The 110,967-nt window shown below is 60.4% G+C and carries 115 protein-coding genes, 1 tRNA gene, 2 pseudogenes and 1 riboswitch (2 of these 119 only partly in view); of the genes and pseudogenes, 59 read left to right on the forward strand and 59 right to left on the reverse strand.

The annotated features are described in order from the left end of the window. Positions 1–161: the beginning of a bile acid:sodium symporter family protein gene (locus ATH90_RS16365; RefSeq protein ID WP_098466799.1), read on the reverse strand. It extends 838 nt beyond the left edge of the window; only the first 161 of its 999 coding nucleotides appear in the window; the start codon lies at positions 159–161; the stop codon falls past the left edge of the window. 86 nt (positions 162–247) lie between these two features. Here ATH90_RS16365 and ATH90_RS16370 point away from each other — a divergent pair, with 86 nt between their 5' ends. After that, entirely contained in the window at positions 248–1,036 is a 789-nt protein-coding gene (locus ATH90_RS16370; protein ID WP_098466800.1) for an AraC family transcriptional regulator, read from the forward strand. A 113-nt stretch (positions 1,037–1,149) separates the two neighbouring features. Here the strand turns inward: ATH90_RS16370 and ATH90_RS16375 are convergent, their stop codons facing one another. Continuing rightward, positions 1,150–2,163 (reverse strand): ABC transporter substrate-binding protein, encoded by a 1,014-nt coding sequence (locus ATH90_RS16375; RefSeq protein WP_034106591.1) that lies wholly within the window; start codon positions 2,161–2,163, stop codon positions 1,150–1,152. A 164-nt stretch (positions 2,164–2,327) separates the two neighbouring features. On the opposite strand from ATH90_RS16375, the gene ATH90_RS16380 reads away from it, so the two are divergent. Continuing rightward, positions 2,328–2,756 carry a hypothetical protein gene (locus ATH90_RS16380; protein WP_034106593.1) on the forward strand — a complete coding sequence of 143 codons (429 nt, stop codon included), beginning with the start codon at positions 2,328–2,330 and terminating at the stop codon, positions 2,754–2,756. 91 nt (positions 2,757–2,847) lie between these two features. On the opposite strand, the gene ATH90_RS16385 is transcribed toward ATH90_RS16380, so the two are convergent. From ATH90_RS16385 to ATH90_RS16405, 5 genes are all read right to left on the reverse strand, one after another. After that, positions 2,848–3,792: a N5-glutamine methyltransferase family protein gene (locus tag ATH90_RS16385; protein ID WP_098466801.1), complete on the reverse strand. Its 945-nt coding sequence runs from the start codon at positions 3,790–3,792 to the stop codon at positions 2,848–2,850. A gap of 11 nt (positions 3,793–3,803) precedes the next feature. Beyond that, a complete protein-coding gene (locus ATH90_RS16390) occupies positions 3,804–5,183 on the reverse strand; it encodes an iron-containing redox enzyme family protein (protein ID WP_098466802.1) in 1,380 nt (459 codons plus the stop codon). Between the two features lie 195 nt (positions 5,184–5,378). After that, complete coding sequence (locus ATH90_RS16395; protein WP_098466803.1) at positions 5,379–6,338, reverse strand: saccharopine dehydrogenase family protein; 960 nt, start codon at positions 6,336–6,338, stop codon at positions 5,379–5,381. Next, positions 6,335–6,736, reverse strand: a complete 402-nt coding sequence (locus tag ATH90_RS16400) for a VOC family protein (protein WP_098466804.1) — start codon at positions 6,734–6,736, stop codon at positions 6,335–6,337. The genes ATH90_RS16395 and ATH90_RS16400 overlap by 4 nt, the downstream gene beginning before the upstream one ends. A 16-nt stretch (positions 6,737–6,752) precedes the next feature. Beyond that, complete coding sequence (locus tag ATH90_RS16405) at positions 6,753–7,496, reverse strand: SDR family NAD(P)-dependent oxidoreductase (protein ID WP_069077684.1); 744 nt, start codon at positions 7,494–7,496, stop codon at positions 6,753–6,755. A 138-nt stretch (positions 7,497–7,634) separates the two neighbouring features. On the opposite strand from ATH90_RS16405, the gene ATH90_RS16410 reads away from it, so the two are divergent. Continuing rightward, positions 7,635–8,525, forward strand: a complete 891-nt coding sequence (locus tag ATH90_RS16410) for an AraC family transcriptional regulator (RefSeq protein WP_174555883.1) — start codon at positions 7,635–7,637, stop codon at positions 8,523–8,525. 62 nt (positions 8,526–8,587) lie between these two features. Here the strand turns inward: ATH90_RS16410 and ATH90_RS16415 are convergent, their stop codons facing one another. Genes ATH90_RS16415 through ATH90_RS16440 form a run of 6 tightly spaced genes read right to left on the reverse strand, consistent with a single transcriptional unit; the run spans position 8,588 to position 14,511 of the window. Beyond that, complete coding sequence (locus ATH90_RS16415) at positions 8,588–10,330, reverse strand: ABC transporter substrate-binding protein (RefSeq protein WP_034106599.1); 1,743 nt, start codon at positions 10,328–10,330, stop codon at positions 8,588–8,590. Positions 10,331–10,362: 32 nt separating this feature from the next. Beyond that, positions 10,363–10,635 carry a DUF2160 domain-containing protein gene (locus tag ATH90_RS16420; protein WP_010209675.1) on the reverse strand — a complete coding sequence of 91 codons (273 nt, stop codon included), beginning with the start codon at positions 10,633–10,635 and terminating at the stop codon, positions 10,363–10,365. Positions 10,636–10,645: 10 nt separating this feature from the next. Continuing rightward, on the reverse strand, positions 10,646–11,446 hold the full coding sequence (locus ATH90_RS16425) for a carbohydrate ABC transporter permease (protein ID WP_003232361.1): 801 nt from the start codon (positions 11,444–11,446) through the stop codon (positions 10,646–10,648). 10 nt (positions 11,447–11,456) lie between these two features. Continuing rightward, the gene (locus ATH90_RS16430) at positions 11,457–12,323 is read right to left on the reverse strand and encodes a carbohydrate ABC transporter permease (RefSeq protein WP_005789024.1); all 867 of its coding nucleotides are present in this window, start codon (positions 12,321–12,323) and stop codon (positions 11,457–11,459) included. Continuing rightward, positions 12,320–13,417, reverse strand: a complete 1,098-nt coding sequence (locus tag ATH90_RS16435) for an ABC transporter ATP-binding protein (RefSeq protein WP_069077682.1) — start codon at positions 13,415–13,417, stop codon at positions 12,320–12,322. The genes ATH90_RS16430 and ATH90_RS16435 overlap by 4 nt, the downstream gene beginning before the upstream one ends. Further along, positions 13,417–14,511, reverse strand: a complete 1,095-nt coding sequence (locus ATH90_RS16440; protein ID WP_012724886.1) for an ABC transporter ATP-binding protein — start codon at positions 14,509–14,511, stop codon at positions 13,417–13,419. Before ATH90_RS16440 ends, ATH90_RS16435 begins: the two co-directional genes overlap by 1 nt. 352 nt (positions 14,512–14,863) lie before the next feature. On the opposite strand from ATH90_RS16440, the gene ATH90_RS16445 reads away from it, so the two are divergent. Next, on the forward strand, positions 14,864–16,675 hold the full coding sequence (locus ATH90_RS16445; protein ID WP_098466805.1) for a sigma-54-dependent Fis family transcriptional regulator: 1,812 nt from the start codon (positions 14,864–14,866) through the stop codon (positions 16,673–16,675). Here the strand turns inward: ATH90_RS16445 and ATH90_RS16450 are convergent. From ATH90_RS16450 to ATH90_RS16460, 3 genes are all read right to left on the reverse strand, one after another. Next, on the reverse strand, positions 16,672–17,604 hold the full coding sequence (locus ATH90_RS16450; RefSeq protein WP_098466806.1) for a FecR family protein: 933 nt from the start codon (positions 17,602–17,604) through the stop codon (positions 16,672–16,674). The genes ATH90_RS16445 and ATH90_RS16450 overlap by 4 nt on opposite strands. Next, a complete protein-coding gene (locus ATH90_RS16455; RefSeq protein WP_034106614.1) occupies positions 17,601–18,143 on the reverse strand; it encodes a sigma-70 family RNA polymerase sigma factor in 543 nt (180 codons plus the stop codon). Before ATH90_RS16455 ends, ATH90_RS16450 begins: the two co-directional genes overlap by 4 nt. A 194-nt stretch (positions 18,144–18,337) precedes the next feature. Then, complete coding sequence (locus ATH90_RS16460; RefSeq protein ID WP_098466807.1) at positions 18,338–20,455, reverse strand: TonB-dependent receptor family protein; 2,118 nt, start codon at positions 20,453–20,455, stop codon at positions 18,338–18,340. A 224-nt stretch (positions 20,456–20,679) separates the two neighbouring features. On the opposite strand from ATH90_RS16460, the gene ATH90_RS29390 reads away from it, so the two are divergent. Both ATH90_RS29390 and ATH90_RS16465 read left to right on the forward strand, forming a co-directional pair. After that, on the forward strand, positions 20,680–20,838 hold the full coding sequence (locus ATH90_RS29390) for a hypothetical protein (protein ID WP_170041128.1): 159 nt from the start codon (positions 20,680–20,682) through the stop codon (positions 20,836–20,838). Positions 20,839–20,843: 5 nt separating this feature from the next. Then, positions 20,844–21,470 (forward strand): helix-turn-helix domain-containing protein, encoded by a 627-nt coding sequence (locus ATH90_RS16465; RefSeq protein WP_034106617.1) that lies wholly within the window; start codon positions 20,844–20,846, stop codon positions 21,468–21,470. A gap of 60 nt (positions 21,471–21,530) precedes the next feature. Here the strand turns inward: ATH90_RS16465 and ATH90_RS29610 are convergent, their stop codons facing one another. The 5 genes from ATH90_RS29610 to ATH90_RS29395 form a co-directional block, all read right to left on the reverse strand. Beyond that, on the reverse strand, positions 21,531–22,034 hold the full coding sequence (locus ATH90_RS29610) for a hypothetical protein (RefSeq protein WP_170041130.1): 504 nt from the start codon (positions 22,032–22,034) through the stop codon (positions 21,531–21,533). A gap of 275 nt (positions 22,035–22,309) precedes the next feature. After that, positions 22,310–22,573 carry a hypothetical protein gene (locus ATH90_RS16475; protein WP_034106619.1) on the reverse strand — a complete coding sequence of 88 codons (264 nt, stop codon included), beginning with the start codon at positions 22,571–22,573 and terminating at the stop codon, positions 22,310–22,312. 178 nt (positions 22,574–22,751) lie between these two features. Next, a complete protein-coding gene (locus ATH90_RS16480; protein ID WP_098466808.1) occupies positions 22,752–23,465 on the reverse strand; it encodes a hypothetical protein in 714 nt (237 codons plus the stop codon). Between the two features lie 513 nt (positions 23,466–23,978). Further along, positions 23,979–24,296 carry a hypothetical protein gene (locus ATH90_RS16485; protein WP_170041158.1) on the reverse strand — a complete coding sequence of 106 codons (318 nt, stop codon included), beginning with the start codon at positions 24,294–24,296 and terminating at the stop codon, positions 23,979–23,981. Positions 24,297–24,301: 5 nt separating this feature from the next. Beyond that, entirely contained in the window at positions 24,302–24,463 is a 162-nt protein-coding gene (locus ATH90_RS29395) for a hypothetical protein (RefSeq protein ID WP_164441122.1), read from the reverse strand. A gap of 193 nt (positions 24,464–24,656) precedes the next feature. Between ATH90_RS29395 and ATH90_RS16495 the strand changes: the two genes are divergently transcribed. Then, positions 24,657–25,520, forward strand: coding sequence for a GGDEF domain-containing protein (locus ATH90_RS16495; RefSeq protein ID WP_034106967.1), 864 nt, complete (start codon positions 24,657–24,659; stop codon positions 25,518–25,520). A gap of 18 nt (positions 25,521–25,538) precedes the next feature. Here ATH90_RS16495 and ATH90_RS16500 read toward each other — a convergent pair whose 3' ends face one another. Next, positions 25,539–26,453 (reverse strand): LysR family transcriptional regulator, encoded by a 915-nt coding sequence (locus ATH90_RS16500; RefSeq protein ID WP_069077676.1) that lies wholly within the window; start codon positions 26,451–26,453, stop codon positions 25,539–25,541. 140 nt (positions 26,454–26,593) lie between these two features. Here ATH90_RS16500 and ATH90_RS16505 point away from each other — a divergent pair, with 140 nt between their 5' ends. Next, the gene (locus ATH90_RS16505; protein ID WP_034106629.1) at positions 26,594–26,989 is read left to right on the forward strand and encodes a RidA family protein; all 396 of its coding nucleotides are present in this window, start codon (positions 26,594–26,596) and stop codon (positions 26,987–26,989) included. Positions 26,990–27,166: 177 nt separating this feature from the next. Here ATH90_RS16505 and ATH90_RS16510 read toward each other — a convergent pair whose 3' ends face one another. Next, positions 27,167–27,844: a glutathione S-transferase family protein gene (locus ATH90_RS16510; RefSeq protein ID WP_211290119.1), complete on the reverse strand. Its 678-nt coding sequence runs from the start codon at positions 27,842–27,844 to the stop codon at positions 27,167–27,169. Positions 27,845–27,996: 152 nt separating this feature from the next. Here ATH90_RS16510 and ATH90_RS16515 point away from each other — a divergent pair, with 152 nt between their 5' ends. Next, positions 27,997–29,007 carry an AraC family transcriptional regulator gene (locus ATH90_RS16515; RefSeq protein ID WP_098466810.1) on the forward strand — a complete coding sequence of 337 codons (1,011 nt, stop codon included), beginning with the start codon at positions 27,997–27,999 and terminating at the stop codon, positions 29,005–29,007. A 72-nt stretch (positions 29,008–29,079) separates the two neighbouring features. Here the strand turns inward: ATH90_RS16515 and ATH90_RS16520 are convergent, their stop codons facing one another. The 7 genes from ATH90_RS16520 to ATH90_RS16555 form a co-directional block, all read right to left on the reverse strand. After that, positions 29,080–29,535 (reverse strand): VOC family protein, encoded by a 456-nt coding sequence (locus tag ATH90_RS16520; protein ID WP_034106636.1) that lies wholly within the window; start codon positions 29,533–29,535, stop codon positions 29,080–29,082. Positions 29,536–29,879: 344 nt separating this feature from the next. Continuing rightward, the gene (locus ATH90_RS16525) at positions 29,880–31,142 is read right to left on the reverse strand and encodes an ABC1 kinase family protein (RefSeq protein WP_098466811.1); all 1,263 of its coding nucleotides are present in this window, start codon (positions 31,140–31,142) and stop codon (positions 29,880–29,882) included. A gap of 53 nt (positions 31,143–31,195) precedes the next feature. Continuing rightward, complete coding sequence (locus tag ATH90_RS16530; RefSeq protein ID WP_098466812.1) at positions 31,196–31,660, reverse strand: DUF3429 domain-containing protein; 465 nt, start codon at positions 31,658–31,660, stop codon at positions 31,196–31,198. Between the two features lie 125 nt (positions 31,661–31,785). Continuing rightward, complete coding sequence (locus tag ATH90_RS16535; protein ID WP_098466813.1) at positions 31,786–33,117, reverse strand: voltage-gated chloride channel family protein; 1,332 nt, start codon at positions 33,115–33,117, stop codon at positions 31,786–31,788. A gap of 80 nt (positions 33,118–33,197) precedes the next feature. Beyond that, positions 33,198–33,270: riboswitch (Fluoride riboswitch) on the reverse strand. Positions 33,271–33,754: 484 nt separating this feature from the next. After that, positions 33,755–34,360, reverse strand: coding sequence for a hypothetical protein (locus tag ATH90_RS29615; protein WP_236296392.1), 606 nt, complete (start codon positions 34,358–34,360; stop codon positions 33,755–33,757). A gap of 669 nt (positions 34,361–35,029) precedes the next feature. Then, a complete protein-coding gene (locus tag ATH90_RS16545; protein ID WP_098466814.1) occupies positions 35,030–36,685 on the reverse strand; it encodes a methyl-accepting chemotaxis protein in 1,656 nt (551 codons plus the stop codon). Between the two features lie 882 nt (positions 36,686–37,567). Beyond that, positions 37,568–38,011 (reverse strand): GNAT family N-acetyltransferase, encoded by a 444-nt coding sequence (locus ATH90_RS16555; protein WP_098466815.1) that lies wholly within the window; start codon positions 38,009–38,011, stop codon positions 37,568–37,570. Between the two features lie 161 nt (positions 38,012–38,172). Here ATH90_RS16555 and ATH90_RS16560 point away from each other — a divergent pair. Both ATH90_RS16560 and ATH90_RS16565 read left to right on the forward strand, forming a co-directional pair. Continuing rightward, positions 38,173–39,030 (forward strand): annotated as a pseudogene (locus ATH90_RS16560) (transposase); the annotation flags it as partial. Between the two features lie 239 nt (positions 39,031–39,269). Next, positions 39,270–39,602, forward strand: a complete 333-nt coding sequence (locus tag ATH90_RS16565) for a hypothetical protein (protein WP_098466816.1) — start codon at positions 39,270–39,272, stop codon at positions 39,600–39,602. Between the two features lie 23 nt (positions 39,603–39,625). On the opposite strand, the gene ATH90_RS16570 is transcribed toward ATH90_RS16565, so the two are convergent. Next, on the reverse strand, positions 39,626–40,060 hold the full coding sequence (locus ATH90_RS16570) for an anti-virulence regulator CigR family protein (RefSeq protein WP_098466817.1): 435 nt from the start codon (positions 40,058–40,060) through the stop codon (positions 39,626–39,628). Between the two features lie 126 nt (positions 40,061–40,186). Here ATH90_RS16570 and yejK point away from each other — a divergent pair, with 126 nt between their 5' ends. Continuing rightward, positions 40,187–41,194, forward strand: a complete 1,008-nt coding sequence (gene yejK / locus ATH90_RS16575; RefSeq protein ID WP_098466818.1) for a nucleoid-associated protein YejK — start codon at positions 40,187–40,189, stop codon at positions 41,192–41,194. 10 nt (positions 41,195–41,204) lie between these two features. Here yejK and ATH90_RS16580 read toward each other — a convergent pair whose 3' ends face one another. Continuing rightward, positions 41,205–41,420 (reverse strand): hypothetical protein, encoded by a 216-nt coding sequence (locus ATH90_RS16580; RefSeq protein ID WP_098466819.1) that lies wholly within the window; start codon positions 41,418–41,420, stop codon positions 41,205–41,207. Positions 41,421–41,598: 178 nt separating this feature from the next. Next, the gene (locus tag ATH90_RS16585) at positions 41,599–42,195 is read right to left on the reverse strand and encodes a hypothetical protein (protein ID WP_098466820.1); all 597 of its coding nucleotides are present in this window, start codon (positions 42,193–42,195) and stop codon (positions 41,599–41,601) included. 54 nt (positions 42,196–42,249) lie between these two features. Between ATH90_RS16585 and ATH90_RS16590 the strand changes: the two genes are divergently transcribed. Continuing rightward, positions 42,250–43,041: a hypothetical protein gene (locus ATH90_RS16590; protein ID WP_098466821.1), complete on the forward strand. Its 792-nt coding sequence runs from the start codon at positions 42,250–42,252 to the stop codon at positions 43,039–43,041. Here the strand turns inward: ATH90_RS16590 and ATH90_RS16595 are convergent. After that, positions 43,008–44,585, reverse strand: a complete 1,578-nt coding sequence (locus ATH90_RS16595) for an HNH endonuclease (RefSeq protein ID WP_098466822.1) — start codon at positions 44,583–44,585, stop codon at positions 43,008–43,010. The two genes, ATH90_RS16590 and ATH90_RS16595, sit on opposite strands and share 34 nt — an antisense overlap. 183 nt (positions 44,586–44,768) lie before the next feature. Here ATH90_RS16595 and ATH90_RS16600 point away from each other — a divergent pair, with 183 nt between their 5' ends. Together ATH90_RS16600 and ATH90_RS16605 are read left to right on the forward strand one after the other, a co-directional pair. Then, complete coding sequence (locus ATH90_RS16600) at positions 44,769–45,158, forward strand: hypothetical protein (RefSeq protein WP_098466823.1); 390 nt, start codon at positions 44,769–44,771, stop codon at positions 45,156–45,158. After that, positions 45,155–45,745, forward strand: a complete 591-nt coding sequence (locus tag ATH90_RS16605) for an ASCH domain-containing protein (RefSeq protein ID WP_098466824.1) — start codon at positions 45,155–45,157, stop codon at positions 45,743–45,745. The genes ATH90_RS16600 and ATH90_RS16605 overlap by 4 nt, the downstream gene beginning before the upstream one ends. 363 nt (positions 45,746–46,108) lie before the next feature. Here the strand turns inward: ATH90_RS16605 and ATH90_RS16610 are convergent, their stop codons facing one another. Further along, positions 46,109–46,444, reverse strand: coding sequence for a hypothetical protein (locus tag ATH90_RS16610; RefSeq protein WP_098466825.1), 336 nt, complete (start codon positions 46,442–46,444; stop codon positions 46,109–46,111). 136 nt (positions 46,445–46,580) lie between these two features. On the opposite strand from ATH90_RS16610, the gene ATH90_RS16615 reads away from it, so the two are divergent. Beyond that, positions 46,581–46,823 (forward strand): DUF4224 domain-containing protein, encoded by a 243-nt coding sequence (locus tag ATH90_RS16615; protein WP_098466826.1) that lies wholly within the window; start codon positions 46,581–46,583, stop codon positions 46,821–46,823. Position 46,824: 1 nt separating this feature from the next. Continuing rightward, on the forward strand, positions 46,825–47,874 hold the full coding sequence (locus ATH90_RS16620; RefSeq protein WP_098466827.1) for a tyrosine-type recombinase/integrase: 1,050 nt from the start codon (positions 46,825–46,827) through the stop codon (positions 47,872–47,874). 116 nt (positions 47,875–47,990) lie between these two features. Here the strand turns inward: ATH90_RS16620 and ATH90_RS16625 are convergent. Continuing rightward, positions 47,991–48,081, reverse strand: a tRNA-Ser gene (locus tag ATH90_RS16625). 152 nt (positions 48,082–48,233) lie between these two features. Here ATH90_RS16625 and ATH90_RS16630 point away from each other — a divergent pair. After that, positions 48,234–48,905: a Bax inhibitor-1/YccA family protein gene (locus ATH90_RS16630; RefSeq protein ID WP_003174664.1), complete on the forward strand. Its 672-nt coding sequence runs from the start codon at positions 48,234–48,236 to the stop codon at positions 48,903–48,905. Positions 48,906–48,986: 81 nt separating this feature from the next. Here ATH90_RS16630 and murB read toward each other — a convergent pair whose 3' ends face one another. From murB to ATH90_RS16670, 8 genes are all read right to left on the reverse strand, one after another. Beyond that, positions 48,987–50,006: a UDP-N-acetylmuramate dehydrogenase gene (murB, locus tag ATH90_RS16635; protein ID WP_034106772.1), complete on the reverse strand. Its 1,020-nt coding sequence runs from the start codon at positions 50,004–50,006 to the stop codon at positions 48,987–48,989. After that, positions 50,003–50,467 (reverse strand): low molecular weight protein-tyrosine-phosphatase, encoded by a 465-nt coding sequence (locus ATH90_RS16640; protein WP_034106774.1) that lies wholly within the window; start codon positions 50,465–50,467, stop codon positions 50,003–50,005. Before ATH90_RS16640 ends, murB begins: the two co-directional genes overlap by 4 nt. Further along, positions 50,467–51,231, reverse strand: a complete 765-nt coding sequence (kdsB, locus tag ATH90_RS16645; protein WP_034106776.1) for a 3-deoxy-manno-octulosonate cytidylyltransferase — start codon at positions 51,229–51,231, stop codon at positions 50,467–50,469. Before kdsB ends, ATH90_RS16640 begins: the two co-directional genes overlap by 1 nt. Then, positions 51,228–51,413, reverse strand: coding sequence for a Trm112 family protein (locus ATH90_RS16650; protein WP_003174668.1), 186 nt, complete (start codon positions 51,411–51,413; stop codon positions 51,228–51,230). The genes kdsB and ATH90_RS16650 overlap by 4 nt, the downstream gene beginning before the upstream one ends. Positions 51,414–51,437: 24 nt before the next feature. Beyond that, positions 51,438–52,448: a tetraacyldisaccharide 4'-kinase gene (gene lpxK, locus ATH90_RS16655; protein ID WP_034106778.1), complete on the reverse strand. Its 1,011-nt coding sequence runs from the start codon at positions 52,446–52,448 to the stop codon at positions 51,438–51,440. Beyond that, positions 52,448–52,876, reverse strand: a complete 429-nt coding sequence (locus ATH90_RS16660) for an ExbD/TolR family protein (protein ID WP_034106779.1) — start codon at positions 52,874–52,876, stop codon at positions 52,448–52,450. Before ATH90_RS16660 ends, lpxK begins: the two co-directional genes overlap by 1 nt. Then, positions 52,873–53,508, reverse strand: a complete 636-nt coding sequence (locus ATH90_RS16665; protein WP_012724911.1) for a MotA/TolQ/ExbB proton channel family protein — start codon at positions 53,506–53,508, stop codon at positions 52,873–52,875. Before ATH90_RS16665 ends, ATH90_RS16660 begins: the two co-directional genes overlap by 4 nt. A gap of 96 nt (positions 53,509–53,604) precedes the next feature. Continuing rightward, the gene (locus tag ATH90_RS16670; protein ID WP_098466828.1) at positions 53,605–55,830 is read right to left on the reverse strand and encodes a DNA internalization-related competence protein ComEC/Rec2; all 2,226 of its coding nucleotides are present in this window, start codon (positions 55,828–55,830) and stop codon (positions 53,605–53,607) included. Between the two features lie 135 nt (positions 55,831–55,965). On the opposite strand from ATH90_RS16670, the gene ATH90_RS16675 reads away from it, so the two are divergent. Then, positions 55,966–56,481 (forward strand): DUF2062 domain-containing protein, encoded by a 516-nt coding sequence (locus ATH90_RS16675; protein ID WP_034106781.1) that lies wholly within the window; start codon positions 55,966–55,968, stop codon positions 56,479–56,481. On the opposite strand, the gene ATH90_RS16680 is transcribed toward ATH90_RS16675, so the two are convergent. Both ATH90_RS16680 and ATH90_RS16685 read right to left on the reverse strand, forming a co-directional pair. Continuing rightward, the gene (locus ATH90_RS16680; RefSeq protein ID WP_098466829.1) at positions 56,478–57,848 is read right to left on the reverse strand and encodes a sensor histidine kinase; all 1,371 of its coding nucleotides are present in this window, start codon (positions 57,846–57,848) and stop codon (positions 56,478–56,480) included. The two genes, ATH90_RS16675 and ATH90_RS16680, sit on opposite strands and share 4 nt — an antisense overlap. Then, positions 57,835–58,563, reverse strand: coding sequence for a response regulator transcription factor (locus ATH90_RS16685; RefSeq protein WP_034106783.1), 729 nt, complete (start codon positions 58,561–58,563; stop codon positions 57,835–57,837). The genes ATH90_RS16680 and ATH90_RS16685 overlap by 14 nt, the downstream gene beginning before the upstream one ends. A 205-nt stretch (positions 58,564–58,768) precedes the next feature. Between ATH90_RS16685 and ATH90_RS16690 the strand changes: the two are divergent. The 4 genes and pseudogenes from ATH90_RS16690 (at position 58,769) to ATH90_RS16705 (ending at position 63,545) form a co-directional block, all read left to right on the forward strand. Further along, positions 58,769–61,522 (forward strand): annotated as a pseudogene (locus tag ATH90_RS16690) (response regulator). 120 nt (positions 61,523–61,642) lie between these two features. Continuing rightward, positions 61,643–62,632, forward strand: a complete 990-nt coding sequence (locus tag ATH90_RS16695; protein ID WP_098466830.1) for a 2-hydroxyacid dehydrogenase — start codon at positions 61,643–61,645, stop codon at positions 62,630–62,632. Positions 62,633–62,703: 71 nt separating this feature from the next. Next, positions 62,704–63,144 (forward strand): hypothetical protein, encoded by a 441-nt coding sequence (locus ATH90_RS16700; RefSeq protein ID WP_098466831.1) that lies wholly within the window; start codon positions 62,704–62,706, stop codon positions 63,142–63,144. Next, on the forward strand, positions 63,141–63,545 hold the full coding sequence (locus ATH90_RS16705; RefSeq protein ID WP_034106790.1) for an META domain-containing protein: 405 nt from the start codon (positions 63,141–63,143) through the stop codon (positions 63,543–63,545). Before ATH90_RS16700 ends, ATH90_RS16705 begins: the two co-directional genes overlap by 4 nt. A 65-nt stretch (positions 63,546–63,610) precedes the next feature. Here ATH90_RS16705 and ATH90_RS16710 read toward each other — a convergent pair whose 3' ends face one another. Then, complete coding sequence (locus ATH90_RS16710; RefSeq protein WP_034106792.1) at positions 63,611–64,072, reverse strand: TlpA disulfide reductase family protein; 462 nt, start codon at positions 64,070–64,072, stop codon at positions 63,611–63,613. A 115-nt stretch (positions 64,073–64,187) separates the two neighbouring features. On the opposite strand from ATH90_RS16710, the gene arsC reads away from it, so the two are divergent. Genes arsC through ATH90_RS16725 form a run of 3 tightly spaced genes read left to right on the forward strand, consistent with a single transcriptional unit; the run spans position 64,188 to position 65,543 of the window. Next, entirely contained in the window at positions 64,188–64,541 is a 354-nt protein-coding gene (arsC, locus tag ATH90_RS16715) for an arsenate reductase (glutaredoxin) (RefSeq protein ID WP_034106794.1), read from the forward strand. After that, complete coding sequence (gene wrbA / locus ATH90_RS16720) at positions 64,538–65,152, forward strand: NAD(P)H:quinone oxidoreductase (protein WP_034106795.1); 615 nt, start codon at positions 64,538–64,540, stop codon at positions 65,150–65,152. The genes arsC and wrbA overlap by 4 nt, the downstream gene beginning before the upstream one ends. After that, complete coding sequence (locus ATH90_RS16725) at positions 65,136–65,543, forward strand: DUF2069 domain-containing protein (RefSeq protein ID WP_098466832.1); 408 nt, start codon at positions 65,136–65,138, stop codon at positions 65,541–65,543. Before wrbA ends, ATH90_RS16725 begins: the two co-directional genes overlap by 17 nt. A 103-nt stretch (positions 65,544–65,646) precedes the next feature. On the opposite strand, the gene ATH90_RS16730 is transcribed toward ATH90_RS16725, so the two are convergent. Beyond that, positions 65,647–66,318, reverse strand: coding sequence for a DNA-3-methyladenine glycosylase I (locus tag ATH90_RS16730; RefSeq protein WP_034106798.1), 672 nt, complete (start codon positions 66,316–66,318; stop codon positions 65,647–65,649). Positions 66,319–66,385: 67 nt separating this feature from the next. Beyond that, a complete protein-coding gene (ttcA, locus tag ATH90_RS16735; protein WP_014718888.1) occupies positions 66,386–67,210 on the reverse strand; it encodes a tRNA 2-thiocytidine(32) synthetase TtcA in 825 nt (274 codons plus the stop codon). A 303-nt stretch (positions 67,211–67,513) separates the two neighbouring features. On the opposite strand from ttcA, the gene ATH90_RS16740 reads away from it, so the two are divergent. Then, positions 67,514–68,116, forward strand: a complete 603-nt coding sequence (locus ATH90_RS16740; RefSeq protein ID WP_012724924.1) for a Yip1 family protein — start codon at positions 67,514–67,516, stop codon at positions 68,114–68,116. Between the two features lie 128 nt (positions 68,117–68,244). Continuing rightward, positions 68,245–68,739 (forward strand): SprT family zinc-dependent metalloprotease, encoded by a 495-nt coding sequence (locus ATH90_RS16745; protein WP_034106983.1) that lies wholly within the window; start codon positions 68,245–68,247, stop codon positions 68,737–68,739. Positions 68,740–68,798: 59 nt separating this feature from the next. On the opposite strand, the gene ATH90_RS16750 is transcribed toward ATH90_RS16745, so the two are convergent. Next, on the reverse strand, positions 68,799–69,980 hold the full coding sequence (locus tag ATH90_RS16750; protein WP_098466833.1) for a CaiB/BaiF CoA transferase family protein: 1,182 nt from the start codon (positions 69,978–69,980) through the stop codon (positions 68,799–68,801). A 157-nt stretch (positions 69,981–70,137) separates the two neighbouring features. On the opposite strand from ATH90_RS16750, the gene tusD reads away from it, so the two are divergent. The 6 genes from tusD (at position 70,138) to ATH90_RS16780 (ending at position 73,574) form a co-directional block, all read left to right on the forward strand. Further along, positions 70,138–70,530: a sulfurtransferase complex subunit TusD gene (gene tusD / locus ATH90_RS16755; RefSeq protein WP_034106802.1), complete on the forward strand. Its 393-nt coding sequence runs from the start codon at positions 70,138–70,140 to the stop codon at positions 70,528–70,530. A gap of 1 nt (position 70,531) precedes the next feature. Continuing rightward, a complete protein-coding gene (gene tusC / locus ATH90_RS16760; RefSeq protein ID WP_034106805.1) occupies positions 70,532–70,882 on the forward strand; it encodes a sulfurtransferase complex subunit TusC in 351 nt (116 codons plus the stop codon). Then, positions 70,882–71,160 carry a sulfurtransferase complex subunit TusB gene (gene tusB, locus ATH90_RS16765; RefSeq protein WP_034106807.1) on the forward strand — a complete coding sequence of 93 codons (279 nt, stop codon included), beginning with the start codon at positions 70,882–70,884 and terminating at the stop codon, positions 71,158–71,160. The genes tusC and tusB overlap by 1 nt, the downstream gene beginning before the upstream one ends. Beyond that, positions 71,157–71,492, forward strand: a complete 336-nt coding sequence (locus tag ATH90_RS16770) for a TusE/DsrC/DsvC family sulfur relay protein (protein WP_034106809.1) — start codon at positions 71,157–71,159, stop codon at positions 71,490–71,492. The genes tusB and ATH90_RS16770 overlap by 4 nt, the downstream gene beginning before the upstream one ends. A gap of 14 nt (positions 71,493–71,506) precedes the next feature. After that, positions 71,507–72,490, forward strand: a complete 984-nt coding sequence (locus ATH90_RS16775; RefSeq protein ID WP_371919460.1) for a glycosyl transferase family protein — start codon at positions 71,507–71,509, stop codon at positions 72,488–72,490. Positions 72,491–72,578: 88 nt separating this feature from the next. Beyond that, positions 72,579–73,574, forward strand: coding sequence for a glutathione S-transferase family protein (locus tag ATH90_RS16780; protein WP_034106813.1), 996 nt, complete (start codon positions 72,579–72,581; stop codon positions 73,572–73,574). A 105-nt stretch (positions 73,575–73,679) separates the two neighbouring features. Here ATH90_RS16780 and cysG read toward each other — a convergent pair whose 3' ends face one another. From cysG to ATH90_RS16810, 6 genes are read right to left on the reverse strand one after another with little or no spacing between them, the layout of a single operon-like run. Beyond that, a complete protein-coding gene (cysG, locus tag ATH90_RS16785; protein WP_034106815.1) occupies positions 73,680–75,074 on the reverse strand; it encodes a siroheme synthase CysG in 1,395 nt (464 codons plus the stop codon). After that, entirely contained in the window at positions 75,075–76,355 is a 1,281-nt protein-coding gene (serS, locus tag ATH90_RS16790) for a serine--tRNA ligase (RefSeq protein WP_034106817.1), read from the reverse strand. Positions 76,356–76,371: 16 nt separating this feature from the next. Further along, the gene (gene crcB / locus ATH90_RS16795; RefSeq protein WP_003232122.1) at positions 76,372–76,746 is read right to left on the reverse strand and encodes a fluoride efflux transporter CrcB; all 375 of its coding nucleotides are present in this window, start codon (positions 76,744–76,746) and stop codon (positions 76,372–76,374) included. Continuing rightward, a complete protein-coding gene (locus tag ATH90_RS16800; protein WP_098466834.1) occupies positions 76,746–78,068 on the reverse strand; it encodes a replication-associated recombination protein A in 1,323 nt (440 codons plus the stop codon). Before ATH90_RS16800 ends, crcB begins: the two co-directional genes overlap by 1 nt. A gap of 23 nt (positions 78,069–78,091) precedes the next feature. After that, a complete protein-coding gene (lolA, locus tag ATH90_RS16805; protein ID WP_016975527.1) occupies positions 78,092–78,715 on the reverse strand; it encodes an outer membrane lipoprotein periplasmic chaperone LolA in 624 nt (207 codons plus the stop codon). A gap of 54 nt (positions 78,716–78,769) precedes the next feature. After that, positions 78,770–81,178 (reverse strand): DNA translocase FtsK, encoded by a 2,409-nt coding sequence (locus ATH90_RS16810; protein WP_069077607.1) that lies wholly within the window; start codon positions 81,176–81,178, stop codon positions 78,770–78,772. Between the two features lie 497 nt (positions 81,179–81,675). On the opposite strand from ATH90_RS16810, the gene aat reads away from it, so the two are divergent. From aat to infA, 3 genes are all read left to right on the forward strand, one after another. Beyond that, positions 81,676–82,356 (forward strand): leucyl/phenylalanyl-tRNA--protein transferase, encoded by a 681-nt coding sequence (gene aat / locus ATH90_RS16815; RefSeq protein WP_098466835.1) that lies wholly within the window; start codon positions 81,676–81,678, stop codon positions 82,354–82,356. A gap of 55 nt (positions 82,357–82,411) precedes the next feature. Next, positions 82,412–83,119 (forward strand): arginyltransferase, encoded by a 708-nt coding sequence (locus tag ATH90_RS16820; protein ID WP_098466836.1) that lies wholly within the window; start codon positions 82,412–82,414, stop codon positions 83,117–83,119. A 100-nt stretch (positions 83,120–83,219) separates the two neighbouring features. Further along, positions 83,220–83,438 (forward strand): translation initiation factor IF-1, encoded by a 219-nt coding sequence (gene infA / locus ATH90_RS16825; protein ID WP_002553999.1) that lies wholly within the window; start codon positions 83,220–83,222, stop codon positions 83,436–83,438. Between the two features lie 139 nt (positions 83,439–83,577). Here infA and clpA read toward each other — a convergent pair whose 3' ends face one another. Beyond that, on the reverse strand, positions 83,578–85,848 hold the full coding sequence (gene clpA / locus ATH90_RS16830) for an ATP-dependent Clp protease ATP-binding subunit ClpA (protein ID WP_034106831.1): 2,271 nt from the start codon (positions 85,846–85,848) through the stop codon (positions 83,578–83,580). A gap of 29 nt (positions 85,849–85,877) precedes the next feature. Beyond that, entirely contained in the window at positions 85,878–86,246 is a 369-nt protein-coding gene (clpS, locus tag ATH90_RS16835; protein ID WP_005789091.1) for an ATP-dependent Clp protease adapter ClpS, read from the reverse strand. A gap of 225 nt (positions 86,247–86,471) precedes the next feature. Here clpS and cspD point away from each other — a divergent pair, with 225 nt between their 5' ends. Further along, the gene (cspD, locus tag ATH90_RS16840; RefSeq protein WP_034106985.1) at positions 86,472–86,750 is read left to right on the forward strand and encodes a cold shock domain-containing protein CspD; all 279 of its coding nucleotides are present in this window, start codon (positions 86,472–86,474) and stop codon (positions 86,748–86,750) included. 81 nt (positions 86,751–86,831) lie between these two features. Here the strand turns inward: cspD and icd are convergent, their stop codons facing one another. Then, the gene (gene icd / locus ATH90_RS16845) at positions 86,832–88,088 is read right to left on the reverse strand and encodes an NADP-dependent isocitrate dehydrogenase (RefSeq protein ID WP_034106987.1); all 1,257 of its coding nucleotides are present in this window, start codon (positions 88,086–88,088) and stop codon (positions 86,832–86,834) included. Between the two features lie 493 nt (positions 88,089–88,581). Between icd and ATH90_RS16850 the strand changes: the two genes are divergently transcribed. The 21 genes from ATH90_RS16850 to nuoL all read left to right on the forward strand — a co-directional run. Beyond that, positions 88,582–90,807, forward strand: coding sequence for an NADP-dependent isocitrate dehydrogenase (locus ATH90_RS16850; protein WP_034106832.1), 2,226 nt, complete (start codon positions 88,582–88,584; stop codon positions 90,805–90,807). 177 nt (positions 90,808–90,984) lie between these two features. Further along, positions 90,985–91,392, forward strand: a complete 408-nt coding sequence (locus tag ATH90_RS16855) for a carbohydrate-binding module family 20 domain-containing protein (protein ID WP_098466837.1) — start codon at positions 90,985–90,987, stop codon at positions 91,390–91,392. A 68-nt stretch (positions 91,393–91,460) separates the two neighbouring features. After that, entirely contained in the window at positions 91,461–91,907 is a 447-nt protein-coding gene (locus tag ATH90_RS16860; protein WP_034106834.1) for an NUDIX hydrolase, read from the forward strand. Positions 91,908–91,966: 59 nt separating this feature from the next. Further along, positions 91,967–93,091, forward strand: coding sequence for a tRNA 2-thiouridine(34) synthase MnmA (gene mnmA / locus ATH90_RS16865; RefSeq protein WP_034106836.1), 1,125 nt, complete (start codon positions 91,967–91,969; stop codon positions 93,089–93,091). Then, complete coding sequence (gene hflD, locus ATH90_RS16870; protein ID WP_017137510.1) at positions 93,088–93,711, forward strand: high frequency lysogenization protein HflD; 624 nt, start codon at positions 93,088–93,090, stop codon at positions 93,709–93,711. Before mnmA ends, hflD begins: the two co-directional genes overlap by 4 nt. Positions 93,712–93,836: 125 nt before the next feature. Then, entirely contained in the window at positions 93,837–95,207 is a 1,371-nt protein-coding gene (gene purB, locus ATH90_RS16875; RefSeq protein WP_098466838.1) for an adenylosuccinate lyase, read from the forward strand. Positions 95,208–95,291: 84 nt separating this feature from the next. Further along, entirely contained in the window at positions 95,292–96,458 is a 1,167-nt protein-coding gene (locus ATH90_RS16880; protein ID WP_034106839.1) for a ribosomal protein uL16 3-hydroxylase, read from the forward strand. Next, entirely contained in the window at positions 96,451–96,873 is a 423-nt protein-coding gene (locus ATH90_RS16885; protein ID WP_034106841.1) for a GNAT family N-acetyltransferase, read from the forward strand. The genes ATH90_RS16880 and ATH90_RS16885 overlap by 8 nt, the downstream gene beginning before the upstream one ends. A gap of 219 nt (positions 96,874–97,092) precedes the next feature. Then, positions 97,093–97,830, forward strand: coding sequence for a secretin N-terminal domain-containing protein (locus ATH90_RS16890; RefSeq protein WP_098466839.1), 738 nt, complete (start codon positions 97,093–97,095; stop codon positions 97,828–97,830). Positions 97,831–98,321: 491 nt separating this feature from the next. Further along, a complete protein-coding gene (aceA, locus tag ATH90_RS16895; RefSeq protein ID WP_034106845.1) occupies positions 98,322–99,647 on the forward strand; it encodes an isocitrate lyase in 1,326 nt (441 codons plus the stop codon). Between the two features lie 656 nt (positions 99,648–100,303). Further along, positions 100,304–100,717 (forward strand): NADH-quinone oxidoreductase subunit A, encoded by a 414-nt coding sequence (locus ATH90_RS16900; RefSeq protein ID WP_003219575.1) that lies wholly within the window; start codon positions 100,304–100,306, stop codon positions 100,715–100,717. A gap of 10 nt (positions 100,718–100,727) precedes the next feature. Then, the gene (locus ATH90_RS16905) at positions 100,728–101,402 is read left to right on the forward strand and encodes a NuoB/complex I 20 kDa subunit family protein (protein WP_003174719.1); all 675 of its coding nucleotides are present in this window, start codon (positions 100,728–100,730) and stop codon (positions 101,400–101,402) included. Positions 101,403–101,474: 72 nt separating this feature from the next. After that, positions 101,475–103,259 carry an NADH-quinone oxidoreductase subunit C/D gene (gene nuoC, locus ATH90_RS16910; RefSeq protein ID WP_025858969.1) on the forward strand — a complete coding sequence of 595 codons (1,785 nt, stop codon included), beginning with the start codon at positions 101,475–101,477 and terminating at the stop codon, positions 103,257–103,259. A gap of 2 nt (positions 103,260–103,261) precedes the next feature. After that, entirely contained in the window at positions 103,262–103,759 is a 498-nt protein-coding gene (nuoE, locus tag ATH90_RS16915; RefSeq protein WP_003174721.1) for an NADH-quinone oxidoreductase subunit NuoE, read from the forward strand. After that, positions 103,756–105,111 carry an NADH-quinone oxidoreductase subunit NuoF gene (gene nuoF / locus ATH90_RS16920; RefSeq protein ID WP_025858970.1) on the forward strand — a complete coding sequence of 452 codons (1,356 nt, stop codon included), beginning with the start codon at positions 103,756–103,758 and terminating at the stop codon, positions 105,109–105,111. The genes nuoE and nuoF overlap by 4 nt, the downstream gene beginning before the upstream one ends. A gap of 135 nt (positions 105,112–105,246) precedes the next feature. Continuing rightward, positions 105,247–107,961 carry an NADH-quinone oxidoreductase subunit NuoG gene (nuoG, locus tag ATH90_RS16925; protein ID WP_034106847.1) on the forward strand — a complete coding sequence of 905 codons (2,715 nt, stop codon included), beginning with the start codon at positions 105,247–105,249 and terminating at the stop codon, positions 107,959–107,961. Continuing rightward, positions 107,958–108,965 (forward strand): NADH-quinone oxidoreductase subunit NuoH, encoded by a 1,008-nt coding sequence (nuoH, locus tag ATH90_RS16930; RefSeq protein WP_017137518.1) that lies wholly within the window; start codon positions 107,958–107,960, stop codon positions 108,963–108,965. Before nuoG ends, nuoH begins: the two co-directional genes overlap by 4 nt. Positions 108,966–108,976: 11 nt before the next feature. Then, positions 108,977–109,525, forward strand: coding sequence for an NADH-quinone oxidoreductase subunit NuoI (nuoI, locus tag ATH90_RS16935; RefSeq protein ID WP_003174725.1), 549 nt, complete (start codon positions 108,977–108,979; stop codon positions 109,523–109,525). A gap of 9 nt (positions 109,526–109,534) precedes the next feature. Then, the gene (gene nuoJ, locus ATH90_RS16940) at positions 109,535–110,038 is read left to right on the forward strand and encodes an NADH-quinone oxidoreductase subunit J (protein ID WP_017476146.1); all 504 of its coding nucleotides are present in this window, start codon (positions 109,535–109,537) and stop codon (positions 110,036–110,038) included. A gap of 2 nt (positions 110,039–110,040) precedes the next feature. Then, positions 110,041–110,349 carry an NADH-quinone oxidoreductase subunit NuoK gene (gene nuoK / locus ATH90_RS16945; RefSeq protein ID WP_003174727.1) on the forward strand — a complete coding sequence of 103 codons (309 nt, stop codon included), beginning with the start codon at positions 110,041–110,043 and terminating at the stop codon, positions 110,347–110,349. Continuing rightward, positions 110,346–110,967, forward strand: partial view of an NADH-quinone oxidoreductase subunit L gene (nuoL, locus tag ATH90_RS16950; RefSeq protein ID WP_034106852.1) — the 5' end (the start) only. Its footprint extends 1,232 nt past the window's final position; 622 of the gene's 1,854 nt are visible here — the first part of the coding sequence; the start codon lies at positions 110,346–110,348; its stop codon lies beyond the right edge, outside the window. Before nuoK ends, nuoL begins: the two co-directional genes overlap by 4 nt.

Below are 110,967 nucleotides of genomic sequence, written 5' to 3' on the forward strand. Positions count from 1 at the left end.
AGCTTGGCACCGTGCAGGAAAAACAGCAGCGCGATGGCCAGGTTGGTGACCCAGCCGAAGGCCACGGCCGTCTGGCCGCTGGCAGGCAGCAGGGAGGCAAGGATCACCGTGGCGATCAGCGTCAGGGTGAAGTTGTCAGGCAGAAAGCGGGGGCGAGTCATAAGCAGGATCTTCCGGGGGTTGCCAAGAGCGTCGTGGCGACTCTAACGTAACGGCTTGTTACCGACTAACGCCAATGAGCCAGTAAATGCCGCCTAAAGGACGTGACAAGACGGTCCGCCGCAGTGTGCCGGGGCTTTCCAGCCTGCCACGGCCGGTGTACGGGCGCACTGAATCGCTGCCCAACCGCGCGCTGACCCGCCGGCACAGCCACCCGTGGGTGCAATTGTCCTACGCGATTTCCGGGGTGCTGGAGATCCAGACCAGCGTTGGCCGCTTCGTGGCGCCGCCCCAGCGTGCGGTGTGGATTCCGGCGGGTGTGCCGCACCGGGTCTACAGCTCGCCGCACACCGAAATGCGCAGCCTGTACCTGGACTGCAGCGTTACCACATGGGCGGCCGGGCACTGTCATGTGCTGGAAGTGAGCAGTTTGCTGCGCGAGCTGATCCGCAGCTTCAGCGAGCTGCCAGTGGAATATGCCGAGGATGGGCCGGATGGCCGGCTGGCCCAGGTGGTGCTGGACCAGTTGGCGGCGGCGCCGCAGGTGGACCTGATGCTACCGTTGCCGCTGGACCCGCGTTTGCGGCAGATCTATCGCAGCCTGAACCTGCACCCGGAGCAACAGACAACCCTGGGGCAGTGGAGCCAGAAGCTGGGGGTGAGCGAGAAGACACTCAGTCGGTTGTTCTTGAGCGATACCGGGCTGACGTTTCGAGCCTGGCGCCAGCGTTTGCGACTGTTGACCGCCCTGCCCGCCCTGGAACGAGGCGAGCGGGTGACGGATGTGGCGCTGGGGTGTGGGTATGAGTCGACGTCGGCGTTTATCAATGCGTTTCGGCAGCAGTTCGATGCCACCCCGGGCGAGTTCTTCCGCTGATTGTCCTGACGACGCTGGCTGGTCTGCGATGACGGCGTATCAGCAGCATTTTTTGGGCTGGCAGACCGCTATCGCAGGCAAGCCAGCTCCAACCTTTTGAGCCGTGTTCGATTTCAGCTACCGTTGCCGCCGTGGGCCTCTTCGAAGAAGTAGTCCTTCCAGCTCGCGGCCTTGTTTTTGAGCACGCCCAGCGCCTGCAATTTCTCGGCGTAGATAGAGGTACGCTGGGGCACGATGGTGAAGTCGATCTCCGGGTCCTGGACGATCTTCTCTACCAGGTCCAATGGCAACTTCGACTGCTCTACGCGGATGTAGGCCTTGGCTGCGGCCGGCTTGTCGGCCTTGATGATCTTCTCGGCTTCGGCCAGCGCGTCATAGAACGCCTTATAGGTCCTGGGGTTCTCGTCATGAAACTTCTGCGTGGTGTACAGCACGTTGAACGTCGCCTGGCCACCGAGGATGTCGTAGGAGCTCAACACTTTGTGCACATTCGGATTGAGCAATTCCTGGTACTGGAACGGCGGGCTGGAGAAGTGCGCGTTGATCTCCGAACCACCGGCAATCAATGCCGCCGTTGCGTCCGGGTGGGCCAGGCTGATGGAGATGTCGTCGAACTTCTTGTAGTTGGCATCACCGAACTGCTTGGCGGTCTCGATCTGCAAGGTGCGCGACTGGAAACCCACACCGGCGGCAGGCACCGCGATACGGTCTTTCTCGGTGAAGTCCTTGAGGGTTTTCACATTGGGGTTGTTGGTCAGCAGGTAGTTGGGCATCGACCCCAGGGAGGCGATGGCCTTGACGTTCTGCTTGCCTTTCGTGCGGTCCCACAGCGTCAGCATCGGCGGCACACCCGCGGAGACCACGTCGAGGGCGCCGGCCAGCAACGATTCGTTCATGGCCGTGGCGCCGGAAATGCTGTTCCACTCCACCTTGATATCCAGGCCCTGTTCCTTGCCGTGCTTTTCGATCAGGTTCTGGTCGCGCACCACATCGAGAATCAGGTAGCCGATACCGAATTGCTGGGCGATGCTGATCTTGCCTTCGGCCTGGGCACCCGGGCTGAGCAAGGCGCTTGCGGCAGCCAGGGAAGCCGCCAGGAGAGTCAGGGACGAACGCTTGAGGGTCATGGGGGTCTGCCGCGCTTTTGAGAAGGTGAGCGAGGGTAGCCACGATTTTTAAGACAGGAAAAGAATATCGGGTTCTATTGTTATGCAAATTACCCACAAATGGGCGCCTGGCTGTTATTGTGCCGCGCTTTGAAAAGCTATCGAACACTGCGAGGAAATGGACGTTGAACACTGACGAAAAAATGACTGGGGACCTGTTCGAGGTCGATAAGCGCCTGTCACTCAAACCCGTGGTGGACTTCAACGCCTATCTGCGCAGTGCGTTCGGTGACGGCGCCTGCACCTGCGTGCGCTGCGCCGCCGGCCATGGCGATGAAACCGGGTATGCGTTCCAGCACACGTTCACCTTCGACGGCCGCCCCACCCACCGCCGATTCGCCTCCACGGCGGGCAGTGACGTGCTGGCGATGCTGAAGAAAGCCTGGCTGTCGTATTCCAAGACCGAGTTGCCGCTCAGCGGCGTGCTGGCCCTCGACACGGTGAAGGACTTTGTCGAGCCGCAGTTGCACAAGCGCCTGGTGCCGTTGTTCGTGGCCAGTGAGTTGGTCAAGGATGTAGACGGCGCACTGCACTTGCAGCCACAAGCCGCCTGATCGCGTCAGACGTAAACGGGCACGCCCAGACGCCGGGTGTGCAGGTCGGTGATGAAATATGCCTCCTCGATCCCGAAGGTGAGCATCGCCGTCAGCGCAATCGGGTGACGGTGAGTGCGACCACGGCAATCCGCTCCACACGTTCGTAGCCGGGCTTGGCCAACTCTTCACCAAACACATCGGGGTCGAGTTCACGGTAGGTCCAGGCGTAGGCATCGCTGCCGAGCAATGGCCTGACCGCCGCCAGGAACGGGTCCTGGCCCGCGACAATCGCCACGCCGGTGTACAGCACCAGGCTACCGCCCAGGGCCAGGCGCCCCAGGGATTCGCTGGCGATTCGCACCGACAACTGCTCCCCCAATGTCCCGCCGCCATGGCGATAGGCACGTTGGCGGTCATCATTCATGTACGGCGGGTTGGCGACGATCAGGTCGAACTCGCCCTCCACGCTCGCCAGCACGTCGCTGTGGTAGGCGCTGACGTTGCCCAGCCCGGCCAGTTCGGCATTCACTGCCGTCATGCGCAAGGCGCGCGGGTTGATATCCACCGCCAGGACCTGCGCGTCATGCCGCGCACGGGCAATCACCAATGCGCCCACACCGGCGCCGCAGCCAATGTCCACGGCGCGTTTGATCGGTTCGAAACGCTGTTGCAGATGGGCTTCGATCACCTGGGCGAAGCGGTAGCTGTCCGGCCCGAAAAACACCGCGTCGGCTTGCGTGGTGGGGTAAGCGGAATGCGCAAACAGCAGGTCGTCCAGGCTCGACCAACGCACCGCACTGCGCCACAGCGCGTCGTGCTTTTCGACGACATCGGCCTGCTGCAATTCTTCACGAAAGGCTTCGGGCAGCAGGTCGTTGCCAAAGGGTATCGACCAGCCGAACACGTCGCGCAGGTCCGTCGCCAATGGCATTGCCAGGCGTTGAAACACCCGTTCATGGGTCAGGGGCGTCGGGGTGATGAAACGGTAGCCGCTCTCTTTCAACCCCCGTCCCAGGTTCAGCAGGGCGCGGTCGGCGAGTTGTTGTGCAGACATAGGCGAATTCCTTAGCGCAAGCGCGCGCGCAGTTGGATAAAGCGACGGGTTGCGTACAACCCGGCGGGCGTGCAATGGCGTCGCGCTGACAGCCACGGGATCAGTACATGAAGCTGCTGATGATCGGGCAGGTTCGACAACGACTCGACCAGCGCCTGGGTGTCCGGGTCTGCAGGACGATGCTGCTCGCGGGAGAACCGGCTGCCGCGTCCGGGCCGCACGGGCGGCACGCGCTGGCCGCTGATCCAGTCACCGGCGATCCAGTCGTGCAATACCTGTTTTTCGTAGCCACTGAATACACCGAACATTGCCGCGCCCGCGCCCTCGATCAGTTGCCAGAAACGGCTGTCGGCCGGGTCCTGGTGACGCTTGATCCAGCCCTTGTCTTGCAGGGCCTGGAGAAAGGCACCGATCTGCCCCGGCTGCGCCAGCCATTGGTTGACGGTCTTGCCTTCGAAGCGGCAGTAGTCAGAGTGCAGGTGCTGGCCAAATGTTCGCTTGCGCTCAAGCATCGCCACCACCTCGTCCTGCAGGTGAAAACCATTGATCACAGCGGTGGTGCCCGGGCCAAGGTCGTTGAGGCGATAACCCTCGGCCACGCGACGGTAGAAGTCTGCCCTGCCCTCGCCCAGCGGCAACAGGTTGAGCACCGACTGCGCCGCCTTGCACGCGTGGCCGCTGCTGGCGTTGTCGATGGTCACGTGCAAGGTGAAGTAATACGGGTCGATACCCAACTCGCTCAACTCGTACGACGTGATCAGCAGGTGCAGGGGCAACTGCTCATAGCCGAGGTTGTAGCCGATGATTTCCGGCAGGAATTCCTCGGCGAACACGCCCAGGGCCATCTGCAGCGCGCCTTGCAAGTAGTGCGCGTCTTCGAGGCCGGCGTCGCTGTCGGCATCGTATTCGTTGAGCAATTTACGGTAGATCACCACATGGTTCTGCGCAGCTTCACCGTCACCCAATTCTTCGAGGTAGGTGGTGAGCAGGCCGTCGAAACGCGGGTCCTGCCAATAGCGCAGCAGACCGTTGAGCCAGGCGCCGTCGACCTGTTTGGTCGGGGCCACGCGCTGCAGGAAATACAGCGCATGGGCCTTGTTCTGGAAGTAGCGACGTGGCCGCCCTTGCTGGCGTTGCTCCAGGTAATCGGCGTAGGCCTGGGCCACCTCGGCGCAACGCTGTTCGATCCAGGCCGGCAGTTGCTCGGGGCTCTGCGGCAGTTCGCTGGGCGCGTCCTGCACCTGCGCCAGCTGCGCCCGCAGAAAGTCCCGCGCCGCCTGTTCCGCGCCCTGGACTTCGGCATAGAGCTGTTGATACAGCCCATGGTACTGGCCGGGCGCCGAGTGGGTGATAGAGGCCGGCTGGCCTGACAGCGCTGCAAGAAGCGTCATGATGGCAGTTTCCGCAAAGTCCGATACAACCAGGCCTCCCGAAGAAGAGGCCCCGCAAGAGCGCTGAGAACCACACGCTTCTAGAATGAAGAGCATCGGGGTGCGGGGAAAATTCAATCAGGGTTGGAAAGGTGCGGATCGGCGGTCGCTTTCCTGCCACCGCCACTGAGCCTCATACCGGCTCATTACCAGCCATCAGTAATCAGTGATCTGCGTGCCGGCAATCGTTTGGGCGAAACCCACGCCGAACAGCTTTGCAGGCGTTTCGAAGCCGGCGCGAAGTTCGCCGCTGAGTACACGGCGTGCGGCTTCCACGGCCGCCAGCGGGGTGTAGCTGTAGCCGTTGACGGTCTCGATGACGGAGCGCGCCACCGAGCCATCGGCGCCGGTGACTACGGCCACGGCGCGGGCACGGTGGGCATCGCGCTGGGCCTGGGTGGGGCCGTCGGGCAGCAGCGCCAGGTCACCTTCGGGAAAGGCCTCGCCGGTGATATGCACGAACATCGCGATAGTCGGGATGGCGCTGGAGTGCCAGGCAGTGACCAGGTCGCCAAAGGACAGCGGAGCGCACAGCACCGGACCGTCGCCAAAGTCCAGGGACTGTGGCTGGGCGTCCGGCGTCTCGACCAGGTGGCCGTCGATGCGCCTCATCACGCCTGCGCCAATGATCTCGCCCACACTCATGGCCGAACCCCGGGACATGGCACCGGGAACCTGCAAGGCGATTGTTACGGACAGGGGTTGCTGCACGCGGCTGGCGACATGCCTGACCAGGCAATCGGTGGGGACCACGTCCCAGCCCACGCCGGGCAGCAACATGACATCCACCCCGCTGCCGAGTTGCTCGGCCAGGCGATACACGTTGATTTCGGCGGCGATGTCCAGGTAGTCGGTGCCGCTGGCGATGCAGGCGCGCATCAAGGCCTCGGCGGTTTGCACGAAGGGGCCGGCGAAATTGAGTACTACGTCGATACCCTCCAATTGGCTGGCCTGGGGGCTGAACACACGGTATGGCGCGTTCAACTCGGCCGCCAGGGAAGCCAGGCGTTCGGCGTTGCGGCCGGCGAGTACCAGGTTGAGTCCGAGTTTTTTTGCGTGTTCCGCCGCCATGCGCCCGGTATAGCCGGTGGCGCCGTAAATCATCAATGTCTTCATGAGGTGTGCTGCCAGTTTTTGTAGACGAATTCGAGGCTGTAGCCGTCCGGGTCGAGCACGTTGGCGGCGTAATAGTTGGGGTCGTAGTGCAAGCGCGCACCTGGCGCACCCTTGTCGGTGGCGCCGTTGACCAGCGCGGCGGCGTACGCCTCTTCGACTTCGGCGCGGTTGTGGGCGACAAAGCCCACCTGCACGGCCCGCCCTTCCACCACGCCCTCGCGCAGCCAGAAAAATATCCGGCCATGGGCGCCGAACCCCTTCAGGTCGGGGTGCCCGGGTGGGCCGTCCTTGCCGTCGTAGTCATGCCGCACAGTAATACCGAGTGGCGTCAGGGCGGCTTCGTAGAAACGGATGGAGCGTTCGATATCGCTCACGGAAATAAACAGATGATCCAGCATGCTGCGGCCTCCCGATTCAGATGATGTAGCCGCCGGCGACCTCAATGGTCTGGGCATTGATCCAGCGACCTTCTTGCGACAGCAACAGGGCAATGACTCGTGCGACGTCTTGCGGCTCACCGACACGGCCCAGGGCGGTTTGCCCAGCCAGCAGGGCCTCGAATTCGTCGTTCAAGCCGCCGCCCAGCTCGGTACGAATGGCGCCGGGCGATACGGCATTGGCGCGGATACGGCGTTCACCGAATTCCTTGGCCATGTAGCGGGTGAGCACATCCAGGCCGCCCTTGAACGCCGCGTAAGGCGCCACGCCAGACGTTGCAACGCGCGTCGTGGCGCTGGTGAGGTTGACGATGCTGGCGTGTTCTTCCAGCAACGGCAGCAAGGTCTGGGTCAGAAAGAACGGCCCCTTGAGGTGCACGTTGAACAGGCCGTCGAATTGCGCTTCGGTGACCGACTCAAGGGGGTTGAACAGGCCATAGCCGGCATTGTTCACCAGGCCGCTCAAGGACGTTACACCCCAGATGGTGTGCAGGACGCGTGTCACCGCCTCACGGAACACAGCGAACGTGCTGACAGTGGCCACGTCCAATGCCAGTGCCACGGCTTTGCCGCCGGCAGCCTCTATGCGTTGGACCACCGCCTGTGCCGCCTCCGGGTTGCGGTTGTAAGTCAGGATCACGCCATGCCCCTGACGCGCACATAGCTCGGCGGTACTGGCACCGATCCCGCGGCTGCCTCCGGTAATCACGATAACGCCCATGGTCTGCTCCACTGCTGAAAAGTTGAGTGACCACAGTAGCCATCGCCCTACCCCGTGACGCAGCCATTCCTGCCTCAATCCTGCCTGTTCCTGCTTTTTGCTTGCGCAGCGTTCGCCAGAAGGAACAGCATGGCCAGCATGAATACTCAATTGACCGAACTGCGCGCCTTGGCCGCCAAGGCCGAAAACCGCCGCACCGAGACCGGCATCCCGCGGGTGGCGATGGTCCAGGGCGCAATCCCCGAGCATCTGCTGGCGGCCGTTTACGAGCCGATGATCAACCTGATCCTGCAGGGCAGCAAATCCCTGACGGTGGGCGACCGCACATTGCATTACGACCCGGCGACCTATTTTGTGATGTCGATCGAGTTGCCCGCCGTGGGGGTGGTGAACCCGGCGGTGACGGGCGAGCCCTACCTGGCGGTGAGCTTGACCCTTGAGCCGACAGTGCTGAACACCCTGCTCAATGACCTCCCGGCGCCCACCGGACGCAGCGAACAGGAAGCCGGTTTCTCGGTAGCGGCCGTCACGCCCGCCTTGATGGATGCCTGGGTGCGCATGCTGCGGTTGATGGGCGACCCGGTGGCGATTGCCGCCTTGGCGCCTGCGTATGAACGGGAAATCCTCTACCACGTGCTACAAGGCCCGCATGGCTGGATGTTGCGCGAGGTGGCCGCGCCGGACACCGCCATGGCGAGGGTCAGCCAGGCGATCCAATGGATCCGTCGGGACTTTGCCGAACCGATTCGTGTGCAAGCGTTGGCGCAGAAAGCGGCGATGAGCGTTTCGGCGTTCCACCGCCACTTCAAGGCGGTGACCAACCTGAGCCCGTTGCAGTATCAGAAACGCGTGCGTCTGTTGCAGGCGCGCACGTTGATGGTGGCCAGTGCCAGCAGCGTGACCAGTGCGGCATTTGAGGTGGGGTATGAAAGCGCGACCCAATTCAGCCGCGACTATGCGCGGGTGTTCGGGTTGCCGCCGGCAAGGGATACGGCGAGGATTTTGGCGGCGAACAAAGGCCAGAGGTAGAGAAGCACAACCAAAGTGGCGAGGGAGCGGGCTCCCTCGCCTGCGCTACATTTAGCAGGCGCTTACTTGCGCGCCGCCTCCCACTGCTTGAGCAGATCGTTGTAGTTCACGGTTTCGCCTTTTGGCTTCTCGTTCGCCAGTTTCGGTTTTGGCGCGCCCGGCTGGTCGAACCAGTACTGCGCGTCACGCTCGGGGTTCATTTTCGGACCGCATACCGGTTGCACCTTGGAGCGTTCCAGGCGCGTCATGATCGCGTCCTGCTCCTTGGCCAGGTTGTCGAGAGCCTGTTGCGGGGTTTTCTCGCCGCTGGCAGCGGCGGCAATGTTGCTCCACCACAGTTGCGCCAGGCGTGGGTAGTCCGGCACGTTGGTGCCAGTCGGCGACCACTCGGTCCGGGCCGGGCTGCGGTAGAACTCCACCAGGCCACCCAGTTTTGGCGCCATGTCGGTCATGGCCTGGGAATTGATGTCGGACTCACGAATCGGCGTCAGGCCAACGATGGTTTTCTTCAGCGACACGGTTTTCGAGGTCACGAACTGCGCATAGAGCCAGGCTGCGAGTTTCTGTTTCTCGGGCGTGGACTTGAGGAAGGTCCAGGAACCTACGTCCTGATAGCCCTTCTTCATGCCTTTCTCCCAGTAAGGTCCGACAGGCGACGGCGCCATGCGCCATTTCGGCGTGCCGTCGGCATTCACCACCGGCAGGCCCGGCTTGACCATGTCTGCGGTAAACGCGGTGTACCAGAAGATCTGCTGGGCGATGTTGCCCTGGGACGGCACTGGGCCGGACTCGGAGAAGGTCATGCCCGCCGCCTCGGGTGGCGCATAGGCTTTCATCCAGTCCACGTATTTTTGCGTAGCGAATACCGCGGCCGGGCCGTTGGTGTCGCCGCCGCGGGTCACGCTGGAACCCACCGGATGGCAGTCCTCCACGCGAATGCCCCACTCGTCCACAGGCAAGCCGTTGGGCAAGCCCTTGTCGCCGCCACCGGCCATGGAGAACCAGGCATCGGTGAAGCGCCAGCCCAGGGACGGGTCTTTTTTACCGTAGTCCATGTGGCCATAGATGCGCTTGCCGTCGATCTCCTTGACGTCCTCGCTGAAGAACTTGGCGATGTCTTCATAGGCCGACCAGTTCACCGGTACGCCGAGCTCGTAGCCGTACTTTTCCTTGAACTTGGCTTTCAGCTCCGGGCGCTCGAACCAGTCGGCGCGGAACCAATACAGGTTGGCGAACTGCTGGTCGGGCAACTGGTAGATCTTGCCGTCCGGCGCGGTGGTGAAGGAGATGCCGATGAAGTCCTTGATGTCCAGGGTCGGCGAGGTGAAATCCTTGCCTTCATTGGCCATCAGGTCGGTGATGGACTCGGTCTTGCCATAGCGAAAGTGCGTACCGATCAGGTCCGAGTCGTTGACCCAGCCGTCATAGATGTTCTTGTCGGACTGCATCTGGGTTTGCAGCTTCTCCACCACGTCGCCTTCCTGCAGCAGATCGTGGGTCAGCTTGATCCCGGTGATTTCACTGAAGGCCTTGGCCAGCACCTTGGACTCGTACTCGTGGGTGGTGAGGGTTTCCGACACCACATTGATCTTCATCCCACGGAACGGTTCGGCAGCCTTGATAAACCACTTCAGTTCCGCGAGCTGCTGGTCAGCCGTGAGGGTGGACGGTTTGAACTCGCTGCCGATCCATTTTTTCGCGGCATCTTCGTACGCATCGGCCCAGGCCGAGGCGCTCAAACCGCTCAGGGCCAGTACGGCGGCCAATGAAATGCTATGTCGCAGCTTATTGTTCTTATTCAACATAGAGACCTCCTGGTTGTTTATTCATAAGGGCACTAGCCCCAACGCATCACACTCAACAGCCATACCAGGGAGAGCGCGGACGCCACCCAGATGCTCCAGTCAGTAACGCCGATAACCAGCAAATGCAGGTAGGCGCTGCCGAGAAGACCGATAAACAAGCGATCACCACGGGTGGTGCTGATCGGTAAAAAACCACGCCGGGGGATGCTCGGCGAGCGCAGTTCCCAAGTGGTCATGCCCGCGAGGATCAGGGCTATGGCACCAAAGAACAGCGCGGTGGGGGTGGTCCAGGCCATCCATTCCATCATCGACTCCTCAGACCCGGCCCAGGGCAAAGCCCTTGGCCACGTGGTTGCGAACAAACCAGATCACCAGCATGCCGGGAAGGATAGTCAACACCCCCGCCGCCGCCAGCACGCCCCAATCGATACCCGACGCCGAGACCGTGCGCGTCATCACCGCCGCGATGGGCTTGGCATTGACCGAGGTCAGGGTGCGCGCCAGCAGCAGTTCGACCCAGGAAAACATGAAGCAGAAAAACGCGGTCACACCAATGCCGGAGCCGATCAACGGGATGAAAATCTTCACGAAGAACTTAGGAAACGAGTAGCCATCAATGTAGGCGGTTTCGTCGATTTCCTTGGGCACCCCGGACATGAAACCTTCCAGGATCCACACCGCCAACGGCACGTTGAACAGGCAATGGGCCAGGGCCACGGCGATGTGCGTGTCAAACAGGCCGATGGACGAATACAGCTGGAAGAACGGCAGCAGGAACACCGCCGGTGGCGCCATGCGGTTGGTCAGCAGCCAGAAGAACAGGTGCTTGTCGCCCAGGAAACGGTAGCGCGAAAACGCATAGGCGGCCGGCAGCGCCACGCTCAGGGAGATCACCGTGTTCAGGCTCACGTAGTACAGCGAGTTGAGGTAACCGGTGTACCAGCTAGGGTCGGTGAAGATCACCTTGTAGTTGGCCAGGGTAAAATCCTGCGGAAACAACGTCAGACCACCGAGGATTTCTGTATTGCTCTTGAAGGACATGTTCAGCAGCCAGTAGATCGGCACCAGCAGGAACAGGATGTAGATCAGCAGCGGTATCAGCTTTCTCTTGCTCATGTTGGCGGCCTCAGCGGTTGGCGTCGGAGTGGGTCATGGCGGTGTAGAACAGCCAGGACACCAACAGGATGATCAGGAAATACACCAGGGAAAACGCCGCAGCCGGGCCGAGGTCGAACTGGCCTACCGCCATCTGGGTCAGGGTCTGGCTCAAGAAGGTGGTGGCGTTACCCGGTCCACCGCCCGTGAGGACGAAAGGTTCGGTGTAGATCATGAAGCTGTCCATGAACCGCAGCATCACCGCAATCAGCAGTACGCTTTTCATCTTCGGCAACTGGATATGGCGGAACACCGCCCACGCCGAGGCACGATCAATCCGCGCGGCCTGGTAGTACACATCCGGAATCGCCCGTAGGCCGGAGTAGCACAGCAGCGCTACCAGCGACGTCCAGTGCCACACGTCCATCACCAGCACGGTGACCCAGGCGTCCATCGTGTTGGCCGCGTAGTTGTAGCTGATGCCCATGGCGTTTAGCGTCGATCCCAGCAAGCCGATGTCGGCACGCCCGAAAATCTGCCAGATGGTGCCTACCACGTTCCATGGGATCAGCAGCGGAATAGCGAGGATGATCAGCACCAGCGACGACCAGCGGCCCTTGGTTGGCATGGTCAGGGCGATGGCGATACCCAGCGGGATTTCGATCAGCAGTACGCAGGCCGAGTAGATGAACTGGCGCAGCAGCGAGTCATGCAGGCGCGGGTCGAGCAGCACCTGCTTGTACCAGTCGGCGCCCACGAAGTAGCGGCTGGACTGGTCGAAGATGTCCTGCACCGAGTAATTGACCACCGTCATCATCGGGATCACCGCACTGAACGCCACCAGCAGGAACACCGGCAGTACCAGCCACCAGGCCTTGTTGTTCTGCACCTTGTTCATGGCAGCACCTCCAGCAGGTAGTCGTCGGCGTACACCATCAGCCATTGCGCGGGGAAGCTGATGGAAGCCTTGCCTTCGGGCACGGGTTTGTCTTCGGCCAGGCGCACCTTGAGCAACGCACCGTCGAGGTTGAGGGTGATGATCTTGTAGGTGCCGAGGTCTTCGAGGTGAGTGACATCGGCCTGCAGGGCATCAGGGTTGTACTCGTCCCACACGTGGATGAATTCCGGGCGGATGCCGACCTGTAACTTCTTGTACTCGGTGCTGGCAATGCGTTGCTGCAGGGCCTCGGACAATGGCAGATGGGTGCCGGCAAACCGCACCCCGCCCGCCTCGGCCTGCACTTCGATCAGATTCATCCCAGGGCTGCCGATGAAATAGCCGACAAAGGTGTGGCTGGGCCGTTCGAACAGATCGCGGGGCGTGCCGAACTGCACGATCTGGCCGCCGTACATCACTGCAATCTTGTCGGCGAAGGTCGAGGCCTCCAACTGGTCGTGCGTGACGTAGACCATGGTGATGTTGAACTGCTCATGGATCTGCTTGAGCTTGCGCCGCAGTTTCCACTTGAGGTGCGGGTCGATCACCGTCAGCGGTTCATCGAACAGGATCGCCGACACGTCGTCACGCACGAGGCCACGGCCCATGGAGACTTTCTGTTTTTCGTCGGCGGTGAGGTTGCGGGCTTTCTTGGTCAGCAGGTTTTGCAGGTCGAGCACTTCGGCAATTTCCTGCACCTTGCTGTGAATTTTCGCCTCGGCCATGCCTTGGTTGCGCAGTGGGAACGCCAGGTTGTCGAACACCGTCATGGTGTCGTACACCACCGGGAACTGGAACACCTGGGCGATGTTACGTTTTTCCGGGGTGAGGTCGTTGACCACTTTGGTGTCAAACAGCACCTGGCCTTCGGACGGGCTGAGCAGGCCGGAAATGATATTGAGCAAGGTCGACTTGCCGCAGCCCGACGGCCCGAGCAAGGCGTAGGCGCCACCCTGCTCCCAGACGTGGTTCATTTCCCGAATGGCGTAGTCCTCAGGACCGCTGGGCGTGGGGCTGTAGCTATGCGCCAGGTTCTGCAAATGGATCTCGGCCATCAGGCAACCCTCGCGACACGGCGCCCGGGGGCCTGGACCAAACGGCCCTGGCCATCGAACACAAACAGTTTATGGGTGGGGATGTACACGCGGATCGGCGCGTCGACGTCGTACTCATGCACCCCCGGCAGGTGCAACACCAACAGGAAGTGTTCACTGCGTACATGCAGGAAGGTTTCCGAACCGCTGATCTCCGCGACCTCCACGGTGACGGCCAGCTCCAGGTCGTCATCGTTGCTCGGCACCAGGCTGATGTGGCTGGGGCGTACGCCGAACCGGAACTCGCCTTCGCCGATGGGGCGCAGGTCGACGTTCAGCGGGAAGTGCACGAAATTGGCGAAGCTGACTTCATTGCCGCTGATACGCCCCGGCATCAGGTTGATGGGCGGCTCGGAAAACAGCTCGGCGGCCAGCACGGTCTGCGGCTGGTGATAAACCTCCGCCGCCTTGCCACTCTGGATCACCCGGCCTTCGTGCAGGATGGTGGTGGTGCCACCCAGGGCCAAGGCTTCGTTGGGCTCGGTGGTGGCGTAGATGGCGATGGTATGGCGCGCGGCGAACAACTCGCGCATTTCCTGGCGCAGTTCTTCGCGCAATTTGTAGTCCAGGTTTACCAGCGGTTCATCGAACAGGATCAGTTCGGCATCCTTGACCAGCGCGCGGGCCATGGCCGTGCGTTGCTGCTGGCCGCCCGAGAGTTCCAGCGGATGACGCTGCAGGAACTTCTCGATGCGCAGCATCTTCGCGGTTTCCAGCACCTTGCTCTGGATCAGCTCGTTGGATACACCGGCCTGGCGCAAGGGCGAGGCGATGTTCTCGAACACGGTCATGGTCGGGTAGTTGATGAACTGCTGATACACCATCGACACGTTGCGCAGGCGCACCGGTTTTTGCGTGACATCCACACCGTTCATCAGGATGCGGCCGCTGTCGGGCTTGTCCAGCCCGGCCATCAGGCGCATCAGGCTGGTCTTGCCGGACAGGGTGCGGCCGAGCAGGACGTTGAAGGAGCCGGCTTCGAAACGCAGGTTGGCGTCGTCGATCCAGGTCTGGCCTTCGACAACGCGGGAGACATGTTCCAGGGTCAATGACATGACACGACCTTTTTATTATTGGAATGAATCTGGCCAGGTGTCAGAGCGAGTTTCGTGCCAAAACGGCAAGTGTTTGATGTGCAAGGAAATGCGGTAAAAGCGATGTTCGGGAGTGAACAATCTGACTGAACAACTGAACAGATCAGGGGTTGACAATGAACAGTTCTGAACAACACTCTCATGAACAACACAGGGCAAATGTGGGCGCGGGCTGGCCCGCGAATGCGGTGGACCAGTCGACCGAGTACCGACTGGCCTGGCGCATTCGCGAGCCAGCCCGCTCCCGCATTTTGCACCGGTGTTTTCAGGTAGATTGTGCACGCCCAATAACAATAAAAACGCAGGTCACCCCATGGCCGAACCACTGGCTCACGACACCCTTATCCAGGAATCCTGGCGCCGTTGCCGCGCCTTCGGCCTGGACCACCAGAGCACGCCCAGCTTCGACCAGCTCCCCGCCGAGGGCATCAGCCAATTGCTGGAGAGCCAGCACTCGCTGGTGCAGACCACTCACCAGGAAGTGCTGCCCTACTACGAAAACATCCTCAGCAACTCCAATTGCCTGATCATGCTGGCCGACAACCAGGGCCAGGTGCTGACCAGTTGGGGGACCCAGCGCTTTATCGAACCCAAGCTGGCCAGGGGCTTCAACCCCGGTGCCAGCTGGATGGAGCGCTCCAGCGGCACCAATGCGATTGGCACCGCGCTGGCGTGTGCCCAAGCGGTGCACATTGAACACGATGAACACTTTCTCAAGGCCAACCGTTTCATGACCGGCTCGGCGGCACCGATCTTTGATGCCCAGCGCGAGATCATCGCGGTGCTGGACGTGTCCAGCGACAGCTACCTGCCGCCCTCCCACACCCTGGGCATGGTCAAGATGATGAGCCAGACCGTGGAGAACCGGCTGATCCTCAACCTGTTTCGTGGCGAGCACTTCCAACTGACCTTCAACACGGGCCTGAGTAACCTGGATAGCCAGTGGGCCGGCCTGCTGATCTTTGATGAAAGCGGCCAGGTGCTGTCGGCCAATCGGCGTGCCGACAACCTGCTGGGCATCAGCTTGTCGCGGGTGATGATCGACAGCCTGTTCAAGGTGTCGCTGCTGGAGTTGTTGAACCAGCCGGAAGGGCTGCCCTTCTCCCTCCAGGCGGCGGGACGCAATCGATTCCAGTGTCTGTTGAAGCGGCCCAGGCAGATGCCGGTGCAGGCGCGGGTGTTCACTGAGCCGACGCCACCGACGCCTACCTCAATTGGCCTCAAGACCTTGCACTTCGGCGATGTGCGCGTGGAGAAAGCCGTGCGCCAGGCCGAGCGCTTGCTGGAAAAGGACATCCCGCTGCTGATCCACGGTGAAACCGGCGTGGGCAAGGAAGTGTTCGTCAAAGCCCTGCACCAGGCCAGTTCGCGCAGCCAGAAGGCGTTCATCGCGGTGAACTGCGCGGCGATTCCCGCCGAATTGGTGGAGTCGGAGCTGTTCGGCTACGAAAAAGGCGCCTTCACTGGCGCCAATCAAAAAGGCAGCATCGGCCTGATCCGAAAGGCCGACAAGGGCACGCTGTTTCTCGACGAGATCGGTGACATGCCGCTGCCCACCCAGGCCCGCTTGCTCCGGGTGTTGCAGGAGCGTTGCGTGCAGCCGGTGGGCAGCAGCGAGTTGTTCCCGGTGGATTTGCGCATCATCTCGGCCACCAACCGCGCGTTGCGCGAGCTGGTGCTGGCCGGGCGTTTTCGTGAGGATTTGTACTACCGCATCGGCGGCCTGACCCTGGAGCTGCCGCCGTTGCGTGAGCGCACCGACAAGCAGGCGTTGTTCAAGCAACTGTGGCAGCAACACCGTGAACCGACGCAATGGGCGGGCCTGAGCGCTGAAGTGTTGGCGCTGTTCGAACAGCACCCATGGCCGGGGAATTTACGCCAGGTAAGCAGCGTGCTGCAGGTGGCACTGGCCATGGCCGAGGAACAACCGATCCGCCCGGAGCACCTGCCGGACGATTTCTTTGTGGATCTGAAAGTGGCGCCACCGCCGCCTGCCAGTGAGTACCTGGATGACAGCATTGACCTGAACCAGCGCTTGAAGGCCGCCGGTGGCAACATCTCCCACCTGGCGCGGGAACTGGGCGTGAGCCGCAATACCTTGTACAAGCGTCTGCGCCAACACTAGCGCGGCTTGACCACCACCAGCAGGTCGGTGAAGTACTCCACCTGGATCGGCAGGTTGTCCGCCAGTGACGACAGTGCCGCCGCGGTGTCGTCAAGCTTGAACACACCGGACACCCGCAGGTTCTGCAGGGCCTGGGGGTCAAAGCGCAACATACCGTGGCGGTAGCTGGCGAGGGTTTGCAGTACCTCGCTCAGGGGTTGGTCGTTGACCTTGAGCAGGCCACGGGTCCAGGCGTCGGGGTCGCTGCTGCCGATGGCTTGCGGCGGTTGGGCGCGACCATGGTCGAGGACCGAACGCTGGCCAGCCGCTACCTTGACCCCCTCGCGGGTGTCGCCTTTGACCGCCACCGTGGACTCGATCACTGTGACCACCGTGGTGCCGTCTGCCGCACGCTTGACCAGATAACGCGTGCCCAGCGCAGTGGCCGTACCCTGGTCGGTGCGGACCACGAAAGGCCGTTGCGCATCCTTGGCCACGTCTACCCAGAGCTCGCCTTGCAGCAGTTCGATCACCCGTTGATGGCCATCGAACTTCACGTCCACCGCGGAGTTGCTGTTGAGTTGCAACTGGCTGCCGTCCTCGAGGGCGATCTGCCGGCGCTCGCCGACGCCGGTGCGCTGGTCGGCCATCCAGATCGGCAAGTGTTGCAGACCCAGCCAGCCGCACACGACCACGCCAAGCAAACCCACCACCTGCGCGCCACGCGGACGTCGCGGGGTGAATGCACGGTTGAGGGCAATGCGCGCGGGCTTGGCCGGTAACGCATCGAGGCTGCCCCACACCGCACTCATGCGCTCAATGGCCACCGCGTGGCGCGGGTCGGCCTGGCGCCACGCGTTGAATGCCTGGCGGTCGGCGTCGGTGACGGCTTCGTCGTGCAGGCGCGTGAGCCACTGTGCCGCCTGCTGGATGATCTGTTCGGAACTCATGCCAGCGGGTCTGCCGGGTGCAGGCTGTGGTAGCAATGCACCAGGGCGCTGGAGATGTAGTTTTTGACGGTGCTGGAAGACACGTCCAGGCACGTGGCGATTTCGCTGTAGGTCAGGCCATCGAGGCGACTCAACAGGAATGCTTCGCGGGCCTTGGCAGGCAGCCCGGCGAGCATCTCGGCGATGCGTTCGAGGGCTTGCAGTGCCACGTGAATCGCGGCCGGGTCGGGCATGCCGGCGTCTTCACACTGGATCGCGAGGGCTTCCATATAGGCTTTTTCGATACGGCGGCGTCGGGCGCCGTCGATCAACAGCCGACCTGCAGTGGTGGCCAGGAAAGCGCGAGGCTCCTTGATCGCCTGCGGCTCGGCCAGCATCAAGACACGGATGAACGCGTCATGGGCCAGGTCGGCAGCATGTTGGGAGCAGCCGAGTTTCTTGCGCAGCCAGCCGTGCAACCAGCCGTGGTGCTCGCTGTACATCGCCGTGAGGGTCTGCTGCCGGACGGAGTCGCCCAGCGCGGCGGGAATGTCATGCATGCGCAAAAAGATCTCAAATGGGAAATGTTACCAATTGCGCAAACAATGCCAGTAAAACGGTGCAGGAGCAAGGGCCTACCCCTGCGCTGAAAACACCGCGAATCGAATAGGCGAGCTGGCGTGCCTGCGATGCGGTGTGTCAATTAAAGCCGCATCGACTCAATCACCACCTAGCAGGCAAGCCCGCGCGCGCATCAGCGCCAGCTCCACGACACGCCGGTGTAGATGCCACGGCCATCCGCCGGTGTGGACCGCGCGACATCCAACCCTTTGTCGTCGTAGCCCGGCGTAACGGTATTGGCGTAACGACGGTTGGTCAGGTTGCGCAGGTCGACCCAGGCTTGCCAGTCTTGCTTGGGCGCGGCGTAGCCGAAGGTGGCGCCAAGCAGGGTGTAGGACGCGGCGTAGTAGGAATTGGCGTAGTCCACCGCCACCCTTGATGAATGCTCGGTGTTCAGGCTGGTGTAGAAGCCGGTCGGATGGCTGTAGCGCAGCTGCGCCTGGTAGTAATGCTTGGGAATGCCCGGCAAGGTGTTGTCGCCGAAGCGGTCATCGTCACGGTAGTGGAAGTCGCTGAAGGTATAGGCTTGGCGCAGGGCGACCTGGCCATTGCGGCCACCGTCCCACAACGGGCTGAGCAGGCCCAGCTCCACACCTTGGTGCACCGTGGGGCTGGCGTTGGACTCGGCGACGATGGCATTGCTGGTGGAGGTCTGGGCCTGGGTTTCCACGGTGAGCAGTTCGTGGCGCACTTCGGAGCGATACAGTGCCAGGTCCCATTGGCCGAGCCAGGCTTCGCCACGCCCGCCGATTTCGAGGGTGGTGGCGGTCTGGTTTTTCAGGCTCACGCCTTCGCGCTGTAAGCCGGTGGCCGCTCCGCTGCCTGCGGGGAAGTATTTGTTGGACCCCCAGATCATCGACCAGGCGTGCGGCGGCTCCACCGAGCGGCTCAGGTTGCCGTACACCTGCAATTGCGGGGTGAAGTCATAGCGCAGGCCGAGGCGCGGCGCGTAGTCCCAGTCGTGCTGGCTAAGCGGCGCCTGGCCTTCGGGATAGGTGACCTGGGTTTCACGGCGGGTGTAGATCGCGGCCAGGCCAGTGGTCAGCCACAGGTCCGGAACCAGCTCGAGGTCGTTGCCGATATGCAGCACGGTATCGGAGCCCAGGTAGCTGTAGTCGCGGGTCTTGGTGCCGGGGGCGTAGGGGGCGGTGTTGCCAGCGGGCGTACGCACATACTCCGAGGCGCCGTTGTTAGGCATCGCCTGGGTGGTGCGCAGACCGAGTGTGGTTTTGCTGTCGTGGCCGAACAGCGTGTCCTGGCGGATGTAGTTGAGGGTGCTGCTGATATCGGTGTAGGCGACTTTCAGGCGGTTGGTGCCTTCGCGCAGGTCCATCGGGTAGTCGTGGTAGGCCAGTCCGACCTCGACACGGGCATTGTCGTCCAGCTGCAGGGTGGTCTTGTTGGCGATCCAGGTGGAGCCCGGCTGCAGGCGCTTGGAATCGCGGGCAGCGTTGAGGCTGTTGGCCGCGCGCGGGTCATGGCTGATCTGGTTACGCGTGAGCTTGCCCGGGGTGTCGTTGGTGGTTTCGCGGTAGCGGAAATAGAAGCGGGTTTCCAGGTCCGGGTTGAAACGGTAGCCGAAGTTGGCGGCCACACCCTTGCCGGTGGCCGCGCTCTGGCGCTGGTAGCCGTCGGACTCGGAGTCCGTGAGGCTGATGTAGTAGTCGACATCTCCCAGCACCTGGCCCGAACTGATCTCACGCTGTGCATAGCCTTTGCTGCCCGCTTCGTAGCGCAGTTGCAGCTTGGGTGCGTCATAGCCCGTGCGCGTGACGTAGTTGACCGCGCCGCCGAGGGCGAGTGCGCCCTGGTCAAAACCGTTGGCGCCGCGCAGCACTTCGACACGGCTTTGCCACAAGGGGTCTTTCAACTCGTAGGGGGTGCCGCCGGGGCCAGTCAGCGGCAGGCCGTCGAACATTTCATATAAACCGGAGGCATGGGAGCCGGGGCTGCGGTTCAGGCCCGAACCACGAATCGAGAGTTTCACCCCTTCGTTATTCGCCGCCTTGGCGTACACCCCAGGCTGGTATTTGAACACGTCTTCGTTGGTGCTCACCCGCCCCTGCTGCACGCTGTCCATGTCGATGTAGTTGGTAGCGCCCGGCACGCTCTGGAGCTGCGCCTGGGCCACTTCGCCGGCGCTGGCTTCGCTGCTGGTGACTTCGACCGGGGCCAATTGCAGGTCTTCGGCGTGCACCAGTGAGCTTAACGTCAGGGCGGCAAACAGGAGCGGAGGTTGGCGCAACAGCATGGGGGCAAATCCTTGGAATTCGGGGGGCACGTGGTGGGAAGACAGGGACGCCCGCCAGGTCACTCCTTATTAACGGACCAGACCTTTCCCACAACAGCATCGGACGCGGAATTTTCGCTAAGTCCGAAATCGAATTAACACATGCAAACTCAGTATTTAAGGAAATAACCGTCACGCATTACTGTGGAGCCACTGAGTTACCCCTGTACCACGAGACCGCCCTCATGCAGACATCCGCCACCGTCATCGACTTCTCGCTCCACCGTAAACGCCGCCAGGCGCGTGCAACCGCTGAGTTGATGTGGGCGATGTACGCGGCGCGTGCCGGGCTGGCGGTGTTTACCGCCCAGGCTACCTCGCCCAGCGACACTCGCCGGGCGTAAGGCCGATGAATTTCCTGCACGTGCTCCCCGAACCCCCTGCCCCCCTGCCCAAGCCCAGCCCTGACGACGATGTGATCAGCCTGTGCGTCGCCCATAACCTGCAACGCCTGCGTAGCAAACGCCACTTGTCCCTGGATGGCTTGGCGCGCGCCTGCGGCGTGAGCCGGGCGATGCTGGCGCAGATCGAATCCGGGCGCAGCGTGCCGTCGATCAAGGTGCTGTGCAAGATTGCCAAGGGCTTGAAGGTGTCAGTCGCCGCGTTCCTGGAAGACCGCGCCTTCGAGGGAGTGGAAGTGCTGCCGGCGCAACAGAGCAAGCGCCTGGTGAGTGCCGATGGCGCGTTTATCAGCCGTGCCTTGTTCCCCTACGATACTGCTCGGCAATCCGAGTTCTACGAGATTCGCCTGCGAGCGCTGGGCGAGGAAGTTTCCGAAGGCCATGGCCCTGGCATCCAGGAAAACCTGGTGGTGGCCCAAGGCGTTTTGGAAGTGAGCGTCAACGACGAGCGCTACCTCCTGTCCACCGGGGACTCGATCTTGTTCTACGCCGACCAGCCCCACCGCTACCGTAACCCGGCGGACAGCGAAGCAGTGGCGTTTCTGGTGATTACCTATCCAGAACGCCTGGATTGACCTGGATGAAAATGCACAACGCCCCGACTAATCGGGGCGTTTTTTTTAGCGCGAGACCTATCAGCAGGTGCAGCACATCATCGGCATGCCGTTGCAGCTCATCATCATTGGCATGGCGCAGTCGTTCATCATTTTGTTCATGAGCATGCAGCAGTTTTCCATCATGGCCATGCTCATGCCCGGCATTGGCATCATCTTGCAGATCATGCTGTCGCCCATCAGGGTGCACTCCATCACGCAGTTCATCATCGGCATCGGCATCGGCATGCCCATCATTGGCATCATGTTCATGCCTGTCATCATGGCCATAGCGTCAGCCGACATGCCCATCATGGACATGTTGGCGCACTGCATCATCATCGGCATGCCACAGTTCATCATCATCGCCATCATTTCGGCGTTGGTCTTGAACTGAGCCATGTCCATCCCGGCAGCCGGCTTCATGGTGCACATCATGGCGTCCGCGGCCATTTCGCACTGCATGGTTGCCATCATCATCGGCATGCCCATCATCGGCATCATAGGCATGGACGTGTTCATTGGCATCTGCATGGCGTTCATCATCTTCGAAACTCCGTAATCGACAGGAAATGAGTCAGTTCTGGTGCCGATTCTAGAGGTGCCAGACGGCGACGCAAGACGCCGACGGAGCAGCAGGAATGGATGTTAGGAAGCAGGCTTGGCGCAAGAAACAGTGGTGCAGGATGTGATGTTCGTCATTGCGTCGCTATTGCATCCGGACTGACTGCTAAGCGTGCCAGATCGACGCCATGGATATTCGATCCTGGAATCTCGTCCAACCTTATGGAAATAAACGATATAACACGCTGTGCCCCACCTCAGTATTTGCCCAGCGCTTGCATCAGTTCCTCTGCTTCCGACCCTGGCGGCAGCCGGAAACCTTTCATTTCATCCGCAGCCAGGATCTCGTCCAACGCCTCGAGCAACTGCGCCTCGGTCGGCGCGTCACGCAGCAGCTTGTGTGCTGGCAGCAACAGTTCCGAGGCAACACCCTGGACACTTGCCGCATCGATCACGGCAAAAAGGATAAAGCGCAAACGTATTTCGCGATCACCAGGCCAAACCGTTTTTCGCTTACCCATGCTGGAGGCCTCTACTTTTCGGAAAAATCCGAGGCTATTGATGACCGCAGGGTGTTTCAAGCAGAGGGAGACAAGATAGGCAACTTCCTACAGAAGAAAGAGAAACCCCGTACCCACCCTTCAAGAGGGCCAAGTGTTCATGCGTCTGGCTGACAGGTCTCGCGCCACCGTCAAACAATCATTGCACCGGTAGGAAATTCATCAGCAACAAGCTCTGCGCATAGTTGAGACCGATGCGCCGGTAGCGCTCATCGAGCATCTGGGTCAGCAAGTCAAGGCGCGCCACGATCTTGCCGAACTCCACCGCGAAACTCAGGTTGCTGCCCTCCTCCGATATCTCGTTGGAAAACAGCAGCAGCACGCCATTCGCATCCTGGCGCTGGCTCAGCAGCCAGGTGGCCTTCTCGATATTACGCGCGGCATTGCTGACGAACTGCGGGTTGATCGAATCGGTGATGTAGAACTCGGTGCGTCCACCGTGAGCCGTCACGATCATGCTGCCAATCGCATAGATAAACGCGCCTACCCGGTCGCCCTTGAACTCGGGGCTCAAGGAATAACTCAGCGCCACCAGATCACGACGCTCCCCCAGGGCCGGTAGCGCGCGACGTTGCTCGATGGCTTGGCGAATCTCCCGCGCAGCCGTGACAGCATCCGGATAACCCGACTGACGCCACTGGCTGGGATTACGCAGATAGAGCTTGTTCATCAGCAGATACAAGCTTTGCAGGTTGTCGCGCATACCCAGCGTGGCCATGCGATCGACACTGGTCTGGAAGAACTCATCGGGCTTGCCATTGCTGAACTGCTTGGCGATATCCCGACCCTGTTGCTGGCTGCAACCGCTGGCACAGAGCATCAGCACGGCGGCCAGCAACAAGGGCTGGCGCATCCGTCGACGGTTGAAATTAGGAAACGTGCGATCCATCGGCACCCGATCTGGTTCATCTGCCCACGCGGGAATCGGCGGGGCTGCGACAGAGATAGAGCGGAGAAATCAAAAAAAGTGCAGTGAAGGGGGGAGATAGTTGTAGACCGATACCGCCTGGCGGGTGAATGGGCTCCAGCGTGAAGAATTCATTTCAGGCTCTATACTGAGCGCAACAGCTGCGTGTGTTGTTGGCGATCCAGGGTGGTATCTCAACCTTTGAACGGCCTGGCGGTTTTGTCTACATCGCCCACGGCATGCTCACCAGCAGTTGTACATGAGGTGACGGCAATGAAACATCCCATTCGAGCTCAGATGGTTGTTCAGATGATTTGCCTGCTGTCGGTGGCTCAGCTTTTTTGTTGAGCGGCGTTCTACCGCCTTGATCTTCGCGCCGGCGTTGCGGCACGGGAAGGTATTGCCTGCTATTAACAGGTGAGCTGTCCCGGCGACCCCGTGCCGGGACAGACTCTGCACCTACAGCAACACCGTGGCCAGCATGCCTAGGGCGCCCAGGCAAAACCCGATCAATGCGCCTCGCCCGGGGACTTCATGGAACAGCGCCCAGATCACCACAGGCTCCAGCACCAATAACGAGGTGATCGATACCACCGTGACCACCCAGATGTCACCGACCGCCCGATACCCCAGCCAATACGCCCCCAACAGACACAGCCCGGCCAAGCACATCACCACCACCGGCATGATGAACCCCTGCCATGACCCGTCGCCTGCCTGGGCCAGCTTGGCAGTTACCACCTCGCTGTAGATTGCACAAAACTCACCGACGACCATCAACCCTAGAGCAGAAACTCCGAGTAATTCTTTGGACATATCAAAAACTCCTTCGTATTCAACGCACTATTTTTCAACTCCCAGCTGGCGATGCCGCTGCCGAGGGTTTCGTTGCAGAGATACGAAGCAGCCTTGAACAGGCCTGAGTTACCGAAGTGCTTTTGCATGCTCATGTCCTTTATAGGGGGTGAGGCTTGGCGACCTTGTAGGTCGGCCCTCCCGATCATACGTTCCGTCAGCGGTTTTGAACAATCAGGGCTCGGCGGGCCTGAAAAGCATTAAAAATGTGCAGGCTCCTTCGCCGCCTCCCTTCATGATCGGGCTATGATCGGCACCTATGAACCGGACGCCCGATGCCCCATGCCTGTCGACCTGCAAGCCCTCTACCCCAAACTGATCCACTTGATGCTGGATACGGTCTTCGTCGTCGACGGCGACAACGTGATTGTCTTCGTGAGCGATGCCTGTGAGGCACTGCTCGGCTACCCAGCCGAAGCGTTGACGGGCACCCTGATCACCCACTACATGCACCCGGAAGACCTGGCGCGCACCCGCGCCTCCATTGTCCGGGTCATGAATGGCCAACCCCATGTCGACTTTCGCAATCGCTACATCCGCAAGGATGGCAGCGTCGTGCACATCCTGTGGGCGGCCTTCTGGTCCAAGGAAGTCGGGGCGCGGATCGGCGTCGCGCGGGACGTCACCGCGCTCACCCAGGCCGAGGAGGAGCTACGCTTCCTCGCCCACCATGACCCGCTGACGGCCCTCACCAACCGCTCGCTGTTCAATGACCGGCTGGACCACGCCTTGCAAGCCGCACGGACTCACAACCACACCCTGGCGTTGCTGTTTCTGGACATCAATGACTTCAAGGCCATCAACGACGTGCACGGCCATGCCATGGGCGACCGCGTGCTCTGCGCAATTGCACGGCGACTGGAGCGTTGCGTGCGCGAGGGTGACCTGGTGGCCCGGATGGGCGGCGATGAGTTCACGGTGCTGATCACGGATATCCAGTCGCCGGATGCGGTTGACGCAAGGGTGGCGCAGATACTCGCGGTCATGGCTGAGCCGCTGGGGCCGGAGTTTGGCGGGGTGAAGATGCCATCCTGCAGCGTAGGCGTGGCGTTCTACCCGGGGGATGGGGAAGATGCGGATACGCTGTTGAGCCATGCCGATGGGGAAATGTATCGGGTGAAAAGGTTGCGGGTGGTGAGCGAGTGAAATGGATGCGCACCGGCTTCAACCACCCACCGGCGCATGCTCGGACATCAATTCCATTACCCAGTCGATAAATACCCGCACTTTGGGGCTGACATGGCGATTCGGCGGGAAGGCCAGATACATCGGCATTGGCGCCATGTGCCAGTCCTCGAACAGCGGCAGCAACTCGCCGCTGACCACGTGCGGCCTGGCCATGTAGTGCGGGAGCCATAGCATGCCCAGCCCAGCCAGGCCGGCAGCGAGGTACGCATTGCCGTCGTCGACCGTCAATTGCGGGCGGCCTTGGGCGTTGATGCGCTCCTCCCCCCTCTGCATCGCATAGGGCAAAGTTTTGCCCGTACGAAACCAGAGGAAGCCGACGGTACTGTGACTGCCCTCCTCCAGCTCACGGGGGTGCGCCGGCGTACCGAAGCGCTGCAGATAGCCGGGTGTGGCATAGATGCCGAGTTTCAAATCACCCACGTGCCTTGCCACCAGGAACTGATCGGTGATCTCACCACCACGCAACACGCAGTCAACGTTTTCGCCAATGATGTCGACGATGCGATCACTCGCGCCCACCGTCAGCTGGATTTCCGGGTAGCGTGCGAAAAAGCCCGGCAAGGCGGGTATCAGCAGCATTCGCGCCAGGGGGCTGGGTACATCCACACGCAGCCGCCCGCGCGGGGTCATCGATGCGCTGGACAGGCTTGTCTCGGCATCGTCGATATCGACCAGCAACCGCACGACGCGCTCGTAGTAGGCCGCGCCGTCGGCGGTGACGTTGACCTTGCGCGTGGTGCGGTTGAGCAGGCGCACACGCAGCCTCGCTTCCAGTTGCTGAACGAGCTGCGTCACGGTGGTCTTGCTCATGTGCAGGGTGGCTGCCGCCTTGGTGAAGCTGCCGGTTTCCACCACACGGGCAAAGGCCTGCATTGCATCGAAACGGTCCATTTCACGCCTCACTCGGGTTTAGATAGTTTGGATTCTACAAACAGTCATGACCAGAGTTGCCCGTTTATTCAGGTCGTCCTTCTTTCTACAGTGGAGACCTCGTAAACAGCGGGCCGCAACGGCCCCGAAGGAGCCATGCAATGACCAGCACACGCGATGCCATTTTCCCGGCTGACCGCCATGAACTGTACGAACGCCACCGCTACTCGCCGGCGATTCGCGCCAACGGCTTTCTGTTCGTATCCGGCCAGGTCGGCAGCCGCAAGGACGGCTCGGCCGAGCCGGACCTCGCAGCACAGGTTCGCCTGGCCTTCACCAATCTCAACGCGATCCTGGCCGAGGCCGGCAGCAGTTTCGAGGATGTGGTCGACACGACGATCTTCATCATAGACCCCGACTCCAAATTCGAAACCATCTGGGAAGTCGCGGCCGAGTACTGGGGCGAGGCGCCCTACCCCACGGCGACCGTTATCGGCGTGACCTGGTTGTCCGGCTTTGACTTCGAGATCAAGGTGATCGCCAAGCTACCCCAGTAGAACCGGCAAGCCGCCTCTACCGATCGCCGGCGCGAACAGTCTTGTTGTTCCTGGCGCGCGCCCTTCACTCTCGGTCGGTTCCTGCCTGATGTGACCGTCCGCTTCTGGCCGTTTTCTGCTGGTCTTGACCGGAAGGAAGCGGCCCGTGGCGGCCTTTGTGAAGGCTCATTTCGCGTATTAGCGCGTTGCCCCCAGCAGCGCTGCATCCATCGCTACCGCACGTTTATAAGCGTCGCGGCCCATTAATTTCTCGGCGTAAGCAAGAAACGCAGCGCTGTGCGGCAAGGTGCCCAACCCTAACCCCCAGCCGATGTGAGAGCCCACATAAACGTCAGCGGCGGTGAAACGCGCTCCGGCAATGAACGGCTGAGCCGACACTGCGCGTTCGAGTTGATCCACGGTGCGCTCGTAGCTCCCATAGCCAAAGAAGAACTCCTGGTCCGGCGTGGGGTTGAAGCCGGCGCGGTGGTTGGTTACCGCCTGCTCCAAGGGGCCCGCGGCGAAAAACATCCAACGGTAGTAGGACGCCCGCTCCGCTGCCACGGGGGCCAAGTTTGCTTCGGGGAACGCATCAGCCAGATACGCACAGATCGCGGCGGTTTCTGTTATGGTTTGCCCGTTATGCACGAGTGCGGGGATCTTCCCCATCGGGTTCACGTCGCGAAAAAAAATAACGCTGGGATCATCTGGGTCGGCTGCCGCCGGCGCTGCCAGCGCAGCACCGCCCCAGCGATCATCCTGGCTGGTCGGCTGGTAATCCAGAATGATCGTTTCATAGGTGCAGCCGATTTCTTCGAGCATCCAGCGCACCATGCGCCCGCGAGAGTTGGGATTGGTATAGAACGTCATTGTCATCGTGAGCGCCTCTTGGCCCGGTTTAGTGACGACAATGTTAAGAGCGAAGCGGCATAACCCCTTGGGCGGTTTACGCCAGAATACTTGCGGAACGCGCCATTAGCGGGCGTTTCGCTACGCACTGCCGCTCACCTGCGGTTCGGAGCATAGACATGTCGCACCTTCAGACCGGCGCCGAGCGGTGTAAATTGCCCAGAGTATTCTGGCAGTCGATAGAGCAATTGGGACTCGATCCCGCGTTGATTCAACATCAGGCTCAACTGCCCCATGACATTCACCTGAACGAAGCCGCTGTTATCAGCACGCGCCAGCTCTTTGCGGTTTGGAATGCTATCGAGGCGCTTTCTGCAGACCCCTCCTTCGCGATAAAAATGGTTCGCGACACGCCCAGTGCGAAACACAAAATGGCATTCCTCGCCGCGTTATATGGCGCCGACTTGCGCGACGCAATTGCGAGGTATTCCCGCTTCAAACGCCTATGCAGTCCCGACCAGATTTGCATCGAAGAGCGTCAGGGCAATGTGTCATTCACCATTCAGTGGCCTTCTGGTACGGGGCCGGCACCTTTCGCCTCAGTGGACGCTGGATTTGCTCTGTTACTGGAACTAGGTCGACGAGGCACCGGCAAACACTTGGTGCCCGTCCAATTGAGTTTAAGACGGCCAACGCCGACCCCGGAAACCCATTCGATTTATTTCGGTTGCCCCATTCGCTACGGCGCGGACCGTGACGAGTTGACCGTGAGCGCCGCCGACCTCGATTTACCGTTTCTTGAACACAATCCGGACGTATTGCACATGATGACCCCCGGCCTTACTGCCGCAATGCGAGAAATTGAGGCTCCCGCAGGATTCCGTGAGCAGGTCATTGAATTGCTGAAAAGAGCCCTGGCGGCGGGGCGGCCAAGTTTGCAGAATCTCGCCCAAGAACTCTTGCAGAGCGAGCGAACGTTACAACGACGATTAGCGTCGGAGGGTACGACGTTCAGCGCACTGCTCAACGAGGCTCGGCGCCAAGTCGGATTTCATTTGCTTGCTGATACGACCCTTGAACTGAAAGAGGTGGCTTATCTGCTCGGTTACGAGGACGTCAACTCTTATTACCGGGCGTTTCGCCAATGGGAGAAGGTTTCACCCAGTCAGTGGCGACTGTCCAATACATGAAGTGTGACGCTGGCGGTGTGTGGGCGGGGATGTTCGCTTTTGGCCGCAAGCGGACGTTCATCGCCGCATGACTCAGGAAAATGCAGCCTGTACAAATGCCTCTAACGCCTTGTCTTCCAGGATTTCGATGGAGAAGTGCCCAAATCGCTTAGGCAACCAGATAATGCGTGTCCCGGACGGTGACTGCAGGTTCGCGCGGACCAAGGGCTTTCCGTTTTCGTCTTCTGGCTGAACACCGGCGAACATCAGGTCGTCGTAGGCCTTCTCGATATCCGGCGTCGAATAGCAGTGGCGATAAATCATCCCTTCTCCCGAGGAGTCTAATAGCTCCCTCAGGTTCCCCGCCAATGGCTGTACCAACATGAAACGCTCTTGACCGATCAGCGCTATCGCGTAGCGCACATGCAGGCCACCTCGTTCCCAAACGAGCGTTTTGGATATCCTGGCATTAAGTATCTGTGCGTAGTAAGCACAGGCTTCTTCGAGATTATTGACCAGTACATCGACGTGACTGAACTTCAGATCCATTGCCGCCTTCCTGTTGAGTCGGCGTCAATGTTAAGCCGCAGACGCTCAGAATTCCATGGACCTCATGAATCTATATTGTTGGTGTAGAAGTGCGCCAATTCGGCGATAAACCAGCGTTCAAACTGAGATAAGCGAGGCGCGGTCCATCGTTTGATGGCGAACAACAGTGACTGCCCGCTCCTGGCCGACAGCTGCCGCCCCTCAAAGCCTTTGTCGTGTACGCTGTCACATCGCTGTACGGCTGCTGCAAACCGCTTACCCCACTGGCTAGAAGGCACAGGAGTTGTCACAGAACGAAGCAGCGAGGAGTAAGCCTGCCGGGGTACTTTCCGCGCCGGAATCGCTCACATTACGTACGGCTCGAACAGGCGTCGCACGTCCACCCTCGCCTTCAGCTTCGCAGCCAACATGTACAAACCACCCACCTTGCGATGCAGAAACAGGACAGCTACCGGTGGCGTGTGCCAGAAGTCGCGATCGGCACCCAGTTGCCACCCTGCATCGCGCAAGCGTCCTGCGAGGTCGGATATTGCAAAGTCATAGGCGCCTTGATGCCGCAGTGGCTCACAGGCCTGGCAGATGAGGTCCGTCAGCAATAACCGATGCTTGGCCAGGGTTTCATGCTGAAAGTAGCCAACTTCCAGCGCGGCCTCGGTGATGGCGGCGCGGTCGTCACGCCAGCCTGCAACCAGCAGCCTCCGAAATGCCTCGGTGCCGTCACGGCTATAAAGGCGCGTGGCGCCGAAGTCGAGCAACACTATCTGCCCGGTTTCTTGCTGATAACGGTAATTGGCAAAGTTGGGGTCGGTCTGGACGCACTGAAACTCAAACACCTCGCGCAGAAGCAGGCCGAACAGCAATGTGATGACCCGGTCACGCTCTGCCTGTGGCGCATGTTCAAGGCTCTCCAATGGGCCGCCGTCGGCGAAGGACATCACCAGAATGTTCGGCGTACTGAACTCGGCATACCCACGCGGAACCAGAAAGTCCGGACTGTCGGCTAACAGTTGATGAAAGCGCCGCAAGTGCGTGGCTTCTTTCAGGTAATCCGCTTCATCTTGCAATTGACGCTTGGCCTCGTGGAGCAGCGGTACGACGTCCATACCGGGAGGCAGCAGCCCGGACATGCGCAGCAAAGTAGCGACGTTATCCACATCGCTGGAAATACTCTCGCGCACACCTGGATATTGCACTTTGATCGCCAGGCGTTGGCCGTCTTTGCCTTGCGCGGCATGAACCTGGCCGATGGATGCCGCCGCCAATGGTGTAAAGGAAAACCGATCGAAACGCCCTTCCCAGCCCTTACCCCAGCTCTCTTCAAGGACCGCTACCAACTGGCTCATGGGCATCGGATGCGCATCGGAACGCAGGCGGGCAAGAATGTCGCTAAGCTCGCTCGGTAATAAATCACCCGCATCCATTGATAACAACTGTCCGATCTTCATGGCCGCACCACGCAATTGCGACAATTGCTCGGCCACGCGCTGCGCATTACCCGGCGTCAACAGCAGGTCACTGAACACCGGACGTTTACCTTGAGACAACTGCCGTGCACCTTCGGCCAGCATGCCGCCCACCACGCCCGAGGCCAAACTGCCAAAACGCATCAGCCGCGACAAGCGACTGCCCGGCACTGCAGACGACCCGGGCAGGCGCGGTTTCACGAATGAATGGCTACAGCGATTGCGCCAACAAGCAGGCAAACGCAAGCCACAGTGGTCAGGCGCAACCGCATGGGCAGGTACCAGGCGGGCAGGCTCACAACCCGAACCAACTGTCGGTCCTGCCAGAAGTGGACGACAAATCCGACGATCAACAGCGAGCACCCCAACGGCACTGGTAGTAACGTGCTGAGCCAAGCGATAAGAGCCGGGATGACGCTCCATATAAACCGGTCGCGGCGCAATTGGGCACTCATGCTATGCACTGACATGGCAAAGCCCCAGTGCAAGGCGCCGATGAAGCTCAAGATGACAGCGCCATAATTGACCAGCGCCACAGCGCAAAACGGCCGATATTCTCGAGAAGTGAGGACGAGTAGCGCGAGACCAATAAACGGTAGCAAACCGCCATATCCCAGCAGGACGACATTCCTTGGCGGCGAGATCGAAGACGACACGTTCATTTCAATTTCTTCCAGTGCCCGATAGACAAGACTGTAGACCCAAAAGCTATGACCTGATGCCATTGCTTTGCAAATGGACAGTCCTGCCCTTGATTGATCGGTCGTTTTGGACCGCAAGCTGCCCCTCACTCTTGCACTTTCTGCTCGCTGGCGGATTCACTTTGAGCATGAAATTGCTTGATATCGGAGAGCCGGATTTCCTCCGGCAAAGGACGGTGATGCTTGCTGTGGCCGACGCGCTGGGCGTGATAGATCCCGGTATGTCCGGATACGAGGTAACTGGCGATACAGGCGATGGCTGCAAGCGGAGCAATTTCGGGCCCGAAGAGTTCCATGGCCATCACAATGGTTGCCAGTGGCGTATTAGCCGCGCCCGCGAAGACGGCGACAAAACCGATACCGGCCAGCATGGCGAAGGGAAGATGCAGCAGGGGCGCTAGCGCATTGCCCAATGTGGCGCCAATGTAAAACAGCGGAGTGACTTCGCCGCCCTTGAATCCACTGCCCAGGGAGACAACGGTGAACACCATCTTTCCAAACCAGTCCCAAGGAGCCATTGGCATTTGAAAGGATTGGACGATGCTCGGAATGCCCAGTCCGATATACGTATAGACGTCGACGTTATGGTCACGACCGAGCGCCCACACTGCGACTGCGATCAGCAGGCCGCCGGCGAAGGGTCTTAAGGGTGAATAGGTGATGAGCCGCTTAACCAACGCCCCGAGCGTGTGAGTCGCTGTCGCGAATAACAGGCCCGCAAGGCCGAAGACAATCCCAGCGGCGACCACAGCCATGACACTCCAGAGCTGTACCGGAACCACTTCGCCAATGACGTAATGCGTATGAACCACGCCCCAGGCTTGCCCCACCTGGTCAGCAACGATTGCCGCAACCACGCAAGGGAAAAGCGCGTCGTAACGCATACGTCCAATGGCCAATACTTCAAGTCCGAATAAAGCCCCGGCAAGAGGGGTGCCGAAGACGGACGCAAAGCCAGCGCTGATGCCGGCCATAAGAATCACCCGGCGATCCTCGCGACGCAGCCGGAAGACATGCGTCAGTTGATCGGCAAGGGCCCCGCCCATTTGCACCGCCGTACCCTCACGCCCAACAGATGCGCCAAAGAGGTGGGAAACCACCGTTCCGATAAGCACCATCGGAACCATGCGCAAGGGGACAACCTTTTTAGGATCGTGGATCTCATCGATGATCAGATTGTTTCCGGCATCAACGGGCTTGCCTATCAAGTGATACGCAAGTCCCACGGCAAAGCCAGCTACGGGCAGGAGCCAGATGACCCAGGGATGGGTCTCTCGCCACTGGGTGGCATGATCCAGGGAAAGCAGGAATAACGCAGAAGCAGAACCTGCCAAAAGCGCTACAAGACCTGCAAGCGCAAGCCATTTCGCTAGGTAGGGCAGTAAGTCGAGTTGTTCAGGTCGTCGAAATTTAGACATTTGGCCAGCCACAAAAAAGTAAGTGGGCCTGACCAAAAACGGATGCTGGGCGCGAACGCCTACAGACCTGGTTTGATCAGGTTTCTGTAGGCATCATCAGCTGCTACGGGCGCAGCGGTTGGTTAATGGAGGAATGCCATCTCCAATGGGCCGATCTTAGCCAGCCCTGGCGAAAATGTAAAATCTTGTTACAAAGCTAGCCAGTATGAGAAGGATGTCGAGCTCGGTGGCTTTTTTGCCGACGAAGCCCATCTTGAGGGGGGCGTCATGCAAACGGTTCATCGACGTGCCGGGCAGATCGTGAAGCCGATTCGCTGACCGCCATGTGCGGAGCGTGGCCCAAACCGCCTGAAATGGTGCGCAAACGATCAAAGGTGCGAGTGATGGCTGAACCAACCCGCAGAAATGCAAAAGCCCCGCTAAGGCGGGGCTTTCGTTTGAATCTTGGCGGTAGACCGGGGATTCGGACCCTGGAGACGCTTTTAACGTCCTCCGGCTTTCAAGGCCACTATGCAACTGCCCGCAGGCCGTGGCCTTGAATCCTCATCGATTCGCGCGAGGCGAGTATTTCACCAGAGAGGGAAGTCTTTTTCAGTGTCTCCCTCACGGGCAAAAGACTCACCCTAACGTGGAATCATTACTTGGCTTGGCGAAGCACGAGCTCCGACAAACGGGTCTTAACGCGGAAGCAGAACTCGCGAATCTGAAATTGATAAGCGGGCATGACCATATAGTTTAAATCAGGACCTAACGAGTCTTTGATTTCCATGTATTTAGCCGTCTTGGCTGCAATGGCTTGGTATTCCGCCTCGTATTTGTTGTACGACACTTTGTTGTAAACCTTCAGGACATCCAGCTCTTTACGGCATTGCTCAGCGCGGTTCTGGTTCAGGCTTGTCTCTGATTCTGACTGAACGGATTCCGGAGCGGCAGGGACGTGGGAATCAGCGCTGGCGTTCGCAGGGGCGGCCTCGTAGCGAACAGTCCAATTTTCTGGTGCCGGATGTGCGACTTCAGGGGGGGCTTCCTGGACAGCGGCAGGAGGTGGAGCCACGTTAGGTTTTTCTGGAGTTTTCGTCGCGCATCCCGAGAGGGCCAGTCCTACCACTACAACGATGCCACACATTTTATCCATCGGTTCCACCAAGAGGTCATTACGGTTGGCTGAGTCGTTAGGTTCTGGGTAAAAGTAATAACTCACTCTGATCGAGTGTAAATTTTCTACCAGACTCAAGGCGCTCAACCTCTCTTCCTTGAGTACGCAGATGGACGATAATAGTAAAAAAACAAAAAGATGACGAGTAAAAGCTCGCCCTAAAAGCCACAAATCTAATCGGATAATCAGTGGGGGACTACGCTGCGCCTGCACCCCAAGGGTGGCGCGTGTAAATTGCAGAGACGATGGGGATGGGTGCCGATGTGGACCAAGCGCAAGCGCCTTGAACCGATTGCCGTATAGGGACGGTCACCAAATAGGTTGACCGAAGGATTGGTGAGGACGCCAAGCCCTTCGAACCCGTCAAGGTTTCGGTCCTCCCTTGAGAAACCGTCTTACGCCATCAAACCCCAGAAACGCAAAAGCCCCGCTACTGCAGGGCTTTCGTTCGAGTCTTGGCGGGAAACCAGGGATTCGAACCCTGGAGACGCTATTAACGTCCGCCGGTTTTCAAGACTGCCGACTTAACAATACACATCGACAACAGCTTAGGTATTCATCGTTTCCGCACCAGAGCATTTTTTGATGCCCTAGCAAGCCGCATAGACCAAGGGGCGCATCAGGTTGCGGAAACGACTTCCCCCCTCCCCCGGCGTCCTGCCGACCGTACACAAACCACCAATAGCAGGGCGTCCTGCGCCTCACCGGGGGCCATTTCTGGCAGCAACGCGGCTCGCGATGAAACGGCAACAGACCCTAGAGCTGAAAGCGCGAGATGTTCTCTCGCAAAGTCACGCTGGTGCGTGCCAGTCCTTCGCTTTCCTGCTGAGCGCTGCGAAAGGCTGCAGCGGATTGCTCGGCGCTTTCGCTGACGGTCACGATGCCCCGGCTGATCTGCTCGGCAACGGTACTCTGCTGCTCGGCGGCAGCGGCGATTTGGTGGTTCATGCCGTTGATCCGCTCGATCATGGTTACGATCGTGCTCACCGCGTCACCGGCCTCGGAAACGCCGGACACCGACTGCGCACTGGAACGCTTGCAGCGTTCCATATGCTGCGAGGTCTCGTCGGCAATTTTCTGCAGACTGGCGATCAGCCCCTCAATCTCTGAGGTGGCCTTCTGGGTACGTTGTGCCAGGCTGCGCACCTCGTCGGCTACAACCGCGAAGCCGCGTCCGGCCTCGCCAGCACGGGCAGCTTCGATGGCTGCGTTGAGGGCCAGCAGGTTGGTCTGGTCGGCCACCGATTTGATGACTTCAAGCACGCCGCCGATATTGCCGGTTTCATGCTTCAGCCGGCCCATGGCCATGTTGGACTGTTCGATTGTCTCAGCCAGATCGCCGATCATGTTAACGGCATCTTTGGCCTTCTGCTGGCTGTACAGGGCCGCGCTATCGGCCTCGCTGGCAGCACTGGCGGCGGATTCGGCATTGCGCGCGACATCCTGCACGGTGGCGGCCATTTGGTGAACGGCGGTGACGATCTGCTCGACCTCGCACTGTGCCATGGCCACGCTTTCGGCGTTTCTGAGGCTCGATTGGCTAAGCTCCTGGCTGGATTCGGCCACGGTCTGTGAGGACAGGTTTATGCCCTTGGTCATGTCCCGCAGGTTCTCCTGCATGCTCAGGAGGGCAGCCATGATGCTGGCTTGTGGTGGCTCAATCGTGCGCTCGCTAACGCGCAAATCGCCCTTGGCAACCCGTTGGGCGAGCTGGTTGAGTTCACTCGGTTCGGCACCCAGCGCGCGCAGCAGGTTGCGGCTGATGGCGTAGCCCAATACCGCTGCTAGTAAGACGGCCAGCGCCGTAATGGCGAGCAGCAGGTTGCGTTGTGACAGATAGTGTGCGTCATTTTCGCTGACCTGCAGTTCTGCCTTCTGGTTGCTGTAGCGCAGGTATTCGCCAATTGCCTGGGTGAGCTCGGCCAGTAGTGGTGTGCACTGCTCGCTGACCATGCGCAGGGCCTCGTCGTCTTCACCCTTGAACAGGTGCTCGGCAATGGTGTGCGCTACCGGTTTGTAGCGGCTCTCGACCTGCTCGATGGTTGAGAACAGTTCACGTGCCTTGGGCGACACATCATCATGGTTATCGATTGCCTGGCGTAGCGCGGCGAGGCTGCTGGCCACCATTTGTTCGTTGACGGCAATCGCGCCCCGCTGCTGTCCTCTTGCGGTGACATTGCTGTTCAAGGCGATGTTACGCAGGGCAATCGCGCGCTGGGCGGCGGCGTCGTTCAGTGCGTTGACCAGGCGGGTGCGTGCATCAACGCCATTAACGTAGAGAAAAAAGTCTTTATTGCTGCTGGCCAGGGCGTACAGCGAGATAGCGGCGATCAGCAACATAAACGCGAGCAGGCTGGCATAGCCGGCATAGAGACTGGTACGTGTAGAGAGCCGGGGAGTGTGCGATGGCATGATGTACCTGCGTAATGAGAGGAGCAATTTAGGGACACCTGCAAGCGTATGTATCCGCCCTTGGTCCGCATCCTGCGCAGGTATTCTTTTGTTCGACGGCAACGAGTAGCGGCGTTATTTTTTGGCTAGCCGAAACCTGTACAAGTTTTATTTCTTGTACAACTCTTGTACAGCTATCTTGCCGTGATGTCGTCATGACATCACTCAATCCCGATGAACGGACAGCAACCTTCGATTTGTGGCAGGCGGGGGAAATAGAGGTTTGGCTATCGAGCTGACGACTGTTCGGCGGCGATACAGCCGAAGGCCATCGTGGGGCCGATAGAACCCTGCGAGCGCTGTAAAAATGCGTGGAGTTATTTCTGTACAGGTACGCGCTAATTGTGAGCATGCGCTGCGCTAGGGGCTGTTGCGGCTAAATCGCGAGCCGCGCGCTGCGAGAACTCGATGGGGTTGATTGCGCCACTTGCGGGACATTGATGCCGGCTGGTCGAGCATGAGACGGACTAGCGGATTTATCGACATGAACGTCCGATTGGTCGATTTTTCCAGCTTGTCAGACGCCAGTTATCTCCGTCCTGAATGACCGCTTCTGGCCGATTCTGTTGAAAAAGTCGGCTTCGAATTCCACGGTAGAAAAGCACGCGCCTGAGATTGAAATCTGAATTTTGGGCAGAGGGTTCAGGTCTTGGATTTCACGTAGCAGCGTGCAAAACAGGTGCTTTCACCCATCAGTATTCGAGCGTATTGGGAAAACCGACTTTTTCAACAGAATCGGCCAATAACAGACTGTCGCAACCGGCTTGAATCAACCCTCAGGCGCAGTTCAGGTCGGTGCTGTACAGATGAGTGAGCGTCATGCGTTGCCCCATGATTCTCTGGTCATTTGGTATATCGGTAGACCTTGGTTGTGCGCACCGAGAATCCCGCGCCCTCGTATAGACGATGAGCAGATTCACGATCTGGGTTGGATGTTAAATCGAGTGTTTTCGCACCGAGGTCACGGCTTTTATCTATTGCAGCTTGTATGAGTGCCTTGCCAACCCCTTGGCCGCGAGCATTAGCATCTACTACGACGTCTTCGATCCAAGCACGAATACCTGTGGGAATGCGAAAATGAATAAGAGTTAGCGCCCCCAAGATTCCGCCATCTGGTGCTTTCACCACCAACAAATCGGAGCACTCTGAATCCACAATCTGATTCAAATCCTCCATTTTCATCGCTTGAGCGTTTTTTGAAAGCTGCGGGAGAAGGCCATTCAAAGATCTCAGCAATACGGAATCGGTTTCTTGAACCACCTCGACAATAGCGGATTGGCTTGTCATTAGAGATCCTCAAGTGAAGGGGGGAAGCTTCGACGATTAATTCGACACACTACCCTATGTAGGCTGCGAATGGCCGCTTCTGGCCGATTCTGTTGAAAAAGTAGATCTGCTGCTCGGCCTTCGGCAAAATCAGGTCATCGGCCAGCGGGAGGATTCGCAGCATGATGGGACAATTGTCGAGCGGACAAGAGAGACTGTTTTACTCGTTCAACATTGAAGATCACATCCCAGCCAATCACCTCCTGCGCAGCATTGATCGATGCCTCGATCTAAGCGATCTGCGCCATTATCTCGCCGATTTTTATAGCCCAATCGGGCGTCCATCGATTGATCCCGAACTGATGATCCGCCTGTTGGTCGTGGGCTACTGCTACGGCATTCGTTCCGAACGTCGGTTGTGCGAAGAGGCTCATTTGAACCTGGCGTATCGCTGGTTCTGCCGTTTGAGTCTTGAAGACGAAGTCCCCAACCACTCTACGTTTTCCAAGAATCGGCACAGTCGTTTTCGTGACAGCTCACTGTTTCGCTGGCTGTTCAACGAGGTGCTGCGTCGGTGCATGGACGCGGGTCTGGTCAAGGGCGAAGGTTTTGCTGTGGACGCAAGTGTGATCAAGGCAGATGCCAGTCGGCAACGTGGCGTACCTGGCGATGATGAAATCAACTGGCGCGATCCGTCGCTCAGTACTCGCGCCGTTCGTGAGTACCTTGAAGCGCTGGATGAAGAGGCTTTGGCTGAAACACTACCGAAGCGCTTGTCGCTGACCGATCCCCTTGCGCGCTGGAAGGCAGCTCCAGGCGGCCCAGCGTTCTTCGCTTATTCGACCAATTACCTGATTGATGTCGAGCATGGTGTGATCATGGACGTGGAGCCAACGCCTGCCCATCGAACCGCCGAGGTCGAAAGCACCAAGACCAAGATTGAGCGGGTCGAAGAACAGTTCGCCATCAAGCCGGATCGGCTCATTGGCGATACCGCTTATGGAACCGCACCGATGCTGGCCTGGATGGTGGACGAAAAAGCGATGCTCTTTTCGCAGAGCGGATCAGGGCATTCATGGAGCTGGGTATCACCCGGCACCAGTGCTGCGGGAAGTTGGCGATCGGCAGCAAGGCTTTTGATCGGATCATCGCCGCTCACGGCATCAACTATCCAAAGTCTCGTCCAGGCGTCCACCGATGCGCCGCATAGCCCGCATCCAGCAACGCAAACGTCAAACCTGGCTCGCAGTCCCAGCCAGCGGAATAGAAGAGGTAGGCCATGGCCAAATCAGTACAGGAACGGTCGGCCAAGGCTGCGCAGAAGCGGCTGGCGGTCGCCGAGAAGGAATTGCGGCACAAAGTCAGGCCGGGCATCGAGCAGGCCATGGAGCGAATCCGGCTACGCGGCCAGGTGCCGATCATCAGCGAGGTCCTGCAGATCGCCATCATGAAGATGGACTTGATGGGCGACAGCGAACTGAGCGAATTCTTGCGTTATCCGCGCCACGAAATCGTGATTAGCGAAAACGTGGCGCGGGAATTTCACAATCAAAGCTTAAGCGAGCTGAGTCGCGACCCGGGCGACGAGATCATTGAACCGTTATCGCTTTAATCGAACGCCCCATTGAGCACTTCTTAAATTATGCCGGAGGCAATGGCTACCAGAATCAGATCAGTGCCCGCTTGTTGCCACTCGTAGCCGTCGTAATGGGGCAACCTGCCCAGCAACCGACCATCCAGCTTCTTGGCAATGCCAGGAGGAAGAGGTTTTCCTCTCGCTAGATTCTTTTGTATCCCGGGCGGCAGTGCAGGACCTGGGCGCCAATAGTCACGGTAGCCGCCGACCACGCCCAGCACACCGCCTCGGTCAATGCTGGGCCCGCGATTCAAATCGACTCCACTGGAACCTTTCCCCTTGTTGCCTTGGTTGCCATGGCCTTGGCCGCCTTGGGAGTTGCCTTTCCCATTTCCTTGGCCTTTACCGTTGCCAGGATCGGCTAAGGCCGTCACTGAGCCTACGGCCAAAGCAACACAGGTCACAGCGGCTACAAGCGAGCGAGATTTAAACATGACCGTCTTCTCCGAAAGGGAATATCCCTTGAAATGTAGACGATATTGCCAACTTTAGTTCCACATAACCCACCCTACTCGCTGCATCCGGTAACCGGAGGGCGGCGCTTATCCGGAGCAAACGAAATGCCTGTACGCCATAGCGTCATCCACAAAATCGACAAGAAACCAGACGGCAGCCCGGCCGTTCTGTTCCTGGGCGCATCCGAGCAGGTTGAAAGCCAGGCCCGCGACGACCTGATGAGCCAGCTCAACGAAAGCTACAACGCCACCACCGGCAAGGCCTGGGGGTTCTTCCACCAAGAGTCAGGCGCTTTCCCGTTCAGCGGCTGGCTCGGCAAGTACCTGGCCGGCGTCACCGACTTCCTGGCGTTCAGTGCCACGGCCGTCGAGCACCTGACCAAGCTTATGGAAGAGTCGAACCTCACCACCGGCGGGCACGCCCTCTTCTGCCACTACCAGCAAGGCCTGACCGATTACTTGGTCATCGCCCTGGTGCAGGAAACCGAAGCGGTGACGATGACCGAAGAGCTCGCACTGATGACGGTGAAGCGCCTGGACCTGGACCATATCCGTCTGGCTGCACGCATCAACATCAGCGAATGGCAGAACAACAAGCAGTCGAAGCAGTACATCTCGTACCTGAAGGGCAAGCAGGGCCGGCGGCTGAACGATTACTTCCGCGACTTCATCGGCTGCCAGGAGGGTGTCGACTGCCCAGGCGAAACCAGGACCCTGCTCAAGGCGTTCAGTGACTTTGTTGAAAGCGAGGATCTGCCAGAAGAGTCAGCCCGGGAAAAGACGCACACCCTGGTCAGCTACTCAATGGCCCAGGCCAAAATGGGCGAGCCAATCACCCTCGACGAGCTGTCTGGCCTGATCGACGAAGACCGGCCAAAAAACTTCTACGACTTCATCAAGGCGAAAGATTACGGGCTTTCCGAGACCCTGCCCCCGGACAAGAAGACGCTCAACAAATTCCGGCGTTTCACCGGACGGGCCGAGGGCATGTCGATCAGCTTCGAGGCGCACCTGCTGGGCGACAAGATCGAGTTCGACGAAGCCGGCGGCACGCTGACGTTACGCGGCCTTCCAACGCAACTGACCGAGCAACTCAAGCGCGCCAGCGCCTAAACCTCATGGCTTACGGCTTGAGCGTGAGAGCCGTCGCATGCGCGTCACTGATCTCCTTGCATGCCATGTCAACGTAGGGGTGGTCGACTCGGCGGTATGGGCTATGCCCCAGGATAAGCGCAGTGGCATGGTCCAAAAGATCCTTGGTGTTGATCCCCTTGCTTTCAGCAGCACCAATCACCGCGATCAGTGCTTGTTCCAATGCGATCTCACGCTCTTTGCTCATAACTGCTCCTTGATCCGGCTCCATGCCGGTCACCCGTAATACCCCATATCAACGAATCACGCCAGCCGGCTACGCAGACGCATGCTTGGAGACAATCTATGAGCATCCCTGCAAGTGCTTTGAGCGAAGAAGAGTGCCTGCTCTATGCCGCGCTTAATCCGGTCGCCTCCGTCCGCTGCTAGACAATCTCAACGGGGTACAAATAAGATCGCATTGTTTTAATAGCTTCCTTACACGCCTCAACGCTCGAATCCAGGTTAAGCTGGTTAAGGCCAGCGTTATAATCACCGCCAGCAACTACCTGTTCCCACAGCCCTTTAACGATGGAAGCGTTAAATCTTATCTCTACGAAAGCAGACGTGTGCTCTGGCATCTCAAACCTAAGTGCGTCAACTGCAGCAAGCATCAATTGGCAGTCAGACAATGTTGCTATTGCTCTTGGAAGCAGCTCCTTCGGGTCATACATCCCCCCTGAATGCGCGATACGGCTTATACGTTCGATCAAGCCAAAGCATATCTCGGCGATTCCAAATGCTTTAATTAAATATTGATCTTTCTCTTTGGCATCATCTTCTATTTTCTGGCGCCGTTGCTCTCCTGCAATGTATGTGGCGCCGATAATGGCGGCAATTGATCCTACTGCCTGAACCCAACTAGCAAGCTCACTGCTTCCTGGCTTCAAAAGAGCAATAGTAAAAATCAACGCGCAGACCAACAACACGTTCTGTACTGAAAGCCAGGGTTTCAACAGTCTTATCCCGCAATCGTTCAGCATCTTAAATCTCCACCGTGACTACCAACCGGCAAATATACCCGGCGAGGATCCCCTATGTCCGCACAACAACCCCGAATCGTCTGCCAATTCAGCTGCGGCGCTGCATCGGCGGTGTCAACCAAGCTGGCATTGGCACGGTACAGCACTACACACGACGTGCAGATCATCAACGCGTTCCTGGCCAACGAGCATGAAGACAACCGACGCTTCCTTCTGGACTGCCAAGAATGGTTCGGACAAAAAATCGTGGAACTGCGTGACGAGAAGTACGGCGCCGACATGATTCAGGTGTTCCGGCGCGAGCGATTCATGAAGGGCCGAAACGGCGCGCCGTGCACCAAGATATTGAAGCGTCGTCTGCTCGATGCTTGGAAGCAACCGGGCGACATAATGGTGTTCGGCTATACCGCCGAAGAAGTCGACCGCCTGGAAGACTTCCGCGAGCGCAACCCCGATCGCCCCGTCATCGCACCTCTGATAGACGCCGGCCTTGGTAAAGACGACTGCAAAGCGATGATAGAGCGCGCCGGTATCGAGCTGCCACTGATGTATCGCCTGGGTTACGACAACGCTAACTGCATCGGCTGCGTGAAAGGTGGCGAAGGCTATTTTCGGGCGATCCGCGAAGACTTCCCGGAGCAATTTGAAGAGCTTTGCCGTGTTCAGGATGAACTTGGCCCAGGCTCGTACCTGCATCGCGACCGCAAGACCAATATCCGATTCTCTCTACGTGCCCTTCCTCCTGGTAAACCCCGCCGAAACGAGGCGCTACCAGCTTGCTCTTTTTTTTGCGAGATGGCTGAAGCCGACTATCAACCGGGCGCTGCGGAAGTAATGTCGGGCTGAGTGTTAGCTGGAGTAGGGTGAACAATCTGAGCCTTTAATTTGCGATGCAGAACACGATGACAGTTGGCACACAGGCATCGCAATTGGTCTAGGGTTGTCTTGTGCTGCTCCCCCATATCTGCAACCTGGATCGCTTCATGATGAACTTCAATACAAGCCACCCCAAAATCGCCATACGCTTCGACAGGATCTGTTCCGCACTCCTCGCAGAATAGCCGACCATGCGTCTTGATAAATGAAGCTTTCTTGGCTTTAGAAAGACCCGGTGATCGTTCACGTTTCAGGTGGTACACCAGCTTGACTTGGCCCTCGGACCACTCCCTATCCTCGGTATCTATGGGTATTTCGAGCGTCTCGACTTGCTCACCTTTGGGGATGATTTTGTAACCCGCAGCTTCCAACAGCTCGAAACAGACGGTCCCCTTTCCCGCAATAAAATGCTTGGGCATCACCTTGAATCCCAACGCTTCTGTTGCAGCGAGACCGAAGACCTGCTTGGGAGCTAGTCTGGCATTCGCATCAACTAACAGGTCGTAGCCGATAGAGGGTCCAAAATCCTCTGCCAGCACACCTTGAAGGAGATATTGGACTGCTTTCCAAATGTACTCAGCAGTAACCTTACGTAACTCTTCCGCCGGCAAGCGAACATTGCCTGCCAGCCCAGTTCCGCCTACAGAAACTAAGGCTTGCGTTGCAATTACCGCTTCCAAATCAGGGGCGTCCAAGAAGCCAAAAATTACGTTACCCAATGCAACTGAAACGGCCGCCAGATAGCAACCCTGGTTACCGTTACCATTTGGCTGAAGAGGTGAATTTTTTTTCGGCAAAAGTTTTACGATTTTGTCGATGTTAGCTTTCGGCGAAATCGGACTAGTTAATGCGACCCAGTTGACCGACACCAACCACCCTGTAGCAGCCCAGCTTTCCCCAATCGTTCCAAATTCTTCAGGCTTCGGCGCTTCCGCGTAATTACTGATTGCTATGCCAACCGCTTTGATCAGGCCATCCGCGTAGGACACCACGACATCCCCCGGCTCCACCTGGGTCAAGTTGTCGTAAGTTTTGTTGCGGGCACCATTTTTACTGGTTTTCGGCGACCAAATGTAGCCACCTTCGAACTCAGCTTTAAAGGTCTGCTTATGGTTCACCCACCAAAATTTGTGCCGGGAGGTTACCGCGTCCTCAAAGTCTCGTAGGCGCGATGCCGAATGTTCTACCGCTTCTGGGGAAAAAAAATCAGGATGCCTAACTACAACGGCTTCAAAAGCGAAATCCTGTAAACCAAGGCCGACTAGAGCTCTGTAGCCCTGCGTTTCTGCTTCACGGGTAACCACTCTCTCGACGCCCGGAACAATCCCATGTTCTTTCAGCATCCTCCATGTATAAGCAGCTGGCTGCCGCTTCCCATGTTTCTGGAGCAGTGTTTGCTCGTACGACAGCACGGCAAGAATCGACTCGATCTCAGCCGATGAAGTTGCACCAAACTGCTCACGAGCGATGAGCTCTGCTTGTTGCTTCAGGGTTTCAAGCTTATGTGCGTCCATGTTTGCTCTCTCCGATGAGAAACAGAGTTTAAAGCAGATAGTGGCATTTCGACACACACACCTCTCAATACGTAATGCGCTAATCCTTACACGGTGCAATTGAAAAAATTCAGCGCTACGCACTGATCTACCCGCAATCCCTCCCCCTTCAAAGTCAGCCGCTATAGCGGCAAGGACGAAGTCATGCCCGAAGAAAACAAAGACGACCTGGCTGCAGCTGACCGCAAGCTACTCATTCAGGCCGCGCAATCCGCCCGCATCGATATCGAACCGTGCACCTGCAGCGATCCTAAGTGGCCTTTCCGGCTGGCTGGCAAGTCCGGTGTCCGTGGACACTGGAACCCGCTCATAAACGACGGGGATGCGCTGCGCTTGGTGGTGGTCATGGGCCGCATGGAGCGCCTGGGGGTGGCTATCCACATCGTCGAGCCGTTCGACGGCGACACCGGGCCTTACACCTGCGTGGACGCTGAGCGTTTCGGTGAGCACACCATCTACCACCACGCCGATCCGTTCGGGGCGACTCGCCGCGCGATCGTCGAAGCCGCAGCTGAAATCGGGAGACGTTCATGACGGTAATCAAAGAACGCCCCATCCTGTTCTCGGCGCCGATGGTGCGCGCCATCCCGGAAGGCCGGAAGACGGTCACCCGGCGGGCGGTGAAAGGCTCCGGCCTAAACTTCCTCGCCGACTTCACACCTGAATATGTCGCCCTGCCAGAGAATCGCTTCTGCCCGTACGGCAAGCCCGGCGACCGGCTGTGGGTGCGCGAGACATGGGCCCGTGTCGGCAATTGCGATCCTGGCTACCTGACATTCGGAGCAACCTATCCCGACTGCCTGCCGCCGGATCTGGAAAACATCCCGGCCGCCAGCGACATTCGCTGGAAACCCAGCATCCATATGTTCCGCCGTGACAGCCGCATCCTGCTGGAGATCACCGACGTGCGCGTCGAGCGGCTGCAGGACATCAGCCGAGCGGATATCCGCGCCGAAGGCCTTCAGTGCCCGCCAGAACTGGGCAGTGATGACGTGTCGCCGAATTACCGCGACTGGTACCCGGCAGCTTGGCGGGAATTGTGGGAATCGATCAACGGCGACGACAGCTGGACTGCCAACCCGTGGGTCTGGGTGGTCGAGTTCAAGCGGGTGACGCCATGATCGCCGCACCGCGAAGCGTACCGGACGCTGGCACCGGGATGCTGCCTATTCGCCTTCAACGGCATGGAGCGCCCGGCGAGGTGTATCCGTGCCCGACTCATACCGGCGACAGCTGCTCCTACTGCGGTGGCACTGGCATCCGCGCCATCTGCAACAAGACGGATTGCCATGAGCATGGGTGCCAAGGCGGTTGTTCGCGCAGCGCCGAGGACTATCGAACCCAGCAGCTGCACAAATCGCGAGAGGAGGCAAAGCCATGTTCGCCACCCTCTGGTTCGCCTACGTGTTCACTTGACTACGGAAGTCAACACCATCAAGAAGAGACCCTCAATGTCACGCAGACTTAAGCAAGTCTGAAGTGCGTCAACTCAGCAGTTTTTTTAGGGCCAGTAGATCGCTGAGAAGATATGAGCAGCCTATTACTAGGACGGCAGCTATACAAATGATAACGACCCCTGAGAAGCACAAATAAACAAAGCGCAAGTCGCCAAAGTCGTTTTTCTGATCCCCCCAGAGTACAACCTGGACAGAGCCGAACAGGCAACCGATGCCCAACAATACGACACTCATAGTTGCCGCCACCGACCAGGCAACTTGTCTGATATTCAAGTCATCGACCATCGCATTCGCAGTCAGTAACGACATCCCCGTAATTGAAGCCACAGAGCTAACAACGCTTAACACCTCAGACCACTTCATATCCGCTCCTTAGAATTTGGCTGCGGATGTTCGCATAAAACAAATGAAAACCCACCTTCTGCCGCCCAGCGCGGCAAAGACATCACATGAAAATCATCAAAACAGCGCCGCCCACTACGGGCAGCGGGAGGTAGGCATGCAAGCAGAGATCCTGTCGGACGACGAGCTCGCCGACCTAACCGGCTACAAGCAGCGCGCTCACCAGCGCAAATGGCTGAAAGACCGAAACTGGGTATTCATCGAGAGCCGTGGCGGCCGCCCTCTGGTGGGCCATATGTTCGCGCGCATGAAGCTGGGCATGATCAACGCCGCAATTGCAGATCAAAACCCGCCGCCGACGCGTCCGGCTTGGACGCCTGATTTCTCCAGAGTGAACTGATATGCGCCCCCGGAACACGGAAAACAGGGACTTGCCGCCAGGAATGGTGCGCCGTAAGCGCCCAAGGAAAAATGGCAAGGTCTGGATCGGCTACTACTACCGCGACTCAGCGGGTAAAGAGATCCCGCTTGGAACAGACCTTAGCAAAGCCCGGCTGAAGTGGGCCGAACTGGAGGCCAAAGAAAAGCCTGCCGATCTGACAACAATGAAGGGCATCTTCGACCGATATGTGCGCGACGTCATCCCAAAAAAGGCGGAGCGGACCCAGAAGGACAACATGGCCGAGCTGAAACAGCTTCGTCCTACGTTTGATGAGGCGCCTATCGACTCAATTACCCCGTTCAACATCGCCGGCTATCGTGATGCCCGTTCAGCAAAGGTTCGCGCCAACCGCGAGATCGCGCTCCTGTCCCACGTGTTCAACATGGCCAGGGAGTGGGGGCTCACCGAAAGAGAGAACCCATGCCAGGGGATCAGGAAGAACAAGGAGGCGCCCAGGGATTACTACGCCAACGCGGCTGTTTGGGATGCCGTCTACGCGGTTGCCGAACAAGAACTCAAGGAAGCCATGGACCTGGCCTATTTGACCGGACAGCGGCCTGCTGACGTGCTGATCATGCGCAGCGACGATACCGAGGGTGACTACTTCCTAGTAACGCAGGGCAAGACCGGCCAGAAGCTTCGAATCCTGATGCGTACGGAAGACGGGGAAAACAGCTTGGGGAGATTGGTCAGGGACATTAGCGAAAGGAATGTCGGTCATTCGTCCAAGTACCTGTTGATCAACAGACACGGAAAGCGGATGACGAAGGGGATGTTGCGCTTGCGCTGGGACAAGGCGCGGGAAAAAGCCCAGCAGAACGCCATCGAACAAGGCGACCCGCTGCTTGCGGCCAAGATTGGCGGGTTTCAGTTCCGCGACATCCGGCCGAAGGCCGCGTCGGAAATCATCGATATCGGGGATGCCAGCCTGCTGCTGGGACACAGCAAACAGGAGATCACAAAGCGGGTTTACAGGAGGATTGGCGCGACCGCGAAACCGTCCAAATAGGCAAAGTTTCGGAACCCCTACCCGAAAGTTTCGGAACTCCAGCCAAAAGCAGAAGAAACCTTCTCAAACCCCAGATACGAAAAAGCCCCGAATAATCGAGGCCTTATCGTTTAATTTGGCGGGAAACCAGGGATTCGAACCCTGGAGACGCTATTAACGTCCGCCGGTTTTCAAGACCGGTGCATTCAACCACTCTGCCAATTTCCCTTGTGCATCACAGGATTATAGTAGCCGATCCCGTCTCAGCGGGCGCCATAATACCCGAATGAAACACACTGTCAAACTCTCGGCATCGCTTGTTACAGAGCGTCTGTTATGATCTTTGCGACTGAACGTTTCAAAACCGAAGGAGTGTCGCCATGCGCGAACAGAATTACGCAGTGAATGGCAACGCGCAGGCTGAGCAGCTTGAAGTCAGCCGCGTGTTGCGCAACACCTATGGCTTGCTCGCCCTTACCCTCGCATTCAGCGGCGTGATGGCGTTCGTGGCCCAACAGATGCGCGTCGGCTACCCGAATATCTTTGTCGTGCTGATCGGCTTCTATGGTCTGTTCTTCCTGACCAACAAGCTGCGTGACTCGGCCTGGGGCCTGGTGTCGGCATTTGCCTTGACCGGTTTCATGGGCTTTATCCTCGGCCCGATCCTCAACCGTTACCTCGGCATGGCCGGTGGTGCGGAAGTGGTGAGCTCGGCGTTTGCCATGACGGCCCTGGTGTTTGGTGGTCTGTCGGCCTACGTGCTGATCACCCGCAAGGACATGAGCTTCCTGGGCGGCTTCATCACCGCAGGTTTCTTCGTGCTGCTGGCAGCCGTGGTTGCGGGCATGTTCTTCCAGATCAGCGGCCTGCAACTGGCGATCAGCGCAGGTTTTGTGCTGTTTTCCTCGGTGTGCATCCTGTTCCAGACCAGCGCGATCATCCACGGTGGTGAGCGTAACTACATCATGGCGACTGTCAGCCTGTATGTGTCGATCTACAACCTGTTCATCAGCCTGTTGCAGATCTTCGGCATCATGAGCCGCGACGACTGATCACCAGCGCAATAAAAAATGCCCCGCATCGAAAGATACGGGGCATTTTTATTGTCTACCCTATCAGGCAGGACCAACCGATCAGTACTGGTTGGGTTCCATTTCCAGCTCTACCTTGAAGCGCTCTGCAATGTCCTGCTGGATGCGCCGGGCCAGGTTGGCGATATCGTGCCCCGAGGCACCGCCATAGTTGACCAGCACCAGCGCCTGTAGCTTGTGAACGCCGGCATCACCGTCACGAAAGCCCTTCCAGCCGGCCTTGTCGATCAGCCAGCCGGCCGCGAGCTTCATCTGCCCATCGGCCTGCGGATACGCCACCAGGTCCGGGTACAGCGCCTGCAGCTCAGCCGCCAGCACGTGGGACACCAAGGGGTTCTTGAAGAAGCTCCCGGCATTGCCAAGCTCTGCCGGGTCCGGCAGTTTTTCCCGGCGAATGCTGCAGATTGCACGGCTGACGTCGCTCGGCGTCGCCTCGGTGATCCCCTGCCCCGCCAGGCGCTGCTGCACCGGGCCGTAGTCGAGCTTGAGGTGGCTGGCGCGGCTCAGGGCGAAACGCACGCGCAGGATCAACCAACGCCCGGTCTCGTGCTTGAACAGGCTGTCGCGGTAGGCGAAGTTGCATTCTTCCAGGCTGAAGTCGCGCAGTTCGCCGGTATGGCGATCCAGGGCGGTGAGGCCGGCGAATACATCCTTGATCTCCACACCGTAGGCGCCGATATTCTGCATGGGCGCTGCGCCCACGGTGCCAGGGATGAGGCTGAGGTTTTCCAGGCCGCAGAAACCCTGCTCCAGGGTCCACAACACGAAGGGATGCCAGGCTTCGCCCGCTTCGGCCTCGACTACCACCTGCAGGCCGTCATCATGCAGCACACGGATGCCTTGAGTGGCCATGCGCAGGACCAGCGCCTGGACATCCTGGGTCAGCAGCAGGTTGCTGCCACCACCGATGACCAGCAGCGGCACCTTGTGCGCGGTGGCGTAAGTCAGAGCCTCCCGCACATCGCTGTCGCTGTGGGCCTCGGCGAACAGCTGGGCACGGACATCAATGCCAAAACTGTTGAATGGCTTGAGCGATACCTGCGCAAGCACCTGCAAGGTCATAACCGCCCCTTCAATTCGATCACCAATAAATCACAGGCACGTTCGATCAAGTCCAGGACCCGCTCGAAGCCTTGTTCACCTTCGTAGTACGGGTCGGGCACTTCGTCCACTTCGGCCTCGTAACGGCGCAGGAACAGGTCCAGCTCCGCCTTGCCCTGGCTTGGCTGCATGGCCTTGAGGTTGCGCAGGTTGCTGTGGTCCATGGCCAGGATCAGGTCATAGCGCGCAAAGTCGGCGCGGGAGACCTGCTGGGCACGCTGGGCCGACAGGTCGTAACCGCGCACCAACGCCGCGCGCTGGCTGCGTTGGTCCGGCGGGTTGCCGATATGCCATTCACCCGTGCCGGCGGACGCTACATCCACCTGCCCTGCCAGCCCGGCTTCGCGCAATTTATGGCGCAGTACACCCTCTGCGGTGGGCGAGCGACAGATATTGCCTAGGCAGACAAACAGAACCTCCATCAGGCCCCCAGCAGGCGACGGACGCGCTCAAGGTCTTCGAAGGTATCGACACCGGCCGGCGGTGCTTCCAGCGCATCGCCCACGTGGATGCGCACGCCATGCCACAGCGCCCGCAGTTGCTCCAGGGACTCGGTGTTTTCCAGCCAGCACGGGCCCCAGCTGACGAAGTCATGCAGGAAGCCAGCGCGGTAGGCGTAAATGCCAATATGGCGACGATATGGCACGCCCTCTGGCAACACGTCGGGACTCTTGGCGAACGCGTCCCGCGCCCAAGGCAGGACTGAACGACTGAACGTCAACGCCAGGCCATTGATATCGGTGACCACTTTGACCACGCCCCGGTTGAGCAGCGTATCAATGTCCTCGATCGGTTCGGACAGGGTCGCCATGCGCGCTTCGCCATGGGCGGCCAGGTTGGCGGCCACCTGGTCGATCACACTCGGCGGGATCAACGGCTCGTCACCTTGCACGTTGACCACGATGGCATCAGGCGCCAGCCCGAGTTTGGTCGCCACTTCAGCAAGGCGGTCGGTGCCAGAGTTGTGGTCTTCGCGCGTCAGCACTGCGTCGGCACCAAAGCCTTTGCAGGCTTCGATGATGCGCGGATCATCAGTGGCGACGACCACGCGCTCGGCGCTGCTTTTGCAGGCCTGTTCCCACACCAGCTGGATCATTGGCTTGTCGCCGATCAATTGCAGCGGCTTGCCCGGCAGGCGGGTCGACGCATAGCGGGAGGGAATGACAACGGTAAAGGCTGTGGTCATTTATCCAGGCGCTCATCGGTGGTCAGGGTGCGGGCTTCGCTTTCCAGCATCACCGGGATGCCGTCACGGATCGGGTAAGCCAGGCCGGCGCCTTTGCTGATCAGCTCGGTTTTGTCGGCGCTGAGCTTGAGCGGGCCTTTGCAGATCGGGCAAGCGAGGATGTCGAGCAGTTTGGTGTCCATGAGTGTTTCCTGGATAGAAGCGGTTTAAGGCAAGAGACGGGCAGGCAGCAGTCGCATCAGCTGCGTGTCGAACCAGGCGACGAACGCCGGCGACGGCAGCGCATCCACCGCAAGGTACCACCAGTCTGGCTGGGCAAAGGCGCGGCACTTCACCGCGTCCTTCTCGGTCATGACCAACGGCAATGACGGCGTAAAATTCAAGACCTCGGCGCTGTAAGGCGCGTGGTCGGCAAACGCATGGGCTATCGGCCGCCAGTGTAGCGTTTCAAGGGTGTTGAAGAAACGCTGCGGGTTGCCGATGCCGGCAACCGCATGCACCTGCTGGCCAGGCGCGAAGTGATCCACCGGCTGGCGTTCGCCGGTCTGCAGGTTGACCAGTGCGGTAGGCTGCAGGCGAAAGGCAAAGCCATCGTCCCGGTCACTGGCGGCGCCGTTATACAGCAGCGCATCGACGCTCTGCAGTCGATCCGCCGGTTCGCGCAACGGCCCTGCCGGCAGGCAACGGCGGTTGCCCAGGCCACGGGCGGCGTCGATCAGCACCAGTTCCAGGTCACGGGCCAGGCGGTAATGCTGCAGGCCGTCGTCGGAGAGGATCAGGTCCAGGGTTTCGCTGGCCAGCAGCGCCCGGACCGCACGGCTGCGATCAGGGTCGATCATCAGCGGTACGCCGCAGCGCTGCACGATCAGCAAAGGCTCGTCGCCCGCCATGTCAGCGCTGTGGCTGGCTTCGACGCGCCATGGCAACTGCGGTGGCTTGGCGCCATAACCCCGGCTGACCACGCCCACGCGCAACCCGCTGCGTCGGCAGTGTTCGATCAACCAGAGGATCAACGGCGTCTTGCCAGTGCCACCCACGGTGATATTCCCGACCACCACCACCGGCACCGGCGATTGGTAGATCTCGCCCTCACCCGCCAGGAAGCGGGCGCGCTTGCGCTGCACAACCCGGCGATACAACGACTCCAGCGGCCGCAACAGCGTGAGCGCCGGATGGCCCTCGTACCAGGCCTTGAGCAAACGATCGGACATGGCCATCAGGGTTGGCTCGCCGCCTCGACCGTGGTCATGCGCAGATGGCTGAAGCCGAGCTTGCCGGCCGCATCCATCGCGGTGATCACGGCCTGGTGCTGGGTCTTGCCGTCGGCGCTGATGGACAGCGGCAGCTTGTTGTCACCGCCAGACTCTTTTTGCAAGGCGTCCATGAGGCTGGCGAGGTCGTTTTTCTCGAGCAACTGGTTATTCACCGAAAACACCCCGTCGGCGCTGATGGCGATGTCCAGTTGCTTGACTTCCTGGTCTTCGGCCGGCGAACCGCTCACGGCTTCCGGCAGGTCGACGCGCAGCTCGGTTTGCCGGGTGAAGGTGGTGGTGACGACAAAAAACAGCAGCAGGATAAACACCACGTCGATCAGCGACGCGAGGTTGATATCGACATTTTCCCGTTGCTTGCGGCGAAATTTCACGCTTTGCCCCCAACCAGGTCCACGTCACGGTCGCCCTGTACCACTTCCACCAACTTGATGGCTTCCTGTTCCATGCCCACCACCAGTTCATCAATGCGACGCTGCAGGAAACGGTGGAAGAACACCGAAGGAATACCCACCATCAGGCCCGCCGCCGTGGTGATCAGCGCCTTGGAGATCCCCCCGGCCAACACCGCCGCGTTGGTGGTCATGCCCGAGCCCATGAACGAGCTGAAAATATCGATCATGCCCAGCACCGTGCCCAGCAAGCCGAGCAATGGCGCCATGGCGGCGATGGTGCCGAGGGCGTTGATGTAGCGCTCCAGTTCATGGATGACGCGGGCGGCGGCTTCTTCGATACACTCCTTCATGATCTCGCGACCATGCTTGGAGTTGGCCAGGCCCGCAGCAAGGATTTCACCCAGCGGGGAGTTGGCGCGCAGTTCCTTGAGTTTGTCCTTGTCCAGTTGCTTGTTCTTGATCCAGCTCCAGACCTGCCCCAGCAGATGCTCGGGGGTGACGCGACTGGCGCGCAGGGTCCACAGGCGTTCGGCGACGATGCCGAGTGCGGCGATAGAGCTCATGATGATCGGCAACATCATCCAGCCGCCGGATTTGACCAATTCCCACACAGTGAATGTCCCCTCGAAAAAGTGCGCCACTTTACCATATAGGTTCGGCGGCGGGGTTCGTCGACCACCGCCTCCATCGGCCATGACCACTCGCCCCTACGGTAACCGCTCGCGCCAGAACCTGCGTTGACTGCGCGCAACAACTGGCGGCGCGAAAGCCCCGAGTTGCAGGCGCACGGCCCCGTGCTCGGCACTGTCATACACCTGGCTGCCCAACCGCTGGTAACGCGCCATCACCTGCGGATGGGGATGGCCGAACGCATTGCCCCGCCCCCGTGAAATAAGCACGGACTGCGGGGCAAGGCGCTCCAGGAACGCCCAGGATGAAGAACTGCGACTGCCATGGTGTGGCGCCTGCAACCAATGAGTGGGCACCGCCAGCGGTGAACCGAGCATGGCCTCTTCGGCGGCGCGGTCAATGTCACCGGTCAGCAACAAGCGCTCGCCATTGGCCTGCACCTGCAACACGCAGGACTTCGGGTTACCGGTGATAGCACCAGGCCATTGCCAGAGTTCGAACGTGACACCGTCCCAGGTCCAGCGCTCGCCACTGATACACGGCTGGGTGCCGAGCAGCGCCGGCAGACCCTCGGTTTCCCCGCCCACCACGCGTTTGATCGGCAGGCCCTTGGCTATCGCCGTCGCGCCGCCGGCATGATCGGCGTCGGCATGGCTGAGCAGCATCAGGTCCAAGGCCCCTACCCCAAGTTTTCGCAGCGACGGCAGCACCACGCGAGCGCCCAGGTCAAAGGTTCCGGAGCGCGGGCCGGCGTCATACAGCAAGGCATGGTGACGGGTACGCAAGATCAACGCCTGCCCCTGCCCTACATCCAATTGCACCACGTCTACCTGGCCATGGGGAACCAGTTCGCGTGGCGCAAACACGGCCAGCATCAGCATCGGCCAGCCCAGCACGCGAAACGGCACGCCCTTGGGCAGCAGGAGCAACACGGCACCGAACAGGCTCACCAACCAATAGCCCATCGGCACTTCGGCCGGGATCCAGGCCGGCACCTGCGCGGCCAGCCACGCCAAGCCCTCGAACAAACCCTCCAGCGCACCGCCCGCCAGCCAGAGCAATCCTTCCCCCACAAACGGCAACGGCAGCAACGCCGTCCCCAGCAACGCCAGTGGCAACACCACCAGGCTGATCCACGGCACCGCCACAAGGTTAGCGAACGGCGCGCTCAGGCTGATAGGCAGCCCCAGCACCAGCAACACTGGAAACAACCCAATGGCAATCAACCACTGCGGCCGGGTCCACGCCTGCCACAGGCTCCATGGCCCCAGTCGTCCACCGAACGCTAGGATCAATACCGCTACCGCCGCAAATGACAGCCAGAAGCCCGGCTGCAGGCTGGCCAAGGGTTCCAGGACCAGCACCCCATTGAGTGCCAGCAGCAGCGGCCACCAGAGCCCCAGATGCCGGAAGCGCAACCGCCACAACAACACCAGGCCGACCATCACGCAGGCACGCTGCACCGGCACGCCAAACCCTGCCAGCAAGCCGTAGCCCAGCGCGGCGCTGAATGCCAGGCCACACGCCCATGGCAGCCACGGCCAGGTTCGGGGCCAGCAGCCGTAGCGTGCCAGCCCGGCGATCAACCCATAGATCAAGCCCGCCAACAAACCGATGTGCTGGCCGGAGATGACCAGCAGATGCACGGTGCCCGTGTCCTGCAACACCTGCCAATCGGCAGCGGCCAACCCGGAGCCATCCCCCAGCACCAGGGCAATCAGGCCGGCTTCCCGGCCCTGGGCATCCACCGCCATCAGGCGCTGGCGCACACTGTCGCGCCAGGCGTTGTGGGCCGGTGCCAGGCGCTCGCCGTCCTTCACCGAGCCGGTGGCGCCGATGCGCTGGGCCAGCAGCCAGGCTTCCTGGTCAAATCCGTGAAAATTCAACAGCCCGGCCGGTTGCTTGAGGGTGATTGCCAGGCGCCAGCGCTCACCACTGCGGACCGGTGGCCCGCCTCGCCAGGACACCCGGATGCGTTTGGGCAACCGGGCATTACGCGACCGGCTGTCGGTCAGGACAAAACGCACGCCCTCACCCGTCTGTTGCGGCAGCCCGGTGACCCGCCCTTCCACCCAACGTGTCTGGCCATCCAGTGCCGGCCTCAGGCGATCATCCAACGCCCACTGCGCGCTGATGCAGGCCCAACTCAGCCCCAGCAGGAAAAACGCCAACGGGTAAGTGCGAAACGGCAACAGCATCAATGCCAGCACCAATAAGGCGATCAGCCAGCCGGTAGCCGGCAATGCCGGTAAAAAGCGCAGGGTCAGCAACCCCAGCGCCAGCGCGACCATCCCTGTCCTCATGAATCATCCTTTTCAAGTGATCCACTCAGTCTTAGCCGGCTGCCCAGCAGTGCCTATGATGTTTTGTCACAAAGTCTGAATTTTCTGTTTATAGAATGCGGGCATACTTGCCCCTCGAACTGACCTGGACCCCTTATGCCCCGGCGCCTATTCAAACGGTACATGCCCGACCCCAGCAGTATCCGGGAACACAAGTCATTACAGTTTCTCGGTACGTTGCTGCATGACCCGAACCTCTGGCACCTCAACCGGCACTCGGTCGCACGCGCCATGGCCGTGGGGTTGTTCGCGGCTTTTATTCCGATTCCGTTGCAGATGCTGCTGGCGGCGGTCCTGGCGATCACAGTGCGCGGCAACATGCCCATCGCGGTCAGCCTGGTGTGGCTGACCAACCCGATTACCATGCCGGTGGTCTTCATCTGTACCTACATGACCGGCGCCTGGCTGATGAATGTGCCACCTCGCAGCCTGCCCGATGACCTGACCTGGGAATGGATCAGCGGCCAACTCAGCACGGTATGGCAGCCATTCCTGCTGGGGTCGGTGGTGTTGGGGCTGGTGCTGGGCGCACTCGCCTACTGCCTGACCATGGGCTATTGGCGCTGGTGGGTGGCCCACCAGTGGAAAAAACGCAAACAGCGGCGCGCTTAGCAGGCCCGCAAGCGCAGGTGCACGCGCAAACCTTGCCCGGTATTTTCCGCCCACAGGCTGCCGTCCTGGCGTTGCACCGCATTGCGGGCGATGCTCAGGCCCAGGCCGAAGCCGCCATCGCCGGGGCGTGAACCGTCCAGGCGGGTGAAGGGCGCGAAGATCCGCTCCAGGTCGCCCTCATCGATCCCACCGCCCTGGTCCTCCAGCCACACATGCCAATAGTCCCCCTCGCGACGCCCATCCAGGCTGACCACGCCGCCCGCCGGCGAATGGCGGATGGCGTTGCGCAGGATGTTTTCCAGGGCCTGGGCCAACGCATTCAGGTTGCCGCGCACCCAGCACTCTGCGCCCAGCAGGCAGGGCAAGCGCGAGAACGGCCAATCGCTTTCGAAGCATGCGTTTTCGCGCAGCATGTCCCATAACGCCTGCAGCTGGATGTTTTCCTGGGGCAACGGCGCCCGCTCAGTGTCCAGCCAGGCCAGTTGCAGGCTGTCCTCCACCAGGCGCTGCATGGCGTCGATCTCACGGCCCAGCCGCTCGCGCAACTGCGCCAGGTCTTGCTCGCTGTCACAGGCCACTCGCAAGCGGCTAAGGGGTGTGCGCAGTTCATGGGACATGTCCCGCAGCAGTTGCTGCTGCAATACCACGGTGCCCTGCAGACGCTCAGACATATGGTCGAACGCCCGGCCCAGCTCGCCCAGTTCATCCTGGCGACTGGTGGCGTCGTGGGACATCCGTGTATTCAACTGGTCGGCGCGCCAGGCGTTGGCCTGCTCGCGCAATTGATTGAGGGGCATGATCAGCAATCGATACAAGCCGATGCACAGCAGCAGGGTAAACAGGCCGGGGATCACCCCATTGGTCACCACCCGCCAGAACAGTTGATAGCGTCCCGGCATGAAGCGCTGCGGCAACTCGATCACCAGCGAACCCGCATCGGGGTCAGCAGGAAACGGGATCTTCAGCCACGGCAGGCCTTTGACATGCCGGCTCACCGGCCAGTCCAGGCCACGCAGAAAGGTCAGGCGCTGGCTTTCCTTGTCGGTCAGCGGGTAGCTGCTCAACGACTGCAGGTCGTTGCCGATCACGCCTATCCAGGTGGTTTCACGCTTGCCCATCGCCTCCAACCACGCCTCGACGCCTGCGCTACCGCCGCGGTTCCAGGCCTGTTCGGCGCCAACCGCGTACCCCCTCAAGGTGTTACGCGCCTCGTCGGACAAGTAGGCGTTCTGCTGCTCCATGTACCGGCCCCACGACCAACTGAGCCAGATCATCAGCAGACAGAAGGCGATCAGCAGGCATGCCAGCTTCCAGAATAACGAGTGCTTGCCCGGCAGCCGTTTCAGGGGGCGCTCAAAGGCTGTCATCGAGACCGCTCAGCACATAGCCTTTGCCCCACACTGTGCGGACTTCGCGCTCGGTGTAGCCGATGGCCTTGAGCTTGCGGCGGATCTGGCTGATGTGCATGTCGAGGCTGCGGTCATGGGGGGCATAACCGCGTTGCAACACATGCTGGTAAAGAAAGGCTTTGCTGAGGACTTCTTCGCTGTTGCGATGCAGGGTTTCCAACAGGCGGTATTCGCTGCGGGTCAGGCCGGCCCAGTGCCCCAGGTGGAAAACATCGCACAGTTCATCGTCGAAGCGCAGGGTGCGGGCGTCGTCGCGCACCGGTGCCAGGGTCGGCACCGGGCGCCGGTCGAGGGCCACCCGGCGCAGGATGGCTTCAATGCGCACACGCAATTCGATCATGCTGAACGGTTTGGGCAGGTAGTCATCGGCGCCCAGGCGAAAACCACTGATGCGATCGGCCTCGGCGCCGAGCGCGGACATCAGGATCACCGGGATCGAATGGCTCTGGCGCAGATGAGTGAGGATCGACAGGCCATCCATCCCCGGCAGCAAAATATCCATCAGCACCACGTCGAACGCTTGGTCGCGCGCCATCTGCAGGCCTTGCTGGCCGTTCTGGCACCAGGTGACATGGAAACCACAGCGGCCCAGGTGCTCATGGACATAGGCGCCCAGCACGGGGTCATCTTCGATGGTCAGGATACTGGGTAGGCCGATTGCTGCGGGATTCATTAGTATCTGCAAGTCATTCTCAATGGCTGATTATTCAAGATTACCCCGCCGCAGGCAATCGCCACCGGGCGCCAAAGGGCGCGAAGATTGCCGTGTGTCATTAATTTGCAAGATTCCATGCCGCGCAAATGGCTACACTGCGCAGGTGCGCGGGCCGGATGCCCGAGCAATTCCGTAGATATCAATGTGGTAGCAGGAGAGTGGCGTGCTGACAAGAATGGGGATAAAAGGCCGCGTACTGTTGCTGACCTTATTACCGACCAGCCTGATGGCCTCGTTGCTGGGCGGCTACTTCACCTGGATGCAGCTCTCCGAACTGCAGTCCCAATTGCTGCAACGTGGTGAGATGATCGCCGAACAGTTGGCACCGCTGGTGGCTCCCGCCCTGAGCGCGCGCAACACCGACCTGCTGGAGCGCATTGCCACCCAGTCCCTGGAACAGCCGGACGTTCGCGCCGTGTCGTTCCTCAGCCCGGACCGTGCATCCCTCGCCCACGCCGGCCCGACCATGCTCAACCAGCCGCCCATCGGCAACAGCTCGCACCTGCTGCAGCGCACCGGCAACGACGCCACCCGTTACCTGCTGCCCGTGTTTGGCCGCCATCGCAACCTCGCCGGCGACCTGATCCCGGATGAAGCCGACCGCTTGCTGGGCTGGGTCGAGGTGGAACTGTCCCACAACGGCATGTTGCTGCGCGGCTACCGCAGCCTGTTCGCCAGCCTCTTGCTGATTGCCATCGGCCTGATCTGCACCGCGGCCCTGGCGTTACGCATCAGCCGCACGATCAATTCGCCGATCGGCCAGATCAAGCAAGCCGTGGCCCAACTCAAGGACGGCAATCTGGAAACCCGCCTTCCGCCCCTGGGCAGCCAGGAACTGGACCAGCTCGCCTCTGGCATCAACCGCATGGCCGAGACCTTGCAGAACGCCTAGGAAGAACTGCAGCACAGCATCGACCAGGCCACCGAAGACGTGCGCCAGAACCTGGAAACCATCGAGATCCAGAACATCGAGCTGGACCTGGCGCGCAAGGAGGCCCTGGAGGCCAGCCGCATCAAGTCCGAATTCCTGGCCAACATGAGCCACGAAATCCGCACGCCACTCAACGGTATCCTCGGCTTTACCCATTTGCTGCAAAAGAGCGAGCTGACCCCGCGTCAACTCGACTACCTGGGCACCATCGAAAAATCCGCCGACAACCTGCTGGGCATCATCAACGAGATCCTCGACTTCTCGAAAATCGAAGCCGGCAAGTTGGTGCTCGACAGCATCCCGTTCAACCTGCGGGACTTGCTGCAAGACACCCTGACCATCCTCGCTCCTGCCGCGCATGCCAAGCAGTTGGAACTGGTAAGCCTGGTCTACCGTGACACGCCGCTGGCACTGGTGGGTGACCCGCTGCGCCTCAAGCAGATCCTCACCAACCTGATCAGCAACGCGATCAAGTTCACCCGCGAAGGCACCATCGTGGCCCGGGCAATGATCGAGGACGAGCAGGAAGACAGCGTGCAATTGCGCATCAGCGTGCAGGACACCGGCATCGGCCTGTCCAGCCAGGATGTGCGCGCCCTGTTCCAGGCCTTCAGCCAGGCCGACAACTCACTGTCGCGCCAACCCGGGGGCACAGGGTTGGGCCTGGTGATCTCCAAGCGTTTGATCGAGCAGATGGGCGGTGAAATCGGTGTCGAAAGTACGCCGGGCGAAGGCTCGGAGTTCTGGATCAGCCTGAACCTGCCCAAGACCCGTGACGATGTCGAAGACCTGCCCTCCGCGCCCCTGTTGGGCCATCGCGTGGCCGTGCTGGAAAACCACGAGCTGGCCCGCCAGGCGTTGCAACATCAACTGGAAGACTGCGGCCTGGAAGTCACGCCGTTCACCAGCCTGGAAAGCTTGACCAATGGCATCACCAGTGCCCACCAGACCGATCAGGCCATAGACCTCGCGGTCCTCGGCGTGACCGCCAATGACATCCCGCCCGAGCGCCTCAACCAGCACCTGTGGGACCTTGAGCACTTGGGCTGCAAGGTGCTGGTGCTATGCCCCACCACCGAACAGATGCTGTTCAACCAGTCGGTCCCCAACCCCAACAGCCAGTTGCAGGCCAAGCCGGCGTGTACGCGCAAACTGCGCCGGGCGCTGTCCGACCTGATCAGCCCGCGCCCGTCGCGCAGCGAACCGGGCGAGCCATTGTCCAGCCGGGCACCGCGCGTGCTGTGCGTGGACGACAACCCGGCAAACCTGCTGCTGGTACAAACCCTGCTGGAAGACATGGGCGCACGGGTGCGCGCCGTGGAAAGCGGTTATGCGGCCGTCGACGCGGTAAAACAGGACACTTTCGACCTGGTGCTGATGGACGTGCAGATGCCCGGCATGGACGGCCGCCAGAGCACCGAGGCGATCCGCCAGTGGGAGAGCGAACGCAGCGGTACGCCACTGCCGGTCGTCGCCCTCACCGCCCACGCCATGGCGAACGAAAAACGCGCCTTGCTGCAAAGCGGCATGGACGACTACCTGACCAAACCCATCAGCGAACGGCAACTGGCCCAAGTGGTGCTGAAGTGGACCGGCCTGGCCCTGCGCAACCAAGGCCCGGAACGCGCCACCGACGGCCTCGGCCCCGGCGTGCAGCTTCCGGTGCTCGACCACGAGGAGGGGCTGCGCCTGGCGGCCGGCAAGGCAGACCTGGCAGCGGATATGCTAGCGATGCTACTGGCTTCCCTGGAGGCCGATCGCCTGGCCATCACCCTCGCCCGTGATGCCAAAGACAACAACGCCCTGATCGAGCGCGTGCACCGCCTGCATGGTGCGACCCGTTACTGCGGCGTGCCGCAATTGCGGGCCGCCTGCCACCGCGCCGAAACCCTGCTCAAGCAGGACGACGCCAAGGCCGTGCAGGCGCTGGACGAACTGGACATGGCCATTGCCCGACTCGCCAGTGAAGCGCGGGTCAACGCCTAATTTTGCACAGGAACAGGCTCCTGCGGCGCGCCGGCGTGTCAGGTCACCGCATCGCGCGCCAAGCACGCCCGCTCATCACAAGCGCCTGTTCCTTCATGAGTAATTGCAGGGAGCCTTTCAATGCGCGTCATTCTTTTCAGCAGCCAGGCCTACGACCGCGACAGCTTTCTCGGCGAGCCGCTACCGCCGGGCCTGGCGCTGCAATTCCAGCCCGCCCGCCTCAACCTCGACACCGTCGCCTTGGCGGAACATCACGAGGTGGTCTGTGCCTTCATCAACGACGACCTCAGTGCCCCGGTGCTGGAACAGTTGGCCAAGGGCGGTACGCGGCTGATCGCCCTGCGCTCGGCGGGCTACAACCACGTCGACCTGGTCGCCGCCAAGCGCCTGGGCTTGACCATTGTGCGCGTGCCGGCCTATTCGCCCCACGCGGTGGCCGAACATGCGGTGGCGCTGATTCTCGCCCTCAACCGTCGCCTGCACCGCGCCTACAACCGCACCCGTGACGGCGATTTCAGCCTGCATGGCCTCACCGGTTTCGACTTGGTAGGCAAGACCGTCGGCGTGGTCGGTACCGGACAAATCGGCGCCACGTTCGCCAAGATCATGGCCGGCTTCGGTTGCCAGTTGCTCGCTTACGATCCCTTCCCCAACCCGCAGGTGCAGGCATTGGGCGCGCATTACGTGAGCCTGCCCGAATTGCTGGCCCAGGCGCAGATCATCAGCCTGCACTGCCCGCTGACCGCCGACAGCAAGCATTTGATCAACGCCCACTCCCTGGCGCAGATGCAGCCCGGGGCGATGCTGATCAACACGGGCCGTGGGGGGCTGGTCGACACTCCGGCGCTGATAGAGGCACTCAAGGACGGCCAGCTCGGCTACCTGGGGCTGGATGTGTATGAGGAAGAAGCGCAGCTGTTTTTCGAGGACCGCTCCGACTTGCCCCTGCAGGATGACGTCCTCGCGCGCCTGCTGACCTTCCCCAATGTGATCATCACCGCCCACCAGGCGTTCCTGACGCGCGAAGCACTGGCGGCCATCGCTGGCACCACCCTGGCCAACATTGCCGCCTGGGCCGAAGGCCGGGCGCAGAACCTTGTCGAAGGATGATCAGCGGTCACATACCAGGCTCATGATGAGCCAGCACCCGTGATAGGATGCCGCGCCTATTTGGAGGATCCATGGCCGAACACGATTTCCGCTTCAGTTTGCTGAGCCCGCAACACACCCTGATCGAATGCCGCGCCCTGGTGCCGGGCCGTTACCAGGTCACTGGCAACGGTGGTTCGATCAAGCATGGCGACGTGCTGATCGTCACCCTGCGCGGCAGTAAAACCCTGTCGATGCGCCTCACCGTCGAAGGTGACGCGCGCTACTCCATCCGTCCGGCAGGCCAGTGGGTCGCCATGGCCCAGGGGCCGAAATTCGGCGAGTTGGAGATTCACACCTGGAAGGTCAATTGCGACAGCTGCGACAGCGTGCTGGGGTTTGAATTCGCGGTGGAAACCAAGCTGACCAAAGCGCCGCTGCAACCCGCGGCCAACGCGCGAATCGCCGAGCTGGGCTGGGCCAGCGAGGGCGACAAGCATCGCTGCCCGAAATGCCAGAAGGCCGCGCAATGAGAGGCCTGCTTCTGCTCGCCGCCATCGGTGCGGCCGTGACGGGCTGCGCCGACAATTCGGTCAAGCTCAAGCAGGATCACAGCTACGTGGTGGAATGGATTGGCGAACGGCCGCTGATGGATTACGCCCACCTCACCGTGACCCTCGGTGCCGATGGCCGCGCCTACGGCAATGGCGGTTGCAACCATTGGTTTGCGCCGTACACCGTCGACGGCGACACGCTCAGCTTCGGCAAGATTGGCAGCACCCGCAAGCTGTGCGCCGAGGCACTGATGGAGCAGGAACATCGCTTCTTCCAGGCCCTGCAAGGCGTGCAGCGCTGGGACATCTCGCCAATCGAACAGACGCGGTTCTGGCCGGCCGAGGGCAAGCCGATTCGTTTGTGGCTGGAAGAAGGCTAACCCTAGCCTCTCGCGATCCAACGGTGGGAGCAAGCTTGCTCCCACCGTTGTTTTGAGCGGTTGCTTTAGCCGCGCAGGGCCTTGAGCTTCGCCAACACGCCTTCGGCGGTCTGCTCACCCAGCAACTGTTCGCGCACCTTGCCCTTGTCATCGATGATGTAGGTCACCGGCAACGCTTCGCTGCGCGGAATATCGAAGATCTCTTCCGGGTTCTGCGCCAAGACGGTGAACTTGATCCCCAGCTTCTCACTGGCGGCCTTCAGTTCCTCACCTTGCACATTGTCGAAATTGACCCCGAACACGCCGACGTTCTGCGCCTTCAACTGCTCGGCCAAGGCATTGAGCTCAGGAATTTCCGTGCGGCACGGGCCACACCATTCAGCCCAGTAATTGACCACCAGCCACTGCTTGTCCAAGCGTTCGGCCGCCACTTTCTGGCCATATTGGTCAACGCCGTAATCGTTACCGCAGCCGCTGAGCAGCAGGGTTGTGATGATCGCCACTGCACCGATCAGTCGCCTTGTCATGGGGTAATCCTTCGCAAAAATGAACGTTGGCTGCGACCTATCGCCTCTTACGGTTTAAGGACAGGTCGCTGCGCAGGTAGAATAACCGCCACCTTACGCAAGATGCGACCCGCACATGACCGATCTGACGCTTTATCACAACCCGCGCTGCTCGAAATCCCGCGGTGCGCTGGAACTGCTGGAAGCCCGCGGCCTTGCGCCTACCGTAGTGCGCTACCTGGAAACCCCGCTCGACGCCGCGCAATTGAAGGCGTTGCTGGGCAAGCTGGGCATCAGTGCCCGCCAACTGTTGCGCAGCGGTGAAGACGAATACAAGGCGCTCAATCTGGCCGATGCCAGCCTCAGCGAAGCCCAGTTGATCGCTGCCATCGCTGCGCACCCGAAGCTGATGGAGCGCCCGATCCTGGAAACCGCAGACAAAGCCATCATTGGCCGTCCGCCGGAAAACATAGTGGAGATCCTGCCGTGACGTCGCCGTATGTACTGGTGTTGTACTACAGCCGTAACGGCTCGGTCAGCGAGATGGCTCGGCAGATTGCCCGAGGCATCGAGCAAGGCGGGATGGAAGCCCGGTTGCGCACCGTGCCGGCGATCTCCACCGAGTGCGAAGCCGTGGCGCCGAGCATTCCGGAGGAAGGCGCGCTGTACGCCAGCCTCGATGACCTGAAAAACTGCTCAGGCCTGGCCCTGGGCAGCCCGACACGCTTCGGCAACATGGCCGCGCCGCTCAAGTACTTCCTCGACGGCACCAGCAACCTGTGGCTCACCGGCGCCCTCGTCGGCAAGCCGGCCGGCGTCTTCACCTCCACCGCCAGCCTGCACGGCGGCCAGGAGACCACGCTGATGTCGATGCTGCTGCCGCTGCTGCACCACGGCATGCTCATCACCGGCCTGCCCTACAGCGAACAGGCGTTGCTCGATACCCAGGGCGGCGGCACGCCGTATGGCCCCAGCCACCATGCCGGGCCTGACGGCAAGCGCTTGCTTGATCAACACGAAACTGCCCTGTGTCGCGCCCTCGGCCTGCGCCTGGCCAACACCGCCACGCTGCTGGAGAACGGCCGTGGCCAGAAAACCTAAGGTCCTGCCGCCCCAGGCGTGGCTGGAGCCGCGGGTCAAGGTGGCACGTGCACTGAGCCTGCTGGCGTTTTTTGCCCTGGTGGGTTTGCTGTGCGTGTACTACCTGTTCGTCGCCGACCTGCACGGCGCACGGCCATGGGTGATCCTGCTGATCGAACTGGTGCCACTGCTGGTGCTGGCGCCGGGCATGCTGCTAGGCAGCGCGCGCGGGCATTCGTGGATGTGCTTTGTGGTGAACCTGTACTTCATCAAGGGCGCGCTGGCGGCGTATGACCCGAACCGGCAGTGGTTCGGGGTGCTGGAAATGCTCGCGAGCCTCGCGGTGTTTTGCACGGCATTGTTGTATGTGCGTTGGCGGCATCAGCTGAATCGGCGGCTGGCTGCCGCCTGATAGCGAGTGGGCGCCTGTTAGTCCTCGCGGGTAAGCCCGCTCCCACATTTGGACTGCATTCCCCTGTGGGAGCGGGCTTGCCCGCGAAACCATCAACGCGGTCTCAATGATTCACCGTATACGCCAGCATCATCGACAACTGGCACATCGGCCGGCCACTCTCGGCATGCCATTGGTTGAACGCGCCCTGCACCGTCGCCAGGTCGCGAAGGCTGGTCGGTGCCTTGTCGACGATCTTCTGTGCGTTCAGCGCGGCCACCACGTCATCGCTCGGCACAAACGTATCCTTGCCGACCATGCGCAAGAAGCGCGGCGCGGACAACCCGCCGAGTTGATGGCCGTGCTTGCTCAGGTACTTCCACAGCCCGACGATATCGGTCACCGGCCAATCGGCGACAAACGCGCCGAAACTGCCTTTTTCCTGCTCGATGTCGAGGATCATCTGCGCATTGCGCGGCACGCTCTTGAGCTTGCCCAGGTGGCGGATGATCCGCGTGTCCTGCATCAGCCGCTCCAGGTGCTCAGCCCCCATCAGCACGACCTTTTCCGGGTCGAAGCCAAAAAAAACCTGCTCGAACGCCGGCCACTTGGCGTCCACCACACTGTGCTTCAAGCCCGCACGAAACACGCGCAGCGCCAGGGTCGACAGGTAGCGATCATCGCTGATCTTGCGCAACTGCGCCGGGGTCTTGGGAACCGGTAGATGGGCTTCCAGCTTGGCCGCCGAACCGAAGCGGTTCAGACAATATTCGTGCAGCCACTTGTAATCGCGCATGCCCTCTCCTGGCAGTTGAATTGAAAACGGCGCCCGCGAGCGCCGTGTGTCAGAGCGATGAATAGGCTCAGAGGTTCACAACATTGACGAAGCGCGAGGCGGCGGTCTCGTCAATCTTGAGGCTGGTGAAGTCGAACAGGTTGCGGTCAGCCAGCTGCGAGGGGATCACGTTTTGCAGGCTGCGGAAGATGCTTTCGGTACGGCCGGGGGTCTTGCGCTCCCAGTCCACCAGCATCTCCTTGACCACCTGGCGCTGCAGGTTTTCCTGGGAGCCGCACAGGTTGCACGGGATGATCGGGAACTGCTTGAAGTCGGAGTAGGCCTGGATGTCCTTCTCGTTGCAATACGCCAAGGGGCGAATCACCACGTTGCGCCCGTCATCGGCACGCAGCTTGGGCGGCATGGCCTTGAGCGAGCCGTTGAAGAACATATTGAGGAAAAAGGTCTCGACGATGTCGTCGCGGTGATGACCGAGGGCCATCTTGGTCGCGCCGATCTCATCGGCAAAGGTGTACAACGTGCCACGGCGCAGTCGCGAGCACAGCGAGCAGGTGGTCTTGCCCTCCGGGATCAGTTCCTTGACCACCGAATAAGTGTCTTTTTCGACGATGTGGTACTCGACGCCCAGCTCTTTGAGGTAGGCCGGCAGCACGTGCTCGGGGAAACCCGGTTGTTTCTGGTCCATGTTGACGGCCACGATCTCGAACTTGATCGGCGCGACCTTTTGCAGGTGCAGCAGCACGTCGAGCATGGTGTAGCTGTCTTTACCGCCAGAGAGGCAGACCATGACCTTGTCGCCGTCCTCGATCATGTTGAAATCGGCGACCGCTTCACCGGCCAGGCGACGCAGGCGTTTTTGCAGTTTGTTCTGGTTAACCGTAAGAGTGCCCATGGCGCTTGGATCCGCTAGAGGTGTGTGACGAAAAGCCGGGTATTTTAGCGTCATGAGCGACCGAGTTCCAATGTGGGGGCGAGCACGCCCGCTCCCACACCCGAGCGCATTACCCTTTACAGACCCCGCCGCGATTAGGGCCAACGTTTACAGCGCAATTTGCTCTAAAGGCCCTACAGTTATTCAGGTCATCCCTTCCTATACTGCGACTAGAGGTCGCACAGCTATCCAGGACCTTTGAGGCCATTTGGCCCGTGGGCGCTCCGATGGGGGGCGATGGCAATAACGACAGGAGTGAATGGCATGATCCATCACGTCGTGGGGCTTTTTACCCATCCCGACCAGGAATGGCGGGAAATTCGTGGCGATAAAGAAGAAAGCATCGGCCACATGTACCTCACCCATACCTTGATTCTCGCGGCGATCCCCGCCGTATCCGCCTTTATCGGTACTACCCAGGTCGGCTGGGTCATCGGCAACCGCGCGCCGGTGATGCTGACCCAGGAAAGCGCACTGTGGATGACCCTCATGTCCTACGCCGCCATGCTCGGCGGCGTGGCGGTGATGGGCGCGTTCATTCACTGGATGGCGCGCACCTACGATGCCAACCCCAGCATGGCGCGCTGCGTGGCGTTTGCCACCTACACCGCCACACCGCTGTTCATCGGCGGGCTGGCTGCGCTCTACCCACATATGTGGCTGGGCATGGTCGTGGGCACGGCGGCGATCTGCTACACGGTTTACCTGCTGTATGTGGGGCTGCCCACGTTCATGAGTATCGACCCGGATGAGGGCTTCCTGTTTTCCAGCTCGGTACTGGCCGTGGGCCTGGTGGTACTGGTGGCGATCATGGCGTTTACCGTAATCGTCTGGGGCCTGGGCGTTGGCCCGATCTACACTAACTGACCGTTTAAAACCGTAGGCAAGGCCACCGCAAGGTGGCTTTGTGCGTTATGCATGACCATTCGGCGCCTGACAGATTCGGAAACACGCAGCTTTGCGGCATACTGGACGTCTCTGGAGATATGTACAGCATGCCCGAGCAACTCAATACCCGCGTCGAAGATTGTTTCCTGCAAGCCGAATCCTTTTTCAAACGAAGCTTCAAACGCCCCCAGGTCAGCCTCAAGCTGCGGGGCCAGAAGGCCGGTGTCGCGCATTTGCACGAGAACCTGCTGCGCTTTAACCCACAGTTGTACCGTGAAAACAGCCAACACTTCCTGAAACAGACCGTGGCCCATGAAGTGGCGCATTTGATTGCCCACCAATTGTTTGGCGAACGCATCCAGCCCCATGGCGAGGAATGGCAATTGATCATGCGCGGGGTCTACGAACTGCCGCCAGACCGTTGCCACACCTATGAGGTCAAGCGCCGCCAGGTGACCCGCTACATCTACCGCTGCCCATGTGCCGACAGCGACTTTCCGTTCTCGCCACAGCGCCATGGCATGGTGGCTCAGGGACGGCGCTATTTGTGTCGGCGGTGTCGGCAGACGTTGGTATTCACTGGGGAAACCCGCGTGGAGTAAGGGCCGCGGCGCGGTCAACCTGTGGGCGCTGGCTTGCCTGCGATAAGGCCGCCCAGCCCCTACCCAACTATCTTGGCCTTGCGCAAATCCGCGATGTGCTGAGAGCTGAACCCCAACGCCACCAACACCTCATCGGTGTGTGCCCCCACCGCCACACCGATGTGCCTGGGCGCCGGCAACCCGTCGGAGAACTTCAGTGGGCAAGCCAGTTGCGCCTGGGTCGAACCATCCCCCCTCGGCACCTGGCTGACCAGTTCCCGCGCCTTCAACTGCGGATGCTCGACTGCTTCGCTGAGGCTCAATACCGGTTCCACACAGGCATCCACCTCGGCGAACAATGCACACAGCTCATCGAAGCTGCGCTTCTCAAATTCGACTTGCAGCGCCTGCTTCAGGGCTTTTTGCTGGTCCGGATTGGGCGACAAGCCCTGCGCTGCCAGTTCCGGGCGCCCCAACGCTGTGCAAAGTGACTGCATGAACCCAGGCTCCAGGCTGCCGACTGACAGCCAGCGCCCGTCCCGCGAGCGGTAATAGTCGTAGAAACTGCCACCATTGAGCACATGGTTCTCCCACTCCGGCTCTACCCCGCATGCCAGGTACCCCGCGCCGGCCATGGCGTTCAGGCTGAACGAGCAATCGGTCATGCTCACGTCCAGGTATTGGCCAACCCCGCTGTGCTGCCGGGCGACAACCGCCGCGAGCAGCCCCACCACCGCATGCAGCGAGCCCCCGCCCACGTCCGCCAGCTGCACGCCGAGGGGCAGCGGGCCGCTGCCCTGGCGCCCGGTGTAACTGGCCACCCCGGCCAGGGCCAGGTAATTGATGTCGTGCCCGGCGCGATCCTTGTAGGGCCCGGTCTGGCCGTAACCGGTGATCGACACATAAATCAGCCGGGGGTTGATCGCCTTCAATGCCTCATACCCCAGGCCCAGGCGCTCCATGACCCCGGGCCGGAACTGTTCGAGCACTATGTCGTACTCCTTCACCAGCGCCCGCACGATCTCCAGCGCCTCGGCCTGCTTGAGGTCCAGCGCCAGGCTGCGCTTGTTGCGGTTGAGGTAGGCGTGGCTGGCCGACGTGCCCTGGTCGAGAGGTGGCAGTACGCGCAACAGGTCCATGCGCGTGGGCGATTCGATGCGCAATACCTCGGCGCCCATGTCCGCCAGCATCAACGAGGCGAAAGGGCCAGGCAGCAAGGTAGAGAAATCCAGCACTTTGAGGGACGCCAAGGGACCTGACATGAGCACTCCGTTTCCGTTTTCGATGCCCACAGACTAGGCAGCCTTGCGCCAACCGGCAATCGCCGGAACGGTCACCGACAGTGACTGTTTTGATCACGGCGGGCTTTTTCGTGGCGGCGGCTTTATCATTGCCCCACGTTTGCTTGCAGAGTGTTCCATGAAGTTCGCGATTGCACTGTTTTGCGCCGCCCACGCGCCCTCCTCGCGCCGTGCCCTGCTGTTCGCCCAGGCGGCACTGGCCGGCGGGCATGAGATTGTGCGGCTGTTTTTCTATCAGGACGGCGTCTACAGCGCCTCCAATGCCATCGTTGCGCCTCAGGATGAGCAGGACATCGCCCGCCAATGGCGTGAGTTTGTCAGCGCGCACCAGCTCGATAGCGTGGTATGCATCGCCGCCGCGTTGCGCCGGGGTGTGCTCAACCAGGATGAAGCCACGCGCTATCAACGCAGCGCGGTCAACCTCGAGGCGCCGTGGGAGCTGTCGGGCCTGGGGCAATTGCACGATGCCGCCCAGGCCGCCGACCGCCTGATTTGTTTTGGAGGGCCGTGATATGTCCAAGTCCCTATTGGTTATTAGCCGCCAGGCACCTTGGTCTGGCCCGAGCGCGCGCGAAGCGCTGGACATCGTGCTGGCCGGCGGCGCGTTCGATCTGCCGATCGGCTTGCTGTTCCTCGATGACGGCGTGTTCCAGCTGGCGCCGCACCAGGACGCCAAGGCCGTGCAGCAAAAGGACCTGAGCGCCAACCTGCAGGCGCTGGGCCTGTTCGGTATCGATGATGTGTTCGCCTGCCGCCACAGCCTGGCCGAGCGCGGCCTCACGACGCCTGCGAGTGCGCAGCCGCTGGACAGTGCCGCGATCTGCGCGCTGATTGACCGTTACGACCAGGTGATTACCCTCTGATGTCGACTCTCCATGTGATATCTCACTCCCCGTTTACCGACAGCCGCCTCGACAGCTGCCTGCGTATCTGCGGCGCCGAAGATGCCATCCTGCTCTGTGGCGATGGCGCCTACGGGCTGCACAACCCGGCCCTGCACACCAAGGGCGTGAAGGTCTTTGTGCTGGCCGAAGACATGCAGGCGCGCAACTTGCCGCTTCCAGACTGGGCCGACAGCGTCGATTACCCAGGTTTTGTGCAATTGTCGATTGACTACGACAAGGTCAACAGCTGGCTATGAACACCCTGACCGTAGGCGCACGCACCCTGGAACTGGACAAAGACGGCTACCTCGTAGACCTCAATGAATGGTCCGATGAGGTGGCCAACGCCCTGGCCGCCGCCGAGCCCCTGGCGTTGACCGCGGACCACTGGGAAATCCTCACCCTGCTGCGCCAGTTCTATGCCGAATTCCAGCTGTCCCCCGCTACACGCCCATTGATCAAGTACACCGCCTTGAAGCTGGGTCCGGAAAAGGGCAACAGCCTGCACCTCAACAAATTGTTCAACGGCACTCCCGCCAAACTCGCCGCCAAGCTGGCGGGCCTGCCCAGGCCAACGAACTGCTTATGACCGACTTTGCCCCGCTGACCCTTGAAACCCCCGCCGAGCATCCGTTTGCGCAGTTCGTGCGCATCCTGGGCAAAGGCAAGCGCGGTGCGCGCAACCTCACCCGCGAAGAGGCCCGCGAAGCCATGGGCATGCTGCTCGACGAAAAAGTCGAGGACACCCAACTCGGCGCCTTCCTGATGCTGTTGCGCCACAAGGAAGAAAGCCCGGAAGAACTCGCCGGTTTCACCGAAGCGGTGCGCGAGCGCCTGGATGGCCCGGCGCTGAACGTGGACATCGACTGGCCAACCTACGCCGGCAAGAAGCGTCACCTGCCCTGGTACCTGCTGGCGGCCAAGTGCCTGGCGCAGAACGGCGTGCGCATCCTGATGCACGGCGGTGGCGCGCACACGGCAGGCCGGCTGTACACCGAGCAATTGCTGGAAGGTTTGCAGATTCCGCTGTGCCGTAACTGGCAGCAAGTCGAGGCCGCGTATGAACAAGGCGACCTCGCGTTTATCCCACTGGGTGATTGGGCGCCGCAACTGCAGCGCATGATCGACCTGCGCAACACGCTGGGACTGCGCTCGCCGATCCACTCCCTGGCGCGCCTGCTCAACCCACTGAATGCACGTCTTGGCCTGCAAAGCATTTTCCATCCGGGTTACCAGGGCGTGCACCGCGACGCCAGCGGCCTGCTCGGCGACAATGTGATCGTGGTAAAGGGTGACGGTGGCGAGGTCGAGATCAACCCCGACACCCTCAGCCATCTGTACGGCACCACCGCTGGCGAAAGCTGGGACGAAGAATGGCCCGCCCTCTCCGCCCAGCGCCACGTCAAGCCGGCCGCACTCGACCCCGAACACCTGAAGGCGGTGTGGCGCGGCGATGTCGAAGACAGCTACCCGCAACTGGCGCTGATCGCCACCATGGCCCTGGCGTTGCGCGGCCTGGGCCACCCACGGGAACAGGCCTTTGAATTGGCCCAGCAATACTGGACCGCACGAGACAAATCGATTTAATCGATCATTCACGCCCGGTCTTTGCGCTTTTAGTTCGAACTCATCCCTTTAGACTGGGCTCCAACGCTTATTAGCCAAGGAGCCAGTCATGGGTTTGCTGATCGAAGGACACTGGAAAGACCAGTGGTACGAAAGTAGCGCAGATGGCGCTTTCCAGCGCGAACAGGCGCAACGCCGCAATTGGGTAACCGCTGACGGCTCGCCTGGCCCAAGTGGCCAAGGCGGCTTCAAGGCCGAGGCCGGTCGCTACCACCTCTATGTGTCCCTCGCCTGCCCGTGGGCCCATCGCACGCTGATCCTGCGCAAGCTCAAGGGCCTGGAAAGTTTGATTGAGGTGTCCGTGGTCAGTTGGCTGATGCTGGAAAACGGCTGGACCTTCGACAAGTCCCACGGTTCTACCGGCGACCAGCTCGACGACTTTGCCTTCATGCACCAGCGATACACCGCCGACACTGCCGATTACACCGGGCGCGTCACCGTACCGGTGCTGTGGGACAAAAAGCTGCAGCGCATCGTCAGCAATGAATCGGCGGAAATCATCCGCATGTTCAACAGCGCCTTCAATGAACTGACCGGCAACACGCTGGACTTCTACCCCGAGCCACTGCGCGTGACCATCGATGCGCTGAACGATCGGATCTACCCGGCCGTGAACAACGGCGTGTATCGCGCAGGCTTCGCCACCTCACAGCAGGCGTATGAACGTGCGTTTGATGATGTGTTTGCCGAGCTGGATTACCTGGAACAGCACTTGAGCGACCATCGCTACCTGGCGGGCGAGTTCCTCACCGAAGCGGATGTACGGTTGTTCACCACACTGATTCGCTTTGATGCGGTGTATTACAGTCACTTCAAATGCAACCTGCGCAGGATCGCGGACTATCCGAACCTGTCGAATTGGTTGAGGGAAATGTATCAGTGGCCGGGCGTGGCCGAGACGGTGGATTTTGCCCACATCAAGGGGCACTACTATGCCAGTCACCGCACGATCAACCCGACGGGCATTGTGCCGAAAGGCCCCTCGCAACGGTTTGATGGCCAGCATGATCGGCAGCGGTTGATTGCCAAGGGCGTGTGGGACTGATCCAAAGCATTGACTGGCTTTTAGGGCCTCATCGCGGGCAAGCCCGCTCCCACAGGGGATTGTATTCCCATGCGGGAGCGGGCTTGCTCGCGATGCTCCCAAGGCTTACACCTGGGATTGCGCGCCTTCAAACCACTTCAGCTTCTCGCGCAACACCACCACCTCACCGACGATCACCAGTGTCGGCGCATGCACTTCATGCTCCGCCACCATGCGTGGCAAATCCGCCAGCGTGCCGGTAAACACCCGCTGGTTGGACGTGGTGCCTTGCTGGATCAACGCCGCCGGGGTATCCGCCGCCCGCCCATGCTTGATCAGTTGCTCGCAGATGATCGGCAAGCCAATCAAGCCCATGTAGAAGACCAGGGTTTGCGAAGGCGCCACGAGATCACTCCAGGGCAGGTCCGAAGTCCCGTTCTTTAAGTGCCCAGTGATGAAGCGTACAGACTGCGCGTAGTCGCGGTGGGTCAGCGGAATTCCGGCATAGGCCGCGCAACCGCTGGCCGCCGTGATTCCCGGTACCACCTGGAATGGGATGCCATGGGCCGCCAATTCCTCGATCTCTTCGCCACCGCGGCCAAAAATGAACGGATCGCCACCCTTGAGCCGCAGCACGCGCTTGCCCTGCTTGGCCAGGTCCACCAATTGCTGGTTGATCTGCTCCTGAGGCACCGCGTGGTCGGCGCGTCGCTTGCCGACGTAGATACGCTCGGCATCGCGGCGGCACAGTTCGAGAATCGCCGGCGCGACCAGGCGGTCGTACAGCACCACGTCGGCTTGCTGCATCAGGCGCAGGGCGCGGAAGGTCACCAGGTCAGGATCACCCGGACCTGCGCCCACCAGGTAAACTTCGCCCGGTGCGTTAGGGGGCGCGCCATTGACCTTCTCGATCAACAGCCGCTCGGCTTCATCGCCCTGCCCGGCCAACTGGCGGTCGGCAATCGGCCCCTGGAAAACCTCTTCCCAGAACGCACGACGCTGTTGCACATTCGGGTATAAGCCTTTGACCTGGGCACGAAAACGCGCGGCCAGGCCGGCCAGTTGACCGTAAGTGGACGGAATCCACGTTTCCAGCTTGGCGCGGATCAAGCGCGCCAGCACAGGTGCATCACCGCCGCTGGAGACGGCGATCACCAACGGTGAACGATCGACAATCGCCGGGAAGATCACACTGCACAAGGCCGGCGCATCCACCACATTGACCGGTACGCAACGGCGCTTGGCGTCGCTGGACACTTGCGCGTTCAGCGGCTCGTCGTCGGTTGCCGCGATAATCAGGGTGCAACCATCGAGGTCGGCCTCCTGGTAACCGCGCAACACCAGTTCCCCGCCACTGCCCAGCACCAGTTCACGCAACTGGTCTTCGATCTGGGGAGCAACCACCCGCAGCAACGCACCGGCATCGGCCAGCAGGCGGGATTTGCGCAAGGCAATCTCCCCGCCACCGACGACCAACACACGACTGCCGCGCAGGTTATGAAACAGCGGCAGAAATTCCATTTAGCGGATGACCTCGACGCCCGCCATGTACGGCTTGAGCACTTCAGGTACGCGGATCGAACCGTCAGCCTGCTGGTAGTTTTCCAGCACGGCCACCAGGGTGCGACCTACAGCCAGGCCCGAACCGTTGAGGGTATGGACCAGTTCCGGCTTGCCGGTTTCCGGGTTGCGGAAACGCGCCTGCATGCGACGGGCCTGGAAATCACCACAGTTGGAGCACGAGGAGATCTCGCGGTATTTGTCCTGGCTCGGCACCCACACTTCAAGGTCGTAGGTCTTGACGGCGCTGAACCCCATGTCGCCAGTGCACAGTGCCAGCACGCGGTACGGCAGTTCCAGCAGTTGCAGCACGCGTTCGGCGTTGGCGGTCAGGCCTTCGAGGGCTTCCATGGAGGTCGACGGCTCGACCACCTGCACCATCTCGACCTTGTCGAACTGGTGCTGGCGGATCATGCCGCGCGTATCGCGACCCGACGCGCCGGCTTCGCTGCGAAAGCACGGGCTGTGCGCCACGAACTTGATCGGCAGTTGCTTGGCATCGAGGATCTCGCCGGCCACGATGTTGGTCAGCGACACTTCGGCAGTCGGGATCAGGTACAGGTCGGCTTCGCCGTCGCGGCTGATCTTGAACAGGTCTTCTTCGAACTTCGGCAACTGGCTGGTGCCCATCAGTGCCGGTGCCTGCACCAGGTAAGGGGTGTAGGCTTCTTCGTAACCGTGCTCGCCGGTGTGCAGGTTGATCATGAACTGCGCCAGGGCACGGTGCATGCGCGCGATCGGGCCGCGCAGCAAGGCAAAGCGCGCACCCGACATTTTGGCGGCGGTCTCGAAGTCCAGGCCACCGGTCAATTCGCCCAGGGCGACGTGGTCCTTGATCTCGAAATCAAATGCCTTGGGCGTGCCCCAGCGGCGTACTTCGACGTTGCCGTCTTCGTCTTCGCCAATCGGCACGGATTCGTGCGGGATGTTGGGGATGCCCAGCAGGATCGAATCCAGCTCGGACTGGATCTTTTCCAGCTCGACCTTGCCGTCGGACAGCTCGGTGCCCATGCGCTCGACATCCGCCATCAACGGCGCGATGTCTTCACCGCGCTGCTTGGCCTGACCGATGGATTTGGAACGCGCATTCCGTTCAGCCTGCAGTGCTTCGGTGCGGGTCTGGACGGTCTTGCGCTGTTCTTCCAGCGCTTCGATGCGCGCAACATCCAAGGCAAAGCCACGGGATGCCAGGCGGTCCGCTACGTCCTGAAGGTTGCTACGTAACAGTTTGGAATCGAGCATGTCGGTCTCTCGTTTATCAAAGTTTGGTCAAGGACAGGCCAGCCCAGGTGGCGAGCAGCCCGCCGAACACGCTGATGCCCAAGTACCCGAAGGCTACCAGGGCCTGCCCGCTTTCCAGCAGGCGCAGCGTATCCAGTGAAAAGGATGAAAAGGTCGTCAGACCGCCTACAAAGCCGACAATCAAGCCAGCACGTATTTCAATCGGTACTTCCGGGCGCAACAGGAACCAACCGTACAACAGCCCGATGATCAGGCAACCCACCAGATTGACCGCCAGGGTCGCTGCATAAAAGTGCTTCGGCCAGTTAGCGCTCACCCAAGTACCGGTGGCGAAACGCAATAATGTACCAGCGATGCCGGCTGCGGACACGGCAAGAATCGTCTTGAGCACTACTTTCTCCGCTGTCTGGGGCTGAGTCGATCGAGTTGCGCGAGGTGATTGAGCTTTTCGCCGATCTTCAGCTCCAGTCCACGGGGCACCGGCTGGTAGAGCGGCAGCGGCTCAAGCTCATCGGGAAAATAGTCCTCACCGGCCGCATAGGCATCCGGCTCATCGTGGGCATAACGGTATTCATCACCGTAACCCAGTTGCTTCATCAACTTGGTTGGCGCGTTGCGCAAGTGCATCGGCACTTCGAGGGAGCCATATTCGGCGGCGGCGCGCAGTGCGGACTTGAAGCCCATGTACACCGCATTGCTCTTAGGCGCACACGCCAGGTAAGTGATGGCCTGGGCCACGGCCAACTCGCCTTCCGGGCTGCCGAGTCGCTCCTGCACGTCCCAGGCCGCAAGGCACAGGCTCAGTGCCCGGGGGTCGGCGTTGCCGATGTCTTCGCTGGCCATGCGCACCACCCGGCGCGCGAGATAAAGCGGGTCGCAACCGCCGTCGATCATGCGTGCAAACCAGTAGAGCGCGCCGTCCGGGTTGGAGCCGCGCACAGATTTGTGCAGCGCCGAGATCTGGTCGTAGAAGGCCTCGCCGCCCTTGTCGAAGCGCCGGCGTGTATCGCCGAGCAGGCTTTGCAGCAGGTCGACGCCAATCTCACCGCCGTCATCAGCCAGGTCGGAGGCGTTCTCCAGCAGGTTGAGGAAGCGGCGGCCGTCGCCGTCGGCGGCGGTCAGCAGGATCTTGAAACCCTCTTCGCTCACGCTGAGTTGCCGCTTGCCCAACCCTTTGTCTTCGTTCAAGGCGCGGTGCAGCAGCTTCTGCATGGCCGCCTCGTCCAGGCTTTTGAGCACATAGACCCGTGCTCGCGACAGCAAGGCGTTGTTCAATTCAAACGAAGGGTTTTCGGTGGTGGCGCCGATAAAGATCAGCGTGCCGTCCTCGACATAGGGCAGGAACGCATCCTGCTGCGACTTGTTGAAGCGATGCACTTCGTCGACGAACAGGATGGTGCGCTTACCGTATTGCCCGGCCTGCTGCTTGGCGACCTCCACTGCCTGACGGATCTCCTTGACCCCGGCCAGCACCGCCGAGACCGTTTCGAAGTGCGCATCCGAGACCTTCGCCAAGAGCCGCGCCAGGGTGGTCTTGCCCACCCCAGGCGGCCCCCAGAAGATCATCGAGTGCAGCGCACCCTGCTCCAGCGCTTCACGCAAAGGCTTGCCACGAGCGAGCAGGTGTTCCTGACCGACGTACTCATCCAGGTTGGTCGAACGCAAGCGCGCGGCCAGTGGCTGGGCAATCGGGTCACTTCGAAACAGATCCATGGGCAGCGTTTGAAACCTCTAGATTATTCCTGGATCACGTCGGCACCCTTGGGGATGTCGAACTTGAACTTGGATGCGGGAACCGGCTGGTTAGCCTTGACCCCGGAGAACAGGATATCGGTGCGCTGGCCGACGCTGTCGACCAGGCGCATGTTGTTGATCACGCCGTTGCCAAACGACAGGGACAGTGTGTCAAACAGCGTGTCCTTGGATTTCGGCTTGAGGGTGAACTCGATCACGTTGCTGGTCTGCTTGGACGTGATATCGAAGCTGTCGTTGATTTTCGACACATCACCCGACAACAGCAGCGCCGGAGTCTGGTTCAGGCGCGGGTCAAGCTTCTTGATGGTCGCCTGCTCCAGGTCCGGGTCCCACAGGGTGACCTTCTGGCCATCGGAAACGATGGTCTGCTCAGCCTTGCCCTCGGTGTGCCAGTAGAACAGGCCAGGGCGCTGCACGGCCATTTCGCCTGCAGTTTCCTGCAGTTGGGTGCCGCCGGCATCCAGGGTCAGCTGGGAAAAGCGCGCGGTCAGGGTCTGGGATTTGTCCAGCAGGTTTTTCAGGCTGGCGACGGAGGCCGGGTCAGCGTGGGCCGAAACAGCGGTCAGGGCCAGTGCCGGCAACAACAGCATGCGGATAAGACGCATGGGAGTCCTCATTGAGTAGTCAGGGCGTGCCGCGTGCTGCCACGCGGCGCGGGATCAGTCGCGCATCTGCCCGGGGGCAATGACTTCGCGCGAGCCGTTGGTGTTCATTGCGGTAACGACGCCGGCCATTTCCATCGCTTCGATCATGCGGGCGGCGCGGTTGTAGCCGATTTTCAGCTTGCGCTGCACAGCAGAGATCGAGGCGCGACGGCTTTCCAGTACGAAGGCCACGGCTTCGTCATACAGCGCGTCGGTCTCGGCGTCATCGTCGCCACCGCTGCTGCCGCCGTCGAAGCCACTGCCGGCCTCTTCCACACCGGCGAGGATATCGTCGTTGTATTCCGGTGCGCCACGCAGTTTCCAAGCCTCTACCACGCGGTGGACTTCATCGTCGGAAACAAAGGCGCCATGCACCCGGATCGGCAGGCTGGTGCCCGGCGGCATATAGAGCATGTCACCGTGGCCGAGCAGTTGTTCGGCGCCGCCCTGGTCGATGATGGTCCGCGAGTCGATCTTGCTCGACACCTGGAACGCCATACGGGTCGGGATGTTGGCCTTGATCAGGCCCGTGATCACGTCAACCGACGGCCGCTGGGTCGCGAGGATCAAGTGAATACCGGCCGCACGGGCCTTCTGGGCGATACGTGCAATCAGCTCTTCAACCTTCTTGCCGACGATCATCATCATGTCGGCGAATTCGTCGACCACCACCACGATGGTCGGCAGCTTGCTCAGCAGTGGCGCTTCGTCGTGGATGCTTTCGCGCTTGTACAGCGGGTCGGTGAGCGGCGTGCCGGCCTCCTGGGCTTCCTTGACCTTGGCGTTGAAGCCAGAGAGGTTACGCACGCCCATCTTCGCCATCAGCTTGTAGCGGCGTTCCATCTCGGCAACGCTCCAGCGTAGGGCGTTGGCGGCGTCCTTCATGTCAGTAACCACCGGACACAGCAGGTGCGGGATGCCTTCGTAGATCGACAACTCCAGCATCTTCGGGTCGATCATGATCAGCTTGGCGTCTTCCGGGCCGGACTTGAACAGGATCGACAGGATCATCGCGTTCACACCCACCGACTTACCGGAGCCGGTGGTACCGGCCACCAGCAGGTGAGGCATCTTCGCCAGGTCGGTGATGACCGGCTTGCCACCGATATCGTGGCCCAGGGCCAGGGTAACCGGCGACTTGAAGTTGTCGTACTCGGGGGTCGACAGCACTTCGGAGAAGCGCACGATCTGGCGGTCTTCGTTGGGAATCTCGATACCCACGGTGGTCTTGCCAGGGATGACTTCCACCACGCGCACACTGGTCACGGCCAGGGAACGGGCCAGGTCTTTCGCCAGGTTGGCGATACGGCTGACCTTCACGCCGGCAGCCGGCTGGATTTCGTAACGGGTGATCACCGGGCCGGGGTGGATGGAGTCCACCGACACTTCGACGCCGAACTCCTTGAGCTTGATTTCCAGCAAGTGGCCGACGGCCGCCAGGGATTCCGGTGAATAGTTGAGTTGTTTCTTTTCGGCCGGATCGAGGATCGAGATCGGCGGCAAGGTGCCCTCGACCGCGCTGTCGACGAACAGCGGTGCCTGCTTCTCTTTCTGCACACGATGGCTCGGTTCCGCCGGCTTCGGCGGCGCTGGGGCAATCACGGGCGGCACCTGCTTCTCGCGGTCCGACATGTGTTTGCTCAGGGCCTGCTCGCGCTCGATCAAGCGCTCCTTGACCTTGGCCTGCTCGCGCCGGTCCGGCGTGCTCGGGGCCACGACTTCATTGACGCGGGTGTCCACCTCACGCAATTGGGCCACCATGCGCTTGCGGTCGACGCGCGCCGCCCACCAGCGGTTCGCGGCACCCTGGAACAGTTCCAGCAGGTCGAGGGTGATCTTGCCGGTCACGTCCATCACCTTGAACCATGACAGGTCGGTGAACACAGTAAGGCCGAACAGGAACAGCGCAATGAACATCAGGGTGCTGCCCTGGATGTTCAGGGACTTGCGCGCCAGGTCGCCGAGGCTTTCGCCCAGCGCACCGCCCGCGCCCGCCGGCAGGCCAGTGGGTGCATGGAAGTGGATATGGGCCAGGGCCGCGCCGGACAGCACCAGGAACACCAGCCCGATCAGGCGCCAGGAGAACAGCCAACCGCTCCACTGCCATGGCTCGTGACGCTGGCGGAAGATCTGCCAGGTCTTGATCGCCAGCAGCAGCGGGAAGATATAGGCGAAGTAACCCAGCACCATGAACAGGATATCGGCGCTGTAGGAACCGGCAGGCCCACCGAAGTTCTGCACGTCTTCGATCTTGCTGTTGTGGCTCCAGCCCGGATCGTCCTTGCCATAGGTCAGCAAGGCCATCATCAGGAACAGGCACAGGGCGCCGATAGCGATCAGCGCGCCTTCCTTGAGGCGATAATGCAGGTGCTGGCGCCAGGCTGGCACCACGGCTGCTTTAGGTGTTGCGGCGGATTTCTTCAAAACGGGTCTATTCCTGCGCCTTTAGCGCGTCCATCTGTTGAATGACTGCAAATACTGCCCAATCCGAGCAGCTGAAAAATGAACGAGCGTCGTTGAATCTACTTTTAACACTGGGCGATTGCTGGATGAAGTGGCGATAACGCCACAATCGCCGCATTGTACGGGTTTGTGCCCCTGATGCCACGCCACTTGGCGATCTTCAAGCAGCATAGCCAATTGCGTGTCACAAGATGTTCAATTTGAGCATGCATTGTCTTTGCTGACAAAGGCTTATGGGCTGTTTTTACTAATCCAGGCAAGCTTGGCAAAAGGCCTGCACGGGCCAGACCCGATTACGACCACGCCTTGCGCAGGGAGTTGCAGAAACACCCGCTCACGCTAATACACGCCAATAGCCGATTCGGGCTGGCCCCAGAGCGCTGTGTCGACAATAATCACCTCTTCGGGGCACGCACCACACCTGCCCACTCCCCTCCCCTTCCGCAAGCCTGGATGCCATGCTGACCTGGTTACAACGCGACACCCTGACGTTCCCACCGCTGGCCAAAGCCATGCGCGAACCCAATGGCCTGCTCGCTGCCGGCGGCGACTTGTCCGCCGAGCGACTGATCAAGGCATACCGCCACGGCTGCTTCCCGTGGTTCTCGGAAGGCCAACCGATCCTCTGGTGGTCGCCCGACCCACGCACCGTGATATTCCCCGACGAGCTGCACGTCTCGCGCAGCCTGGGCAAACTGTTGCGCCAGAAGCGCTACACCGTGACCTTCGACCAGGACTTCGCCGCAGTCATCCAGGCCTGTGCCGCACCGCGCGCCTATGCGGAGGGTACGTGGATCACCGAGAGCATCCAGAGCGCCTACCTGGAGTTGCACCAGCGCGGTTATGCCCACTCGGTGGAGGTCTGGGACAACGGTGAACTGGTCGGCGGCCTGTATGGCCTGGCGATGGGCCAGCTATTTTTTGGCGAGTCCATGTTCAGCCGCGCCGACAACGCCTCGAAATTCGGCTTCGCCACGCTGACCCGTCAACTGCAGGCTTGGGGTTTTGTGCTGATCGACTGCCAGATGCCCAACGATCACCTGCACAGCCTGGGCGCCCGCGCCATATCCCGCAGCGACTTCGCAGGTTTCCTGCGCGATCATCTGGACCAACCCAGCTCTGGACCGTGGGTTTCCTAGGCGACTTTCGCACTCCTGGCTTACACTTATTTCAAAGCTTATCCGAGGGTTGATCATGACCGAGTTGGCGCGCTTGAAGTTTTATGCCACTCAACCCCACTCTTGCAGCTATCTGCCCGACGAGCAGGCCACCACACTGTTCCTCGACCCCAGCCAGCCTATGGACGTGCATGTGTATGCCGACCTGTCGGAGATGGGCTTTCGGCGCAGTGGCGATCATCTCTACCGGCCGCACTGCCAGAATTGCAATGCCTGTGTACCGGCGCGCATCCCCGTGGCCCAGTTCATGCCGGACCGTAACCAGAAACGCATCCTCAAGCGCAACGCCGACCTGACGGTGACGGCGACCAAGCCACGTTTCACCGAAGAGTACTTCGACCTTTACCAGCGCTATATCGAGGAACGGCACGCTGATGGCGATATGTTCCCGCCCAGTCGCGACCAGTTTTCCACGTTCCTGGTGCGTGACCTGCCCTTCTCGCGCTTCTACGAGTTTCGTGCAGACGGCCGACTGGTGGCGGTTGCCGTGACCGATCTGTTGCCCAATGGCCTGTCAGCGGTCTACACCTTCTATGAACCTGCCGAAGAACGTCGCAGCCTGGGACGCTTCGCGATCCTCTGGCAGATCGGTGAAGCACTGCGCCAGGAACTGGAGGCGGTGTACCTCGGATACTGGATCAAGAACTGCAAAAAGATGAACTACAAGACCCAATATCGGCCCATAGAACTGCTGATTAATCAAAGATGGGTCACGCTTAACTAGAACCCCTTGGCTTGAACACCCTTTTTCGGGCACAATGCACGCCGCTTTTGCCTGGCGCAGTTGCACCGGGCCATTCACTGGATACCGAGGGCTTTACTGCATGTCGAAAGAAGACAGCTTCGAAATGGAAGGCACTGTCGTCGACACCCTGCCCAACACCATGTTTCGTGTGGAGTTGGAAAATGGGCACGTCGTAACCGCGCATATCTCCGGCAAGATGCGCAAGAACTACATTCGTATTCTTACCGGTGACAAAGTGCGCGTCGAGCTGACGCCCTATGACTTGAGCAAAGGGCGCATCACTTACCGCGCTCGTTAAGCAAGTCAATACAAGACGCCCGGTTATGCCGGGCGTTTTTGTGTGTGCGCTATTTAACTATCGCCACTTGACCCCACAGCTGACACGCAGGCAGCAAAAAGGCGCCTTGGGGCGCCTTTTTGTTGTGTCGCGACCGCTATCAGGCCATTTCAGCCGTGGTCTCGAACTCGAAGGTCAGCTCGCCGTCCTTCAGGTCGATATGCACCACGCCACCATGGTCGGAGAGTTCGCCAAACAGGATCTCCTCGGCCAATGGCCGCTTGATCTTGTCCTGGATCAGACGCGCCATTGGGCGAGCGCCCATTGATGCATCGTAACCACCCTCCGCCAGCCAGTTGCGCGCCGCGTCCGTCACATCCAGCTGCACGCGCTTGTCTTCCAGCTGCGCCTGGAGCTCGGTGAGGAACTTGTCCACCACGCTCTTGATAACCTCATGGCTGAGGCGACCAAACTGGATAATGGTGTCCAGGCGGTTGCGGAACTCCGGCGTGAAGCTCTTCTTGATCACTTCCATCGCATCGGAGGAGTGATCCTGATGCGTGAAGCCGATCGAAGCCCGCGCGGCCGTTTCAGCGCCGGCGTTGGTGGTCATGATCACGATCACGTTGCGGAAGTCCGCCTTGCGGCCGTTGTTGTCGGTCAGGGTCCCGTGGTCCATCACTTGCAGCAGCAAGTTGAAGACTTCGGGGTGGGCCTTCTCGATTTCATCGAGCAGCAATACGCAATGCGGCTGCTTGGTGATCGCTTCGGTCAACAGACCACCCTGGTCGAAGCCGACATAGCCCGGAGGCGCACCGATCAGGCGCGAGACAGTATGGCGCTCCATGTACTCGGACATGTCGAACCGCACCAGCTCAATACCCATGGCCTTGGCCAACTGCCGTGCCGCTTCGGTCTTGCCGACGCCGGTCGGGCCAGCAAACAGGAACGAGCCCACCGGCTTGTCAGGCGACTTGAGGCCCGCACGCGACAGCTTGATCGCCGTTGAGAGCGCGTCGATGGCTGCATCCTGGCCGAACACGGTGAGCTTGAGGTCACGCTCCAGGTTACGCAGCAGCTCCTTGTCAGAACTGTTGACGTGCTTAGGCGGAATCCGCGCGATCTTCGCCACGATGTCCTCGACCTGAGGCACGTCGATGCGTTTGACACGCTTCTCGACCGGCTGCAGGCGCTGGTAGGCACCCGCCTCGTCGATCACGTCGATGGCCTTGTCGGGCATATGCCGGTCATTGATATAGCGCGACGCCAGCTCAGCCGCCGAGCGCAGCGCTTCATCGGTGTACTCGATGCCGTGGTGCGCTTCGAAACGCCCCTTGAGCCCGCGCAGGATGCCGATGGTGTCTTCAACCGAAGGCTCGGACACGTCGACCTTCTGGAAGCGACGCGCCAAGGCACGGTCTTTCTCGAAGATGCCGCGGAATTCCTGGAACGTGGTCGAACCGATGCAGCGGATATCACCCGACGACAGCAGCGGCTTGAGGAGGTTGGAGGCATCCATCACCCCACCGGATGCAGCGCCCGCACCAATGATGGTGTGGATTTCATCGATGAACAGGATCGCCTGTGGACGTTTTTTCAGCTCACCGAGCAACGCCTTGAAGCGCTTCTCGAAATCGCCACGGTACTTGGTCCCGGCGAGTAGCGCGCCCAGGTCAAGGGAGTAGACGACGCTGTTCGCCAGCAGGTCCGGTACCTGGTTGTCCACGATGCGCTTGGCCAGGCCTTCGGCAATCGCGGTTTTACCCACGCCAGCCTCACCCACCAGCAACGGGTTGTTCTTGCGTCGACGCGCCAGGATCTGCGCGACGCGCTCAACCTCGAGTTCACGACCCACCAGCGGATCGATCCGCCCCTGGCGCGCCAGTTCGTTGAGGTTGCTGGCATAGGCATCCAGTGGATTGCCCGAAGAGGAAGACTCACCGCCCTCATCGTCCTGCATATCCTGTTCACCCTCGGAATGATCGCCGTGCCCAGGCACCTTGGAGATACCGTGGGCGATGTAGTTGACGACATCGATACGGGCAACGCTCTGCTGTTTCAGCAGGAACACTGCCTGGCTTTCCTGTTCGCTGAAAATCGCCACCAGCACATTGGCGCCTGTGACTTCACGCTTACCGGAGCTCTGAACGTGGAAAACAGCACGCTGCAATACCCGCTGGAAGCCCAGGGTTGGCTGGGTCTCACGGTCCTCGTCATGTACGGGGATCAGTGGCGTGGTGGAGTCGATAAACTCCTGCAGGTCGTGCTTGAGTTTGTCGAGGTTGGCGCCGCACGCACGCAGAACGGTGGCGGCAGCTTCGTTATCCAAAAGTGCCAGCAGCAGGTGCTCGACGGTCATGAATTCATGACGCTTCGAACGGGCCTCCTTGAAGGCAAGATTGAGGGTGACTTCGAGCTCGCGGTTTAACATAGCTTCACCTCATACCCAAGTGGTCGGCGTTAACCGTCCTTCTCGATTTCACAGAGTAGCGGATGCTGGCTTTCCCTGGCGTACTGGTTGACCTGCATGGCCTTTGTCTCGGCGATGTCGCGGGTAAACACTCCACATACTGCCCGTCCTTCTGTGTGAACGGCCAGCATTACCTTGGTCGCCAACTCGCGGTTCAGGTTAAAAAACACCTCGAGCACTTCGACCACGAAATCCATCGGTGTGTAGTCATCATTGAACAAAACCACCTTGTACATCGGCGGCGCCTGTAGAGCAGGCTTGGCCTCCTGAACAGCAATGCCTGCAGAACCGTCGTCATCATGTTCCTGATCCGGTCGATCCTGATTGAATGTTAGTCGAATCTGGCTGTTTGCATGCATGGAAAGAAAGGTTCGTCAGTGGTTCAAATACAGTGGTGGGGGCGACCTGTCAGAATTTCAACTGCTGACCGGCCGGTCGCCTTGACTATCGGCGAAACGGTGTTACAACCAATAGAACCCACAGTGGGTAAAAAAGGTCCGCGCAGTCAACCTTATTTATTCGGGTTAGGACGGATAAACTGGATGATACTCCAGTGATGGAGTCTGGTGCAGAGGGATATGGGTATGTCTGGCGTCAAGATCAGTGGCAAGGTCAAGTGGTTCAACAATGCCAAGGGATATGGCTTTATCAATGAGGAAGGGAAAACAGAGGACCTTTTTGCGCACTATTCAGCGATCATCATGGACGGGTACAAGACGCTGAAAGCGGGACAAGCAGTCACCTTTGAGATCATTCAAGGCCCAAAAGGGCTACACGCCGTGAATATCGACACAGCCAAGGCAGACGTTCTTGCCAGCCCCGCAGCACACGCGAGCGAAACAGAAAAGAAACAAACGGCCTGATCCGCCGCCGAGCGCGCAGCGCGCGATAAAAAAACGGCCAACCCATCAATCTGGAATGGCCGTTTTTTATGCCCGCCTGCTTTACATGTGCGAGATCAACGCATCACCAAACCCAGACGACGACACCAGCTTCGCACCTTCCATCAGGCGCTCGAAGTCATAGGTCACGGTCTTGGCCGAAATCGCACCATTGGTGCCCTTGATGATCAAGTCGGCCGCCTCGGTCCAGCCCATGTGCCGTAGCATCATTTCCGCCGACAGAATCAAGGAACCCGGGTTGACCTGGTCCTTGCCCGCGTATTTGGGCGCGGTGCCGTGGGTCGCCTCGAACATCGCCACGGTATCCGACAGGTTTGCACCGGGCGCAATACCAATGCCCCCCACTTCCGCTGCCAGGGCATCGGAGAGGTAGTCGCCGTTCAGGTTGAGGGTGGCGATCACATCATACTCGGCCGGGCGCAGCAGGATCTGCTGGAGCATGGCGTCGGCAATGGCGTCCTTGACCACCACGTTCTTGCCGGTCTTCGGGTTCTTGAACTGCATCCACGGGCCGCCGTCGAGCAGCGTGGCACCGAATTCTTCGGCGGCCACTTCATACGCCCACTCCTTGAAGGCACCTTCGGTGAACTTCATGATGTTGCCTTTGTGCACGATGGTCAGCGAGTCGCGGTCGTTATCCACTACATATTGCAGGGCTTTACGCGCCAGACGCTGAGTCCCCTCCTTCGAGACCGGCTTCACGCCAATCCCGCAATCCTGATCAAAACGGATCTTGGTGACGCCCATTTCCTCCTTGAGGAATTTGATCACCTTGATCGCCTCCGGCGAACCCGCCTTCCACTCGATCCCGGCATAAATATCTTCGGAGTTTTCACGGAAGATGGTCATGTCCACGTCGCCAGGCTTCTTCACCGGGCTGGGCACACCTTCGAACCAGCGCACCGGGCGCAGGCATACATAAAGGTCGAGTTGCTGACGCAGCGCCACGTTCAACGAACGGATACCACCCCCGACCGGCGTGGTCAGCGGGCCCTTGATGGACACCACGTAATCCTTGACCGCATCCAGGGTTTCCTGGGGCAGCCAGGTGTCCTGGTCGTAGACTTGAGTTGCTTTCTCACCGGCGTAAACCTCCATCCACGAGATTTTTCGCTTGCCGCCGTAGGCCTTTTCAACAGCTGCGTCGACCACCTTGATCATCACCGGGCTGATGTCGACGCCGATACCGTCACCTTCGATGTAAGGGATGATCGGTTGGTCAGGAACATTGAGAGAATGGTCTGCATTGACGGTGATTTTGTCGCCGACTGCCGGAACCTGAATCTTCTTGTATCCCATGCTGAACTCCATCTATGGATTGAACATCTGGCTGCGTTCGAGCCTACTCCAGATAAATGGCGACTGAAACCTCACGCCATGCTCATTTGCATCGAAAACAGCATAATTTGTCGCCTACAAGCCTGAAAGCAAAGGGAAAAGCGCCAATCTTGAGCACATCGTGCGACTTTGGTAGCACCCTGCACCCTGCGACCTTTAGACCAATGGACGACACACCTTTTGTATGAAGGCTCGGCGTAAGCATAGCGACCTATGTATAATGCCGCCGCTGACCAAAGAGTCACGACGGCGGACCGCTCTAGAACACTGCCTTCCGCTACAAAGCAGGACTAATACAATAGTCCACCCGCTTGACGCTCGACTGATGCAACCCAACATCACCGCGAAGAAACCTCGACATTTCGCTCATGGATGACTTTGAACGAACGCGCTCCACCCGGCGCATCTCGAGTTTCTGCGCACGCTTTCAGCAAAGAAGAGAGTTAATCCGAATATGCCCACCCGCTCGAAGATCATCTACACCTTCACCGACGAAGCCCCAGCCCTCGCCACCTATTCACTGCTGCCTATCGTAGAGGCCTTCACCGCTTCCGCTGATATTGCCGTGGAAACCCGCGACATCTCCCTCGCAGGGCGCATCCTCGCAAGCTTCCCCGAGCAACTGGGTACCAAGGCCATCCCGGACCACCTCGCCGAACTGGGCGACCTGGCCGTTACGCCTGAAGCCAACATCATCAAGCTGCCTAACATCAGCGCCTCGACCCCGCAGCTGCAAGCCGCGATCAAGGAGCTGCAGGCCCAGGGCTACGCCCTGCCGGACTACCCGGAAACCGTAACCACCGACGCGGAAAAAGAAACCCGTGCACGTTACGACAAGGTCAAGGGCAGCGCCGTGAACCCGGTACTGCGCGAAGGCAACTCCGACCGCCGCGCACCGCTGTCGGTCAAGAACTATGCGCGCAAGCACCCGCACAAGATGGGCGCCTGGGCTGCCGACTCCAAGTCGCACATTGCCCACATGAGCAATGGTGACTTCTACGGCAGCGAAAAAGCCGTCCAAATCGAAGCCGCTGACGCTGTCAAAATCGAGCTGATCGCGCAAGACGGCACTGCGACCGTGCTGAAGGAAAAGACTTCGGTACAGGCCGGCGAAATCATCGACACCGCCGTGCTGAGCAAGAAAGCCCTGCGCGCATTCATCGCCGCTGAAATCGAAGACGCCAAGCAGCAAGGCGTGCTGCTGTCGGTTCACCTGAAAGCCACCATGATGAAGGTCTCCGACCCGATCATGTTCGGCCAGATCGTTGCCGAGTTCTATAAAGATGCCCTGGCCAAGCACGCCACCGTGCTGGAGCAGATCGGCTTCAACCTGAACAACGGTATCGGCGACCTGTACGCTCGCATCAAGGCCCTGCCGGCCGAGCAACAAGCGCAGATCGAAGCAGACATCCAGGCGGTCTACGCCGCTCGCCCTTCCCTGGCGATGGTCAACTCCGACAAAGGCATCACCAACCTGCACGTGCCGAGCGACGTGATCGTCGACGCCTCGATGCCCGCCATGATCCGTGACTCCGGCAAGATGTGGGGCACCGACGGCCAGCTGCACGACACCAAGGCCGTGATCCCGGATCGCTGCTACGCCACCATCTACCAGGCGGTCATCGAAGACTGCAAGGCCAATGGCGCCTTCGACCCAACCACCATGGGCAGCGTGCCAAACGTCGGCCTGATGGCGAAGAAAGCCGAAGAGTACGGCTCCCACGACAAGACCTTCCAGATCAAGGCTGACGGCGTTGTCCGCGTCACCGACAGCAAGGGCAACCTGCTGATGGAACAGAAAGTCGAGGCCGGCGACATCTTCCGCATGTGCCAGACCAAAGACGCGCCGATCCAGGACTGGGTCAAACTGGCCGTCAACCGTGCCCGCGCCAGCAACACCCCAGCCATTTTCTGGCTGGACCCTCAGCGCGCGCACGATGGCGTAGTGGTCGAGAAAGTTCAGGCTTACCTGAAAGACCACAACACCGAAGGCCTGGACATCCGCATCATGTCGCCTGTCGACGCGATGAAGTTCACCCTGGAGCGCACCCGCAAGGGCCTGGACACCATTTCGGTGACCGGCAACGTACTGCGCGACTACCTGACCGACCTGTTCCCGATCATGGAACTGGGCACCAGCGCCAAGATGCTGTCGATCGTGCCGCTGATGAACGGCGGTGGCCTGTTCGAAACCGGCGCCGGCGGCTCGGCTCCAAAGCACGTGCAACAGCTGCTGGAAGAAAACTTCCTGCGCTGGGATTCCCTGGGCGAGTTCCTGGCCCTGGCCGCTTCCCTTGAGCACCTGGGCGTGACGTACAACAACCCGAAAGCCCTGGTGCTGTCCAAGACCCTGGACCAGGCCACTGGCCAGTTCCTCGACAACAACAAGTCGCCATCGCGCAAAGTCGGCAACATCGACAACCGCGGCAGCCACTTCTACCTGGCGCTGTACTGGGCTCAAGCCCTGGCCGCCCAGACCGAAGACACTGCACTGCAAGCGCAGTTTGGCGAACTGGCCAAGACCCTGACCGCGAACGAAGCAACCATCGTTGCCGAGCTCAACGCCGTACAGGGCAAGCCAGTGGACATCGGTGGCTACTACGCACCGAACCCGGAGCTGACCAGCAAGGCCATGCGCCCAAGCAACACCCTCAATGCGGCGATTGCTGCACTGAAGTAAGTTGTAAGGCAATATCGCAAACCCCGGCCAAGTGCCGGGGTTTGTGTTTTCAAGCCCCAAGCAAGCGCAACAATTGCGAAAGAATCTAATGAACTGTCAGTTCTGACAGGTGACTTGCCCCGCCCCTGAACACCATCATTCTCCCGTAACGACTGAGCCAAAACGGGAGGACTTACAATGTCGCGCACCAACTGCCTATTAGCCCTGGGCGCTTTCCTCCTGACGTTGCTGCCCTTGGCGAACGCCGGCCAAAACGTTCAGATGACGTATTTCCTCAGCGCAAGTTTTACCTGCCTGAACGGCAACACAACGCCTGGGTACAGCGTTTATGTAGTCGGCTCACACCGTGAGATCGGGGAATGGAAAACGGAAAACGCGGTGTTACTCACCACGACACGCGCGGATTATCCGAAATGGACTGGGCAGGTGCGATTTTCGGGCGTCCAACTCGATGAGAAGGTGCAATGGAAGTGCATTATCCGCAACGAAGCCCCCCCATACGATGTCAAGGAATGGCAGCCCGACCCAAACAGCGAGGTGATATTGAAATTCTCCCCGCAAGCGCAGGCCACCGCTTCGTTCTGAGCAACACAGGCGCCCGGGGGGGTATCATGCAGGTTGCCTGAACAACGACCTGCATTCGAGAGCCACATATGACCTGGCAACCCCACATTACCGTCGCCACCATCGTCGAAGACAACGGCCGCTTCCTGATGGTCGAAGAACTCAAGGGCGGCCGCGCCGTACTCAACCAGCCTGCCGGCCACCTCGACCCGCACGAAACCCTTACCCAAGCCGCCGTACGCGAGACCCTCGAGGAGACCGGCTGGGACGTCGAGGCCACCGGCATAGTCGGCATCTACCTGTACACCGCCCCGAGCAACGGCGTGACCTACCAGCGTGTGTGCTTCATCGCCAAGGCCCTGAAACACCATCCCGACTATCAGCTCGACGAAGGCATCGTGCGCGCCCGCTGGCTCACTCGCGACGAACTGATGGACCTGCGCGAGGACTGGCGCAGCGAGCTGATCATTCGCTGTATCGACGATTATCTGGCCGGCCACTGCCACAGTCTCGAATTGATCCGCCCTTCTCTTTAGCCTTGAAGGCTTGAGCCTGATAGAATCGCGTCCTTTTTCAAGACACCCGTTGAAACCCTATGCGTGATCCAGCCCCTTCTGACACACAAAAGAAGCGCGTCATCGTCGGCATGTCCGGCGGCGTGGACTCTTCCGTTTCCGCCGTTCTGCTCATGGAGCAGGGTTATGAGGTGGAAGGCCTGTTCATGAAGAACTGGGAAGAAGACGATGGAACGGAATATTGCACCGCCATGGACGACCTGGCAGACGCCCAGGCCGTGTGTGACAAAATTGGCATCAAGCTGCACACCGCCAACTTCGCCGCCGAGTACTGGGACAACGTGTTCGAACACTTCCTGGCCGAATACAAGGCCGGCCGCACGCCGAACCCGGACATCCTGTGCAACCGCGAGATCAAGTTCAAGGCGTTCCTCGACTACGCCATGATGCTCGGCGCCGACCTGATCGCCACTGGCCATTACGTGCGTCGCCGCGATATCGACGGCCGCACCGAACTGCTCAAGGGCCTGGACCCGAACAAGGACCAGAGTTACTTCCTGCACGCCGTCGGCGGCGAACAGATCGCCAAGACCCTGTTCCCGGTGGGCGAGCTGGAAAAACCCGAAGTGCGCAAGATCGCCGAGAAGCACGGCCTGGCCACCGCCAAGAAGAAGGATTCCACCGGAATCTGCTTTATTGGCGAGCGCCGCTTCAGCGACTTCCTCAAGCAGTACCTGCCGGCGCAACCGGGTGAAATCAAGACCACTGACGGTGAAGTGATCGGCCGCCACCATGGCCTGATGTACCACACCATCGGCCAGCGCCAGGGCCTGGGCATTGGCGGCTTGAAAGACGCCGGCGAAGAGCCGTGGTACGTGCTGGTCAAGGACCTGGAGCACAACGTGTTGATCGTTGGCCAGGGCAACGAACACCCGCTGCTGTTCTCCGGCGCCCTGCTCGCCTCCGAGATCTATTGGGTCAACCCGATCGACTTGAGCACGCCACGCCGCCTGACCGCCAAAGTGCGCTATCGCCAGAGCGACCAGCCATGCACCCTGGAAAAAACCGCCACCGGCTACCGCGCCACCTTCGATGACCCGCAACGCGCGGTCACCCCAGGCCAGTCCGTGGTGTTCTATGACGGCGAAATTTGCCTGGGCGGCGGCGTGATTGAAGTCGCAGAAGCCTGGAGCAACCCGGCATGAGCCCGACCCAGGAGCAATTGACGGCACTCGGCGGGGTTTTCCTCGCAGCGGTGCTGGTCGACAAGATCGCCAAGACCGGCCAAGTCACCGAGGCGGGCCTGACCTGCATGCTCGGCAGCCTGCTGATCCGTGACCCCAAGGACACCCTGGAAGTCTACGGCGGCGATGACCTGGCGCTGCGCGAAGGCTATCGCGCCCTGATCGGCGCGCTGGAACGCGACCCCAGCACCCTGCAGCGCGAGCCGCTGCGCTATGCCCTGTCGATGCTTGGCCTTGAGCGTCAACTGGCCAAGCGCGATGACCTGCTGGAGACCATCGGCAAGCGCCTGCCGCAGATCCAGTCGCAGGTGGAACACTTTGGCCCGGCCCATGAAAACGTGATCGCGGCCTGTGGCGCGCTGTACCAGGACACCTTGAGCACCTTGCGCCAGCGGATCCAGGTTCACGGCGACATGCGCAACCTGCAGCAACCGAACAACGCCTCGAAAATCCGCGCCCTGCTCCTGGCCGGTATTCGTTCGGCGCGGTTGTGGCGCCAGTTGGGCGGTCATCGTTGGCAGTTGGTGATCAGCCGGCGCAAATTGCTCAAAGAGCTTTACCCGTTGATGCGCAACGAATAAGTCGCAGCAGCAGGCCTTTTTCAAGCCGTTACGCGTAATACGCCGGTCAGTTGGCAACGGACCGGCGGATTTTTTCATGTATGATACGCGCCCCATTTCGTTGCCCGACTGTCCGAGAACACCCCATGCAGCTCTCTTCGCTCACTGCGGTTTCCCCTGTAGACGGCCGCTACGCCGGCAAAACCCAGGCCCTGCGCCCTATTTTCAGCGAATACGGCCTGATCCGTGCTCGCGTTCTGGTTGAAGTGCGCTGGCTCCAGCGCCTGGCCGCTCACCCTGCCATCAGCGAAGTGCCGGCGTTCTCCGCCGAAGCCAACGCCGTGCTCAACACCCTGGCGGAAAACTTCTCCCTGGAGCACGCCGAGCGTGTGAAAGAGATCGAGCGCACCACCAACCACGACGTCAAAGCCATCGAATACCTGCTCAAGGAGCAAGCGGCCAAGCTGCCGGAACTGGCCCAGGTCAGCGAGTTCATCCACTTTGCCTGCACCAGCGAGGACATCAACAACCTGTCCCACGCCCTGATGCTGCGCGAAGGCCGTGATGACGTGATGCTGCCGCTGATGCGCCAGACCGCCAACGCCATCCGCGAACTGGCCATCCGTTTCGCTGACGTGCCAATGCTGTCGCGCACCCACGGCCAGCCGGCGTCGCCGACCACCCTGGGCAAAGAACTGGCCAACGTGGTGTATCGACTGGAGCGCCAGATCGCTCAAGTTGCCGCTGTCCCGCTGCTGGGCAAGATCAACGGCGCCGTCGGCAACTACAACGCCCACCTGTCGGCCTACCCTGAGATCGACTGGGAAGCCAACGCCCGCGCCTTCATCGAAGACGGACTGGGCCTGGGTTTCAACCCGTACACCACGCAGATCGAACCGCACGACTACATCGCCGAACTGTTCGATGCCATTGCGCGCTTCAATACCATCCTGATCGACTTCGATCGCGATATCTGGGGCTACATCTCCCTGGGCTACTTCAAGCAGCGCACCATCGCCGGTGAAATCGGTTCGTCGACCATGCCGCACAAGGTCAACCCGATCGACTTCGAAAACTCCGAAGGCAACCTCGGTATCGCCAACGCGCTGTTCCAGCACCTGGCCAGCAAGTTGCCGATCTCCCGCTGGCAGCGCGACCTGACCGACTCCACCGTACTGCGCAACCTCGGCGTGGGCTTTGCCCACAGCGTGATCGCGTACGAAGCCAGCCTCAAAGGCATCAGCAAGCTTGAGCTCAATGAGCAAAAGATTGCCGCTGACCTGGACGCTTGCTGGGAAGTATTGGCTGAGCCGATCCAGACCGTGATGCGCCGCTACAACATCGAAAACCCGTACGAGAAGCTCAAAGAGTTGACGCGCGGCAAGGGCATCAGCCCTGAAGCGCTGCAAACTTTCATCGACGGCCTGGACATGCCAGCCGCCGCCAAGGCCGAGCTGAAACTGCTCACCCCGGCCAACTACATCGGCAACGCTGTAGAGCAAGCCAAGCGCATCTGATCCAAGCAAGACCCTTTGAGACGCCCGGCCGCGCCGGGCGTTTTTATTCCAGTCTGAAAAGTGCTTTTTTTCAATAGGTTACACATGAATCCTGATATCCCTCTTCAACTTTTGGGCGGCATCACAGCCCGGGAATTCCTGCGCGACTACTGGCAGAAAAAACCGTTGCTGATCCGCCAGGCCATCCCTGATTTCGAAAGCCCGATCGATGCCGACGAACTGGCCGGCCTGGCACTGGAAGAAGAAGTCGAGTCGCGCCTGGTGATCGAGCACGGCGAGCGTCCGTGGGAGCTGCGTCGCGGCCCGTTCGCTGAAGACGCGTTCAGCACGCTGCCCGAGCGCGAGTGGACCCTGCTGGTGCAGGCGGTCGACCAGTTCGTGCCGGAAGTCGCCGAGCTGCTGGAGCACTTTCGCTTCCTGCCAAGCTGGCGCATCGACGATGTGATGATCAGCTTTGCTGCCCCGGGTGGCAGCGTCGGCCCGCACTTCGATAACTATGATGTGTTCCTGCTGCAGGCCCAAGGCAAGCGCAACTGGAAAATCGGCCAGATGTGCAACTCCGAAAGCCCGCTGTTGCAGCACGCCGACCTGCGCATCCTCGCCGAATTCGAAGAAAGCGCCGAATGGGTGCTGGAACCGGGCGACATGCTGTACCTGCCGCCGCGCCTGGCGCACTTCGGCATCGCCGAAGATGACTGCATGACCTACTCCGTAGGTTTCCGTGCACCGAGCGCCGCCGAAGTGCTGACCCACTTTACCGACTTCCTCAGCCAGTACCTGACTGACGAAGAGCGCTACACCGATGCCGACGCCCAGCCGGCCAGCGACCCGCACCAGATCCAAGGCGACGCGCTGGACCGACTCAAGAGCCTGCTGGCCGAGCACATGAGCGACGAGCGCATGCTGCTGACCTGGTTCGGCCAGTTCATGACCGAGCCGCGCTACCCCGAACTGGTGGCCGGTGAAGAACTGGGCGAAGAAGATTTCATCAGCAGCCTGCAAGACGGCGCAATCCTGGTGCGCAACCCAAGCGCGCGCCTGGCCTGGTCGGAAGTGGACGACGACGTCCTGCTGTTCGCCAGCGGCCAGAGCCGCTACCTGCCGGGCAAGCTGCGCGAGCTGTTGAAGCTGGTGTGCTCGGCCGATGCACTGCACAGCGAGAACCTGGGCGAGTGGCTGGCGGACGAAGACGGCCGCGACCTGCTGTGCGAATTGGTCAAGCAAGGAAGCCTGGGATTTGCCGATGAATAAGATTCACGTAAGTGTCGCGGACTGGCGAAAGGATATCGACGAGATTCGGCGCATTCGTGAAACGGTATTTGTCGCCGAACAGTCGGTTCCACCCGAACTGGAGTGGGACGCGGACGACGCCGGCGCAGTGCATTTCCTTGCCTTCGAAGGCGACTTCCCAATCGGTACCGCGCGCCTGCTGCCCAGCGGCGAGATCGGGCGCGTGTCGGTCCTCAAGGACTGGCGCGGGCTCAAAGTCGGCGACAAGCTGATGGAAGCAGTGATTGGCGTGGCCGAACAACGCGGCCAGACCAGGCAGTTCCTGAGTGCACAGGTGTATGCGGCGCCCTTCTATGAGCGGCTGGGCTTCAAGATCGTCAGCGACGAGTTCCTTGAGGTCGGGATTCCGCACGTGGATATGGTGCGCGAAGGCTGATCCAAGACCGAGGCGCTCCAATCGCAGGCAAGCCAGCTCCCACACGTGGAATGTATGCTCCCAGGGCAGCTGGGTTGCCTGCGATAGCCGTATCAGCAATACCAAAAAGGCCCTGTCATCCACCGATGCCAGGGCCTTTTACCGTCTACGATTCAACTTGCGACCCGACGGGCCGACAAACTGGCACTATCACGCCTTTGACTCGCAGAGATAACGGACATGTCCCTACGCACCCTGCTCACCGCTCTTCTCCTGACCGCCAGCCTCTCGGCCGTGGCCGACACCGAAGTCGTCAACCTGAGCAACCGCACCAGCGCCGACCTGCTCCCCGTGGCGCAGAACTTTCTCGGCAAGGACGGCACCGTCAGCGCCTACGGCAACCAGTTGATCGTGAATGCCGACCCGGCCAAGATCCAGGACCTGCGCGCCCTGCTCTCCCAGCTGGACACACCCGCCAAACGCTTGCTGATCACTGTCGACACCAACGAAAACAACCAGCAGAACAGCGGTGACAGCCAGACCCGCATCATCAGCTACGGCACCACCAGCCGCGATGGCGGGGTCCAGCAGATCCAGGCCAGCGAAGGCGTGCCCGCGCTGATCCAGGTCGGCCAGAGCGTGCCTTTGACCACCACCCAGCAGGACAGCTACGGCCGACTGCAGAACCAGACCCAGTATCGCAACGTGACCCAGGGTTTCTACGTGACCGCCAGCGTCACCGGCGAGACCGTGCACCTGGCGATCAGTACCAACCGTGACCGCATGAGCCAGGAGCGTCCGGATGTAGTGAACTTGCAAAGCACCGACACAACCGTCAGCGGGCGCCTGGGCGAATGGATCACCCTGGCCGGCATCAACCGCGAGACCCAGGCCGACAAATCCTCTACAACCCGCAGCTACTCTACTCAGGGCCGCGATGACCTGACGGTGCGGGTCAAGGTCGATACCCTGAACTGAAGCACCAAAAACTGACTGGCGAGTCGTATTAGACTAAAGATGTAGTGCTTGAAAAAAAGCACTACAAACCATTTGACGATCCAAAAAAGCATGGGCATGATGGCCTCGCTCCCGCTAATCAGGGGCCCTGGCAAGGGCCTTCGGATCGTCGCTCTAAGCTACCCACCTGAGCCGATTCGTGTCTGTACTGCCCACAAGGCGTGTTTGACGAGGTTGCGACTGGAACGAAGTTGTCCCGAGGGACGGAAGCTAACCAGGTAACCCGGCTACACGCTGTTGAACATCCGAGGGCCCACGACGCCTGAAGACCGTTCTCGGTCCGCCTGTACCTACTCCACCCTCTCGCCAATCGTTCATCCCGTCGCATTCCCCGCCATACCCGACATGACCGCCTAAGCTTCTGGTCAGCGAGCAGCCCTGCCCACGCATCTGAATGCAGGGCTGGCAAATGGATTTTTCCACCACAAGAAGACGCGACGAGGTTTACTTCCATGGCACTGACACGCGAACAGCAAATTGCAGCCCTTGAAAAAGACTGGGCTGAAAACCCACGCTGGAAAGGCGTGACCCGCGCTTACTCCGCTGCTGACGTCGTCCGCCTGCGTGGCTCGGTTCAACCTGAGCACACCTTTGCAAAACTCGGCGCCGAGAAGCTGTGGAACCTGGTGACCCAAGGTGCCAAGCCTTCCTTCCGCCCCGACAAAGATTTCGTCAACTGCATGGGCGCCCTTACTGGCGGCCAGGCAGTCCAGCAGGTGAAAGCCGGTATCCAGGCGATCTACCTGTCCGGCTGGCAAGTGGCGGCGGACAACAACTCCGCTGAATCCATGTACCCCGACCAATCGCTGTACCCGGTGGACTCGGTTCCAACCGTCGTCAAGCGCATCAACAACGCGTTCCGCCGTGCCGACCAGATCCAGTGGAAAGCCGGTAAAGGCCCTGGCGACGAAGGCTACATCGACTACTTCGCGCCGATCGTGGCTGACGCCGAAGCCGGTTTCGGCGGCGTTCTGAACGCCTACGAGCTGATGAAGAGCATGATCGAGGCAGGCGCTGCCGGCGTGCACTTCGAAGACCAGCTGGCTTCCGTTAAGAAATGTGGCCACATGGGCGGCAAGGTACTGGTGCCCACTCAGGAAGCCGTACAGAAGCTGACCGCGGCCCGCCTGGCTGCTGACGTTGCCGGCACGCCGACCATCATCCTGGCGCGTACCGATGCCAACGCCGCTGACCTGCTGACCTCGGACTGCGACCCGTACGACCAACCGTTCGTGACAGGCGAACGTACCCAGGAAGGTTTCTACAAGGTGCGCGCCGGCCTCGACCAGGCCATCGCCCGCGGCCTGGCCTACGCGCCCTACGCCGACCTGATCTGGTGCGAAACCGCCAAGCCAGACCTGGACGAAGCGCGTCGTTTCGCCGAAGCGATCAAGAAGGAATACCCGGACCAACTGCTGTCGTACAACTGCTCGCCTTCCTTCAACTGGAAGAAGAACCTGGACGACGCAACCATCGCCAAGTTCCAGCGCGAACTGTCCGCCATGGGCTACAAGCACCAGTTCATCACCCTGGCTGGCATTCACAACATGTGGCACAGCATGTTCAACCTGGCGCACGACTACGCCCGCAACGACATGACCGCCTACGTGAAGCTGCAAGAGCAGGAATTCGCTGACGCCGCCAAGGGCTACACCTTCGTGGCTCACCAGCAGGAAGTGGGCACCGGCTACTTCGACGACATGACCACCGTGATCCAGGGCGGCACCTCGTCCGTGACCGCGCTGACCGGCTCGACCGAAGAAGAGCAGTTCCACTAAGCACCGCGTACACGGCCACTGCGGCCCCAAGGAAGACCTAACCGCAGTGCCGCACAACAATCACGCCCCGACTGGTTCGGGGCGTTTTTTTGCCCCCGCACAAATCCCCTGCCCCAACACAACCCAAACTGTGGGAGCGGGCTTGCCCGCGAAAGCGTCGGCCCGGCTGGAACACCTTTGGCTGCCACACCGCCATCGCGGGCAAGCCCGCTTCAACAGGAAAATGCCGCAAGCCTGGAGATTTTGCGCAAAACATTGACCCAGAGCGGTATTGGCACGATTCAAATCGGTTAAAAGATCTGTTCCAGCAACTAGCGGTAATCAAAGCAAGTAACGGCAACTTCCCCCGCCACACGAGAAACATTCGCTTAAACCCTACGCAAACAATATTCATTATCATTTAGCGCATGAAAACTTCGTTACCGGTTAAACAAAACAGATTTGATCAAATGCCCGCTAATGCCCACCCTGCAAGGGCTGCAGCCCCACAAAGGTGCACTATGTGCTTATTCCATCGAATAATTTCGCTATAGGAATTTTACTTGCCCGGTGTTTAGCCATAAAATCACCGCGATTGATTGCAGTGCGACATATCGTCACTGCATCGTTACTTTTTCGAGCTCAGAGACCTTTGCTCTCTGTTAAGGATTTCCAGCATGACCGAAGCGACAGGACTCATGGCCCACAACTGGGGCTTTGCCATTTTCCTCCTCGGTGTTGTCGGCCTCTGCGCCTTCATGCTCGGTGTTTCCAGCCTCCTCGGGTCAAAAGCCTGGGGCCGCAGCAAAAATGAACCGTTCGAGTCCGGCATGCTGCCTACAGGTGGCGCCCGCTTGCGGCTCTCAGCCAAATTCTATCTGGTCGCGATGCTGTTCGTGATCTTCGATATCGAAGCCCTCTTTCTCTTTGCCTGGTCTGTGTCCGTCCGCGAAAGCGGCTGGACCGGATTCGTCGAAGCCCTCGTTTTCATAGCAATTCTGTTGGCAGGCCTTGTCTACCTATTCCGAGTGGGCGCCCTTGACTGGGCTCCGGAAGCTCGTCGTAAGCGGCAAGCGAAGCTGAAACAATGAGGCTTTGGCGATGCAATACAATCTCACCAGGATCGACCCGGATGCTCCTAACGAGCAGTACCCCATCGGCGAACGGGAAACCGTTTCCGACCCGTTAGAAGACCAAGTCCACAAAAACATCTACATGGGCAAGCTGGAAGACGTGCTGAGTGGCGCGGTCAACTGGGGACGTAAGAACTCCCTGTGGCCGTACAACTTCGGTCTGTCCTGCTGCTACGTGGAAATGACCACCGCCTTCACGGCGCCCCACGACATCGCGCGCTTTGGCGCCGAAGTTATCCGGGCATCGCCGCGCCAGGCGGATTTCATGGTTATCGCCGGAACCTGCTTTATCAAGATGGCGCCGATCATTCAGCGTCTCTACGAGCAAATGCTCGAGCCAAAGTGGGTTATCTCCATGGGTTCGTGCGCCAACTCCGGTGGCATGTACGACATCTACTCCGTGGTTCAGGGAGTGGACAAGTTCCTGCCCGTGGACGTCTACGTGCCTGGCTGCCCGCCCCGACCTGAAGCATTCCTGCAAGGCTTGATGCTGTTGCAGGAGTCGATTGGCAAGGAGCGTCGCCCGCTTTCCTGGGTCGTCGGCGATCAAGGCGTGTACCGCGCCGAGATGCCGTCGCAAAAGGAACAGCGCCGCGAACAGCGAATCGCAGTCACCAACCTGCGCAGCCCCGACGAAGTCTGATCCAGCACCGCTTCTTTTATAGAACGAAAACCTGGCTTCATTCTTTACGTTGACCGAAAGCGATAAAAAACCATGACTACAGGCAGTGCTCTGTACATCCCGCCTTATAAGGCAGACGACCAGGATGTGGTCGTCGAACTCAATAACCGTTTTGGCCCTGACGCCTTCACCGCCCAGGCCACACGCACCGGTATGCCGGTGCTGTGGGTGGCGCGGGCCAAGCTTGTCGAAGTCCTGACCTTCCTGCGCAACCTGCCCAAGCCGTACGTCATGCTCTATGACCTGCATGGCGTGGACGAGCGTCTGCGCACCAAGCGCCAAGGGCTGCCGAGCGGTGCCGATTTCACCGTGTTCTATCACCTGCTGTCGATCGAACGTAACAGCGACGTGATGATCAAGGTCGCGCTGTCCGAAAGCGACCTGAGCGTGCCGACCGTGACCGGTATCTGGCCGAACGCCAGCTGGTACGAGCGCGAAGTCTGGGACATGTTCGGGATCGACTTCCCGGGCCACCCACACCTGACGCGCATCATGATGCCGCCGACCTGGGAAGGTCACCCGCTGCGCAAGGACTTCCCTGCCCGCGCCACCGAATTCGACCCGTTCAGCCTCAACCTCGCCAAGCAACAGCTTGAAGAAGAGGCCGCACGCTTCCGTCCGGAAGACTGGGGCATGAAGCGCTCCGGCACCAACGAGGACTACATGTTCCTCAACCTGGGCCCGAACCACCCTTCGGCTCACGGTGCCTTCCGTATCATCCTGCAGCTGGACGGCGAAGAAATCGTCGACTGCGTACCGGACATCGGCTACCACCACCGTGGTGCCGAGAAAATGGCCGAGCGTCAGTCGTGGCACAGCTTCATCCCGTACACCGACCGTATCGACTACCTCGGCGGCGTGATGAACAACCTGCCGTACGTACTCTCGGTCGAGAAGCTGGCTGGCATCAAGGTGCCGGACCGGGTCGACACCATCCGCATCATGATGGCCGAGTTCTTCCGGATCACCAGCCACCTGCTGTTCCTGGGTACCTATATCCAGGACGTTGGCGCCATGACCCCGGTGTTCTTCACCTTCACCGACCGTCAGCGCGCCTACAAGGTCATCGAAGCCATCACCGGCTTCCGCCTGCACCCGGCCTGGTACCGCATCGGTGGCGTAGCCCACGACCTGCCCAATGGCTGGGAGCGCCTGGTCAAGGAGTTCATCGACTGGATGCCCAAGCGTCTGGACGAGTACCAAAAAGCCGCCCTGGACAACAGCATCCTCAAGGGCCGGACCATCGGCGTCGCGCAGTACAACACCAAGGAAGCCCTGGAATGGGGTGTCACCGGTGCCGGCCTGCGTTCCACCGGTTGCGATTTCGACCTGCGCAAGGCGCGCCCGTACTCCGGCTACGAGAACTTCGAGTTCGAAGTGCCGCTGGCCGCCAATGGCGATGCCTACGACCGTTGCATCGTGCGCGTCGAAGAAATGCGCCAGAGCCTGAAGATCATCGAGCAGTGCATGCGCAACATGCCAGCCGGCCCGTACAAGGCGGATCACCCGCTGACCACGCCGCCGCCGAAAGAGCGCACGCTGCAGCACATCGAAACCCTGATCACGCACTTCCTGCAGGTTTCGTGGGGCCCGGTCATGCCGGCCAACGAGTCCTTCCAGATGATCGAAGCGACCAAGGGTATCAACAGTTATTACCTGACGAGCGATGGCGGCACCATGAGCTACCGCACCCGGATCCGTACCCCCAGCTTCGCCCACTTGCAGCAGATCCCTTCGGTGATCAAAGGCGAGATGGTCGCGGACTTGATTGCGTACCTGGGTAGTATCGATTTCGTTATGGCCGACGTGGACCGCTAAGCATGAACAGCACGCTTATCCAGACAGACCGTTTCACCCTGAGTGAAACCGAGCGCTCGGCCATCGAGCACGAGCTGCATCACTACGAAGACCCGCGCGCGGCGTCGATCGAAGCCCTGAAGATCGTCCAGAAGGAACGTGGCTGGGTGCCGGACGGCGCCCTCTACGCCATCGGCGAGATCCTCGGCATCCCTGCCAGCGACGTTGAAGGCGTGGCCACGTTCTACAGCCAGATCTTCCGCCAGCCGGTCGGCCGTCACATCATTCGCGTGTGCGACAGCATGGTCTGCTACATCGGAGGCCACGAATCGGTGGTCAGCGAAATCCAGAACAAGCTGGGCATCGGCCTCGGCCAGACCACCCCGGACGGCCGCTTCACGCTGCTGCCGGTGTGCTGCCTGGGCAACTGCGACAAGGCGCCGGCGTTGATGATCGACGACGACACATTCGGTGACGTGCAGCCCGCTGGCGTGACCCAATTGCTCGAGGGCTACCCATGACCCTGACCTCTTTCGGCCCGGCGAACCTGATCAAGCGTTCGCCTGAAACCCATCCGCTGACCTGGCGCCTGCGGGACGATGCCGAACCCGTATGGTTCGACGAATACCAGGCCAAGAACGGTTACGCCGCTGCGCGCAAAGCCTTCGCCGACATGGCCCAGGACGACATCGTCCAGACCGTGAAAGACGCCGGCCTCAAAGGTCGCGGTGGTGCAGGCTTCCCCACTGGCGTGAAGTGGGGCCTGATGCCCAAGGACGAATCCATCAACATCCGCTACCTGCTGTGCAACGCGGATGAAATGGAACCCAACACCTGGAAAGACCGCATGCTGATGGAGCAACTGCCCCATCTGCTGATCGAAGGCATGCTGATCAGCGCCCGCGCGCTGAAAACCTACCGTGGCTACATCTTCCTGCGTGGCGAGTACACCACCGCCGCCAAGCACCTCAACCGTGCCGTGGAAGAAGCCAAGGCCGCAGGCCTGTTGGGCAAGAACATCCTCGGTTCCGGTTTCGACTTCGAACTGTTCGTGCACACTGGCGCCGGGCGTTACATCTGCGGTGAAGAAACCGCACTGATCAACTCCCTCGAAGGTCGCCGTGCCAACCCGCGCTCCAAGCCGCCCTTCCCTGCCGCCGTTGGCGTGTGGGGCAAGCCGACTTGCGTGAACAACGTCGAGACCCTGTGCAACGTGCCGGCGATCATTGCCGACGGCGTTGACTGGTACAAATCGTTGGCCCGCGAAGGCAGCGAAGACATGGGCACCAAGCTCATGGGCTTCTCCGGCAAGGTCAAGAACCCTGGTCTGTGGGAGCTGCCGTTCGGCGTGACCGCACGCGAGTTGTTCGAGGACTACGCCGGCGGCATGCGCGACGGTTACACCCTCAAGGCCTGGCAGCCAGGCGGCGCCGGTACTGGCTTCCTGCTGCCCGAGCACCTCGACGCACAAATGTATGCCGGCGGCATCGGCAAGGTGGGCACCCGGATGGGTACCGGCCTGGCCATGGCGGTCGACAACACCGTGAACATGGTGTCCTTGCTGCGCAACATGGAGCAGTTCTTTGCCCGCGAATCCTGCGGCTTCTGCACCCCATGCCGCGACGGCCTGCCTTGGAGCGTCAAGCTGCTGATGGCCCTGGAAAACGGCGAAGGCCGTGAGGGTGACATCGAGACCCTGCTGGGTCTGGTCGGTTTCCTTGGCCCGGGCAAGACCTTCTGTGCTCACGCACCGGGCGCCGTGGAGCCATTGGGCAGCGCAATCAAATACTTCCGCTCGGAGTTCGAAGCCGGCATCGCGCCTACCAGCGCCGCCGTCCCGCCTCTGGCAAGGCCGATCGTAGTCGGCGCGTAACGCTTTAAAAGGCGAAGGGTCCGTGCCCTTCGCCTTCTCATGGGGTGACGCCGTAAAGGCTGTGTTGAGGCCCATGAATAACAAGATTCCATTAGCCACGCCCGCTGACAACGGGCCAACGAAGAACTTTGAACCATGGCCACTATCCACGTAGACGGCAAAGCGCTCGAAGTCGATGGGGCGGACAACCTGTTACAGGCATGTCTGTCACTAGGCCTCGACATCCCGTATTTCTGCTGGCACCCCGCGCTTGGTAGCGTCGGTGCCTGTCGCCAGTGCGCGGTCAAGCAGTACACCGACGAGAACGACACCCGTGGTCGTATCGTCATGTCCTGCATGACGCCAGCCACCGACAACACCTGGATCTCCATCGACGATGAAGAATCCAAGGCGTTCCGCGCCAGTGTCGTCGAGTGGCTGATGACCAACCACCCTCACGACTGCCCGGTCTGTGAGGAAGGTGGTCACTGCCACCTGCAAGACATGACGGTGATGACCGGCCACAACGAGCGCCGTTATCGCTTCACCAAGCGTACCCACCAGAACCAGGACCTCGGCCCGTTCATTTCCCACGAAATGAACCGCTGCATCGCCTGCTATCGCTGCGTGCGCTTCTATAAAGACTACGCCGGCGGCACCGACCTCGGCGTATTCGGCGCCCACGACAACGTGTACTTCGGTCGCGTTGAAGACGGCGTGCTCGAAAGCGAGTTCTCCGGCAACCTCACCGAGGTCTGCCCGACCGGTGTGTTCACCGACAAGACTCACTCCGAGCGCTACAACCGTAAATGGGACATGCAGTTCTCGCCGAGCATCTGCCATGGCTGCTCCAGCGGTTGCAACATCTCCCCGGGCGAGCGCTACGGCGAATTGCGTCGGATCGAAAACCGCTTCAACGGTTCGGTCAACCAGTACTTCCTGTGCGACCGTGGCCGTTTCGGCTATGGCTACGTCAACCGCGAAGACCGTCCCCGCCAGCCGCTGCTGGCCGATGGCGCCAAGCTGAGCCTGGACGACGCGCTGGATAAAGCCGCCGACCTGCTGCGCGGCCGCAACATCGTCGGGATCGGTTCGCCCCGTGCCAGCCTCGAAAGCAACTACGCGTTGCGCGAACTGGTCGGCGCCGAGCACTTCTACTCCGGCATCGAAGCCGGTGAGCTGGAGCGCATCCGCCTAGTCCTGCAAGTGCTGAACGACAGCCCGCTGCCGGTGCCGAACATGCGCGACATCGAAGACCACGACGCCATCTTCGTGCTCGGTGAAGACCTGACCCAGACCGCCGCCCGCATCGCCCTGTCGCTGCGCCAGTCGGTCAAAGGCAAGGCCGAAGACATGGCCGACGCCATGCGCGTCCAGCCTTGGCTCGACGCCGCGGTGAAAAACATCGGCCAGCACGCGCTGAACCCGCTGTTTATTGCAAGCCTGGCTGAAACCAAGCTCGACGACATCGCCGAAGAATGCGTCCACGCGGCACCGGACGACCTGGCGCGCATCGGTTTTGCCGTGGCCCACGCCCTCGACGCCAGCGCACCAGCCGTCGAAGGCCTGGACACTGAAGCCGGTGAACTGGCCCAGCGCATTGCCGACGCCCTGCTGGCGGCCAAGCGCCCATTGATCATTGCCGGCACCTCGTTGGGTTCCAAGGCATTGATCGAGGCGGCGGCGAATATTGCGAAAGCCCTGAAGCTGCGCGACAAGAACGGTTCGATCAGCCTGGTCGTGCCGGAAGCCAACAGCCTTGGCCTGGCCATGCTCGGTGGCGAGTCCCTGGACGCGGCCCTGCAAGCAGTGACCGATGGCAACGCTGACGCCATCGTGGTGCTGGAAAACGACCTGTACACCCGCACCGATGCCGCCAAGGTCGACGCTGCGCTGAACGCCGCGAAGGTCCTGATCGTCGCCGACCACCAGAAGACCGCCACCAGCGATCGCGCCCACCTGGTGCTGCCAGCCGCCACCTTCGCCGAAGGCGACGGTACCCTGGTCAGCCAGGAAGGCCGCGCCCAGCGCTTCTTCCAGGTGTTCGATCCGAAGTACATGGACGCCAGCATCCTGGTTCACGAAGGCTGGCGCTGGCTGCATGCCCTGCGCGCGACCCTGCTGAACCAGCCGATCGACTGGACCCAGCTCGACCACGTGACCGCCGCCTGCGCCGCAAGCGCACCGCAACTGGCACGTATCGTCGACGCCGCACCGTCCGCCGCGTTCCGCATCAAGGGCATGAAACTGGCCCGTGAACCGCTGCGTTACTCCGGTCGTACCGCCATGCGCGCCAACATCAGCGTGCACGAACCGCGTACGCCGCAAGACCCCGACACCGCGTTCGCCTTCTCCATGGAAGGTTACTCGGGTTCGGTCGAGCCGCGTCAGCAGGTGCCATTCGCCTGGTCGCCGGGCTGGAACTCGCCACAGGCCTGGAACAAGTTCCAGGACGAAGTCGGTGGTCATATCCGCGCTGGCGACCCAGGCACTCGCCTGATCGAAAGCCAAGGTGACGCGCTGAACTGGTTCGCTGCCGTACCGCGTCCGTTCAACCCGGCCCAGGGCACCTGGCAGGTTGTGCCGTTCTTCCACCTGTTCGGCAGCGAAGAGAACTCTTCCAAGGCCGCGCCGGTTCAAGAACGCATCCCGCAAGCCTATGTATCGGTGGCCAAGTCCGAAGCTGACCGCCTGGGCGTCAACGACGGTGCCCTGCTCAGCCTGAACGTGGCTGGCCAGACCTTGCGCCTGCCGCTGCGCATCAATGATCAATTGGGTGCTGGCCTGGTTGCACTGCCCAAAGGCCTCGCCGGTATTCCACCGGCGATCTTTGGCAAAACCGTTGACGGTCTGCAGGAGGCAGCGCAATGACCTGGTTCACCCCTGAAGTGATCGACGTGATCATCTCGGTCGTCAAGGCCATCGTGATCCTGTTGGCCGTGGTCGTCGCGGGCGCCCTGCTCAGCTTCGTGGAGCGTCGCCTGCTGGGCTGGTGGCAGGACCGTTACGGTCCGAACCGCGTTGGCCCGTTTGGTATGTTCCAGATCGCCGCCGACATGCTGAAAATGTTCTTCAAGGAAGACTGGACCCCGCCGTTTGCCGACAAGGTGATCTTCACCCTGGCACCGGTCGTGGCCATGAGCGCCTTGCTGATCGCCTTTGCGATCATCCCGATCACCCCGACCTGGGGCGTGGCGGACCTGAACATCGGCTTGCTGTTCTTCTTCGCCATGGCCGGCCTGTCGGTGTACGCGGTGCTGTTCGCCGGTTGGTCGAGCAACAACAAGTTCGCCCTGCTGGGCAGCTTGCGGGCGTCGGCCCAGACCGTGTCCTACGAAGTGTTCATGGGCCTCGCGCTGATGGGCATCGTGGTGCAGGTGGGCTCGTTCAACATGCGCGACATCGTCGAGTACCAGGCACAGAACCTGTGGTTCATCATTCCGCAGTTCTTCGGCTTCTGTACCTTCTTCATCGCTGGCGTCGCCGTGACTCACCGTCACCCGTTCGACCAGCCGGAAGCGGAACAGGAACTGGCCGACGGTTACCACATCGAATACGCCGGCATGAAATGGGGCATGTTCTTCGTCGGTGAGTACATCGGCATCATCTTGATCTCGGCCCTGCTGGTCACGCTGTTCTTCGGCGGCTGGCACGGTCCATTCGGCATCCTGCCGCAGTTGGCGTTCTTCTGGTTCTTCCTGAAGACCGCGTTCTTCATCATGTTGTTTATCCTGCTGCGCGCTTCCATTCCGCGTCCACGATACGACCAGGTGATGGATTTCAGCTGGCGCTTCTGCCTGCCGCTGACCCTGATCAATTTGCTGGTGACTGCTGCCGTTGTGTTGTTGAACACGCCAGCGGGCGCGGTTCAGTGAGGATTTGACCCATGTTCAAATATATTGGTGACATCGTTAAGGGTACCGGTACCCAGTTGCGAAGCCTGGTGATGGTGTTCGGTCACGGCTTCCGCAAACGCGACACCCTGCAATACCCGGAAGAAGCGGTATACCTGCCGCCGCGCTATCGCGGCCGCATCGTGCTGACCCGCGACCCCGATGGCGAAGAGCGCTGCGTAGCCTGCAACCTCTGCGCCGTGGCATGCCCTGTGGGTTGCATCTCCCTGCAGAAAGCTGAAACCGAAGACGGTCGCTGGTACCCGGACTTCTTCCGCATCAACTTCTCGCGCTGCATTTTCTGCGGCCTCTGCGAGGAAGCTTGCCCGACCACCGCAATCCAGCTGACACCGGATTTCGAGATGGCCGAGTTCAAACGTCAGGACCTGGTGTACGAGAAAGAAGATCTGCTGATCTCTGGTCCCGGTAAAAACCCTGATTACAACTTCTATCGTGTTGCAGGTATGGCCGTTGCCGGTAAGCCGAAGGGCGCCGCACAAAACGAAGCCGAGCCGATCAACGTGAAGAGCTTGCTGCCTTAAGGAAGAAAGATGGAATTCGCTTTCTATTTCGCATCGGGTATCGCGGTTGTGTCCACGCTTCGCGTGATCACCAACACCAATCCCGTGCACGCCCTGCTCTACCTGATCATTTCGCTGATCGCCGTGGCCATGACCTTCTTCAGCCTCGGCGCACCGTTCGCCGGTGTGCTGGAAGTGATCGCCTACGCCGGCGCCATCATGGTGCTGTTCGTGTTTGTGGTGATGATGCTCAACCTGGGGCCGGCCTCGGTCGCCCAGGAACGCGTCTGGCTCAAGCCTGGCATCTGGCTCGGCCCGGTGATCCTGGCAGCCCTGCTGCTGGCTGAACTGCTGTATGTGCTGTTCGCTCACCAGAGCGGCCAGGCCATCGGCCACACCACCGTGGACGCGAAAGCCGTGGGCATCAGCCTGTTCGGCCCGTACCTGCTGGTGGTCGAACTGGCGTCGATGCTGCTGCTCGCCGCAGCCATCACTGCCTTCCACTTGGGCCGTAACGAAGCCAAGGAGCAATGACGATGCCTGCTATCCCTTTGGAGCATGGTCTGGCGGTCGCCGGCATCCTGTTCTGCCTTGGCCTGGTCGGCCTGATGGTCCGCCGTAACATTCTGTTCGTGTTGATGAGCCTGGAAATCATGATGAACGCCGCGGCACTGGCGTTCATTGTTGCGGGTGCACGTTGGGGCCAGCCGGATGGACAAGTCATGTTCATCCTGGTGATCAGCCTGGCAGCCGCCGAGGCCAGTATTGGCCTGGCGATCCTGCTGCAACTGTATCGTCGCTTCCACACGCTTGATATCGACGCTGCCAGTGAGATGCGCGGATGAACATGATCTTTCTGACTTTCGTATTCCCCCTGATCGGTTTCCTGCTGCTGTCGTTCTCCCGTGGACGCTGGTCGGAAAACGTTTCTGCCCTGGTGGGTGTGGGTTCCATTGGCCTGTCGGCGATTGTTGCCGCCTATGTCATCTGGCAATTCAACGTGGCGCCGCCGGAAGGCGGTCACTACACCCTGGTGCTGTGGCAGTGGATGTCGGTGGAGGGCTTCAAGCCCAACTTCGCCCTCTACGTCGACGGCCTGTCGATCACCATGCTCGGCGTGGTGGTCGGCGTGGGCTTCCTGATCCACCTGTTCGCGTCCTGGTACATGCGCGGTGAAGCCGGTTACTCGCGCTTCTTCTCGTACACCAACCTGTTTATCGCCAGCATGCTGTTCCTGGTGCTGGGCGATAACCTGTTGTTCCTGTACTTCGGCTGGGAAGGCGTGGGCCTGTGCTCGTACCTGTTGATCGGTTTCTACTACAGCAACCGCAACAACGGCAACGCGGCACTCAAGGCCTTCATCGTTACCCGGATCGGCGACGTGTTCATGGCCATCGGCCTGTTCATCCTGTTCCAACAAGTGGGCACGCTGAACATCCAGGAACTGCTGGTGCTGGCACCGC

The organism is Pseudomonas lurida (assembly GCF_002563895.1).
GTDB classification, from domain to species: Bacteria; Pseudomonadota; Gammaproteobacteria; order Pseudomonadales; family Pseudomonadaceae; genus Aquipseudomonas; species Aquipseudomonas lurida.

What these genes read in the sequence shown, in the direction of transcription:
- ATH90_RS16605 (WP_098466824.1), top strand. Translation starts at nt 45,155, where the DNA reads ATGACGGTAATCAAAGAACGCCCCATCCTGTTCTCGGCGCCGATGGTG.
- ATH90_RS16670 (WP_098466828.1), bottom strand. Translation starts at nt 55,830, where the DNA reads ATGAGGACAGGGATGGTCGCGCTGGCGCTGGGGTTGCTGACCCTGCGC.
- ATH90_RS16885 (WP_034106841.1), top strand. Translation starts at nt 96,451, where the DNA reads ATGAATAAGATTCACGTAAGTGTCGCGGACTGGCGAAAGGATATCGAC.
- ATH90_RS16860 (WP_034106834.1), top strand. Translation starts at nt 91,461, where the DNA reads ATGACCTGGCAACCCCACATTACCGTCGCCACCATCGTCGAAGACAAC.
- yejK (WP_098466818.1), top strand. Translation starts at nt 40,187, where the DNA reads ATGCCTGTACGCCATAGCGTCATCCACAAAATCGACAAGAAACCAGAC.
- ATH90_RS16370 (WP_098466800.1), top strand. Translation starts at nt 248, where the DNA reads ATGCCGCCTAAAGGACGTGACAAGACGGTCCGCCGCAGTGTGCCGGGG.
- ATH90_RS16850 (WP_034106832.1), top strand. Translation starts at nt 88,582, where the DNA reads ATGCCCACCCGCTCGAAGATCATCTACACCTTCACCGACGAAGCCCCA.
- ATH90_RS16525 (WP_098466811.1), bottom strand. Translation starts at nt 31,142, where the DNA reads ATGCGTTTTGGCAGTTTGGCCTCGGGCGTGGTGGGCGGCATGCTGGCC.
- ATH90_RS16400 (WP_098466804.1), bottom strand. Translation starts at nt 6,736, where the DNA reads ATGCTGGATCATCTGTTTATTTCCGTGAGCGATATCGAACGCTCCATC.
- ATH90_RS16620 (WP_098466827.1), top strand. Translation starts at nt 46,825, where the DNA reads ATGCGCCCCCGGAACACGGAAAACAGGGACTTGCCGCCAGGAATGGTG.
- ATH90_RS16480 (WP_098466808.1), bottom strand. Translation starts at nt 23,465, where the DNA reads ATGCGCCAGCCCTTGTTGCTGGCCGCCGTGCTGATGCTCTGTGCCAGC.
- ATH90_RS16500 (WP_069077676.1), bottom strand. Translation starts at nt 26,453, where the DNA reads ATGGACCGTTTCGATGCAATGCAGGCCTTTGCCCGTGTGGTGGAAACC.
- tusC (WP_034106805.1), top strand. Translation starts at nt 70,532, where the DNA reads ATGTCCAAGTCCCTATTGGTTATTAGCCGCCAGGCACCTTGGTCTGGC.
- ATH90_RS16390 (WP_098466802.1), bottom strand. Translation starts at nt 5,183, where the DNA reads ATGACGCTTCTTGCAGCGCTGTCAGGCCAGCCGGCCTCTATCACCCAC.
- ATH90_RS16615 (WP_098466826.1), top strand. Translation starts at nt 46,581, where the DNA reads ATGCAAGCAGAGATCCTGTCGGACGACGAGCTCGCCGACCTAACCGGC.
- ATH90_RS29395 (WP_164441122.1), bottom strand. Translation starts at nt 24,463, where the DNA reads ATGCAAAAGCACTTCGGTAACTCAGGCCTGTTCAAGGCTGCTTCGTAT.
- purB (WP_098466838.1), top strand. Translation starts at nt 93,837, where the DNA reads ATGCAGCTCTCTTCGCTCACTGCGGTTTCCCCTGTAGACGGCCGCTAC.
- ATH90_RS16710 (WP_034106792.1), bottom strand. Translation starts at nt 64,072, where the DNA reads ATGACAAGGCGACTGATCGGTGCAGTGGCGATCATCACAACCCTGCTG.
- arsC (WP_034106794.1), top strand. Translation starts at nt 64,188, where the DNA reads ATGACCGATCTGACGCTTTATCACAACCCGCGCTGCTCGAAATCCCGC.
- nuoG (WP_034106847.1), top strand. Translation starts at nt 105,247, where the DNA reads ATGGCCACTATCCACGTAGACGGCAAAGCGCTCGAAGTCGATGGGGCG.
- ATH90_RS16520 (WP_034106636.1), bottom strand. Translation starts at nt 29,535, where the DNA reads ATGGATCTGAAGTTCAGTCACGTCGATGTACTGGTCAATAATCTCGAA.
- ATH90_RS16585 (WP_098466820.1), bottom strand. Translation starts at nt 42,195, where the DNA reads ATGCTGAACGATTGCGGGATAAGACTGTTGAAACCCTGGCTTTCAGTA.
- ATH90_RS16455 (WP_034106614.1), bottom strand. Translation starts at nt 18,143, where the DNA reads ATGCATGACATTCCCGCCGCGCTGGGCGACTCCGTCCGGCAGCAGACC.
- ATH90_RS16570 (WP_098466817.1), bottom strand. Translation starts at nt 40,060, where the DNA reads ATGTTTAAATCTCGCTCGCTTGTAGCCGCTGTGACCTGTGTTGCTTTG.
- ATH90_RS16475 (WP_034106619.1), bottom strand. Translation starts at nt 22,573, where the DNA reads ATGGGTAAGCGAAAAACGGTTTGGCCTGGTGATCGCGAAATACGTTTG.
- ATH90_RS16580 (WP_098466819.1), bottom strand. Translation starts at nt 41,420, where the DNA reads ATGAGCAAAGAGCGTGAGATCGCATTGGAACAAGCACTGATCGCGGTG.
- aceA (WP_034106845.1), top strand. Translation starts at nt 98,322, where the DNA reads ATGGCACTGACACGCGAACAGCAAATTGCAGCCCTTGAAAAAGACTGG.
- nuoC (WP_025858969.1), top strand. Translation starts at nt 101,475, where the DNA reads ATGACTACAGGCAGTGCTCTGTACATCCCGCCTTATAAGGCAGACGAC.
- ATH90_RS16485 (WP_170041158.1), bottom strand. Translation starts at nt 24,296, where the DNA reads ATGGTCGTCGGTGAGTTTTGTGCAATCTACAGCGAGGTGGTAACTGCC.
- ATH90_RS16780 (WP_034106813.1), top strand. Translation starts at nt 72,579, where the DNA reads ATGGGTTTGCTGATCGAAGGACACTGGAAAGACCAGTGGTACGAAAGT.
- cspD (WP_034106985.1), top strand. Translation starts at nt 86,472, where the DNA reads ATGTCTGGCGTCAAGATCAGTGGCAAGGTCAAGTGGTTCAACAATGCC.
- lolA (WP_016975527.1), bottom strand. Translation starts at nt 78,715, where the DNA reads ATGCGTCTTATCCGCATGCTGTTGTTGCCGGCACTGGCCCTGACCGCT.
- ATH90_RS16420 (WP_010209675.1), bottom strand. Translation starts at nt 10,635, where the DNA reads ATGGAATGGATGGCCTGGACCACCCCCACCGCGCTGTTCTTTGGTGCC.
- ATH90_RS16600 (WP_098466823.1), top strand. Translation starts at nt 44,769, where the DNA reads ATGCCCGAAGAAAACAAAGACGACCTGGCTGCAGCTGACCGCAAGCTA.
- ATH90_RS16705 (WP_034106790.1), top strand. Translation starts at nt 63,141, where the DNA reads ATGAGAGGCCTGCTTCTGCTCGCCGCCATCGGTGCGGCCGTGACGGGC.
- ATH90_RS16510 (WP_211290119.1), bottom strand. Translation starts at nt 27,844, where the DNA reads ATGACAATGACGTTCTATACCAATCCCAACTCTCGCGGGCGCATGGTG.
- clpS (WP_005789091.1), bottom strand. Translation starts at nt 86,246, where the DNA reads ATGCATGCAAACAGCCAGATTCGACTAACATTCAATCAGGATCGACCG.
- infA (WP_002553999.1), top strand. Translation starts at nt 83,220, where the DNA reads ATGTCGAAAGAAGACAGCTTCGAAATGGAAGGCACTGTCGTCGACACC.
- ATH90_RS16435 (WP_069077682.1), bottom strand. Translation starts at nt 13,417, where the DNA reads ATGGCCGAGATCCATTTGCAGAACCTGGCGCATAGCTACAGCCCCACG.
- cysG (WP_034106815.1), bottom strand. Translation starts at nt 75,074, where the DNA reads ATGGAATTTCTGCCGCTGTTTCATAACCTGCGCGGCAGTCGTGTGTTG.
- ATH90_RS16445 (WP_098466805.1), top strand. Translation starts at nt 14,864, where the DNA reads ATGGCCGAACCACTGGCTCACGACACCCTTATCCAGGAATCCTGGCGC.
- hflD (WP_017137510.1), top strand. Translation starts at nt 93,088, where the DNA reads ATGAGCCCGACCCAGGAGCAATTGACGGCACTCGGCGGGGTTTTCCTC.
- ATH90_RS16535 (WP_098466813.1), bottom strand. Translation starts at nt 33,117, where the DNA reads ATGTCTAAATTTCGACGACCTGAACAACTCGACTTACTGCCCTACCTA.
- ATH90_RS16650 (WP_003174668.1), bottom strand. Translation starts at nt 51,413, where the DNA reads ATGGACACCAAACTGCTCGACATCCTCGCTTGCCCGATCTGCAAAGGC.
- ATH90_RS16515 (WP_098466810.1), top strand. Translation starts at nt 27,997, where the DNA reads ATGTCGCACCTTCAGACCGGCGCCGAGCGGTGTAAATTGCCCAGAGTA.
- ATH90_RS16495 (WP_034106967.1), top strand. Translation starts at nt 24,657, where the DNA reads ATGCCTGTCGACCTGCAAGCCCTCTACCCCAAACTGATCCACTTGATG.
- ATH90_RS29610 (WP_170041130.1), bottom strand. Translation starts at nt 22,034, where the DNA reads ATGATGAACGCCATGCAGATGCCAATGAACACGTCCATGCCTATGATG.
- ATH90_RS16675 (WP_034106781.1), top strand. Translation starts at nt 55,966, where the DNA reads ATGCCCCGGCGCCTATTCAAACGGTACATGCCCGACCCCAGCAGTATC.
- mnmA (WP_034106836.1), top strand. Translation starts at nt 91,967, where the DNA reads ATGCGTGATCCAGCCCCTTCTGACACACAAAAGAAGCGCGTCATCGTC.
- ATH90_RS16610 (WP_098466825.1), bottom strand. Translation starts at nt 46,444, where the DNA reads ATGAAGTGGTCTGAGGTGTTAAGCGTTGTTAGCTCTGTGGCTTCAATT.
- ATH90_RS16530 (WP_098466812.1), bottom strand. Translation starts at nt 31,660, where the DNA reads ATGAACGTGTCGTCTTCGATCTCGCCGCCAAGGAATGTCGTCCTGCTG.
- ATH90_RS16820 (WP_098466836.1), top strand. Translation starts at nt 82,412, where the DNA reads ATGACCGAGTTGGCGCGCTTGAAGTTTTATGCCACTCAACCCCACTCT.
- nuoJ (WP_017476146.1), top strand. Translation starts at nt 109,535, where the DNA reads ATGGAATTCGCTTTCTATTTCGCATCGGGTATCGCGGTTGTGTCCACG.
- aat (WP_098466835.1), top strand. Translation starts at nt 81,676, where the DNA reads ATGCTGACCTGGTTACAACGCGACACCCTGACGTTCCCACCGCTGGCC.
- ATH90_RS16800 (WP_098466834.1), bottom strand. Translation starts at nt 78,068, where the DNA reads ATGGATCTGTTTCGAAGTGACCCGATTGCCCAGCCACTGGCCGCGCGC.
- ATH90_RS16700 (WP_098466831.1), top strand. Translation starts at nt 62,704, where the DNA reads ATGGCCGAACACGATTTCCGCTTCAGTTTGCTGAGCCCGCAACACACC.
- ATH90_RS16770 (WP_034106809.1), top strand. Translation starts at nt 71,157, where the DNA reads ATGAACACCCTGACCGTAGGCGCACGCACCCTGGAACTGGACAAAGAC.
- ATH90_RS16740 (WP_012724924.1), top strand. Translation starts at nt 67,514, where the DNA reads ATGATCCATCACGTCGTGGGGCTTTTTACCCATCCCGACCAGGAATGG.
- icd (WP_034106987.1), bottom strand. Translation starts at nt 88,088, where the DNA reads ATGGGATACAAGAAGATTCAGGTTCCGGCAGTCGGCGACAAAATCACC.
- nuoI (WP_003174725.1), top strand. Translation starts at nt 108,977, where the DNA reads ATGTTCAAATATATTGGTGACATCGTTAAGGGTACCGGTACCCAGTTG.
- tusB (WP_034106807.1), top strand. Translation starts at nt 70,882, where the DNA reads ATGTCGACTCTCCATGTGATATCTCACTCCCCGTTTACCGACAGCCGC.
- nuoF (WP_025858970.1), top strand. Translation starts at nt 103,756, where the DNA reads ATGACCCTGACCTCTTTCGGCCCGGCGAACCTGATCAAGCGTTCGCCT.
- ATH90_RS16680 (WP_098466829.1), bottom strand. Translation starts at nt 57,848, where the DNA reads ATGACAGCCTTTGAGCGCCCCCTGAAACGGCTGCCGGGCAAGCACTCG.
- ATH90_RS16505 (WP_034106629.1), top strand. Translation starts at nt 26,594, where the DNA reads ATGACCAGCACACGCGATGCCATTTTCCCGGCTGACCGCCATGAACTG.
- nuoK (WP_003174727.1), top strand. Translation starts at nt 110,041, where the DNA reads ATGCCTGCTATCCCTTTGGAGCATGGTCTGGCGGTCGCCGGCATCCTG.
- ATH90_RS16440 (WP_012724886.1), bottom strand. Translation starts at nt 14,511, where the DNA reads ATGTCATTGACCCTGGAACATGTCTCCCGCGTTGTCGAAGGCCAGACC.
- ATH90_RS16695 (WP_098466830.1), top strand. Translation starts at nt 61,643, where the DNA reads ATGCGCGTCATTCTTTTCAGCAGCCAGGCCTACGACCGCGACAGCTTT.
- ATH90_RS16410 (WP_174555883.1), top strand. Translation starts at nt 7,635, where the DNA reads ATGAATACTCAATTGACCGAACTGCGCGCCTTGGCCGCCAAGGCCGAA.
- ATH90_RS16465 (WP_034106617.1), top strand. Translation starts at nt 20,844, where the DNA reads ATGAATTTCCTGCACGTGCTCCCCGAACCCCCTGCCCCCCTGCCCAAG.
- ATH90_RS16545 (WP_098466814.1), bottom strand. Translation starts at nt 36,685, where the DNA reads ATGCCATCGCACACTCCCCGGCTCTCTACACGTACCAGTCTCTATGCC.
- ATH90_RS16425 (WP_003232361.1), bottom strand. Translation starts at nt 11,446, where the DNA reads ATGAGCAAGAGAAAGCTGATACCGCTGCTGATCTACATCCTGTTCCTG.
- ATH90_RS16375 (WP_034106591.1), bottom strand. Translation starts at nt 2,163, where the DNA reads ATGACCCTCAAGCGTTCGTCCCTGACTCTCCTGGCGGCTTCCCTGGCT.
- ATH90_RS16900 (WP_003219575.1), top strand. Translation starts at nt 100,304, where the DNA reads ATGACCGAAGCGACAGGACTCATGGCCCACAACTGGGGCTTTGCCATT.
- lpxK (WP_034106778.1), bottom strand. Translation starts at nt 52,448, where the DNA reads ATGGCCATGTCCGATCGTTTGCTCAAGGCCTGGTACGAGGGCCATCCG.
- ATH90_RS16685 (WP_034106783.1), bottom strand. Translation starts at nt 58,563, where the DNA reads ATGAATCCCGCAGCAATCGGCCTACCCAGTATCCTGACCATCGAAGAT.
- ATH90_RS16565 (WP_098466816.1), top strand. Translation starts at nt 39,270, where the DNA reads ATGGCCAAATCAGTACAGGAACGGTCGGCCAAGGCTGCGCAGAAGCGG.
- ATH90_RS16385 (WP_098466801.1), bottom strand. Translation starts at nt 3,792, where the DNA reads ATGTCTGCACAACAACTCGCCGACCGCGCCCTGCTGAACCTGGGACGG.
- murB (WP_034106772.1), bottom strand. Translation starts at nt 50,006, where the DNA reads ATGACCTTGCAGGTGCTTGCGCAGGTATCGCTCAAGCCATTCAACAGT.
- kdsB (WP_034106776.1), bottom strand. Translation starts at nt 51,231, where the DNA reads ATGACCACAGCCTTTACCGTTGTCATTCCCTCCCGCTATGCGTCGACC.
- serS (WP_034106817.1), bottom strand. Translation starts at nt 76,355, where the DNA reads ATGCTCGATTCCAAACTGTTACGTAGCAACCTTCAGGACGTAGCGGAC.
- ATH90_RS16430 (WP_005789024.1), bottom strand. Translation starts at nt 12,323, where the DNA reads ATGAACAAGGTGCAGAACAACAAGGCCTGGTGGCTGGTACTGCCGGTG.
- ATH90_RS16890 (WP_098466839.1), top strand. Translation starts at nt 97,093, where the DNA reads ATGTCCCTACGCACCCTGCTCACCGCTCTTCTCCTGACCGCCAGCCTC.
- ATH90_RS16750 (WP_098466833.1), bottom strand. Translation starts at nt 69,980, where the DNA reads ATGTCAGGTCCCTTGGCGTCCCTCAAAGTGCTGGATTTCTCTACCTTG.
- ATH90_RS16555 (WP_098466815.1), bottom strand. Translation starts at nt 38,011, where the DNA reads ATGACAAGCCAATCCGCTATTGTCGAGGTGGTTCAAGAAACCGATTCC.
- ATH90_RS16450 (WP_098466806.1), bottom strand. Translation starts at nt 17,604, where the DNA reads ATGAGTTCCGAACAGATCATCCAGCAGGCGGCACAGTGGCTCACGCGC.
- nuoE (WP_003174721.1), top strand. Translation starts at nt 103,262, where the DNA reads ATGAACAGCACGCTTATCCAGACAGACCGTTTCACCCTGAGTGAAACC.
- ATH90_RS16745 (WP_034106983.1), top strand. Translation starts at nt 68,245, where the DNA reads ATGCCCGAGCAACTCAATACCCGCGTCGAAGATTGTTTCCTGCAAGCC.
- ATH90_RS16415 (WP_034106599.1), bottom strand. Translation starts at nt 10,330, where the DNA reads ATGTTGAATAAGAACAATAAGCTGCGACATAGCATTTCATTGGCCGCC.
- tusD (WP_034106802.1), top strand. Translation starts at nt 70,138, where the DNA reads ATGAAGTTCGCGATTGCACTGTTTTGCGCCGCCCACGCGCCCTCCTCG.
- ATH90_RS16730 (WP_034106798.1), bottom strand. Translation starts at nt 66,318, where the DNA reads ATGCGCGATTACAAGTGGCTGCACGAATATTGTCTGAACCGCTTCGGT.
- ttcA (WP_014718888.1), bottom strand. Translation starts at nt 67,210, where the DNA reads ATGGGCACTCTTACGGTTAACCAGAACAAACTGCAAAAACGCCTGCGT.
- ATH90_RS16630 (WP_003174664.1), top strand. Translation starts at nt 48,234, where the DNA reads ATGCGCGAACAGAATTACGCAGTGAATGGCAACGCGCAGGCTGAGCAG.
- ATH90_RS16855 (WP_098466837.1), top strand. Translation starts at nt 90,985, where the DNA reads ATGTCGCGCACCAACTGCCTATTAGCCCTGGGCGCTTTCCTCCTGACG.
- nuoH (WP_017137518.1), top strand. Translation starts at nt 107,958, where the DNA reads ATGACCTGGTTCACCCCTGAAGTGATCGACGTGATCATCTCGGTCGTC.
- ATH90_RS16905 (WP_003174719.1), top strand. Translation starts at nt 100,728, where the DNA reads ATGCAATACAATCTCACCAGGATCGACCCGGATGCTCCTAACGAGCAG.
- ATH90_RS16640 (WP_034106774.1), bottom strand. Translation starts at nt 50,467, where the DNA reads ATGGAGGTTCTGTTTGTCTGCCTAGGCAATATCTGTCGCTCGCCCACC.
- ATH90_RS16880 (WP_034106839.1), top strand. Translation starts at nt 95,292, where the DNA reads ATGAATCCTGATATCCCTCTTCAACTTTTGGGCGGCATCACAGCCCGG.
- ATH90_RS29390 (WP_170041128.1), top strand. Translation starts at nt 20,680, where the DNA reads ATGCAGACATCCGCCACCGTCATCGACTTCTCGCTCCACCGTAAACGC.
- ATH90_RS16590 (WP_098466821.1), top strand. Translation starts at nt 42,250, where the DNA reads ATGTCCGCACAACAACCCCGAATCGTCTGCCAATTCAGCTGCGGCGCT.
- ATH90_RS16595 (WP_098466822.1), bottom strand. Translation starts at nt 44,585, where the DNA reads ATGGACGCACATAAGCTTGAAACCCTGAAGCAACAAGCAGAGCTCATC.
- ATH90_RS16395 (WP_098466803.1), bottom strand. Translation starts at nt 6,338, where the DNA reads ATGAAGACATTGATGATTTACGGCGCCACCGGCTATACCGGGCGCATG.
- ATH90_RS16405 (WP_069077684.1), bottom strand. Translation starts at nt 7,496, where the DNA reads ATGGGCGTTATCGTGATTACCGGAGGCAGCCGCGGGATCGGTGCCAGT.
- clpA (WP_034106831.1), bottom strand. Translation starts at nt 85,848, where the DNA reads ATGTTAAACCGCGAGCTCGAAGTCACCCTCAATCTTGCCTTCAAGGAG.
- ATH90_RS16460 (WP_098466807.1), bottom strand. Translation starts at nt 20,455, where the DNA reads ATGCTGTTGCGCCAACCTCCGCTCCTGTTTGCCGCCCTGACGTTAAGC.